This window comes from Rhodoflexus caldus (assembly GCF_021206925.1).
In the GTDB taxonomy this organism is placed as follows: domain Bacteria; phylum Bacteroidota; class Bacteroidia; order Cytophagales; family Thermoflexibacteraceae; genus Rhodoflexus; species Rhodoflexus caldus.
On record NZ_JAJPRF010000001.1, the window covers coordinates 230,687 to 346,029 of the forward strand.

Annotated in this window: 96 protein-coding genes and 1 pseudogene (2 of these 97 running past the window's edge); 47 read left to right on the top strand and 50 right to left on the bottom strand. The window is 47.2% G+C overall.

What is annotated here, in order from left to right; genetic code table 11:
• From porL to NDK19_RS00950, 6 genes are all read right to left on the bottom strand, one after another.
• A protein-coding gene (gene porL / locus NDK19_RS00925) for a type IX secretion system motor protein PorL/GldL (protein ID WP_250629947.1) crosses the window boundary here: on the bottom strand, window positions 1–747 show its 5' portion. 72 nt of this gene lie to the left of the window's left edge; only the first 747 of its 819 coding nucleotides appear in the window; its start codon is at window positions 745–747; the stop codon falls past the left edge of the window.
• Window positions 748–941: 194 nt separating this feature from the next.
• The gene (porK, locus tag NDK19_RS00930) at window positions 942–2,027 is read right to left on the bottom strand and encodes a T9SS ring complex lipoprotein PorK/GldK (RefSeq protein WP_250630195.1); all 1,086 of its coding nucleotides are present in this window, start codon (window positions 2,025–2,027) and stop codon (window positions 942–944) included.
• A gap of 113 nt (window positions 2,028–2,140) precedes the next feature.
• Window positions 2,141–3,127: a PorP/SprF family type IX secretion system membrane protein gene (locus NDK19_RS00935; RefSeq protein ID WP_250629948.1), complete on the bottom strand. Its 987-nt coding sequence runs from the start codon at window positions 3,125–3,127 to the stop codon at window positions 2,141–2,143.
• 34 nt (window positions 3,128–3,161) lie between these two features.
• On the bottom strand, window positions 3,162–3,965 hold the full coding sequence (locus NDK19_RS00940; RefSeq protein WP_250629949.1) for a uroporphyrinogen-III synthase: 804 nt from the start codon (window positions 3,963–3,965) through the stop codon (window positions 3,162–3,164).
• A gap of 9 nt (window positions 3,966–3,974) precedes the next feature.
• Window positions 3,975–5,168: a DUF4271 domain-containing protein gene (locus tag NDK19_RS00945; protein WP_250629950.1), complete on the bottom strand. Its 1,194-nt coding sequence runs from the start codon at window positions 5,166–5,168 to the stop codon at window positions 3,975–3,977.
• A gap of 19 nt (window positions 5,169–5,187) precedes the next feature.
• The gene (locus NDK19_RS00950) at window positions 5,188–6,534 is read right to left on the bottom strand and encodes a (Fe-S)-binding protein (RefSeq protein WP_250629951.1); all 1,347 of its coding nucleotides are present in this window, start codon (window positions 6,532–6,534) and stop codon (window positions 5,188–5,190) included.
• A 476-nt stretch (window positions 6,535–7,010) separates the two neighbouring features.
• Here NDK19_RS00950 and NDK19_RS00955 point away from each other — a divergent pair, with 476 nt between their 5' ends.
• Window positions 7,011–9,104, top strand: a complete 2,094-nt coding sequence (locus tag NDK19_RS00955; RefSeq protein WP_250629952.1) for a vWA domain-containing protein — start codon at window positions 7,011–7,013, stop codon at window positions 9,102–9,104.
• On the opposite strand, the gene NDK19_RS00960 is transcribed toward NDK19_RS00955, so the two are convergent.
• Together NDK19_RS00960 and NDK19_RS00965 are read right to left on the bottom strand one after the other, a co-directional pair.
• Window positions 9,098–9,352, bottom strand: a complete 255-nt coding sequence (locus NDK19_RS00960) for a hypothetical protein (protein ID WP_250629953.1) — start codon at window positions 9,350–9,352, stop codon at window positions 9,098–9,100. The two genes, NDK19_RS00955 and NDK19_RS00960, sit on opposite strands and share 7 nt — an antisense overlap.
• Window positions 9,353–9,373: 21 nt before the next feature.
• Window positions 9,374–9,778 (bottom strand): hypothetical protein, encoded by a 405-nt coding sequence (locus tag NDK19_RS00965; RefSeq protein WP_250629954.1) that lies wholly within the window; start codon window positions 9,776–9,778, stop codon window positions 9,374–9,376.
• Window positions 9,779–9,888: 110 nt separating this feature from the next.
• On the opposite strand from NDK19_RS00965, the gene fabD reads away from it, so the two are divergent.
• The gene (gene fabD / locus NDK19_RS00970) at window positions 9,889–10,764 is read left to right on the top strand and encodes an ACP S-malonyltransferase (RefSeq protein WP_250629955.1); all 876 of its coding nucleotides are present in this window, start codon (window positions 9,889–9,891) and stop codon (window positions 10,762–10,764) included.
• A gap of 124 nt (window positions 10,765–10,888) precedes the next feature.
• Here fabD and NDK19_RS00975 read toward each other — a convergent pair whose 3' ends face one another.
• Window positions 10,889–11,440: a GNAT family N-acetyltransferase gene (locus tag NDK19_RS00975; protein WP_250629956.1), complete on the bottom strand. Its 552-nt coding sequence runs from the start codon at window positions 11,438–11,440 to the stop codon at window positions 10,889–10,891.
• 96 nt (window positions 11,441–11,536) lie between these two features.
• Between NDK19_RS00975 and NDK19_RS00980 the strand changes: the two genes are divergently transcribed.
• Window positions 11,537–12,397 carry a hypothetical protein gene (locus NDK19_RS00980; protein WP_250629957.1) on the top strand — a complete coding sequence of 287 codons (861 nt, stop codon included), beginning with the start codon at window positions 11,537–11,539 and terminating at the stop codon, window positions 12,395–12,397.
• A gap of 284 nt (window positions 12,398–12,681) precedes the next feature.
• Window positions 12,682–15,324 (top strand): OmpA family protein, encoded by a 2,643-nt coding sequence (locus NDK19_RS00985; RefSeq protein ID WP_250629958.1) that lies wholly within the window; start codon window positions 12,682–12,684, stop codon window positions 15,322–15,324.
• Window positions 15,325–15,326: 2 nt separating this feature from the next.
• On the opposite strand, the gene NDK19_RS00990 is transcribed toward NDK19_RS00985, so the two are convergent.
• Complete coding sequence (locus NDK19_RS00990; protein ID WP_250629959.1) at window positions 15,327–16,568, bottom strand: ABC transporter permease; 1,242 nt, start codon at window positions 16,566–16,568, stop codon at window positions 15,327–15,329.
• 78 nt (window positions 16,569–16,646) lie between these two features.
• On the opposite strand from NDK19_RS00990, the gene ubiE reads away from it, so the two are divergent.
• The 3 genes from ubiE to NDK19_RS01005 are packed head-to-tail and all read left to right on the top strand — an operon-like array spanning window position 16,647 to window position 18,721.
• Window positions 16,647–17,378 (top strand): bifunctional demethylmenaquinone methyltransferase/2-methoxy-6-polyprenyl-1,4-benzoquinol methylase UbiE, encoded by a 732-nt coding sequence (gene ubiE, locus NDK19_RS00995; RefSeq protein WP_250629960.1) that lies wholly within the window; start codon window positions 16,647–16,649, stop codon window positions 17,376–17,378.
• A gap of 57 nt (window positions 17,379–17,435) precedes the next feature.
• On the top strand, window positions 17,436–18,158 hold the full coding sequence (gene porT, locus NDK19_RS01000) for a type IX secretion/gliding motility protein PorT/SprT (RefSeq protein ID WP_250629961.1): 723 nt from the start codon (window positions 17,436–17,438) through the stop codon (window positions 18,156–18,158).
• A 26-nt stretch (window positions 18,159–18,184) separates the two neighbouring features.
• Complete coding sequence (locus tag NDK19_RS01005; RefSeq protein WP_250629962.1) at window positions 18,185–18,721, top strand: GDYXXLXY domain-containing protein; 537 nt, start codon at window positions 18,185–18,187, stop codon at window positions 18,719–18,721.
• A gap of 101 nt (window positions 18,722–18,822) precedes the next feature.
• Here NDK19_RS01005 and NDK19_RS01010 read toward each other — a convergent pair whose 3' ends face one another.
• On the bottom strand, window positions 18,823–21,153 hold the full coding sequence (locus NDK19_RS01010; protein ID WP_250629963.1) for an ATP-dependent helicase: 2,331 nt from the start codon (window positions 21,151–21,153) through the stop codon (window positions 18,823–18,825).
• Between the two features lie 650 nt (window positions 21,154–21,803).
• Here NDK19_RS01010 and NDK19_RS01015 point away from each other — a divergent pair.
• The 8 genes and pseudogenes from NDK19_RS01015 (at window position 21,804) to NDK19_RS01050 (ending at window position 28,085) form a co-directional block, all read left to right on the top strand.
• A pseudogene (locus NDK19_RS01015) lies at window positions 21,804–22,302 on the top strand (transposase family protein).
• A 129-nt stretch (window positions 22,303–22,431) separates the two neighbouring features.
• Window positions 22,432–22,824 (top strand): hypothetical protein, encoded by a 393-nt coding sequence (locus tag NDK19_RS01020; protein ID WP_250629964.1) that lies wholly within the window; start codon window positions 22,432–22,434, stop codon window positions 22,822–22,824.
• A 33-nt stretch (window positions 22,825–22,857) separates the two neighbouring features.
• A complete protein-coding gene (locus NDK19_RS01025) occupies window positions 22,858–23,412 on the top strand; it encodes a hypothetical protein (RefSeq protein WP_250629965.1) in 555 nt (184 codons plus the stop codon).
• A gap of 180 nt (window positions 23,413–23,592) precedes the next feature.
• Window positions 23,593–24,006 (top strand): hypothetical protein, encoded by a 414-nt coding sequence (locus tag NDK19_RS01030; RefSeq protein ID WP_250629966.1) that lies wholly within the window; start codon window positions 23,593–23,595, stop codon window positions 24,004–24,006.
• Between the two features lie 104 nt (window positions 24,007–24,110).
• Window positions 24,111–24,560 (top strand): hypothetical protein, encoded by a 450-nt coding sequence (locus NDK19_RS01035; RefSeq protein WP_250629967.1) that lies wholly within the window; start codon window positions 24,111–24,113, stop codon window positions 24,558–24,560.
• Between the two features lie 40 nt (window positions 24,561–24,600).
• Window positions 24,601–25,623: a UDP-N-acetylmuramate dehydrogenase gene (murB, locus tag NDK19_RS01040; protein WP_250629968.1), complete on the top strand. Its 1,023-nt coding sequence runs from the start codon at window positions 24,601–24,603 to the stop codon at window positions 25,621–25,623.
• Between the two features lie 35 nt (window positions 25,624–25,658).
• Complete coding sequence (locus tag NDK19_RS01045; protein ID WP_250629969.1) at window positions 25,659–27,107, top strand: CCA tRNA nucleotidyltransferase; 1,449 nt, start codon at window positions 25,659–25,661, stop codon at window positions 27,105–27,107.
• A 3-nt stretch (window positions 27,108–27,110) separates the two neighbouring features.
• Entirely contained in the window at window positions 27,111–28,085 is a 975-nt protein-coding gene (locus tag NDK19_RS01050; protein ID WP_250629970.1) for an SDR family oxidoreductase, read from the top strand.
• A 388-nt stretch (window positions 28,086–28,473) separates the two neighbouring features.
• Here the strand turns inward: NDK19_RS01050 and NDK19_RS01055 are convergent, their stop codons facing one another.
• Together NDK19_RS01055 and NDK19_RS01060 are read right to left on the bottom strand one after the other, a co-directional pair.
• Window positions 28,474–29,241 (bottom strand): glucose 1-dehydrogenase, encoded by a 768-nt coding sequence (locus NDK19_RS01055; protein WP_250629971.1) that lies wholly within the window; start codon window positions 29,239–29,241, stop codon window positions 28,474–28,476.
• 39 nt (window positions 29,242–29,280) lie between these two features.
• The gene (locus NDK19_RS01060; RefSeq protein WP_250629972.1) at window positions 29,281–29,874 is read right to left on the bottom strand and encodes a Uma2 family endonuclease; all 594 of its coding nucleotides are present in this window, start codon (window positions 29,872–29,874) and stop codon (window positions 29,281–29,283) included.
• A gap of 128 nt (window positions 29,875–30,002) precedes the next feature.
• Between NDK19_RS01060 and NDK19_RS01065 the strand changes: the two genes are divergently transcribed.
• From NDK19_RS01065 to NDK19_RS01075, 3 genes are all read left to right on the top strand, one after another.
• On the top strand, window positions 30,003–30,593 hold the full coding sequence (locus NDK19_RS01065; RefSeq protein ID WP_250629973.1) for a HupE/UreJ family protein: 591 nt from the start codon (window positions 30,003–30,005) through the stop codon (window positions 30,591–30,593).
• Between the two features lie 16 nt (window positions 30,594–30,609).
• Window positions 30,610–33,012, top strand: coding sequence for a M1 family metallopeptidase (locus NDK19_RS01070; protein ID WP_250629974.1), 2,403 nt, complete (start codon window positions 30,610–30,612; stop codon window positions 33,010–33,012).
• An 88-nt stretch (window positions 33,013–33,100) separates the two neighbouring features.
• Window positions 33,101–34,018, top strand: coding sequence for a TIGR01777 family oxidoreductase (locus tag NDK19_RS01075; RefSeq protein WP_250629975.1), 918 nt, complete (start codon window positions 33,101–33,103; stop codon window positions 34,016–34,018).
• Window positions 34,019–34,020: 2 nt separating this feature from the next.
• Here the strand turns inward: NDK19_RS01075 and NDK19_RS01080 are convergent, their stop codons facing one another.
• From NDK19_RS01080 to NDK19_RS01105, 6 genes are read right to left on the bottom strand one after another with little or no spacing between them, the layout of a single operon-like run.
• Window positions 34,021–35,160, bottom strand: coding sequence for a site-2 protease family protein (locus tag NDK19_RS01080; RefSeq protein WP_250629976.1), 1,140 nt, complete (start codon window positions 35,158–35,160; stop codon window positions 34,021–34,023).
• Entirely contained in the window at window positions 35,157–35,447 is a 291-nt protein-coding gene (locus tag NDK19_RS01085; RefSeq protein WP_250629977.1) for a TIGR03643 family protein, read from the bottom strand. The genes NDK19_RS01080 and NDK19_RS01085 overlap by 4 nt, the downstream gene beginning before the upstream one ends.
• The gene (locus NDK19_RS01090) at window positions 35,444–36,184 is read right to left on the bottom strand and encodes a fatty acid desaturase (RefSeq protein WP_394801669.1); all 741 of its coding nucleotides are present in this window, start codon (window positions 36,182–36,184) and stop codon (window positions 35,444–35,446) included. The genes NDK19_RS01085 and NDK19_RS01090 overlap by 4 nt, the downstream gene beginning before the upstream one ends.
• A gap of 49 nt (window positions 36,185–36,233) precedes the next feature.
• Window positions 36,234–37,241: a hypothetical protein gene (locus NDK19_RS01095; RefSeq protein ID WP_250629978.1), complete on the bottom strand. Its 1,008-nt coding sequence runs from the start codon at window positions 37,239–37,241 to the stop codon at window positions 36,234–36,236.
• 3 nt (window positions 37,242–37,244) lie between these two features.
• Window positions 37,245–38,381, bottom strand: a complete 1,137-nt coding sequence (locus tag NDK19_RS01100; protein WP_250629979.1) for a DNA polymerase III subunit — start codon at window positions 38,379–38,381, stop codon at window positions 37,245–37,247.
• Window positions 38,382–38,384: 3 nt separating this feature from the next.
• Window positions 38,385–38,804, bottom strand: coding sequence for a GNAT family N-acetyltransferase (locus NDK19_RS01105; protein WP_250629980.1), 420 nt, complete (start codon window positions 38,802–38,804; stop codon window positions 38,385–38,387).
• 203 nt (window positions 38,805–39,007) lie between these two features.
• Between NDK19_RS01105 and NDK19_RS01110 the strand changes: the two genes are divergently transcribed.
• The 3 genes from NDK19_RS01110 (at window position 39,008) to NDK19_RS01120 (ending at window position 42,175) form a co-directional block, all read left to right on the top strand.
• Window positions 39,008–39,970: a VOC family protein gene (locus NDK19_RS01110; protein WP_250629981.1), complete on the top strand. Its 963-nt coding sequence runs from the start codon at window positions 39,008–39,010 to the stop codon at window positions 39,968–39,970.
• 150 nt (window positions 39,971–40,120) lie between these two features.
• Window positions 40,121–40,822 (top strand): DsbA family oxidoreductase, encoded by a 702-nt coding sequence (locus NDK19_RS01115; RefSeq protein ID WP_250629982.1) that lies wholly within the window; start codon window positions 40,121–40,123, stop codon window positions 40,820–40,822.
• A 69-nt stretch (window positions 40,823–40,891) separates the two neighbouring features.
• Complete coding sequence (locus tag NDK19_RS01120) at window positions 40,892–42,175, top strand: M43 family zinc metalloprotease (RefSeq protein ID WP_250629983.1); 1,284 nt, start codon at window positions 40,892–40,894, stop codon at window positions 42,173–42,175.
• Window positions 42,176–42,243: 68 nt separating this feature from the next.
• Here NDK19_RS01120 and bshC read toward each other — a convergent pair whose 3' ends face one another.
• On the bottom strand, window positions 42,244–43,815 hold the full coding sequence (gene bshC, locus NDK19_RS01125) for a bacillithiol biosynthesis cysteine-adding enzyme BshC (RefSeq protein ID WP_250629984.1): 1,572 nt from the start codon (window positions 43,813–43,815) through the stop codon (window positions 42,244–42,246).
• 101 nt (window positions 43,816–43,916) lie between these two features.
• Between bshC and NDK19_RS01130 the strand changes: the two genes are divergently transcribed.
• On the top strand, window positions 43,917–44,582 hold the full coding sequence (locus NDK19_RS01130) for a hypothetical protein (RefSeq protein WP_250629985.1): 666 nt from the start codon (window positions 43,917–43,919) through the stop codon (window positions 44,580–44,582).
• A 3-nt stretch (window positions 44,583–44,585) separates the two neighbouring features.
• Window positions 44,586–45,611, top strand: coding sequence for a DNA polymerase III subunit delta (gene holA / locus NDK19_RS01135; protein ID WP_250629986.1), 1,026 nt, complete (start codon window positions 44,586–44,588; stop codon window positions 45,609–45,611).
• A gap of 51 nt (window positions 45,612–45,662) precedes the next feature.
• On the opposite strand, the gene NDK19_RS01140 is transcribed toward holA, so the two are convergent.
• The 4 genes from NDK19_RS01140 to NDK19_RS01155 all read right to left on the bottom strand — a co-directional run bounded on the left by NDK19_RS01140 (window position 45,663) and on the right by NDK19_RS01155 (window position 49,118).
• On the bottom strand, window positions 45,663–47,213 hold the full coding sequence (locus tag NDK19_RS01140; protein WP_250629987.1) for an Rne/Rng family ribonuclease: 1,551 nt from the start codon (window positions 47,211–47,213) through the stop codon (window positions 45,663–45,665).
• Window positions 47,214–47,362: 149 nt separating this feature from the next.
• A complete protein-coding gene (locus NDK19_RS01145) occupies window positions 47,363–48,193 on the bottom strand; it encodes a tetratricopeptide repeat protein (RefSeq protein WP_250629988.1) in 831 nt (276 codons plus the stop codon).
• Window positions 48,194–48,205: 12 nt separating this feature from the next.
• Entirely contained in the window at window positions 48,206–48,514 is a 309-nt protein-coding gene (locus NDK19_RS01150; protein ID WP_250629989.1) for an HU family DNA-binding protein, read from the bottom strand.
• Window positions 48,515–48,623: 109 nt separating this feature from the next.
• Window positions 48,624–49,118 (bottom strand): GNAT family N-acetyltransferase, encoded by a 495-nt coding sequence (locus NDK19_RS01155; RefSeq protein WP_250629990.1) that lies wholly within the window; start codon window positions 49,116–49,118, stop codon window positions 48,624–48,626.
• Window positions 49,119–49,351: 233 nt separating this feature from the next.
• Here NDK19_RS01155 and NDK19_RS01160 point away from each other — a divergent pair, with 233 nt between their 5' ends.
• Window positions 49,352–50,116, top strand: a complete 765-nt coding sequence (locus tag NDK19_RS01160) for a sensor histidine kinase (protein WP_250629991.1) — start codon at window positions 49,352–49,354, stop codon at window positions 50,114–50,116.
• 6 nt (window positions 50,117–50,122) lie between these two features.
• Here the strand turns inward: NDK19_RS01160 and NDK19_RS01165 are convergent, their stop codons facing one another.
• From NDK19_RS01165 to NDK19_RS01190, 6 genes are read right to left on the bottom strand one after another with little or no spacing between them, the layout of a single operon-like run.
• Window positions 50,123–50,941: a class I SAM-dependent methyltransferase gene (locus NDK19_RS01165; RefSeq protein ID WP_250629992.1), complete on the bottom strand. Its 819-nt coding sequence runs from the start codon at window positions 50,939–50,941 to the stop codon at window positions 50,123–50,125.
• Window positions 50,941–52,608, bottom strand: coding sequence for a hypothetical protein (locus tag NDK19_RS01170; protein ID WP_250629993.1), 1,668 nt, complete (start codon window positions 52,606–52,608; stop codon window positions 50,941–50,943). The genes NDK19_RS01165 and NDK19_RS01170 overlap by 1 nt, the downstream gene beginning before the upstream one ends.
• 8 nt (window positions 52,609–52,616) lie before the next feature.
• Complete coding sequence (gene rffA, locus NDK19_RS01175) at window positions 52,617–53,750, bottom strand: dTDP-4-amino-4,6-dideoxygalactose transaminase (RefSeq protein WP_317207142.1); 1,134 nt, start codon at window positions 53,748–53,750, stop codon at window positions 52,617–52,619.
• 5 nt (window positions 53,751–53,755) lie between these two features.
• Window positions 53,756–54,538, bottom strand: coding sequence for a hypothetical protein (locus NDK19_RS01180; RefSeq protein WP_250629994.1), 783 nt, complete (start codon window positions 54,536–54,538; stop codon window positions 53,756–53,758).
• 2 nt (window positions 54,539–54,540) lie between these two features.
• The gene (locus NDK19_RS01185) at window positions 54,541–55,473 is read right to left on the bottom strand and encodes a glycosyltransferase family 2 protein (RefSeq protein ID WP_250629995.1); all 933 of its coding nucleotides are present in this window, start codon (window positions 55,471–55,473) and stop codon (window positions 54,541–54,543) included.
• A 59-nt stretch (window positions 55,474–55,532) separates the two neighbouring features.
• Complete coding sequence (locus NDK19_RS01190; protein WP_250629996.1) at window positions 55,533–56,303, bottom strand: class I SAM-dependent methyltransferase; 771 nt, start codon at window positions 56,301–56,303, stop codon at window positions 55,533–55,535.
• 68 nt (window positions 56,304–56,371) lie between these two features.
• Between NDK19_RS01190 and NDK19_RS01195 the strand changes: the two genes are divergently transcribed.
• From NDK19_RS01195 to NDK19_RS01210, 4 genes are all read left to right on the top strand, one after another.
• Window positions 56,372–57,829, top strand: coding sequence for a hypothetical protein (locus NDK19_RS01195; RefSeq protein WP_250629997.1), 1,458 nt, complete (start codon window positions 56,372–56,374; stop codon window positions 57,827–57,829).
• A 6-nt stretch (window positions 57,830–57,835) separates the two neighbouring features.
• Window positions 57,836–59,794, top strand: a complete 1,959-nt coding sequence (locus NDK19_RS01200) for a hypothetical protein (RefSeq protein WP_250629998.1) — start codon at window positions 57,836–57,838, stop codon at window positions 59,792–59,794.
• Window positions 59,795–59,874: 80 nt separating this feature from the next.
• A complete protein-coding gene (locus tag NDK19_RS01205) occupies window positions 59,875–60,570 on the top strand; it encodes a response regulator transcription factor (RefSeq protein ID WP_250629999.1) in 696 nt (231 codons plus the stop codon).
• On the top strand, window positions 60,570–61,625 hold the full coding sequence (locus tag NDK19_RS01210) for a sensor histidine kinase (RefSeq protein ID WP_250630000.1): 1,056 nt from the start codon (window positions 60,570–60,572) through the stop codon (window positions 61,623–61,625). The genes NDK19_RS01205 and NDK19_RS01210 overlap by 1 nt, the downstream gene beginning before the upstream one ends.
• Window positions 61,626–61,632: 7 nt before the next feature.
• Here NDK19_RS01210 and NDK19_RS01215 read toward each other — a convergent pair whose 3' ends face one another.
• Entirely contained in the window at window positions 61,633–63,210 is a 1,578-nt protein-coding gene (locus NDK19_RS01215; RefSeq protein WP_250630001.1) for a complex I subunit 4 family protein, read from the bottom strand.
• A gap of 205 nt (window positions 63,211–63,415) precedes the next feature.
• Window positions 63,416–66,649, bottom strand: coding sequence for a S41 family peptidase (locus NDK19_RS01220; protein WP_250630002.1), 3,234 nt, complete (start codon window positions 66,647–66,649; stop codon window positions 63,416–63,418).
• A 123-nt stretch (window positions 66,650–66,772) separates the two neighbouring features.
• Here NDK19_RS01220 and cysQ point away from each other — a divergent pair, with 123 nt between their 5' ends.
• Window positions 66,773–67,600 carry a 3'(2'),5'-bisphosphate nucleotidase CysQ gene (cysQ, locus tag NDK19_RS01225; protein ID WP_250630003.1) on the top strand — a complete coding sequence of 276 codons (828 nt, stop codon included), beginning with the start codon at window positions 66,773–66,775 and terminating at the stop codon, window positions 67,598–67,600.
• Here cysQ and NDK19_RS01230 read toward each other — a convergent pair.
• The 4 genes from NDK19_RS01230 to NDK19_RS01245 all read right to left on the bottom strand — a co-directional run bounded on the left by NDK19_RS01230 (window position 67,566) and on the right by NDK19_RS01245 (window position 75,085).
• Entirely contained in the window at window positions 67,566–69,509 is a 1,944-nt protein-coding gene (locus NDK19_RS01230; RefSeq protein WP_250630004.1) for an ATP-binding protein, read from the bottom strand. The two genes, cysQ and NDK19_RS01230, sit on opposite strands and share 35 nt — an antisense overlap.
• A gap of 113 nt (window positions 69,510–69,622) precedes the next feature.
• Complete coding sequence (locus tag NDK19_RS01235; RefSeq protein ID WP_250630005.1) at window positions 69,623–70,120, bottom strand: hypothetical protein; 498 nt, start codon at window positions 70,118–70,120, stop codon at window positions 69,623–69,625.
• A gap of 108 nt (window positions 70,121–70,228) precedes the next feature.
• Window positions 70,229–71,878, bottom strand: a complete 1,650-nt coding sequence (locus tag NDK19_RS01240) for a SusD/RagB family nutrient-binding outer membrane lipoprotein (protein ID WP_250630006.1) — start codon at window positions 71,876–71,878, stop codon at window positions 70,229–70,231.
• Window positions 71,879–71,902: 24 nt separating this feature from the next.
• Complete coding sequence (locus NDK19_RS01245; RefSeq protein WP_250630007.1) at window positions 71,903–75,085, bottom strand: SusC/RagA family TonB-linked outer membrane protein; 3,183 nt, start codon at window positions 75,083–75,085, stop codon at window positions 71,903–71,905.
• Between the two features lie 143 nt (window positions 75,086–75,228).
• Between NDK19_RS01245 and NDK19_RS01250 the strand changes: the two genes are divergently transcribed.
• Both NDK19_RS01250 and NDK19_RS01255 read left to right on the top strand, forming a co-directional pair.
• The gene (locus NDK19_RS01250; protein ID WP_250630008.1) at window positions 75,229–76,854 is read left to right on the top strand and encodes a GMC family oxidoreductase; all 1,626 of its coding nucleotides are present in this window, start codon (window positions 75,229–75,231) and stop codon (window positions 76,852–76,854) included.
• A gap of 207 nt (window positions 76,855–77,061) precedes the next feature.
• On the top strand, window positions 77,062–77,838 hold the full coding sequence (locus tag NDK19_RS01255; protein WP_250630009.1) for a YdcF family protein: 777 nt from the start codon (window positions 77,062–77,064) through the stop codon (window positions 77,836–77,838).
• Here NDK19_RS01255 and dcd read toward each other — a convergent pair.
• The 3 genes from dcd to NDK19_RS01270 form a co-directional block, all read right to left on the bottom strand.
• On the bottom strand, window positions 77,835–78,371 hold the full coding sequence (dcd, locus tag NDK19_RS01260) for a dCTP deaminase (protein WP_250630010.1): 537 nt from the start codon (window positions 78,369–78,371) through the stop codon (window positions 77,835–77,837). The two genes, NDK19_RS01255 and dcd, sit on opposite strands and share 4 nt — an antisense overlap.
• Window positions 78,372–78,454: 83 nt before the next feature.
• Complete coding sequence (locus tag NDK19_RS01265; RefSeq protein WP_250630011.1) at window positions 78,455–79,504, bottom strand: ATP-grasp domain-containing protein; 1,050 nt, start codon at window positions 79,502–79,504, stop codon at window positions 78,455–78,457.
• Between the two features lie 68 nt (window positions 79,505–79,572).
• A complete protein-coding gene (locus tag NDK19_RS01270) occupies window positions 79,573–80,802 on the bottom strand; it encodes a murein hydrolase activator EnvC family protein (protein ID WP_250630198.1) in 1,230 nt (409 codons plus the stop codon).
• Window positions 80,803–80,963: 161 nt separating this feature from the next.
• Here NDK19_RS01270 and hisB point away from each other — a divergent pair, with 161 nt between their 5' ends.
• Both hisB and porG read left to right on the top strand, forming a co-directional pair.
• Window positions 80,964–82,058 (top strand): bifunctional histidinol-phosphatase/imidazoleglycerol-phosphate dehydratase HisB, encoded by a 1,095-nt coding sequence (gene hisB / locus NDK19_RS01275; RefSeq protein WP_250630012.1) that lies wholly within the window; start codon window positions 80,964–80,966, stop codon window positions 82,056–82,058.
• 89 nt (window positions 82,059–82,147) lie between these two features.
• Window positions 82,148–82,858, top strand: a complete 711-nt coding sequence (porG, locus tag NDK19_RS01280; RefSeq protein ID WP_250630013.1) for a type IX secretion system protein PorG — start codon at window positions 82,148–82,150, stop codon at window positions 82,856–82,858.
• On the opposite strand, the gene NDK19_RS01285 is transcribed toward porG, so the two are convergent.
• Window positions 82,855–84,621, bottom strand: a complete 1,767-nt coding sequence (locus NDK19_RS01285) for an ABC transporter ATP-binding protein (RefSeq protein WP_250630014.1) — start codon at window positions 84,619–84,621, stop codon at window positions 82,855–82,857. The genes porG and NDK19_RS01285 overlap by 4 nt on opposite strands.
• Window positions 84,622–84,768: 147 nt before the next feature.
• On the opposite strand from NDK19_RS01285, the gene yajC reads away from it, so the two are divergent.
• Genes yajC through NDK19_RS01310 form a run of 5 tightly spaced genes read left to right on the top strand, consistent with a single transcriptional unit; the run spans window position 84,769 to window position 87,579 of the window.
• Window positions 84,769–85,098 (top strand): preprotein translocase subunit YajC, encoded by a 330-nt coding sequence (gene yajC / locus NDK19_RS01290; RefSeq protein WP_250630015.1) that lies wholly within the window; start codon window positions 84,769–84,771, stop codon window positions 85,096–85,098.
• A 7-nt stretch (window positions 85,099–85,105) separates the two neighbouring features.
• The gene (locus tag NDK19_RS01295) at window positions 85,106–86,098 is read left to right on the top strand and encodes a YbbR-like domain-containing protein (RefSeq protein WP_250630016.1); all 993 of its coding nucleotides are present in this window, start codon (window positions 85,106–85,108) and stop codon (window positions 86,096–86,098) included.
• Window positions 86,064–86,672, top strand: a complete 609-nt coding sequence (gene coaE / locus NDK19_RS01300) for a dephospho-CoA kinase (RefSeq protein WP_250630017.1) — start codon at window positions 86,064–86,066, stop codon at window positions 86,670–86,672. The genes NDK19_RS01295 and coaE overlap by 35 nt, the downstream gene beginning before the upstream one ends.
• Window positions 86,672–87,103 carry a hypothetical protein gene (locus NDK19_RS01305; protein WP_250630018.1) on the top strand — a complete coding sequence of 144 codons (432 nt, stop codon included), beginning with the start codon at window positions 86,672–86,674 and terminating at the stop codon, window positions 87,101–87,103. The genes coaE and NDK19_RS01305 overlap by 1 nt, the downstream gene beginning before the upstream one ends.
• The gene (locus tag NDK19_RS01310; protein ID WP_250630019.1) at window positions 87,100–87,579 is read left to right on the top strand and encodes a hypothetical protein; all 480 of its coding nucleotides are present in this window, start codon (window positions 87,100–87,102) and stop codon (window positions 87,577–87,579) included. Before NDK19_RS01305 ends, NDK19_RS01310 begins: the two co-directional genes overlap by 4 nt.
• Before the next feature lie 197 nt (window positions 87,580–87,776).
• Here the strand turns inward: NDK19_RS01310 and NDK19_RS01315 are convergent, their stop codons facing one another.
• The 3 genes from NDK19_RS01315 to NDK19_RS01325 all read right to left on the bottom strand — a co-directional run bounded on the left by NDK19_RS01315 (window position 87,777) and on the right by NDK19_RS01325 (window position 93,158).
• Window positions 87,777–88,538, bottom strand: a complete 762-nt coding sequence (locus tag NDK19_RS01315) for a phosphatase (RefSeq protein ID WP_250630020.1) — start codon at window positions 88,536–88,538, stop codon at window positions 87,777–87,779.
• A gap of 132 nt (window positions 88,539–88,670) precedes the next feature.
• A complete protein-coding gene (locus tag NDK19_RS01320) occupies window positions 88,671–89,972 on the bottom strand; it encodes a RagB/SusD family nutrient uptake outer membrane protein (protein ID WP_250630021.1) in 1,302 nt (433 codons plus the stop codon).
• Window positions 89,973–90,014: 42 nt separating this feature from the next.
• Window positions 90,015–93,158, bottom strand: coding sequence for a SusC/RagA family TonB-linked outer membrane protein (locus NDK19_RS01325; RefSeq protein WP_250630022.1), 3,144 nt, complete (start codon window positions 93,156–93,158; stop codon window positions 90,015–90,017).
• A gap of 210 nt (window positions 93,159–93,368) precedes the next feature.
• Here NDK19_RS01325 and NDK19_RS01330 point away from each other — a divergent pair, with 210 nt between their 5' ends.
• On the top strand, window positions 93,369–96,407 hold the full coding sequence (locus NDK19_RS01330; protein ID WP_250630023.1) for a glycoside hydrolase family 3 N-terminal domain-containing protein: 3,039 nt from the start codon (window positions 93,369–93,371) through the stop codon (window positions 96,405–96,407).
• Here NDK19_RS01330 and hemE read toward each other — a convergent pair.
• A complete protein-coding gene (gene hemE / locus NDK19_RS01335; RefSeq protein WP_250630024.1) occupies window positions 96,404–97,429 on the bottom strand; it encodes a uroporphyrinogen decarboxylase in 1,026 nt (341 codons plus the stop codon). The two genes, NDK19_RS01330 and hemE, sit on opposite strands and share 4 nt — an antisense overlap.
• A 244-nt stretch (window positions 97,430–97,673) precedes the next feature.
• On the opposite strand from hemE, the gene NDK19_RS01340 reads away from it, so the two are divergent.
• Window positions 97,674–98,579, top strand: a complete 906-nt coding sequence (locus tag NDK19_RS01340; RefSeq protein WP_250630025.1) for a carboxylesterase family protein — start codon at window positions 97,674–97,676, stop codon at window positions 98,577–98,579.
• 255 nt (window positions 98,580–98,834) lie between these two features.
• Here the strand turns inward: NDK19_RS01340 and NDK19_RS01345 are convergent, their stop codons facing one another.
• From NDK19_RS01345 to NDK19_RS01360, 4 genes are all read right to left on the bottom strand, one after another.
• Window positions 98,835–99,650 carry a 6-hydroxymethylpterin diphosphokinase MptE-like protein gene (locus NDK19_RS01345; RefSeq protein ID WP_250630026.1) on the bottom strand — a complete coding sequence of 272 codons (816 nt, stop codon included), beginning with the start codon at window positions 99,648–99,650 and terminating at the stop codon, window positions 98,835–98,837.
• 175 nt (window positions 99,651–99,825) lie between these two features.
• Window positions 99,826–100,629, bottom strand: coding sequence for a phosphosulfolactate synthase (locus NDK19_RS01350; protein WP_250630027.1), 804 nt, complete (start codon window positions 100,627–100,629; stop codon window positions 99,826–99,828).
• Window positions 100,630–100,647: 18 nt separating this feature from the next.
• Window positions 100,648–102,060: a tetratricopeptide repeat protein gene (locus NDK19_RS01355; RefSeq protein ID WP_250630028.1), complete on the bottom strand. Its 1,413-nt coding sequence runs from the start codon at window positions 102,058–102,060 to the stop codon at window positions 100,648–100,650.
• Between the two features lie 11 nt (window positions 102,061–102,071).
• Window positions 102,072–103,028, bottom strand: coding sequence for an NAD-dependent epimerase/dehydratase family protein (locus tag NDK19_RS01360; protein WP_250630029.1), 957 nt, complete (start codon window positions 103,026–103,028; stop codon window positions 102,072–102,074).
• A gap of 125 nt (window positions 103,029–103,153) precedes the next feature.
• Between NDK19_RS01360 and NDK19_RS01365 the strand changes: the two genes are divergently transcribed.
• From NDK19_RS01365 to NDK19_RS01395, 7 genes are all read left to right on the top strand, one after another.
• The gene (locus tag NDK19_RS01365) at window positions 103,154–104,458 is read left to right on the top strand and encodes a hypothetical protein (RefSeq protein ID WP_250630030.1); all 1,305 of its coding nucleotides are present in this window, start codon (window positions 103,154–103,156) and stop codon (window positions 104,456–104,458) included.
• Between the two features lie 9 nt (window positions 104,459–104,467).
• Window positions 104,468–106,036, top strand: a complete 1,569-nt coding sequence (locus NDK19_RS01370; RefSeq protein WP_250630031.1) for an ABC transporter permease — start codon at window positions 104,468–104,470, stop codon at window positions 106,034–106,036.
• Between the two features lie 167 nt (window positions 106,037–106,203).
• The gene (locus tag NDK19_RS01375) at window positions 106,204–107,508 is read left to right on the top strand and encodes a DNA methyltransferase (RefSeq protein ID WP_250630032.1); all 1,305 of its coding nucleotides are present in this window, start codon (window positions 106,204–106,206) and stop codon (window positions 107,506–107,508) included.
• Window positions 107,492–108,190: an MjaI family restriction endonuclease gene (locus NDK19_RS01380; RefSeq protein ID WP_250630033.1), complete on the top strand. Its 699-nt coding sequence runs from the start codon at window positions 107,492–107,494 to the stop codon at window positions 108,188–108,190. Before NDK19_RS01375 ends, NDK19_RS01380 begins: the two co-directional genes overlap by 17 nt.
• Window positions 108,191–108,225: 35 nt before the next feature.
• Complete coding sequence (locus NDK19_RS01385) at window positions 108,226–109,854, top strand: acyl-CoA carboxylase subunit beta (RefSeq protein WP_250630034.1); 1,629 nt, start codon at window positions 108,226–108,228, stop codon at window positions 109,852–109,854.
• 641 nt (window positions 109,855–110,495) lie between these two features.
• Window positions 110,496–110,888 (top strand): BlaI/MecI/CopY family transcriptional regulator, encoded by a 393-nt coding sequence (locus NDK19_RS01390; protein WP_250630035.1) that lies wholly within the window; start codon window positions 110,496–110,498, stop codon window positions 110,886–110,888.
• 3 nt (window positions 110,889–110,891) lie between these two features.
• Window positions 110,892–112,823, top strand: a complete 1,932-nt coding sequence (locus NDK19_RS01395) for a TonB family protein (RefSeq protein WP_250630036.1) — start codon at window positions 110,892–110,894, stop codon at window positions 112,821–112,823.
• A 102-nt stretch (window positions 112,824–112,925) separates the two neighbouring features.
• On the opposite strand, the gene rfbD is transcribed toward NDK19_RS01395, so the two are convergent.
• Window positions 112,926–113,798, bottom strand: coding sequence for a dTDP-4-dehydrorhamnose reductase (gene rfbD, locus NDK19_RS01400; protein ID WP_250630037.1), 873 nt, complete (start codon window positions 113,796–113,798; stop codon window positions 112,926–112,928).
• On the bottom strand, window positions 113,791–115,343 hold the 3' portion of the coding sequence (locus NDK19_RS01405) for a M1 family metallopeptidase (RefSeq protein ID WP_250630038.1). It continues 1,099 nt past the right edge of the window; only the last 1,553 of its 2,652 coding nucleotides appear in the window; its start codon lies beyond the right edge, outside the window; its stop codon occupies window positions 113,791–113,793. The genes rfbD and NDK19_RS01405 overlap by 8 nt, the downstream gene beginning before the upstream one ends.

Consider the following 115,343-nt stretch of genomic DNA (forward strand, 5'->3'; position numbering starts at 1 on the left):
CATCTGGTCTTTGAACAATTGAGATTCTTTGCTTGCGTCGGCCATGCTCTCCATAGCTACTGTAAGGTTGCCATAGAATTTATTCATTGCCTTTAAGTGGCTGTTGGCATCTTTCAATTCCATTTCATACACTGCGTTCAGCGCACCCAAGTTTTTGGTAATAGTCTGTACTTGTGCATGATATTCTTTTGCCTGTGCAGAGGCATTAGCCATTGCAGCCATTGCTTCCACAGTAGAAGCATATGATTTATTCAGTGTTACTAAAGACTGAGAAGCTGCACGCAGATTTTTAGAATAGTCTTCGGAAGCAGCAGCAGCCTCGCTCATGTCGCGCATTTTCAATGCTGACTCGTTGAGAGTTTTGATACCTTTACCAAAGCTCTTGAAAGATTCGGTAGAAAGGTCTGCTTCTTGCAACATTTGGTCGAGGCCAACAAGTGCACCTGTAGCAGCAAGTTTATTGGCAGCCTGAGAATCAACTTTAGTAGCTTGACCTTCATCTGCCAATTCAGGATACACGCGCTCCCACTCATAGTGCTTCTCAGGAGGAGGAACAGGTGCAATTACACCCAGTAAGAAGATGAATGCTTCCACAGAAAGTCCTACAACGAGCATAGGACCGGCACCCGGCCATGACATAATCTTGAACATGGCACCTACGATAACCACCGCAGCACCTACGCTGGTGATTTTTGGAACTACCACGCGATTAAACTTCGCGACAGCGCTTTCTTTTCCGCTACCCATTTTGTTTGAAGGTTAAATGATTGAAAATTTAATTAAGTTAAAATTGTGATTGAGGTTGTCAAAATAAGGTAAATTCCTACGGATTGTCAATAGGGGATTTACGCTATTTCTCACTTTTAACGCAAAAAGTCCGGCAATATTGCATTGGACGCAACCCATTGCCGGACTTTTTACAAAAAATTAATGGTGAAATATTAGAATTCAAAGCCAGAAGAGCGTCCCAAATAGGTCATTGCGCAACGGAAACCAATAAATGAACGTGCAGTATCTCCATACTCAAAGCTACGTGTACCGGTTTCAATCAGGAAAGCAATATCTTTCCATGAGCCGCCACGGATAAGTTTGCGTGGTTCGTTTTCGTCGTAATAGGTGGGGTTCAAATCCCATACCAACGGCACGCTTACGGGGCTGAAAGCATCCTCGCACCACTCGGCAACATTACCGGCCATATCGTAAAGGCCGTAATCGTTAGCAAAGTAAGACGCTACCGGGCCTGTGTAAGAGAAGCCGTCATCATAATAATTACCGCGTCCGGGTTTGAAATTGGCAAGTGCACAGCCTTTGGCGTTTCGTACATATGGGCCACCCCAAGGATATTTTGCCATGTCGCGGCCGCCACGAGCTGCATACTCCCATTCGGCTTCGGAAGGCAAGCGGAAGTTAGGCATCGGGAACTTGCCTTTGTCTGTTCTGGCCTGATTCAACTTTTTGGTGCGCCATTCGCAAAACAGCAGGGCAGCTTTCCATGAAACACCTACTACGGGATAATCGTCATAAGCGGGATGGTCAAAGTAATAGGTAGTCATTGGGTCGCCCATGTGGTAGGTGAAATCTTTCATCCATACCATTGTGTCAGGATAGGCGATATCTTTCAGAGACTGTTCATCTTCAATTAATGGCAGAACTTTTCTGTAGCGAACAAAAATGGTGCTGTCGCCACCCAAAGGAAAATGGTCAGCAGCTTCATATATAAACTGGCGATACTCGTTGTTGGTAATTTCGGTATCGTCCATGTAAAAGCCGCTGATGGTAATTTGCTTGTTCATGGAAATTTTAGAGGAAGCTACATCCTCGTCTGCCTGCCCCATGTGAAAAGTACCGGGAGGAATGGAAACCATGCCGTATGGTAATTCCTGCTTCCACCCTTCGCGCCCCTGAACGCCTGTCAGTTCACCGGTATCTTTGTTCTTACCGCCAAAAATACAGCTTTGTAAGACCAGCACTAATGCCAAAGTGCTGTAAAGCGGTGATACACTACGCAATCGGCCATATCGTATCATAATTCTGAGCATGATTTCTATCAGTTTATCAGACATTGGTCGTGTCTTCTCAATAGGGTTTTAATAGGTAACGACTTTCAGCGCAATTTCTTGCAAAAATAAGTCCAAAAGTTTTAGTCAAATCTGAATCTTGGCGTTCTGATATTAAATAATTCCGCCTTTTTAGGGGCAGGTATGCGATAGCCAATTCTGAGTTCATGCGAAGTGGCAGCTTTTGCCGCTGCACCGGTTATTTCATAGTCAAATGCATAGCCCAGTGTCATGGAATTGTCTTTCAATATAGAAGCACCGATGAGCATTGAAACACTGCTGACAGGGCCTAAATCGCGAAAGGAGGCTCCCGCATAATATTTGCGGCTGATATCCAGCAATACGGCACCTTCATAAGAAACAACGTTTCGCAAGTTAGTTTTAACAATGGCGGAAGGCCGAACAGAAAAATCAGAAGACAACACAAACTCTCCGCCGCCCAATAAGGTATAGTTTCGCTCAAGCGGGCTAATCGCAAATGTTGTACCATATTCAAATCCGGGTTGCAGCAAGTGGTTGGCACTAATGCCGGCAAAATACTTTTGGGTAGAGTAGTACATGCCTACTGCAAAGTCGGGTGTAAATTGGCTTTCTCTGCCCCTGCCTATGATGAGCGGGTCGTTGGGTTCATTAGGACGCAGTTTCCCGAAATCGAAGGTTTGATTATAGAAACCGCCCCGCATACCCAAAGACAAACGCGCACCGTTTTTTAATGTATGATGATATGCATAGGACAGTTGTATGTCGTTGTTAGTAATTGGCCCCAATGCATCGTTCAGAATATGAATACCCACGCCGCTGCGTATGGCATTAATGGGCATAGTGGCAGACAATACGGTGCTGACAGGTGCTCCACCATCACCATCGAGGGTGGTGCTGTAACCTACCCACTGCCTGCGATGGATTAAATTAAAATGTGTAAAACGACTGTCTATACCTGCAGTGGCCGGGTTTAAGTAAAGCTGATTAAACATAAACTGGCTGAACTGCGCATCTTGCTGTGCCGATGCTTCCCACCCAAAACCTAACGTAAACAGGGTAATGAGAAAGTAAACAAGGTTTCTTTTCATAATTGCCTAACAGAATGTTGGGCAATATAGCAAATTATTGCTTATTGCTTTTTTCTGTTTCTTTGATATAAAGCTCGATAGCCCCTGTCATGGAAGGTGCATCGGGATGGGGAGCCTGAATATCGAGTATCAGGTTATTGTCTGTAACAGCTTTGCCGGTAGTTGGCCCGAAAGCGGCGAATAATATATCCCCTTGTTTAAATTCAGGGAAGTTGGTCAGCAGTGAATTAACGCCCGACGGACTGAAAAAAGCAATGAGGTCGTACTGCTTAATGTCCATATCTTTCAAGTCGCTGGGGACTGTATGATAGATAATGGCCTCCGTGAACTTAATGCCGCTTTTTTCCATAAATGCGGGCAGGTCGTCCTTGCGGATATCTGAACAAGGATACAGGTAGTTTTCCGTTTTATGTTTTTTAATCAAATCGAACAGGTCGGTAACGGTTCTTTTACCCGTGAATATTTTGCGCTTGCGGATGGTGATATATTTCTGCAAATAATTGGCTGTTTGGTCAGAAATGCAGAAATATTTCATCTCGGGGGGCATCTCTATTTTGCTTTCGCTACACAGTTTGAACAAATGATCAACCGCATTTTTGCTGGTAAAGATGATAGCCGTATGTTCTAATATATTGATTTTTTGCTTCCTAAACTCTTTGATACCAACGGGATCAACCTGAATAAAGGGGCGAAAATCTATCTGCAAGTTGAATTTGGCAGCCAACTCGGAATAAGGGTTTTTGTCGGATTCCGGCCTTGGCTGTGAAATCAGAATTCTTTTGATTGGCTTGAGACGTTCAGGATGCAGCACAATGGATGAAACTTTACCCTCTGTCATATGTAAGATTTATGAAGGAATCAGAAATAGCTTGAGTACTAACAATAGAGGTAATACTTCGGTAGTGCAAAGATAGGCAATTAAATAAATAAATCGCTGTGGAACCGATAAGTACAACACAAGTCCTGTGAGGGCGGTTACTGTTACCCACCCCCAAATCAGCGAATAATACAATATGTGCGGTGAAATATACAGCCGATAATAATGGCTCAGATGGTAGGCTGTAAACAGCGCAAATATGAGCAGAATGAATATTTTGTAAATATTAAAACTGATGGCTATATGCTTTTCGGCCAGTGTGCGATGTGCAAAAACGCCATGTAACAGTTCTATTAACAGGTATTTCAACAACAGAAATAGCATCAACCACCCGCCGATTTTCAAGTAATTGCCAATAAACCAATCATTCCCTTCAGCAAGGGCGGCAACTTGTGCGAACGAAGTGGAGTATTCGGCAACAAGCATCAGCAGGTAGGTTGCTAAGGCAGCAAACATTACTGCAAATACCAACAATGCGTTAAAGTCTGTTTTTTCCTGAACTTCACGGTATTTGAACAGTTGAATGAGCGACTGTAAGCTATCCTTAATGGAAACGTAGCGCGGGTTGATTAACGAAAATGCGGCAAGCATCACACTACACGCAACAGCAACTACCAACAGATAATTCTTTTGCTCGGGAGTACGGCGTATCGTTGCAGTTTGCCTCGGTCTGTTCTTAGCGGCCAAAGATTTTGCAGTACTTTTTATTAAAGAGTCTCTTCGTACAGCAACAGGTTCGGTTTGTTGCTCGCCTAAAAACAAGGGGGGCAGTTTTGCTATCGGGCGCTCGAATGCATAGGTTAGTAACAAAGTGGTATTGCCTGCTGCTAAACTGTCCAAGTCCCATACCATTGTTTGGGGTTGTCGGATATAGTGGCTGAGATTGTTGTTAATAAACAATAGCGTTTCCTTTTCAACGGGTAATACCAACTTTCGGGCAGGTTGCCATGCCTGAGGTTGCAGCACTACATGCAGATAGCGAGTAGGCGGATGAATACCGGGCAAGTACGGCACGTATATTTTTTCGTTGTAGTCATATATCAGCCACCGGTGGCTGATGTCTTCATAGATGGCAAGACCTGTTGCAGACTGCCCAAAAGCATTACATGCTACAAGGCTCATCCACAACAGGCCTATCCAATAACTACACCAACGCTTACCCATCTGCCTCGTTTCTTCCCGACTACTTAATTTCTGATGCCCAGTTGAAGCGGTCGGAAGCAGAAAATGCCCACGGAGCCGCATTGTTTTCAATATTGGCAAACATGGAGTTCCATGATGCAGGCGTAGCGGACTCTTCCATCGCTATATATTGCCGCACTTGCAAAATGATGTCCAATGGGTTGATATTAATCGGGCAGGCATCTACACAGGCATTGCAGGTAGTACATGCCATCACTTCTTCTTTGGTGATGTAGTCGCCGTACAGGGATTTGCCATCATCATAGCCCTCGCCGAACTTGGCAATCAGCTCGCCTTTTTCTTCCAGACGGTCGCGGGTGTCCATCATAATTTTGCGCGGGCTGAGCAGTTTGCCGGTGATATTGGCAGGACAAGAGGCCGTACAACGTCCGCATTCGGTGCAACTGTAAGCATCCATCAGGTTTTTCCATGTCAGGTCTTCCACGTCTTTTGCACCGAATCGGGAAATTTCTTGTGGAGCGGCTGCTTCCTGACCATCGTTGATACCCAGCATAGATTTTACTTCGGCAGTAACTACTGCCATGTTTTCAATCTTACCCTTGGGTTCCAGATTGGAAAAATAGGTATTGGGGAATGCCAGCGCAATATGCAAGTGTTTAGAGTAGGTTACGTAAACGGCAAAGGACATAATGCCTAAAATGTGCAGCCACCATGCACCGCGCTCAAGCAGTATCAAAGAGCCGGTATCCAAGCCTTTATACAAAGGGATGAGCAGGCTGCTTACCAGAAATGAGCCTACTTCGGGGTAGTGAGCCATGGCGTATGCGCTGTCTTCGCGGGTTTGCAGAATGCTGTCGGCGGCGTTCATAGTGAACAGGCAGAACATCAGTGCAATTTCGGCCGTAAGGATGATATTGGCATCCATTCGCGGCCATTCGGTCATTTCACGGCTCCAGAAGCGGGGCACCAGTCGGGCATTGCGACGAATCAGGAAGATTACGCAGGTAATTACAACCCCCAAAGCAAGCAACTCAAAGAAGTTCAGCAACAAGCGGTAGGCACTGCCCAAATAAGGCGCAAAAAGGCGGTGCGTGCCCAGCAGTCCATCCAGCACAATTTCCAGCACCTCAATATTGACAATGATAAAAGCCGCGTAAATGATGAAGTGCATCAGACCCACCAAGGGCTTATCAAACATTTTCTTTTGCCCGAAGGCAATCAGCAGCATGGTTTTCAGGCGCTCCGCAGGGCGGTCGGTGCGGTCGAGCGGTTTACCCAACCTGATATTGCCCGCAATGCGTTGTACGCGCGATGTAACGGCAATCGCGGCTGCCGCAAGCGCTGCCAAAAAGAAAAGTTGCTGCACAAGTGAAGTAAACAGTTCCATAAGTCCTTGCAATAGTCTTGTAGCGTTTTGGCAAATTTAACCGATTTTCCTAAAAACCATTCGTCAGGCGATTGTGTTGGCCATGAGCTTTTAATTCCTGCCGTAAAATGCACCGAATTTCGTATTTTTGGGAATACTGCCTTTGTTGCAGGGGCATGGTAACTATTCAGATGAGATAAGCAAATTATAATAAGAAAACTGCCGGCAAAGACTTCGTCCGCCGACGGATTTAGGTAAAATGCCTTAAATTACTCACTTGCACATATGCGAAAGCGCAAGCAGTTTGTGAAGAGAATTTTTGCATAAAAAAATCAAAACCGGCAGACTAAAACCTGACAATCCTTAACGGTTTATCGTTTGTATGTAACATACGAAAAAGTATCACAACATATCGCCCGAATTATTGCATTACTTTTGTTTTTTGGCTTAGGAATCGGACTTTTAAGGATGATTTTTAAGTAATCGCACAAACCGGCATGAATCAACTCATCACCGCCTACTCTCCATGGTTCATTATCCTTTGCATTGGGACAGGTCTCCTCTATGCGGCACTGCTGTATTCGCAGGATGCCCCTTGGAGCAAATCTACCAATCGTATATTGGCTTTTGTTCGCTTTCTGCTGGTCAGTTTACTTGCTTTTTTGCTCCTTGAACCAATGATTCGGCAAATCAACAATGAGTATGAGAAGCCTGTGGCGGTCGTAGCCATAGACAATTCCGAATCGCTGGCACTTACCAACTCACCCGAGAAGTTAAAAAAGGCTGTTGAAACCATGAACAGCGTAGCCGAACGCTTGGGAAACCGAGGATTTGAGGTGCAAATGCGCAGCCTCTTGCCTAATGCAACGCCTCTTCGCAGTTTTGATTCCGTGCGGTTCAATCTGCCCGTTACCAACTTGCAAGGGCTGTTTGCTTCCATTCAAAACAACTTTGAGAACCGCAACTTGGGTGCTGTGGTATTACTCTCCGATGGCATCTACAACCAAGGCAGTTCGCCTTTGTACCAACCCGTCAAGGCCGGTATTTATACTATCGGCATAGGCGATACGCTCCCCCGCAACGATGTCAGCATTCGCGCAGCTTATCACAACAAAATAGCCTACTTCGGCAATCAATTCCCGATTGTAACGGAAATTACCCACTCCGGATTTGAAGGTCGTGAAGTTCAGTTGAGCGTTTCGCAGGCAGGCAAAGTGCTTGATTCCAAACACATAGTATTAGGCAAAGAAGGTGCGCTGCAACAAGTACAGTTCTTAGTAACTGCCTCTCAAAAGGGCGTACAACGCTATGAATTACAAATTAGCCCGCTGGAAGGCGAGTTTACGCAGCAAAACAACGTAAGGCAGGTTTACATTGACATTTTGGACGGGCAAGAAAAAATTCTGATAGTGGCTGCTTCCCCCCACCCCGACATCAAAGCCCTGCGAGCTGCCTTGGAAAAAAATTCCAATTATCAGGTAAGCCTTTTCATCCCTAATGTGATGCCCAATGAGGCCTTAAAACGCAACGAAAAATACGACCTGATAATTTTTCACCAGTTACCCAATGCCAATGCCATCACGGGCAATTTGGTGAAAGAACTGCTGGCTGCCAAAACGCCTGCATGGTTTATCGTAGGCACACAAACTTATATTACAGCTTTCAATGCTTTAAGCCCGGGTGTCAGTATTGCCGCATCGGGCTATCAGACAGACCGCGTAACGGCTGCCATTAACCCACAATTTGACAAGTTTTTGCTCAGCGACGAAAACAAGTCGGCCATTGCCAAATATCCGCCATTAGTTGTTCCTTTTGGCGACTTTAAACCGGCACAGGGCACTGTTCCCATGCTGATGCAGCGCGTAGGCAGCCTGCAAACCAACAAGCCGCTCCTTGTTTTTGCCGAACAAGACGAGCGCAAAATCGGCATATTGCTTGGCGAAGGCATCTGGCAATGGCGATTGCAGGAATTTTCCCGCAGCGGCGAACAAGCCACTTTTGATGAAATGATTGGGAAAATTACACAATACCTCACTGCAAGGCAGGATAAGCGCAAGTTTCGCGTCAATACTGTTGCCAATGAGTATTTTACGGGTGAAACCGTGGAGTTTGAAACCGAAGTTTACAACGATATCTACGAAAAGATATACGGGCAAACCGTGCAGTTGGAAATTATACCCGAAAAAGGCAATAAGAGTACATTCAGCTACGTAAACAGTGGTGAAGGTTTCCGCTATAAAGTCTCCGGATTGAAGCAAGGCGTGTATAACTTCAAAGCAAGCACCGTACTGAACGGCAAAACCGAAACTGCGGAAGGTCGGTTTGCGGTAAAAGAAATACAGGCGGAAGCACTCAACACCCGCGCCGACTTCAACCTGCTGCGTCAATTGGCCAAGCAAAGCGGCGGCGAATTTTACACATTGGAAAACTCATCGCAACTGCTGGATAAATTGGAAAATCTAGAAGCTACGGCCGTTATTCACAGCAGCGAAGAAAACAAGGAAATCCTGTTTTTGAAATGGCTGTGTTTCTTGTTGCTGGCACTTGCTACGGGCGAATGGTTCGTCCGAAAATTCAGAGGCAGCTACTGATGCTCTGTTTGTGCACGCCTGCAAGCCAGCAAAATCAATCGGATTGCGGATTTAAAAAAATCGGTAGAAAGCCGTATCAGCCGCAACAATCGGGGGGCGGCTTCACGCAGTGCCTCCCGCAGGGAGGTATTGTCGTGAAACCGCAGATGTGCGAAGTCCCGCAGGGCTTCGTGCAGCTGCCGTGAAGCCGCCCCCCCGATGTAGCGGAAGCCCGAAGGGATCTCGCTACATCTGCCTGCTTTGCGCAATGCGTTTTATTTCGCTCATGCTTACAACATTGCCTGCAACATACGGTACAAATAAGCTGCCGAATGGAGGGCTATTAGGAACAGCAGAATAGCCTGCTTTTGCTTGGCAAAAATCAACTTTTTAATAGCATCCATCAGGTGCGGGATATCGTGCCCCTCGGTGGTTGCCAACAGCGCAAACGAATACGCCACACGCCACAAGGTAACACCAATAAAGGCATATAACACAGCAGCAATGCTTTCATAAGCAAACTCCATCCAGTCAATCTTAATGTTTAAGGAAGACACGGAATAGGCTTTGGTAAATGCCATCAGTTCAGCGACTACCGCCACTGTAATGAACGCAATCCCTGTAATGCGTAACATACGCGCCAAACGTGCCATTTGCTGTTCCTGCTCGGGCGAGAACTCGTAATTATCTGCCATAAGTTGATAAAGTTGCTTTGTCCAAAATTAATTGATTTATAGACAGATACAATACGTGTTTGATTTTTTGTGCGATTCGGTGAATTTTGCACACCAATTTACGCAACGCAATGAAAGCATACATTTTTCCGGGACAAGGCGCGCAGTTCCCCGGCATGGGCAAAGAACTGTACGAGCAGCATGAGGCTATCCGCCAACTTTTTGAGCAAGCCAATACTTTGCTGGGTTTCCGCCTGTCCGATATCATGTTCAACGGCACCGAAGAAGACCTGAAACAAACCAAAGTTACTCAGCCTGCCATCTTCCTGCATTCGGTGGCTGTTGCCAAAACAGCGGCAGACTTCAAACCCGACATGGTAGCCGGCCACTCTCTGGGTGAATTTTCTGCTTTGGTAGCTGCCGGAGCCATGAGCTTTGAAGATGGGCTGATGCTGGTATCGCAGCGTGCACAAGCCATGCAGCGCGCCTGCGAAATTAACCCCTCTACCATGGCGGCCGTGCTGGGACTGGACGATGATAAGGTAGAAGAAATCTGTGCCCAAATCACCGATGAAATAGTGGTTGCGGCAAACTACAACTGCCCGGGGCAATTGGTTATTTCGGGTTCTTTTAAAGGCGTAGAATTAGCAGGCGAAGCATTGAAAGCCGCAGGAGCTAAGCGTGTGCTGCCTTTGCAGGTGGGCGGAGCGTTCCACTCGCCGCTGATGGAACCAGCCCGCGCAGAGCTGGCCGCTGCCATTGAAAAAACACATATTGTAACACCTGTGTGCCCCGTTTACCAAAACGTGGATGCCAAACCTTACACCGACCCCGCACAAATCAAGGCCAACTTGATTGCGCAATTGACCGCCCCCGTGCGCTGGACGCAAAGCGTACAAAATATGATAGCCGACGGCGCTACCGAATTTGTAGAATGTGGCCCCGGCAAGGTTTTGCAAGGACTTGTGAAAAAAATCAATAAAGACGCGGCGGTTGCTTCGCTGTAATCATTGTGCAGTGGCGGCATGCTTTTATACAAAAACCCCGACAGGTCTTGGCAGCCTATCGGGGTTTTTAAATACTTGTTTTTCAGGAGTTTACATAAAAATTTTTCGCAAACCACTCGCGCTTTTACATAGCCGTCAAATCCCAGACTACCACTGCCCAATGCTCATCGTGTTGGTAGCTGTGAATAATCTCGTAGCCCATGCGTTGGTGTGCCCGCATAGAGCGCGCGTTGCGATAAGAAACTTCGGTAACTACCAAATCATAGCGTCCCTGTAACTGCTCGCGCATGGCCAGATACAACTTGTCAAAAAGCCCCTCGCCCCGATAGCCCTCTGCCACACATATTTGCCCCATCAGGCAGTAGCGATAATCCGTCATGGGTTTGCCTTTATAAGTAAGCCCGGCAATCATCTCGGATGTGGATTGCAAAAATTCGGAAGCAGCGGCAACCGTTAAGGGAGTCGGCAGGCAATAGCCTACCACTTTATCACCGTCATAAGCCACCAACGGCGGCTCTGCTGCATACAGCCGCTCCAAAAAGGGGACATCATAGCGCGCCACCACAAATCCTTGCGATTGCTGGGTAGCTTCGCTGATGTTTTCGCGCAGGTTAGCGCGTTGAAGGTCTATAATTTGTGCCAAGTCGTGCGGCAAAACATTTCCTATACGAATCATGTATTTTGAAAGGCTTTTTTGCAAATTTAGCTGTAACCAAGCCATTCCGACCGCACGATGGCTACATTTGCACAAGATTTGCGCTCATTTCAACTTATGAAACAACTATTGCTGCTACTGTTTGCGGCAGGCACACTGGTTGCCTGTAAAAGTAACGTTGCTCCCGAAGGCGAGCCTACGGAAATCAGTTTTGACAGCCTTGCTTTTCACCCCGATATTACGCGGCGCAATACTTCACGCGAGCGCATCATCCGCCCCAAAATAAGCCCCGAAGAAGCCCGCGGGCGTTTTGAAACCGATATTGCAGGTTTAGACATAAACGAGTCGGACGGCAGCATCAACATAGACCGCAGCGAGGCAGGTATTCGCTATACGGTGCGCTTTGTACCCAATGACCCCAAACTGAAACCGGATACCGTCGGCCTGCTGATTGCCGGACTTGATTACTTGGACAGCGTTTATGTGCTGGCACGCAACCGATTCCGTGCTTTCCCGATAGTAAACGCAGACCGCAACTACAAGGCCACCAACGGGCAGGCAGGTTTGCCGCGCAGCATGAACGGGCGATTTACGGGCAATTTCGGCTTTACTTCTGCGCTGCCGCCGCTATTGAACGATTCGCTGGGCATTATAGACCTGAACCGCGCCAAAGATATCATTTTGGAGCGGCGACGCACCAATTCGGCCTTTACCAATCCGCTCAACCTGACGGTGCGCTACACGCTCCGCGACAGTGTTAAAAATGCCGTGCGCGATACTATCCCCGGCAGGGCAACACCTTTTGCAGTTGTACAAAACACTATCAGCGTACAGATTTATCATTACCAGTTTCGCACCGATATTCCTGCTTTTGTATCGGATGCACTGCGCGAACGCCGTACTTTCCCTCGCGGACGCACCGAAAATACACCCCGCACCGAACGGCCTGTCATCTTGGTTGTTGTGGACAGGGATTAGCATAGGAAATTCGGCTTGGGGATTTCGGATTTGGGAGTAAACCAAAGGTGCTGATTGCTTGCTTGTAACTTTTATGAATCAAGCTATATGCAAAACTATTTGCGGTCAATTGCTGCGTCCTTTGCGGTACACAAGATACCCCACAGTGTGTGCGGAGTATTACACGCGGAGAGGCACATTTACCAAACCCATTGGGGTATTGTGTAAAAAAATTTGCGCCGACAATGAAACGTTTACACGCATGGAGGAATCAAACAATAACCGGCACTAATCAGTAAAAGTACATGAACATTCCTCGCTCCTTCCCACTGCCGACCATCGTAGCTTTTATCGGCAGTTTGTATTTGCTGCTGCCTGTATCGGCTTTTGCCCAAAAGGCAGACTTAAAGAAAGGGCTTCAATTGCTGTCAAGTAAACAACTTGGCGCAGCACAAGAATTTTTTGAAGATATCATCAAGACAGACAGCACTCATACTGCTGCTTATTTTGCACTGGCACAGACCTACTTTGAGCAGTACAAAACGCTGCGGGAGCAGCAAAAACATCAGGTGCGCCTGTTGAATATCCAGCCGCAATTGGACTTACTCAAAAAAAGTCATCAGACAGCAGCCGATTTTAATCGCCTCTACACCAAGTTGGAAAGCAGGTCTAAGGAAGATATCAGACGTTTATTGGCCGTAAGCGAGCAGATGCTCACAACCGATTTTGCGCAAATCATTATGCAAGAGGCCTTTCAGTTAATCAATCAGGCACCCTATCGCCGCGCGTTAAATCAAATGTTCGGCAGCAAAATTTATGACCGTGTTACCGAATCGGATACGGTAATTGCACTGCGCCGCCTGCTGGTTCAGCAATGCAGGCAATACATTAGTGCCTTTCCGAAAAGTACGCACGTCAGTACGGTGCGTCAGATTGCCCGCGAGATGTTACAGGAATACCTGAGCATGGAGCAGTTGCGCCGCTCCGGTGAACGCGACGGACGGGAATATGAACAGTTCTGCGAGCTTATTTTGACATACTGCACGGCTGATGAGTATCGGCACGTCTTGCCTGAATTTTACGGGGCTTACTTTGGTTTTAACAAGCAGAATTATCTCAGGCACCACAACTACTTCAAACTGAAAGAGTTATCACAGAAATTCAATCTTTCGCCCGAAAGTCTTCTGTGCGAACTCAACCTGCATAATGCCGGTTACACGCCCGAAAAACAGGCTTTGTATGAGGCTTTTATCAACACTTTTGCACCCGAAGACGTAGCGCTGGTGGCCATAAAAAAAATGGCCGAACCTGCCATCATAAAGCGTGAATGGGAAAACGCACGCACGATTTTTAAACGCTATCGCCAACTGTTTCCCGGCAAGGATAATTATTTCGCAAAAATGGATGCACTGTTGGCTGAACCCGAAGGTGAAAAAAAATTAGAAAACTTAGGAACTGCCATCAACTCCGACAAGCGTGAATATAACCCTGTTTTAACGTTAGACGGTCGCACACTCTACTTCTCCCGCCGCGCCTACAATACAGGCGAAGATGTGTTTGTCAGCCAATGGGACGGCAAAGAATGGTCGCAAGCAAAACCGTTAGATAAAAAAATCAATACAGAATCGCACGAAACACCGCTGGCCATCAGTCCCGACGGACAAACCTTGTTCCTGTTTGGCAACTATTACATGCTGCCTAATTTTTTCTACGTTATACAGGATGCACAATTAGGCAAAGGTGATTACTACTTTGCCGAAAAACAGGGCAACAGTTGGAGTAAAATCAGTGCTATGCCAAACCCTGTAAATTCTGTGTACTTTGAATCAGGTTTTAGTATGAGTGCGGACGGCAGCGCAATACTGTTTGCTTCCGACAGGCCGGGTAATGTAGGCGGTTACTTCCCTAACTACAACCCCAATTACCTGTATTATCACGGTTCGGGGGAGTTTAATGTGGATATCTACGTATCGCTGCGCACCGAAAACGGTTGGAGCACCCCTATCAATCTGGGGAAAGTGATTAATACGCCCTTTGCAGAAAACAGCCCATGGCTGCATCCCGACATGCGCACCTTATACTTCACTTCCGATGGGCACCCGGGGCTGGGCAGTTACGATGTTTTTGTCAGCCGCCGCCTGCGCGAAGACTCATGGACAGAATGGAGCGAACCCGTTAATTTGGGCAAAGCCATTAACAGCGCAGGCAGCGATGCCATCCACATAACAGCCGACGGTAAAACGGCACTGGTTGTTTCTTCTCAACCGGGTAATTCGTATGGAGAAACCGATATTTATCGCATTACGATACCGGAGCCGCACCGCGCAGAACCGGTCGTAGTTGTAACGGGTACTGTTATTGACAGCAATGGCAAACCTGTAACAAAAGCACAGATAACATGGCAGGCAACCGATAACTCACAGAAAGGCACGGCAAGCGTACAGCCCAACGGGCGGTTCTCTATCCCCCTGAAAAGAGGCAAAAAATACCGCTATCAGCCTGTTGCTCCCGACTACTTTTCGGGTTCGCAAATTGTAGACCTCACGCAAACGCCCGCAACAACTCTTGTGATAGAACAGCCCGCCATGGAAATGGGCAGTTTAAACAAGTCCGAATCAAAGGGGTTTGTCATCAATTCTTTGGAGTTTGACTTTGACAGCGATGTTATTCGCCCGCAGTCCCTTCACGACTTAGACCGCTTGGCGGCACTTTTGCAAGACAACAGCTTGATGCTCCACATTGAAGGCCACACCGACGATAAAGGCAGTGATGAGTTTAACCTTTCATTGTCGCGCCGACGCGCCGAGGCTGTCAAGAAATACCTGCTTGCCAAAGGTTGCAAAGCGCAGATAATAGCCAAGGGTTTCGGCAAAACGCAACCGATAGCGCCTAACACGACCGAAGAAGGCCGACAGAAGAACCGCAGGGTAGAGTTTCGGGTAGAGTAGTCCTACTCAAACCGCAGCGATTCTATCGGGTCTAATTTGGAGGCTTTGAAAGCGGGATAATAACCGGACAGGATACCTACACCTATACATACGACAAGCGCAATCATCATCCATGCCCAAGGCACAAGGAATCCGCCTGCCTTCACCAGCACTGCCACCAAGTTGCCAATCAGGATGCCGAGGATGATGCCGACTACTCCGCCGATGATGCAAATGACAACGGCTTCAATCAAAAACTGTTCGCGGATGCGCGTAGGGGTTGCGCCCAGTGCCTTGCGAATACCTATTTCGCGGGTGCGTTCCGTTACCGAAACGAGCATAATATTCATCAACCCGATAGATGCGCCCAAAAGGGTGATGAATCCGATACCGAAACCGCCTATGCGAAGTTGTCCGCTGATATTGTCTAAGGCTTCCTGTGCCGTTTCATTTTTTTCTATCAGAAACGATTCGGGTTTGCCGAGTGCATCGCGGCGAATAAGCCTGAATTTACCCGTAGCTTCGCCCATGAGGTATTCCAAATCGGCAGGGTTGCGAACAATGCAGGTTGCCCGATAGTACAGCCTGCGCCCGTTGGCAAGCGCTACGGCTTTTTCAAAAGGAATGAGTACGTTGCGGTTCAGACCTCCGCCGCCGCCGCCAAAGCCCGCTTTGTCTTTCAGCACCCCGATAACACGGAACTGATTGCCAAGCAGCAATATGGGTTGATTTAGGGCTTGTTCGGCACTTGTGAACAGTTTTTGAGCAACTTCGTTGCCAATAATGGCTACGGGTACGCCGTTGCGCAATTCTACGGTCGAGAAATTTCTGCCGACTTCCAAATCGCCGCCGACAGTGGCCAGATAGTGCTCATCTGCTCCGGTAACTGATATGTTGGGGTTGGTTTTTAAAGAGCCGCTCTTGATTTCCGCCGTTCCCGAAAGGCTGGTTTGTAAAGCTACGGGCGCATATTCTTCAAACTTTCGCTTAAAAAGCATGATTTCTTCGTAAGAAATCGGTTCGGCCTGTGTTGTATTAACCCCCATTTGCTGCCTGCGCCTGCGGTCTAAGTCGCTGATGTTGAAGGTATTAGCCCCAAGGTCGGAAAGCCCTTGTGAAACAGAGTTCTGAATGGCATCTATTGCCGTCAGAATCCCTACCAAGGCTGTAATGCCGATGGCAATAATGGCAGCGGTCAGTGAAGTTCTTAACAAGTTATCGCGAATGGCTTTCATTGCCTCGCGAACATTTTCGGTAAAAATCATCTTATAGAGAGTGTAAGCAAATATACGGGAAAGTTCCCGTTGTTTGGGTGTAACTTTGCAACTTTCAACGATTGCCGCATGACCGTAGTTCCATATAAAGACAGAGAAGAGGGAAAAAAAGAGCAGATAGCCGATATGTTCGACAGCATTTCGCCGCGCTACGACTTGCTGAACCGACTGCTCAGCGGAGGAATTGATATTTACTGGCGCAAAAAAGCCATCCGCAAATTAGCCCCTGCCAAGCCTCAACTCATCCTCGATATTGCAACAGGCACAGCAGACCTTGCCATAGAAGCGCTTTCGCTGCATCCGCAAAAAATCATAGGCGTTGATATTTCGGAAGGTATGCTCGCTTTCGGCAGAAAAAAGTTAGAAAAAATGGGCTTGCAAAATAAAATTGAACTTCGCAAAGGCGATTCGGAGGCACTATTGTTTGATGATAACACCTTTGACGCAGCGATGGTATCTTTCGGTGTGCGCAACTTTGAAAACTTAGACAAAGGGCTGGCAGATATCTGCCGCGTGCTGAAACCCGGGGGAATGTTAATGGTGCTGGAATTTTCACAACCTACCGCCTTCCCTATCAAGCAACTGTATGCGTTTTATTCAAAGCATATTTTGCCCCGAATCGGTAAAGTCATTTCCAAGGACAGTTCGGCTTATGACTACCTGCCCGAATCGGTAAAGGCTTTTCCCTACGGTGAAATGTTTTTACAGCACATGCGCCGTGCAGGTTTTTCCGAAACCCACTGCGAACCGCTCACTTTTGGCATTTGTTCCATTTACACCGGCAAAAAAAGCGAAGGTTGATACATTATGGCATGAATTTTTACGCCTATCAACAACAGTTCATCAAGTCAGTTATTCATGCGATTTTTAGTGATTGGGGCAGCATTGCTGTTGGCTTTGCTTGCCCACGATGCAGTGGCGCAGAAAAAGCGCAACAATACAGGATACGGGCGCAGCAAAAATCTGCCAACTTACGATGACCGCGTATTGCGCTACGGCTTCCAGTTAGGGCTGCACCAGTCCCGGTTCAATATTCGCCATTCCGATTTTTTTGCCAATAATGGCGACAGCACCACTGCTGTTCGCCCCAAATGGTCGCCCGGATTCATGCTGGGGCTGATTACGAGTTTTCGGCTGGGCAATGAGCTCTGGAATCTGCGCTTTGTACCCAATGTGTCGTTTTATGAACGCAGCATTGAGTATCAGTACCGCAACAATCCCGAAAACCTGCACAATGAAACTTTTGAAAATACGATGGTTGAATTTCCCGTACTGCTCAAATACAAGTCTGTGCGGCGAGGCAATCATCGGATGTACATGGTGGGCGGGCTTTCTGCCAATTTTAAGGTGGCAGGAAAAAAGGAGCGCCTGAACGATTTGCAATTGCAATCCACCAATCAAAACATAGAGGTCTGCTACGGCATCGGCTGGGATTTGTATTTTGAGTTTTTCAAATTCGCACCCGAGCTCCGCTTTTCGCACGGCATTCCCAATCTGCTCATCAAAAACGGCAATGCGGTATCCAACAGCTTAGACCGCCTCACCACGCATCGGGTAGCACTGATTCTCAATTTTGAATAGTGCTTTTCATTTGCGTAAATTGTAGAATGAAATTTATTCGGCTCCGGCATTTGATAGCCTTCCAATGCCTGATTTTGGCAGGCATGTTTGTAAAGGCTTATTACCCTCTTTGGGTAGGCAAGGAAGTAGTGCTGCGGGTAGTCCCCCGCGACCCGCGCGACTTTTTCCGCGGCAACTATGTGGACTTGCAGTATTCCTTCTCGTCGCTTGTTTTGGACAGCCTGCCCAACGACTTGGAAGCCGGAAAAACCTATAACTTCGGCGATGCGCTCTATCTGGAACTTCGCCCCAAAGGCAAATTCTATGAGCCCGCAGCCTTGTATTGCAAACGCCCCGAAGATAAACTTTGCCTGCGCGTGATGCCTTCCTATGCCTATACGCACAACGGAGGCTATAATTATCTCAACCTGCAAGGCGGGATAGAATCCTATTTTACCAATCCACAGCAAGCCAAAAAACTGGAAGCACTCACTTCGTGGCAAAACCGCGACTCTGTTACCGTGAGCGTAGTCGTAAAAATAGCCCCGGACGGTACGGCGCGCATCAGCAAAATCCTATTTTGACGGGCTTCCCGTGTACCGTTCTTCCGCTTGCGTTGCGGAGGAAGTAATTCACCAAACTCAAACGCACTGCAAAGGATTCAATCGGAATGAAGGCGGAAGCCCTACTTTTCCACAATCATCAGTTTGGCAAAGTTGAGTAGCAAGGTTTTCTCTCCTACTTTGTCAAACTGAATAACCGCCCGTTTGTCTGCCCCTTGCAAATCTAATTTTACGATTTTGCCGAAGCCGAACTTGGCGTGCTCTACGCGCATACCTTCACGCAGAAGTGCCGGATTGCTGGCTGTAAAATTGGCAGAAGGCTTATGCAGGTAATTGTTGGCGGGCGGTGGCGGTATTACACCGCGGGAAACAGGCGAAGAAGACCGTTCCAGCATCTTTTCGCGCAGCGGCGATTCTCCGCGCTGAAGTTTGCGGGGCATGTCGGGTGGGCTGACTACTTTCCCCGCGTTATCTACAAAACCGTCGCGGCGAATGCGGCTGATTTGCACATAGCGCTGGTCTAATTCGTCCAGAAAACGGCTCGGTTCGCAGGGGCGCAAGTTGCCGAATCGGTAGCGTTGCAGCGCATAACTCAACACCAATTTCTTCTCGGCGCGGGTAATGGCTACGTAGAACAGGCGGCGTTCCTCCTCCAAATCGGCACGGGAGGCCAGCATCATTTGCGAAGGGAACAAATCCTCCTCCATACCCACCACATACACGTACTTAAATTCCAAACCTTTGGCCTGATGGATGGTCATGAGCGAAACCGCGTCTTCGTTGTCTTTGTCGCCTTCGTCGGCGGTAGTGAGCAGCGAAACTTCCTGCAAAAATGCCGATAGGCTTTTGTCTTCGCGGTCGGGCGTATCGGTAAATTCTTTGATGGCATTGAGCAATTCCTGCACGTTGTCGTAGCGGGCGCGACCTTCTACCGTTTTGTCTTCAAAAAGCTCACGCAGCAACCCCGAAGCCTTGGCAATGTGCGAAGCGGTTTCATACGCATCTTTTTGCGTCAGCGTAAGCATGAAATCCTTAATCATGGTGGCAAAGTCGGCAATGGCAGCACCAATCCGCGACTTGCCTAAGTACTGTTCAGGATGGCAAACTACCTCCCATACAGGCACGTTGTGCTCTGCCGCAGCCACCACCATTTTCTGAATGGTAGAATCGCCGATACCGCGCTTGGGCAGATTAATGATGCGCTTAAATGCTTCCTCATCGCGCTGATTGACCGTAAAGCGGAAATAAGCAATCAGGTCTTTGATTTCTTTGCGCTGATAAAACGACAGACCTCCGTAAATTTTGTATTTGATACCCAGCTTGCGCAAGGCCTCCTCAAAAGAACGCGACTGCGCGTTGGTGCGGTATAAAATCGCGAAATCGGTATTGGGTGCCTGATGCCGCATTTTCAACTCAAAAATAGAAGTGGCAATCAGGCGGCCTTCGTCGTTGTCGGTCGCTGCACGAATAATCTCTATGTGCTCGCCTTCGTCGTTGTCCGTCCAAACCGTTTTCTGCAACTGGTCGCGGTTCTGCGCGATTACTTTATTGGCTACGTGTACAATTTTTTTGGTAGAACGATAGTTTTGTTCCAACTTAACCGTTACCAAGTCGGGATAATCCTTAGAAAAATTCAGGATATTCTGAATGTCTGCCCCGCGGAAGGCGTAAATACTTTGCGCATCGTCGCCCACCACGCAAATATTCTGATGAACAGCCGCTAAATTCTTGGTAATCAGGTACTGGGCAAAGTTGGTATCCTGAAACTCATCTACCAGCACATAGCGAAACTTGTGTTGATACTTGTGCAATACATCCAGGCAATCACGGAAAAGTACATTGGTATTGAACAGCAAGTCATCAAAATCCATTGCGTTGGCTTTGAAACAGCGCTGCACGTATTGTTTATAGACTTCGCCAAGTTTTGGTTTGGCAGCTTCGGTATCTTCCGCCAAAAAAATCGGATTGCGGATGTACTCATTCCATGAAATCAGGCGGTTTTTAGCCGCCGAGATACGCGACATCACTGCCGATACCTTATACACTTTATCATCCAGCCCCATTTCGTTGAGAATGGTTTTGATGAGCGACTTGGAGTCGTCTGTATCGTAAATCGTGAAGTCAGAAGTATAACCGAGGCGATGCCCTTCAATGCGCAGAATTTTTGCAAAAACAGAGTGAAACGTCCCCATCCAGAGGTTGCGCGCATCGTGCCCGACCACCTGCTCAATGCGGTGACGCATTTCACGGGCAGCCTTGTTAGTAAAAGTCAGTGCCAGAATATTAAAAGGTTCTACGCCCTGTTGCATCAGCCAGGCAATTCGGTAGGTCAGTACACGGGTCTTCCCTGAGCCTGCTCCGGCAATAATCATCAGCGGGCCTTCGGTGTGCAACACGGCATTGCGCTGAGGCTCGTTCAGCGAAGCCAGATAATCGGTGAAGCGCTTTTCCATCGTGCCGCAAGTTACGATTTTTCGGCAGAGACCTTATAGACTTTCTTGTACATATAATAAATGAGGTAAAAAGGAAAAAGAGTCCAACTAGTAGATATTGTTGCAACATAATATGTTACAACAACTAATTTTGCTTTACAACATCAAAACACAACCATATATCTTTATTTCTATACACAACCAATAGACCTTTTGGTTGGTGATTATCAGTGAATTACCTAATTTTACTTGGTGATTCTTTCAAATTTATATAACTATGGCAAGTATTTTTCACACGTTGCACGTCGCATCTTAAAAGTGACAAGAAATGTAAGGCTGCCACAGGTTTAAGCCTTGAACAATTTAATGCCTTGGCAGACGTTTTCAACCAATACTACAAGCCCAAATTAGGTCATCAGTATTCCAAACCTCCTGTTTTGACCAATTCCAAAGAGGCACTTTTCTTTGTCTTGCACTACCTAAAGTCTTATCCAACGCTGGAAAATATGGCTTTATATTTTAACGTGGATATCCGTACGGTTTCTGATTATTTGAAAATAACTAAAAAATCTTTAAAAGCAGCCTTAAAAGCACAAGATGTTTTTGTCAATAAGGTATTTAAAAATCAATCAGATTTTGACAAGGCCTTTGAAGGCGTGGAAGATTTGATAATGGATTGTACGGAAATACCGATACAACGACCTGATAATCAGGAGGAACAGCGGGGATATTACTCAGGAAAAAAAACGACATACAGTAAAAATGTTGATGATTAGTGATAGTAAAAAGCGAATTTTATATGTAGGTAAATTATGGACAGGCAGCGTACATGATATAACCATTTTTAAAGATGAATTTTCATGGATTAATTTCAGAGGCAAACGGACACATGTAGATTTAGGATTTCAAGGCATGGAAAGTATCATATGTAACGCACGGGTTGTAAAACCCCATAAAAAGCCTAAAGGGAAGTTGTTAGGTGATTTTGAAAGAAGCATCAACAAAATATTTTCAAGTTTTAGGGTGAGAGTAGAAAATGCTTTAGCAGGTTGTAAGCATTTTTTGGTGAATCAGATTAGAAGCAGAGTGAAGCAAAAAGAGCAGATATTAGAAAATTTCCAATTAACCGCAGGCTTACATAATTACAAGTTGAAATTTTCAATCAATTGATTTTCAGTATTTTAACTTCCAAAAAGTCTAATACTTAATGACGCTCCAGAAGTTTCTAAATCTAATGGTCGTACGGAAAATTGGAATGATGCAAAGTACCAGTATCAATACAACGCTCTTGGATATACTATGAAAATAGTATTCGAGTTATCCAGCTATGTTATGCCTACAGGTATTAGTGGAATTAATTATTCAACAATAGAAACCCGTATTAAGCTAGAATGGTTAGATAGAGGAAGGTGGAGGCCTGCTACAGAGATGAATAATAAAACTCTTTCAAATTTTTCTGCAAGAGTATCAACCTTATCAGCTTTTGGCACGTACAGTAATAACACAAATATTGTTTATCGCAATCAGCATGATGGCAGTAATTTGATCGAGATTCTTGGTGGAGCCTATATAAATGGCACAAGTCCTTATTGGAGCGCTGATGTTAGAGGTAATTATAGTGCTGTAGTTACTGCATCTGGACATTCAAGTGGAAACTACAATGTACCTAATGCATCTTGGTTTTGGCAATAATTGGCAATAAATTAAATTTAAATATTCTTTATTATGAAAAAATCAATCTCCTTTTCGCTGTACTTGTTCGTGCTTGCAGCACTTTTCGGATGTAAGCAGGATGATATTTCAACAACTACCGGCGAAATTCAAGCAGTCATTGACAATCAGACCATCACAGCCTCTATTACAGAAACCGTACGCACCTCTAACGGACTAACCGTAAAGGCTGTTACAGGCAATGGCAGCACATTTTTCATCGCACTGGTTACAGGCAGCACACCACTTCGGGGGTTAAACGGACAGGCAGCATTTTATGCGCCCGGAATGGAAGTGTTGCATCCTCGCCAGTCACCTGAAAATACTACTGCCGCATGGGTAACCATTACTTACACCGAAGCTGCCAATAAGCAAGGTTGGGTAAGTATGCGTGAAGCAGAAACAACTTCCGGGACTTTACAAATCACCAAAAGCACCGGTGAAAGCTTTGAAGGCACATTCAGCGGACAGCTCCGCGGCCCTGTAGCTACTGACAATGAAAGTTGGAAAAATCCGGCTGTGCTGCGCACAAAAACCATCCAAAATGGCCGCATCGCACTGACATTCTAAAGAAGTTCACCACAGCAATATTTGTTCTGGTACGCAATCCCTGCAAATACCCCAAAGGTTTTGCAGGGATTTTTATATTTGATTATCAGCTCATTACAAGAATTACTGTTTCTCTGTTTGCTTTTCTGTCAGCTGATATTAGTAACTTTTGGCACACAGGCGATAACTCAAAGCAGTACAATGACCCATTTTATCCAACAACTCATCCATATTGGTATTACTCATATTGCCGACTATCGCACCAGGCGAAGCATCATCGTTGCCAACGCACTGACATTAGTCATCCTATTGGCGATGCTTTCTTTGTGGATAACGATGTATATTAACTATGGCATGATTAACCCAATCCGCCAGTTTATATCGTTCACTATTTTCATAGTGCCTTTCATTCTGAATTTCCTGCGCCTGACAACCCTCAACAGGCTTTATTTATGCTATGCACCGCCCGCCTTATTGCTCTCTACGCTTATTAAACCCGTGCTTAGCAATCAAATACTACTTACAACCGATTACGATACCTACCGAATATTTCTGCTTACTTTCAGTATCATCCCCTATCTGCTCACAGGCGTGAGTGGCTGCTGCTGGCGATAGGCGTAATCCCCTGCCTGCTGAGTATCGCCTTTTTTGATCCTATATTAACAGCATTGATGCCCAGTTATACAGATCCTCTGCTGCACGGGCCGGAGCATGAAGTAATGTCGCTGAGAACACTGACGGCTTATGTCGTCATTTCAGGCGGTTGCTGGGCATTTGTTCTGATGATTGAAGCCAGCGACAACCACAATGATCGCCTGATTAGGCACTTACAAAGTCCGTCGGAAAAGATCCAACGGCAAAATGAACAGCTCAAAGTACATCAGGACGATCTCACCGAAGCCAATGACAGGCTGTCGTTCATCATCAATGAAAAAACGCGCAACCTGAAAGAACGCGATCTGCTGCTGATGAAATATGCGTTTACGAATGCGCATAAAGTTCGTGCGCCACTGGCGCGTATTCTTGGGCTACTGATGATTGCCATGCATTCTCCTAAAGAAGACCTGACGTGGTTTGTCGGACAAATAGAGCGCGAGGCAGGAGAAATTGACTTTTTACTCAAAGAAATCTCAAAAGATTTGAACGAGGTAGATACCGAAGATGCATAATCTGCTGTCGTAAAACCTGCAAATCCGTTTTCTTTGCATTATGAACACCCTGCTCGTCAACCAATCGCTGCGTCCATTCAATACTTTTGGCATTGATGCCACTACTCATTATTTCATGGAAGTGGACAGCGTCGCAGCCTTGCAAAATGCCCTGCAACTACCCGAAATTCAAGGTTTACCATTACTGGTGCTCGGAGGAGGCAGTAATCTGCTCCTCACACGCAATTTTGAAGGATTTGCCTTGAAAATCAGCCTGAAAGGTATTGAGTTACTGCATGAAGATGAGCAATGCTACTACGTGCGGGCGGGTGCAGGTGAAAACTGGCACGGCTTTGTACAACACTGCATCGCCAACGGTTGGGCAGGTGTGGAAAACCTGTCGCTCATTCCCGGTACGGTGGGTGCTGCCCCCATGCAGAACATCGGCGCTTACGGTGTGGAGCTGAAAGATGTTTTCCATGAATTGCAGGCGCTTGCCATTGCCGACGGCAGTTTGCATACGTTTTCGCACAGCGATTGTCGCTTTGGTTATCGGGAAAGTGTGTTTAAACACGAAGCCAAAGGAAAATACATCATCACATCGGTAACTTTTCGCTTGCGCAAAGTGCCGCAAATCAATGTTTCCTATGGTGCCATCCGCCAAACGCTGGAAGCGATGGGCATCAGTTCACCGACGATTGCCGACGTGAGCCGCGCTGTGATTCACATTCGCCAAAGCAAACTGCCCGACCCTGCGCAATTAGGCAATGCAGGCAGTTTTTTCAAAAATCCCGAAATCCCGAGGGTACAGTATGAGGAACTAAAAACCCGCTACCCCGAATTGCCCGCCTACCCGACCGACCACCCCGACCGCATGAAAATAGCCGCGGGCTGGCTGATTGAACAATGTGGCTGGAAAGGCAAACGAGTAGGTAACACGGGCGCACACAAAGACCAAGCCTTGGTATTGGTAAACTACGGCGGGGCAAGCGGTGCGGAAATTTGGCAATTGGCACAACAGATTCAGGCTTCGGTAGCCGAACGCTTCGGCGTGCAGTTGCAGCCGGAGGTGAATGTGGTGTAATCGCCCGCAAACCAAAAATCATTGTATTTTTGCATATGAATTTTGCCGAATTACTGCACCAAACACCTGTGTTCATGCAGGTAGCGGAGGCTGCACACGAACTTAACGTACCCGGCTACATGGTAGGCGGCTATGTACGCGACCTTGTGCTGCGTCGCCATCACAAGCCCGATGTGGATTTTGTTTGCGTAGGCAGCGGTATCCGCTGGGCAGAGCGCGTTGCCGAGCGCTTGGAAGCACTCTACGGGCAACCGGTCAGCCTTGCGGTGTACAAAAACTTCGGCACGGCAATGGTACAAGCCCCCGATATGACGCTGGAATTTGTCGGAGCACGCAAAGAGTCTTACCGCGCCGATTCCCGCAAGCCCATTGTGGAAGACGGCACCCTGCAAGACGACCAACTGCGCCGCGATTTTACCATCAACGCCATGGCTATCAGCTTGAACAAGGCAGACTTCGGCACGCTGATAGACCCTTTTGACGGGCAAGGCGACCTGCGGCGAAAGCTCATCAAAACACCCTTAGACCCCGATATTACATTTTCGGACGACCCGCTGCGCATGATGCGGGCAATCCGATTTGCCACGCAACTCAATTTTGACATTGCGCCCGAAACCTTTGAGGCAATCATCCGCAACCGCGAGCGCATGTCTATCCTTTCCATGGAGCGCATCACGGACGAGTTGAATAAAATCATCCTCTCCAATGTGCCTTCTTATGGGTTCAAACTGCTGTTTATCAGTGAATTACTGCATCAGTTTTTCCCTGAAATGGTGGCGCTGCACGGTGTAGAAACCATTAATGGACATTCGCACAAAGACAACTTCTATCATACGCTCAAAGTATTAGACAACCTCTGCGCCTATTCGGATGACCTTTGGCTGCGCTGGGCTGCCATTCTGCACGACATCGCCAAGCCGGCCACGAAGCGCTACTACCCTAAACAGGGTTGGACATTCCACGGGCACGAAGAGAAAGGCGCACGCATGGTGCCGCACATTTTCCGCCGCCTCAAATTGCCGATGAACGAAAAAATGAAGTTTGTGCAAAAACTCGTTCGTCTGCATTTGCGCCCCATTGCGTTGGTGAAAGAAACCGTAACCGACTCTGCCATCCGCCGCCTGTTGTTTGAAGCAGGCGATGACATTGACTGCCTGATGAAACTTTGCCGCGCCGATATTACCTCCAAAGACGGCGCAAAAGTGAAAAAATACCTACAAAATTTTGACCGTGTAGAACAAAAAATCGCCGAGGTAGAAGCTCGCGACAAAATTCGCAATTTTCAACCCGTTATTACCGGAGAAATTATCATGGAAACTTTTAATATTACTCCGGGAAAAGCCGTCGGCGATATCAAAATTCAAGTGCGAGAAGCTATATTAGACGGGAAAATCCGCAACGAATTTGAAGAGGCTTATCCTTTTATGCTGGAAATAGGCAAAAAATTAGGCTATGAGCCTGTCAAAATCATTACACAAGCATAGTTTATGTTGCAAGGCACGAAAATCGTAGTTACCGGAGGCGCAGGCTTCATTGGCAGCAATCTGTGTGAATACCTGTTAGCACAAGGCGCATCAGTCGTTTGTTTAGATAATCTCTCAACAGGCAGCAGAAAAAATATAACAGATTTAGAAAAAAATCCTCATTTTACCTTCATCCAAGGTGATATCCGCGATTTATCAACCTGCCTTGCAGCCTTTGCCGGGGCCGACTATGTGCTGCATCAGGCTGCGCTCGGTTCTGTGCCGCGCTCTATTAAAGACCCCCACACCACCAACGAAGTAAACGTGGCGGGCTTTCTTAATGCGCTTGAAGCCGCACGTCAGACAGGCGTGAAGCGTTTTGTCTATGCCTCCAGTTCATCGGTTTACGGCGACCTGACCGAATCGCCGAAGGTAGAAGAGCGCACGGGCAACCTGCTATCACCTTATGCGGTTAGCAAATACACCAATGAGTTATATGCAGGCGTTTATCAGTTGTTGCACGGGCTTCCTTGCATTGGTCTGCGCTACTTCAACGTATTCGGCAGAAGACAAAACCCGCTGGGCGAGTATGCTGCGGTAGTCCCCCGATTTATCAACCAACTGAAAAAAGGCGAGCGACCCACTATTTTCGGCGATGGCACGCAATCGCGCGATTTTACCTACATAGACAATGTGATTCAGGCGAACGTAAAAGCCTTGACAAGCCCCCCCGAATCGACGGGTAAGTGCTACAACGTTGCTTGTGGCGCAACCATTTCGCTGAATCAATTATTTGCTACCATGGTATCACTCGCAGCCCGTTATCAGCCCGACGTAGTCAATATTCAGCCGATATATGCGCCCCCCCGCCCGGGCGATATCCCGTTTTCACTGGCAAGCATCAAACGCGGTAAAAAGCTGTTAGATTACCATCCTACACACTCTTTTGAAGAAGGTTTGGCAGAAGCCATCGAGTGGTATTGGACGCAAGACTATTAGTGATAGCAAGGCGCGTAAGCAAAACAAGCAAGTCATTATTTCGGACTTCGGATTTGGGATTTCGGATTTGGGATTTGGAAGTTAAAAAAACAACGAAAGCCCCATCCGCAACCATCCGCGCGCCTGTATTATGCGATTGAAATTGTTTGATACTCATTTAAAAAGAACGGCACTCGCATTTGAAAATGTGAGTGCCGATAAGCAGGTGAGCAGATTAACGCGTTCTTTTTCACCGCGGAGTGCGCAAAGGTTTAACCACCACAGTGTACACAAAGAAAAAATTCATCATGAAAACACTCAGCGCTCTTTGCGTGATACTCAGCAGGCTTTGCGGTAAATTTGAAAGGTCATTTTAAATTGCTCACCTGCTTAAAAGCCAAACGACGGCCTAATAAGCCCGCCACCCGCCATCTACCACAAGCACCTCCGCATTGACAAAACTTGAATCGTCACTGGCCAAAAAAAGGGCTGCTTTAGCAATCTCAATCGGCTCTCCTGTGCGCGGGTTCAACACCATCCCCGACATGATTCTGTCATTGACTAAAGGAGTAATTTTAGTGAAATCTATGGTTTCGCTGATGCTTGTATTTACCGCCCCCGGCGCAATGGCATTGCACCGAATCCCCGATTTGCTGTACATAAAGCCCGTATTTTTGGTCAGACCGATGAGCGCATGTTTGCTGGCGGTATAGGCTGCGCCTGCACGTGCACCCTGCAAACCTCCTACCGAAGCAATATTGATGATATTGCCGCTGCCTTTGGCAAGAAAAATTTTGACGGCACTGCGCATGGCCTTCATCGGGCCTTCTACGTTCACTTTCATCACCTTATCCCACATGGCATTATCCAACTCTCCGACAGGAGCAAAGTGATCCATAATACCCGCATTATTCACCAGAATATCCAAAGTGCCGAATTGCGATACTGCCGTTTGAATCATGTTTTCAATGTCGGCCTCTACTGCCATATTGGCAAGTATGGTAACAACCTGCCCGCCCGATTGTGTAATTTCCTCGCGAAGGGCATCCAAACGTGCCTGATTGATATCGGCGGCTACTACTTTGCAACCTTCGGCCGCAAAAAGAAGGGTTATGGCTTTGCCCATGCCGGCACCCGCTCCCGTGATGACGGCCACTTTGTTTGTCAGTTTGTTCATGGTAAAAATCAGTTTGTTAGTTTGAATCAAAGGTAAAAATCAGGGCCGAATTTCGGGCTTTACAAGCATTACCTTGTTGTAAATATCAGCCAGTGCAATCATACACTCGCCAATTTGGATGGTTCTGCTTTTGTCTTTGGCAGACTTGAGCAACCAATCGTCTTCGGGTGTGCGGGTAAAAGTATCTACCGAAACACGCTCGGAGTCTACCAGCACATACTGCCGTACATCGGGGATGGTTTTGTAGCACTCAAACTTTTCGGTTAAGTCATAAACGGCCGTGCTTTCGGAAAGCACTTCAATCACAATATTGGGATTGAGCAATACGTCTATCCCTTTTCGGCGTTCTTCGGCAAGTTTCACCTCATCGCACACAATCACCACATCTGCGTAAACATAGCGTTGGCAATCAGGAATATGTATGAGCATATCGCCGGGATATATCCGACATTTCCCCTTCCAAAGACATTGTTGCAAGAGAAAAATCAAATTACTGACAATTAGGTTGTGCGGTTCTTGTGCACCTGCCATTGCCACAATTTCACCGGCGCGGTATTCGCTTTTGTACTCTGCCTGCGATTCCTGAACGAGGTAGGCTTCTTCTTCGGGCGAAAGGTACGAAACAGGATTCATACGCATATGGATAATATTTCAAATATACGCAGCCTCTTGCATATTTTCATGTCAAAAAGTATTTGCATTCCGATATATCACATACATTTGCGAAAATCACCCTGATTTTCAACACATAAAGCAAGTACATGTCCGACTTTCAATTGTACCTTATCGAAGGTTTCAGGCACATTTCTGATTTAGGCGCGTATGACCACATTCTGTTTATCACCGCTTTGTGCGCCATTTATCAATTTTCCGAATGGAAGAAAATCCTGATTTTGGTTACTGCTTTCACTATCGGGCACTCTGTTACCCTTGCGCTGGCAACGCTCCGCATTGTTTCTTTTCCGACAGAAGTCATTGAATTTCTCATTCCTATTACCATCGTTATCACGTGTCTGTTTAATTTCTTTTCGGTAACAGACAACAGGAACATCACCAAACAGCCCATGGGCTATCGCTATGTAACGGCGGCACTTTTCGGGCTGATTCACGGATTAGGTTTCTCTAATTTTCTGCGCAGCATGTTAGGCAAAGAGGAAAGTATCGTTACACCGCTTTTTGCATTCAACGTTGGGCTGGAAATTGGGCAACTGGCAATTGTGTTTGCCATCTTGTTACTTTCAGGTGTAATGACTAATTTTCTGAAAGTGAAACAAAGAGAATGGAATCTCATTCTTTCAGGCATTGTTTTAGGCATATCAATCACACTGATACAAAAAACATGGATTTTTTAAAAAATTTCGCTCAATCATGAATAGACTATTTGGACTATTTAGCAAAGGGCTGGCGGTTTGTCTGATGGCGGCAGGATGGAATGCTTCTGCACAAACACCGCGCAAAGCCGACTACGTAAACAGGGCAGCCCAAAAGTTTGCCCAATTAGGCACTGAACTGCCTACGCCCAATTCGTTCCGCACAGCCTCAGGTGCGCCCGGTTACAACTATTGGCAGCAGCGCGCTGACTATGACATCAAGGTGCGTTTAGACGATGAAAAACAGCGCATCAGCGGCGATGAAGTAATCACCTACTTCAACAACTCACCCGACCCGCTCACCTACTTGTGGTTGCAGTTAGACCAAAACATCTTGGACAAAGAGTCGGATACCTACAAAACTGCCACAGGCAAAATAGAAGAGCGCATGAGCAGCAGCGAACTTAACGCACAGTTCGACCGCAGTTTCGACGGCGGACACAAAATCCAGTACGTGCGTGATGCAACGACTAATCGCCCGCTGCCCTATACCATTGTTAAAACGATGATGCGGGTGGAGTTACCACGTCCGTTGCGCAAAGGCGAAAACTTCAAAATGGCTATCGGTTGGAACTACAACATCAACGACCGCAAAAATCCCGCGTTGCGTGCCGGCTCGCGCGGTGGTGCCGATTTCTTTCCCGAAGACGGCAACTGGCTGTACAGCATCACCCAGTGGTTCCCGCGCATGGCGGTTTATGACGACTATAACGGCTGGCAACACAAACAATTCCTTGGTCAGGGTGAGTTCACGCTGCCTTTTGGCAATTACAAAGTGGCTATTACCGTTCCGGCAGACCATATTGTAGGAGCAACCGGCGAATGTCAGAACTATGCACAGGTGCTGACTCCTGAGCAATTGCGCCGCTGGGAGCAAGCCAAAACAGCAAAAAAACCTGTGGTAATTGCTACGCAGGAAGAAGCCATAGCCCGCGAAAAAAACCGTGCAACAGGTACTAAAACGTGGGTATATTATGCACAAAACGTGCGCGACTTTGCATGGACAAGCTCTCGTAAACACATCTGGGATGCAATGGGCGTAAACATTGGCGGACGCACCGTAATGGCCATGTCGTACTACCCCAAAGAAGGCAACCCGTTGTGGGGGCAATACTCAACCGAAGTGGTAGCTCATACCCTGCGCGTTTACTCCAAATACACCATTGATTACCCATACCCGGTAGCCATTTCGGTAGATGCCGAAAATGGTATGGAATATCCGATGATTTGCTTCAACTATGGCCGCCCCGAAAAAGACGGCACCTACTCTGAGCGCATCAAATACGGTATGATTGGCGTAATCATCCACGAAGTAGGCCACAACTTCTTCCCGATGATTATCAACTCCGACGAACGCCAGTGGACATGGATGGACGAAGGTTTGAATACATTCGTTCAATATCTGACCGAACAGGAATGGGAACGCAACTATCCGTCGCGCCGTGGCCCTGCCCGCTACATCACCGACTACATGAAGGCTGACCCCAATACTTTGGAGCCTATTATGACCAACTCCGAGTCGGTACAGAACCTCGGGGCTAATGCCTACGGAAAAGCAGCTACCGGCTTGAATATCATGCGTGAAACCATCATGGGGCGCGAACTTTTTGATTATGCCTTCAAAGAATATGCTCGCCGCTGGGCTTTCAAACACCCGACTCCCGCAGACTTCTTCCGCACGATGGAAGATGCTTCCGGCATTGACTTAGACTGGTTCATTCGCGGATGGTTCTACACCACCGATTACTGCGATATTGCCATTGAAAATGTGATTGAAGCCGTACCTTCCACAGGCAACCCCGAAGTAGAAAAACCATTTGCCAAAGCCAAAGCTATGGGTGGCGAGCGTGAAGATATCGGTATCATCCGCAACCGCACCGACGTAAAGCAAACTGCCACCGAAGCTAATCCGGCATTGAACGACTTCTACAACACCTACGACCCGTTTGCAGCTACTAAAACCGACAAAGAAAATTATCAGCGCTACTTAGCCACGTTGGGCGATGAGGAAAAGAAGATGATTGAAAGCAAAAACTTCTTCTATCAGATTGATTTCAAAAACCACGGCGAGCTGGTTATGCCTGTAATTGTTGAGTTTGAATTTGAGGACGGCACCCGCGAACTGCACCGCATCCCTGCCGAAATCTGGCGCAAAAACGATAAGGAAGTGAGCAAAATTTTCAAAACAGAGAAGCGCGTGAAGCAGGTGTATTTAGACCCTTATCAGGAAACAGCCGACATCAACATGGAAAACAACTTCTTCCCGAGAAAGAGTCAGCCTTCCCGCTTTGAAATTTTCAAACAACGCCAAATGGGTCGCGGCGCAACGGGCGGAGCAGAAAACCCGATGCAGCGCGCCCGTCGTGAAAACGGCAGTACACCTAACGGCGGCAACGAATAATATTTCCGTCTAACAAAAAGACCGCACAACCGTTTAACAACCTTGCAGGGGCAACTCTGTAAGGTTGTTTGTTTATTCCGAATCAATCATGCAACGAGTACTGATTACCGGTGGCAGTGGACTTGTAGGCCGCCATCTTACGAAACTGTTATTAGAAAAAGGCTACGATATATGCTGGCTGGGGCGAACTTCGGACACGGCCGGTAAGATTATAAAATACAAATGGGATATTCGCAAGGGCTACATAGACCCCGAAGCCCTCGCCAAAACCGATTACATCATCCACTTGGCGGGGGCAGGCGTGGCAGATAAGCCTTGGACAACGGCACGCAAACAGGAAATTTTGGAAAGTCGCACCCACTCTACTGCCCTGCTGACCAAAGCATTGCGCGAAATGCCGCATCGCGTAAAGGCGGTTATTGCCGCAAGTGCCATAGGACTGTACGGCTTGGATACGGGCGACCGCCTGCTGACGGAAAATGCACCCGCAGGTCAGGATTTTTTGGCGCGCGTAGTACAGGCTTGGGAAGCCGAAACCGATTTGATTGCCAAATCAGGCATCCGTACGGTAAAACTGCGAATAGGCATTGTATTGAGCAACGAAGGCGGCGCTTTGCCCAAACTGGTGCAACCCGTACGCATGTATGCAGGCGCACCGCTCGGCAGCGGCAAGCAATGGATGTCGTGGATTCACATAGAAGACCTTTGCCGCATGTTCATCTGGGCAATGGAAAATCCGCAGGCAACGGGGGCTTACAACGCCGTAGCGCCCAATCCCGCCACAAATGAAACCGTTACCAAAATGGTCGGTAAGATTTTGCACCGCCCGATTCTTCCGCTCAACGTGCCTGCTTTCATCATCAAACTCATTTTCGGCGAAATGGGCAATATCGTACTCGGCGGCAATAAGGTAAGCAGTCGGCGAATTGAACAGGAAGGCTTCGTTTTTCAATACCCGCAATTGGAAGAGGCTCTGCGCGATTTGCTGGCAGTGCAAACCGCCTAATACTACTCAATCAAAAACGGCTGCGGCGAAAAGCAAAGGATAAATATGAGCAAGGCTATCCAGCCAAATATTTTTCTGCCCGTGTTTAGCGGTGTTTCGTCGGCGGCTTGCGGGTGGTAGATGCCCAGCACGCGCCCCAGCAAAAACCCAAAAACTAACCAGCCCTGATAACCTTTGAGCGCGGGGAAGAAAAAAACCGTTACAAACTGCGCCCCAAATACGCTGACGGCAAGCAGCAAAACGGTTAGTTTGTTATCGGAAGTTTTGCCGAATACCCAATACAGATATAGCAAATAGAGCGGCAGCGACGTTGCCAAGTCTTCGGGGGCATCTTCGGGCGTAATCATACCTAATCCGGCGTAAAAGATGAAAATCCAGAACAGCGCCAACGAAACGGGGCGATGCGCCTTGCCGCCAATCAACCCGTAGAGGATATGTCCGCCGTCCAACTGTCCGATGGGAATCAGGTTGAGCGCCGTAAAAAACAACGCCAAGTAGCCCGCCAACAACCAAGGATAGTGCATCATCTCTTGCGGTGGCGGAATGCGCTCGGGGTCTGCCACATAAGTTTTGAAAAACTCAAACAGCAAGTTGCTGCCCAAGATAACGTTGCTGCCCGGCGGCAGATTCTTATATGCCTGCTCGTAGAACCGTACCCCAAACTGGCGATATTCAGGGTGGATGTTGAAAATGTAGTCTATGGGCGGCAGGTTGGCAAAGCCGTACCAAAGCACCCCGACAGCGACAACAAACCCCGCCAGCGGTCCGGCAATGCCCACATCAAAAAATGCCTTTGCACTGCGGATGCGGCTGCGAATGCGAATGAACGCCCCCAACGTACCGATGGATGTCGGCAAGCCCAGAAAACCCAACCACATGGGAATGTAGTAGGGCAGGCTCACCCGTAAACGGTATTTTTGAGCAGTAAAATAATGCCCGAACTCATGCACGGTCAGGATGCCCAAAAACGGCAGCGAAAAGGTCAGCCCTTGCCAAAATTCCTGCCAGCCCATCGGTCGGGCAGAATAAAGGAATGAATTGCCAAACATCCACTCTGCCCCTGCCAATGTGGTACAAATGAGTGTGGCAACAAAAAGCGACAGGTGAAGAATATAACGGCGGATTTTCGGGGGAATACTCATCGCTTGCTGATTTTATTGAACGAAATCGCCCGTTGGCGGCTGCAACGGTGGCGAAATCCCGTATCGGGTGATTTGGCGGCATGTTTAGTGGCTCTGCCCTGTACACGCTCGCGCCACATTTTCCATGAAGAAAGTTTCATTTCTTGCCGCATGAGTTTGATAACGTCTTTTTCGGGCAACCCGAATTGTGATAAAATCGCATCAAACGGCGTACGGTCTTCCCACGCCATTTCTATGATGCGGCTCACGTCTTCTTCCGAAAGTTGATATTGCTCGGCTATGCTCATCGTTGGCTCAACTCTTTTTCTTTGTGCAACAGCCACCAAGGCGTGCCGGGGCGGTTGTGATGCTCGTAATGATAACCAAAAAAGTAACAACTCAAAAACGCCCACCAATGGTTTAGCCGTTGGCTGCGCGATTTGTGGATATTTTCGGGAGCATGTTCGCCCATGTGGGGTACATACGTGCCGAAATAGAACAATTGCAAAGTTGAAAGCACGGCAGGCAACATCCAGAAAACAATCAGATTTTCCATCGGCAACACCAACTTTAACAGGTTGTACGTTACAGCCATCAGCAAAATTTGCCAAATATTGACGTACTGTTTGGCAAAGTGGAAATACCAGACAAAAAAATTGCCGCCGTGGTAGTCGGGGTCTTTGTCCGTGCCTACAAATCGGTGATGCAAGTGATGCTTGCGGTTCAGGTTGTCGTAAAAGTTGAATGAAAACAGGATGCAGCAAATCCGCCCAATCCATTCGTTAAGTTTTTTGTTGGTTGAAACTACGCCGTGCATGGCATCATGCGCCGTGATAAACAAGCCCGTGTACAGATGCGTGAGCAACAAAAACAGCACGTAGGTCATCGGCGAATAAAAATCCAAGCGATAAAAACCGACGGCATAGCTCATCACTAATGCCCACAACCCGATAATCAGGGCTGCAATCCATACCCCCTTTCCCGACTTTACCTGTCGGCGGAAAGAGGTTTGAGCGGCGTAATCGGCTACTGCTTCGTTTGACATAAGCTAGTGTTTTATGGTTAATAACCGATGCGGCTTGCGTTTGTTCTTTTCATTCGGCTAAAATCCGTTCTATCTCAGCAACCGACAAGCCCGTCTGACGGCTGATTTCCGCCAAGTCCTGTCCCTGACCGTGCAGCAACCTGACCAACACGGCTTGCAACTGTAATGCCTTTTGCTCGGCAGCTTCTTTTTCCTTGCGCTCTTGCTCGGCTTTTTGCTCGGCGGCTTGCCTGAGTCGCCTTTCCTCTTCGGCTCGTTTTTCTGCCGTTTCTATCCGAAACTCGTAGTCGTTCAACTCACGCAAAAAGTCGTCCTCTATCTGCATCTTGTTGCGCATCTCTTTGCTCTGTACAGCCGCCTGCAAACGACGTATCACTGGACGATACCGCTCGGGAAAATCCTCTTCCCGAACAGTCATGACATGATGACTCTCGTCTATCTGCTCTTGGTCAAAGATGCTCAACAGCGTTTCCAACTCGTTCCGACGACGATGACTCAACGCAGGCACGTTGATTATCAAACCCTCGTGGAACAGCGACGGCACAAAATCGCCTTTGGAACCCAACAACTCACCCGTGTGATAGTCCCGAACGGCGGTTTCCAGCTTCACCACAGGAACCTCGGCGTATTCCTGCAAACTCTCGCCCAAAATGAAAATCGCGTATATGGGAATCCCCGCCTTGTAGCGCCGACCCTGACGGCTGACTATCCAGCGGAACAAATCCGCGTTCATGTATTGCTTGCCCAAATACGACCGAAAACGAATCATGTCGTTGGTCAGCTTGGCTTTTTGCAACTCGATGATGATTTGTTGCTCTTCGCCCGTTTCGGTGCGAATCCGCGCGGCAAAGTCCAAGCGGTAGAACGTCAAACCCGTAGTAAACTCGATGCGCGAAGACTGCTCTTCCTGACCAAAGTCGGTGCTTAATTCCTGCGGCTGAAACTGCAACTCAACGATTTCCTTGCCCAACAGTGCCGACAGGAAAATCCGCGCGACCTTGTTGTCTTCCATCAGGTACTTGAATACCACGTCGTATATCGGATTGGCTATTTGCATGGGCTATCTCAATTTCAACAGGTTGCCGATTCGGAACGAAAGACTCAAAAACGCCATCCGCGGGTTGGCATTGCGCTCAATTTCGTAATACGTCCGATTGAAAACATCGCTCAAAAGCGCGAGGTTTCTTTCGTTGATGACTTTTGAAAAGTTGCGGACAAAGTCCAGCGCATCGGCTGTGAGCCGCGTACCTGCCTCGCCCAAGTGTTGAAAAGCGAGCGACTCGCGCAGGATGGTGAGTCCGTATTGCAAGATGCCTTTTTGTGCCTCTTTGTCTAATCCCGCGAATCGGTCGGCTTCTTTGATGAGCGCTGCCACGTCGGGCTTGAAACAGAGACGCATCCAATCGCGGAAGGCATTTTGACCCGTTTGGTCGGCAGCTTCTGCCATGCGCAATGCCTGATTGAGGTTGCCGTTTGCTAAAAGTGCCGTTTGACGGGCTTTTTCCGTCGGTATTCCGTACTGTCGTTCCAGTACCGCTACAAGTTCGGCATCGGTGTAGGGGCGCACGCTGACCAACTGCGTTCGCGAAAGAATAGTCGGCAGTACCTGCTCGATTTGCTGAGCTACCAACAGAAAAACCGTTTTTTCGGGCGGCTCTTCCAAAATTTTCAAAATAGCGTTGGCAGCACTGACGTTCATCAGCTCGGGCAGCCAAATGAGCATCACTTTGTAGGTCGCTTCAAAAGATTTGAGTGACAGATTTTTGATGATGTTGCGCCCTTCCTGCACGGGGATGATGCACTGCTTATTTTCCGCGCCCAATTCGCCCGCCCAATCTGCCAAATTGCCGTAGGGCTTGTTTTTCAGAAATTCGCGCCACTCTTTCAGAAAGGCGCTGCTGACCGCTTCCTCGCGTTTGGTGATTTGCTTGGTGGTTGCCGTGGGGAAAACAAAATGTAAATCGGGGTGGATGTAGCGGTCGTATTTGTAGCACGAAGCGCAAGTTCCGCAGGAATCGGTGCTGTTTTCGTCGCGGTTTTCGCAATTCAGAAACGTAGCATAAGCCAGTGCCAGCGTGAGGTTTGGGCTGCCCTCGCGCCCCAACCAGAGTTGCGCGTGCGGAATCTGCCCTGCCCGAACGGCTGCCGTGAGCGCTTGTTTGAGCTCGTCAAAACCCGTGATGTCGCTGAAACGCATGGCTTACAACTTCTTCTGAAAGTGAAACCCAAGTATTTTGTAGCCCTGATTGAACCAGAATTTATGCCCGCGGTCGTTGGTTACGTAGGCGTTCAGTTCCGATGCCACACAGCCGATAGAGCGGGCGTAGTCAAAAATCCAATTCATCATCAGTTCGCCCACGCCGCGGCTGCGATAGTCGGGATGGATGATGACATTATCGGGCTCAATGTGTTTGCCGACGTAAAATTTGACCAAAATCCAGATGCCGGAAATGCCAATCAGGCGGTCGCCGTCGTACACGCCGACGCACCGGTAGCCCAGCGGCAGCATCTGTTCCAGCCGTTCGCGCAGCACTTCTTCGGGCAAATCGGGGTTGGTCATTTTGACCAACGGCAAGATGGAATGTATTTCTTCGGTGGGAATGAGTCGGACTTCAAACATAAAAAAAGCATAATGCGTAGCGCCAAAGTTAGCAGTTTGTCCAGAATTGTTTGAGAAAACAATAGCATTGCTGCCCATCGGTGCAAAATACATTCACTGCGGCCGCTATCAGGCTTTTACCCAAAATTCCCGCTACCGAAAATTTTTCTTCCGACAGATTGTGTAAATTAACTGCTTCTTAATTACTGCTTAACCTGATTGATATGTCATTCCGACTGTTTCCTTACACCGAAGTAGTCTTCAGCGTAGGTGATATTGAAAAAGCCGCCGCCATTTACCGCGACTACATGGGCTGGCAGGTTGTGCATACAGCCCAAGGCGACCGCCAACAGCCCGCATTTTGGCAGTTGCCCGAACATTGTACGGCAGATGAAATGCTGCTCAGGCTACCCGGCACCGACAAAGGGCAAATCCGCCTGTTAAAATTCAACGGTGTAGCGCAAGAATACATCCGACCCGGGGGGCAGAGTTGGGATACGGGCGGCTATTTAGACATTGACCTGCGCGTAGATGACATGCAACAAGTCCAAAATGACCTGCGCGAAATGGGATGGCACGGTATCAGCAATCCTGTGGAGATGCAGATGGGGCCTTTTCTATTGCAAGAACTTTTGATGAAAGGCCACGACGAAATTATGATTGCCTTTGTGCACCGCATAGACCCGCCGCAACCGACAATGGAAGGCGGCCGCCACATCGTCAGCAACGTTTACCTGTCGGCAATGATTGTTAAAGACTTGGAGCAAGCCAAGTACTTCTTTGTCAATCAGTTAGGTTTTCAACTGCTCAATCAAATGACTATTCGCCGCGATACGCCCGGCCCTACCATTTTTGGTTTTCCGCATAATATGGCACCTCATGCACCTGCACATCTGGCCATTGTTTCGCCCGACGGCTCGCGCGACCATATGCTGGATATCATCAAAATTGATAACGTAACAGGAGAAGATTTTTCCGACAGAGGCGTGCCGCCTAATCGCGGCGTGCTGATGTTTCGCTTTCCGGTGCAGGGGCTGCGCGCCTATGCAGACTTTGTACAGCACAATGGCGCAGAACTGCAAATTCCCGTTACGCGCACGCACATAGCCCCGTATGGCGACGTAGAGGCATTTGCCGTGCGTTCTCCCGATGGTTGCTGGCTGGAATTTTATGAAGTACTGCCGTAGCAGTTGCCCGATTGGGTGCTTAATTGCACATTCCCGAACAATTATTCGCCTGTTTGTGTTGTTTGTATATTTGCTTGCTGTCATCACAGGTTTACGACTGCCGACAGAAAGCGAAGAAAAATAACCCTGTCCCTTGTATTTAGCAATTTTATGAAAGTAGAAATCTGGTCGGACGTCATGTGTCCGTTTTGTTATATCGGGAAGCACCGTTTTGAGCGCGCCTTAGCACAGTTCCCTCAGGCTGAAAAGGTGCAAATTGAATGGAAAAGCTTTCAGTTAGACCCCGAAAGCACTACCGATACTTCCAAAAACTATGCACAGGTTTTGGCAGAAAAGAAAAATATGCCCTTGCCACAGGTGCGCGAGATGTTTGCCAACGTGGCAGAAATGGGACGCAACGAAGGTTTACAGCTCAATTTTGACAAGGCTGTAGTAGCCAATTCGTTGCAGGCACACCGATTTACGCACCTTGCCAAAGCACGCGGCAAACAAAATGAAGCCGAGGAATTACTCTTTAAAGCTCACTTTACGGACGGTAAAAATATAGATGATGCAGAGGTGCTGGCACAATTAGGCGAAGAAATCGGTATTGGCGCAACTGCCGTGCGCGAAATGTTGGCATCGGAAGCCTACATATCCGACGTGCAGCGCGACCAATACGAAGCCTATCAGATAGGAGTGCGCGGCGTGCCGTTTTTTGTTTTTAATGACAAATATGCCATATCGGGCGCACAGGAAAGCCGCGTATTTCTTTCTGCCCTGCAACAATCGTTCAGAGAGTGGCAGCAAACCAATCCCGCCATTGAAACATTGGCAGAGGGCGCAAGTTGCTCAACAGACGGAATTTGCTAAAATCCCTTCATAGGGTTTGCACCCATCTACCAGATGGAAAAGCAAGCTAAAAAAAGTAAGTTTGGGACTATGAAAAAGTGGATTGCATTAGTTTGGTTCTCTATGGTAGCTTTTTCGGTGGCTGCTCAACAGGAAGAAGAAACCCGTTGCAGTTTTTATCTCAGCCCCGAATCGCGGGAAAAAATGGCTTACTTTTTTGAAAATGCCGATAAACTGGGGCAAGCGCCTGCCAATGCCCGCACGGAAAATGTGGTCTATCGCATTCCGCTAATTTTCCACGTGTTCCATTATGGCGAACCTGTCGGCACGGGTACTAACATCAGTGCAGCACAGATTTATTCGCAGATAGAAGTTTTGAATGAAGATTTTCGCCGCCTGAACCCCGACCGAACCGAAACACTGCCGGATTTTCAGTCGGTAGCGGCAGATGTGGGCATTGAGTTTTACCCGGCGGCTTATGACTCCGCGGGTCGGTTATTGCCCGAAAGAGGCATCCGCAGATATCGCATTCAGCGCATTCCGGGCTTTTTCTGGACAAATGAGACCTTAGACCGCGACCTGAAACCGCAAACCATCTGGGACCCCACTCGTTACCTGAACGTGTGGGTAATAGACAGTTTGCGCCTCAACAACCGCGTAGGGCTGGCCTATGCACAATTTCCCGACCTGAGCGGCTTGCAAGGGCTTCCGCAACAAGGCGGGCTGGCACTTACCGACGGGCTGGTTATTCGCTATAACCGCATCGGCTCTTACAACAAGGTACGTGTTAGCCAGTTGGAACGCGGCCCCTATAACTTAGGCCGTACACTAACCCATGAAATGGGACATTTTTTTGGCCTGCTGCACCCGTTTGACCAATACTCCTGCACAACAGACGGCGACTTTTGCCCCGATACACCACTGACCAACGCGGAAAATTTCCGTTGTAACCTAAGCACGCGCTATTGCCCCAACGCCCCTACCCCTACCATGATTCAGAACTACATGGACTTTACCGATGACTTCTGCATGAATATTTTTACGCAGTGTCAGGCACAGCGCATGAGGCGCGTAATGGAGGTCAGTCCGCGCCGCCGCGAACTGCTGACTTCTACGGTAGGTCTGGAATCGGAAGAGATACGCCCCGAAGTGCGGCTGTACCCCAATCCTACGCAGGGCAACTTTAAGGTAGCAATAACAGGCGCACAAGCAGTTGACTATCAGCTATACGACACCATGGGAAGACAAATAGCCACAGGCAGCCTCACTGATAATGAGGTTGATTTTTCGCTGGAAGGCAAACCCAAAGGACTGTATTTGTTACAAATGAATACTTCCAAAGGCACAGTATTAAAGCGGTTGATGGTAGAGTAAATCAGGCAAATGAGCAAAATACTTGCGCTTTTTGCATAAACGCATGTCGGTATCATTTGCTTACTTCCTCACAATTCCACCACCACAAAGCGGCTGTCAAAAGGATTAAAAGTTGCTTTGAGTTCATCTATCAACCCCAGATTATTGAGCAAGAACGTTAGAAAGTTCTCCGAACGCTCCTGTAATCCACCCGAGGGAAACAGTTCCTCGCGCAGCCATATCCATTGGCGAATGGCGGCTTCGTGTTTGCGTTCCTGTGCTTTGCGTATTTTACCCGCTATGTGGAGCAACTTTTTTTGGGTCAATACTTTTTGCGCCTGTGCAGTTTTCAGTAAGGTAGCGTCTGCCTGCATGGCTTTGGCTATAATCAGGTCAAATTGTTGCGCAATTGCCTCCATTTCCTGCCGTATGTGCGTATAATGATTTTGTTCGCGCAGAATGATCTTTTGCTTGTTATCGGCTTCGGGGGCAAAAATATCCGTTACGGTAAACCCGATTTTTTCCAACCTGTTTTGATGAGCTTCGTTCAGCAGCAAGGCAAAATTACGAGGCAACAACAGCGGCATCGGTACATCAAATGCTTCAAACATCTCTTTCAGTTGCAGCCAGTAAGCCAACTCGCCGGGGCCTCCCGTGTAGCTCAGGTTGGGCAGAATCATTTCCTGATACAGCGGGCGCAAAATAACATTAGGGCTAAACTTTTCAGGGTGGGTTTCCGCAAGCCGGAGCAGTTCCTGTTCTGTGAAGGTAAGGTGGGTATTGAGCACCCTGAAAATGTGTTCTTGCCCCTCGTGCTCTACCGTAATGCGCTCCCGCAGGTGATTGTCTAAATAAAAAAGATTGATTTCGCGCGGTGTAACCTGTGCTTTATACCCTAAACCTGTCAGTTTTTCGGTTGTATGCTTCACCGCATAAAATGAGGCTTGCTCGCCTATTTCGCGGCGCAAGGCAGGCAGAAACAAGCGTTTCAGTGCCGCATCATCGCCGTCTATCACCATCAGCCCGTCCTTTCCGTAGAAATAATGTACAATTTTGCGGGTTGCATCTGCCAGTGTCGGACTGTTGCCGTAGGCCTCTGTAAATATGTGGTGCATTTCGGGGGCAAGTCGTGCCACCTGCACAAGGCTTTGCGGGTTAAATCGGCCTACTGCACCTTTTTCGGTGGTGTGCCAAGCATATTTTTTACCAAACAGCCTGAAATGGCTGATTTCGTCGGCATCGTGGTCTTCGCTTGCCATCCAATAGACGGGCACAAAATCATAGGCCGGATACAAGGCTTTGAGGCGTTTGGCCGCATTGATAACCGTAATGATTTTATAATGAAAATACAACGGCCCGGTAAAAATGTTGAGCTGGTGGCCGGTAGTAACCGTAAAAGTGGTCGGCTTGGTAAGCAATGCTACGGTTTCAGGTAATGCACATTTTCCCTGCTCATATTGCCTCGTAATTGCCTGATGTAATATTACTCTGTTTTCTGCATGAAATACCGACTGTTTTACATCAATTATATCGCCAAAAGCAGTTTCCACAGGCCATTCCCTGATAAAAGATTTCAACGAATCATCCTGACGAACATATTGTAAAAATAATTTGGAAAATTGTCGGGTTTCTTCAGGGGCAAAGTAGGTAGTGCTTTTCATACAACAAGACGATAAAATTGATGTAATATTTGCATCATTTGTAGCAAATGGAATAAATTTGAAGGCTTTGCTCGTGTAAAGTTAAACCTATAAGTATCGGAATGAAATTACTTGCCGCAATTTTCTTGTTCTTAGGCTGTATAAGCGGCACCTACGCACAAACTAACTCACTTAGATTTCGCATCACGCATTTCAGAGAAGTCAGCGGATGTACGAAAAATCAGGGCGTCGTTTTTGAGCAGGGACACATTTCTGCCGAAGACATGACAAAGCCGACAATTGTAACTATTTACTTTGAAAAAAATAACGGAGCTTTTGTAGCCATACGCAAAACTTACCCTGCGGGTACAATTAATGTTAAGCTCAACATATTTGACTGCGACTACACCGGCAATCACTACGCCTACATCAAATACGCCGATGATACGGATTTCAACTTCCCCACTGTTGATGAAGTATATAAACGGCACAAAGAAGTGCTTACAACCAGCAAGCCGGAGTGTTTGGTTACTACCGTTAGAGCCAACCCCAAGTGCCCGCATTCTTATCGCATTGAAACAGGGATTGTTTATTCCCCCGCGGGAGGCCGTGTAGATGTCAAGTTGCTCATAGAAACCACATCGGGCGAATGGCGCACCCTGAATCTGTATCGCTACGGCACAGGGCCTATATCCATCAATTATGCCGCCTGCGATTTGACCGGCAAGACCAACCCTATTGCAAGTTTCGGATACAACGTAAATTTGTCCGAAGCATCCAAAAACTAAATCATGTCGGCAAACGCTGAAAGCATACTAAAAGACCTCAAAGCAGGAAAAACCGCCCCCCTGTATTTTTTGCAGGGCGATGAGCCCTACTACATTGACTTGCTTAGTGATTATGTTGAAAATGAGCTGCTTCGCCCCGAAGAGCGCGGTTTTAACATGACCGTTGTTTATGGCAGAGATACGAACATGCAGGGGATTATCAATGCGGCAAGGCGTTTCCCCGTAATGGCGCAACGACAGGTTGTGCTGGTAAAAGAGGCGCAGGATATGAGCGATTGGAACAGCGACAAAGCCAAAGAAATGCTGCTTCGTTATACAGAAAAGCCTGTACCTTCTACCCTGCTCATGTTTTGTTACAAATACAAAAAGCTGGATGCGCGCACGCAACTTGCCAAGGCGCTTGCCAAAAATGCGGTTGTAGTAGAAACCAAAAAACTTTACGACAATCAGCTTGCAGGCTGGGCAAAACAGTACTTTGCGGGTAAGGGCTTCCAGTCGTCCGATAAAGCCAATGCCATGCTGGCCGAATTTATCGGCAATGACCTCTCGCGCATGGCCAACGAAATAGACAAACTACTGATTAACTTTTCCGACAAAAACGTTACCATCACCGATGAAGAAATCGCACGCTATGTCGGAATCAGCAAAGAATACAACTCTTTTGAGTTGCAAAGTGCCATTGCCCAGCGCAACATTCTGAAAGCCAACAAAATAGTTAATCATTTTGCCGCCAATCCGAAAAACAATCCGGCCATTCCCGTTATTGCGTTGTTGTTTGGCTACTTTACCAAAATTTTACAGATACACGAAAGTTCCGACAAGAGTAAGCAGGCCGTTGCTTCACTTTTGGGCATCAATCCCTACTTTGCCGAAGAGTACATAGCTGCCGCCCGCATCTACACCCGCGAAAAGGCGATACAGGCTATTCACCTGCTCTATCAGGCAGACTGCCGCGCCAAAGGCATTGACAGCACCATGGAAGACGGGGACATTTTGCGTGAACTTGTTTATAGCTTGCTTCACCTGTGAGGACATAAAAAAAAGGCTGCCCGAAACGGACAGCCTTCATTGCGGCAATATTTACAATTCAATGAATTGGTCTTGCTGGTTCTTGAAATGAAATTCAGTAACCCCCAAGGAAGAATCTTTTTCAATCCTTACCCATCTTCTGTATTTAAAAAACCAGTTCAACCGAATGGAAGGCCACCCCGCCGTAAAATAGGCGTACAGATAAGGATGGACAATCAGAGCGATTTTACTTTCATTTTGTCGGGTCAGGATATAGTCGAGTTTGCTTTCAATTTGGTCGGCAACCGATATAGAAGCGTTGATTTTGCCTGTTCCGTTGCAAGTCGGGCATTTTTCTACGGTAGAAATATTGAGTTCAGGCCGTACACGCTGTCTGGTAATTTGCATCAGACCAAATTTGGTAAGCGGTAACACGGTAAATTTCGCACGGTCAGACTTCATTTCGGCTTTAATGTGCTCATAGAGCATTCGCTTATGTTCGGCAGATTTCATGTCAATAAAATCGATGACAATGATGCCGCCCATATCGCGGAGCCTGAGTTGGCGGGCTATTTCGGTAGCAGCTTCCATGTTTACGGCAAAGGCCGTGTTTTCCTGCGTACTTTCCGAATTAGATTTATTGCCGCTGTTTACGTCTATTACGTGAAGTGCTTCTGTGTGCTCAATTACGATGTATCCGCCGCTGGGAAGGCTTACAGTCGGACCGAAAAGTAACTTGACTTGTTTTTCGATTCCGAAGGCCTCAAAAATTTTGGCTTTGCCGGTATATAGCTTTACGATTTTTTCTTTTTCCGGAGCAATATTCCGAATGAAACCTTTAATGTCTTCAAACATTTCGCGGTCATCAACCGTGATGCTGTCGAAAGTTTCGTTGAGCATGTCGCGCAGCATAGAGTTAGCACGCCCTACTTCGCCAATAATTTTTTCACGCGGTTTGGCGGTCTGCAATTTTTCCATGCCTTTTTGCCAGTTGCTCAGCAGTTCATTAAGGTCTTTATCCAGTTCGGTAATGTCTTTGCCTTCGGCGACCGTTCGGATGATGATTCCGAAATTTTCCGGCTTAATAGAAGAAAGCAGCTTAATCAGCCGCTTTCTTTCTGTATTGTCTGTTACTTTTTTAGAAACATTGACCGTATTGGAAAATGGCACAAGTACAATATGCCTGCCCGCCAGCGAAAGCTCGCAGGAAAGGCGTGGCCCTTTGGTCGAGATGGGTTCTTTAACCACCTGTACCAGAATTTGCTGGTTTACTTTCAGCACATCGCTGATTTTACCCAGTTTATCTAATGGCGGCTCCATTTTGAACCCTGAGAGCAGGGCATTATCGTACTTGCTGTTTTGCACCATTTTGGTGAACTTCTGCATAGAGCGGAAGTTCGGCCCTAAGTCTAAATAGTGCAGAAATGCATCTTTTTCGTATCCTATGTCAATGAACGCTGCGTTCAGCCCGGGTACGATGCGCCGAACGATTCCTAAAAAAATATCGCCTACAACAAAATTTTCACTACTGTCTTCGTAATGAAACTCTACCAAACTTTTATCTCGTAGAAGCGCTATCCGGCCGCCATTTTGAGTTGAGTTGATAACTAATTCGTTACTCATGAGTGGCGCGGAATAGAGTTACAGGCTGTTACTTCTTCTTATGTCTGTTTTTTCTGAGGCGCTTTTTGCGTTTGTGCGTAGCGATTTTGTGTCTTTTTCTTTTTTTTCCGCAAGGCATAGTCTTACACGGTTAAAGGTGAAACAATCATTTATTTTAATTTCTGCAAGTAGTCATCGACAGCGGCCTGAATGGCAGGGTCTTGGTCAGCTTTTTTTACTGCATCGAACCATTTAATGGCCTCCTGCTTTCTTCCGGCTTCTGCCAGCGACATTGCCAGATAAAACTGCGCTTTGGTGTCCTGAGGGTTGAGCCCCAGTAACTGTTCAAATCGGGCAATGGCCTTGTCGTATTGCCCCGATTGCATGGAAAGTACCCCTAAATTAAACAATGCAAATTGATTTTGGGGGTCTTCTTCCAATACTTCTCTAATCAGGGCTATCCCCTGCATAGGCGCATCGGAGACGATGTAGGTCATACCCATTTTTGTTTTGGCATCTAACCGCGAAGGGTCGGCTGCCAACACTTGTTTGTAGTAGCTGCGTGCCTTTTCGCCCAACTGTTTCCCTTTTTCGGGACTAATGGCAAATCCGAAGGCTTCGTAGTAAGCATCGGCAGCGCGCATTTGCAAACTAACTGATGGATAGCGGTCGGCAAGGATGCCGCTGTAATAGGCAATGCTATCCAACTGATTAACGCCTCGGTAGAGTGCCGCCATTGAGTCCAGCACCACCGTCAGGCGATTTTTATCGGTTCCGCTGCGAAATTCGGCCTGCAAAGCTCTGAGCTGCTGCTGCTGAACATCGCTTAACGGCAGATTATGCATACGCACCACGTTTGAGTCGGGTGCTGCCTGCCGGTCGGCTGCGGGAGCGGTTTTCATGTCTTTGATATCGGTTTCCACGATAGATTTAGGAAGAACCGATAAACCGACAACGGCTGCCAAGGCTACACCTGCGACAATTAACTGATGCTTATGCATAACCTTAGTTACTTATTGAGCATTGTGTGCCAAACGCACCTTTTCGCTGTTTTTAATTTTATCTACAAAGGTTTTGGCCGGCTTGAAGCTCGGAATATAGTGCTCACCGATTTCAATAGGAGTGTTTTTAGAGATATTGCGACCAATTTTCTTGGCTCGCTTCTTATTGATGAAAGAGCCAAAACCTCTGATGTAGATGTTGTGCCCTTCGGCCATGCTCTGGCGAATTACGTTAAGGAAGGCTTCAACTGTGGCGGTTACGTCGCCTCTATCTATCCCTGTCTTTTCCGCAACTTCTGCGATTACGTCTGCTTTTGTCACCGGTAAAAAGATTTTCTGTTCCTGAAAATGTATAAAATCCTATAAATCAAGCGATTTAGGGCTGCAAATTTAGAGTTGCCTTTTTGTATTTGCAATACTGCGCAAAAATTTAGCTTGCCACAGTGCCAAATGTCCATTGTTCCATTTGCGAACGAAACAATTTGCCGTTCATCCATTCGCCGTCCAAATGCGCCCCCAATCGCTTGTAGAACTCTATGGCGGGCGTATTCCAGTCCAGCACCTGCCAAGTCATTAAGGCCATGTTTTGGTTCAGGCATTCCCGTACCATTGCATCGAACAGCAACTTGCCAATACCTTTGCCGCGTTCGCTTTGTGTAACAATCAGGTCTTCCAGATACAGGCAACGGCCTTTCCATGTAGAATAGCGCGTGTAGTAAAGTGCCATGCCCACAATAGCGCCGCTATCTGCCCGTTCTGCCACATAAAAACCAAATACGGGCGTATCGCCAAAACCGTCCTGCAACATTTGCTCAGGTGTTGTAATCACCTCATTTTCAGCTTTTTCATAAATAGCTAACTCTACTATTAACCGATGGGCAGCAGGCAGGTCGGCAGGGGTGCCCTTGCGAATGATAACTGACATGACTCGTGCGATTAGTAAGACACAAAGCTATGAAAGACTTCTGAATTTGCAGGAACCGTTTTGACAGGAAGAAGTTTTGGTTTGATATTTGTTTGTTTTTATGCAATATATTACTTTTGCTTATCAACAGCTAATAGCATACCCAATAGGTTTTAAGCGCACGGCAACTACTTTTACAACTATTTAAAGCAAGTGAGTGGTTTTTTATTATTCATTTTTGCTTAAAAAATTACATGAAAAACTCAAAAATGCGTGTACCTGCCGTACAAAAACCAGTTCACACACCCACTGATACTTCATTGCCCGAAGAACGCCACGGCGAAGCGGATGAGTTAGAACGCTTCATTTATCGCGCCTCGCACGACCTGCGCGGGCCTCTCTCCCGTTTAATCGGCTTATGCAATGTGGCCGCATTAGAAGTCAGCGATGTACAGGCACTGAACTATCTCTACCGCATTGCCTATGCGGCCAATGAAATGGATGAAATGTTGCACAAAGTGCTTAAAATTGAGTTAGTAAAGCAAAAAGAACTCAATAGAGCTCCTGTCAGCCTGCCGGAAATAGTAGTGGCAACCATAGAAACCGTTTTTAAAGAAGAAGGCCACCCCCCGATTGCACACGTGATAGATATCCCCCCCGCTCTGATTTATACAGATGCTTTTTTATTGGAACTGGCCATAGAAAATCTGTTGCGAAATGCCGTGCAGTATCGTATTACCTCACCAAGGGTAGAGCCGCTGATTACAGTCAGCAGTCGGGAGGAAACCGGCTGGCTCTTTCTGACCGTCACAGATAACGGAACAGGCATTCTACCTGAACACCAACCACGTTTGTTTGAAATGTTCTTCCGCGGCTCGGAACTCTCCAAAGGGCCGGGGCTGGGTTTGTACCTCACATGGCTGTGCATGAAACGCCTCGGCGGCTCAGTTCGTCTGGTAGAAAGCCGCCCACAGTTTACGGCTTTTGAACTTCGCGTGCCAATGGGGTTGTGGGGGTGAGGGAGACTATCCCTTTTTCTTTGCTACTACTATCAATGAGCCACCAAAAGGCAACGATATATCGCTTCTAATAAGCCATTCGTCTATTTTCATGACAATCTTAAAAATGCCGTTCAGCAACGGGTGGATTGCTATTTCATTATTGGCTTGCAAATGCACCTCTTGCGATTGCTGCTTTTTATTGAGGAGGCGTGACAGTGCCATAAAAGGGAAAAGCGCAAAAACAAAAGAAGTCATATATAGTACCTCAAACCCTGCTTTTTCCAGCTTTTGTTGCAAGTCCGCCCGATGATAGCGCCGTTTATGGTATGCTATATCATCGGTAATGCTCCACATCCATTGATACTGGGGCACGCTGATGAAAAAATAGCCATCTTTTTTGAGTGCTAATCCTACCTGCTGCATAACTGTTTCATCCTGCTCTATGTGTTCAAGCACGTCAAATGCACCAATTGCATCAAAGGCTGCTCGGAATGGCATACGGGTTGCGTCCAACTGGATAAACTCTATCTGTGGAAGTCGCTTTTGTGCAAAAGCAATGCCTGCCAAATGAATTTCTGAGCCTTGAAGACGATATTGGGGAAAAACCTCCGATAAGCCTTTCAGTACGAACCCTGTTCCGCAACCAATTTCTAACACATTTGCTGAACAATTTTTGCCAATAAAGCGGGAAAAGAGATACTGTATCACACGGTTGCGCGAAGTGAACCAAAAGTGTCCCTCTTCTACCCGGTAAAGAATCTCAAAGCCCTCTGCCGGAAAGTCTTCATTGGCATGAGCCAATTCGGGGGCGTAGCACTTGATGTTATTTATTTGCTCATACATTACTGCTTGTATATTATTTTAAGTAGCTGTCGCGGACCTATGCGATCAACGACTAAGAACTCTGTATTAAAGTTATAATGTTCTTTTACATACGTCTTTAGAAGGTGTTTCTCTTTATCGGAATATACCATTAAAAATATTTTATCATTATTTCCTATGTCATAGTATATATTGCCAATATGATATTGATATAGTATCTTCATTTGGTCATCCGCTCTTTGAAAAGCGCCTAATGGATAAGTATAGAAATGTTTTAGATAAGAAATACTTTCAAATGGCAAAATATTTTCATAAGGGAATCCTACCCCCCAACCTACAACTAAACTACCATTGGGAATACGATTACAAAACTTTTTAAGAGAATCATTATAAGAAGATATGTAAATAGAATTATTATATTGGTCTTGTATCAAAGAAGCTCCGCTATATAAAGCTATTAATGCTGTCAATAAATATACATGTAATTTCCATCTACATATATTCTGTATATTTAATTTCCTATAACTAAATAAAATAACAGAAATAGCGGTAATAAACATCGGGATGAGCACTCTCTCAGGTGGCCATTTCATTGTATAACGAATAAATACCACTAAGATTACTAAGACAACTATAGTTAAGCATGAAGTTATATACCCATCTTTTTTATTAGGGAAAATAAAAAACAATCCTAATGCAACACTAATCATAAAAAAAGATATTTTACTTGAGAATATTTCGTATAAGAAGAAATAGGATTTTACAGATAGTAAATTAAAATTTACAGAAAATAAATGCTTTTTATTGGTAATTTTTTTAAAAGATTTAATATTATATAAATTTTTATCCATAAAAAACCAGTTTTTAATCATTTCAAAATCGTTTTTAGACCACCTAGCACTATTCAGTATATCCATAAATTCTTTTTCATTATAGAAAGTCTCTAAATTCTGATCTGTGATTTTGACTATATAGCTTTTAAAGTATATATAATCATTAGAATAATTTTTATAGTCAGCATCACTATAAATAAAAAACACAAATGCAATAATTATATTTGAAACAATTATTTTAAAATATCTTGAGATTGATTCAAGTTTTTCATGGTAAAAACTTATAATAATAAAAGGCAACAATAGGATAAATATCAGTAAAGTTGATTGATAACGAATCATGGTAGATATCAATATACATAATGTAGATATAACAATATCTCTTGGGGGAATAATATTAGTTTGACATAAAGTTAACATGCCTGCAAGCGCAGTAATAGAAGCAACTATAGTAAATTGCAGATTAAGCAAAATATATATTTCAATACAAAATACAAAGATTAAAAAATAAAGTAAGATATATGTATTTTTTAAATATTTAAAAAACAAGTATCCCAAAACAGTAAAACTTACAAACAAGCAACTTACCATAAAAAAACTGTACCAATCAAAATCGGGATACAGTAAAAACAAATTTTTGAGGAATCTACCAAGCAGTACATTCATAAAAAGTACATACTCGGACGGCTCTGTTACTACGCTGATTCCACGCACAATGAGCATCATTAATACATCGTCATTGGTCTGATAAAATGGGGTAAATATGGAATATACCAACCCAAATAAAATCAAATGAAGTACCAAAGATGCCTGAAAAGGTCTTTGATTAAGTATAGCAATAATTTTTTCCTGCATGGTTTCTCTTAAAACTTTATCAATTCATCCACCACCCGCTCAACATCCAAATCATAAAACATTGGCAGCCTGACCAAGCAATCCGAAAAACGGTCGCTGTGGGGCAGTTCGCGCCCGTCGTGGCGGGGAGCGTAGAAGGGAGATTTGTGCAAACTCAAATAGTGAAATACTGCCAAAATCTGATTTTTCTTCAAATGTTCAATCAACGCGGTGCGCTGTTCCAAGTTTTGGCAGACCAAGTAGAACATATGCGCATTGTTGCTTGCATAGGGCGGAGTAACCGGCAGACCGATGCCGTGTCGGGTTGCCCATTCCTGTAAGCCCTCGTAGTAGGTTTGCCATATGGCTTTGCGGCGCTGCTGGATCTGCTCCAGATGCTCTAACTGCGCCCACAAAAAAGCAGCGACAATTTCCGAAGGCAGAAAAGAGGAACCTACGTCAACCCAGCCGTATTTATCCACCTCGCCGCGGAAGAATGAAGAACGGTTCGTGCCTTTTTCCCAGATGATTTCGGCTCGGGCTTTGAAACGCTCGTCGTTGATGGCAAGCATGCCCCCCTCGCCAGAAATAATATTTTTGGTTTCGTGGAAAGAAAACGCCGCCAAGTGCCCGATGCTGCCCAAGGCTTTTTTCGTACCGTCGGAAAAGGTATAGTAACTGTCAATTGCCTGTGCGGCATCTTCAACGACCCACAGGTTGTATTTGGCAGCCAGTGCCATGATGCGCTCCATATCGCAGGCTACACCCGCATAGTGCACGGGGACGATTGCCTTGGTACGCGGCGTAATGAGCGAATCTATCAGTTCGGTATCTATGTTTGGCTCTTCGCTGCGGCTGTCGCAAAAGCGGATGTTTGCCCCGCGTAGTACGAAGGCATTGGCAGTAGAAACAAAGGTATAAGAGGGCATAATCACCTCATCCCCGGGCTGGATATTGGTCAGCAGGGCTGCCATTTCCAGCGCATCGGTACAGGAAGTGGTCAGCAAGCACTTACCGAAACCGTAGCGGTTTTCAAAAAATTGCTGGCAGAGTTTGGTGTATTTGCCATTGCCCGACAGTTTACCCTCATATACGGCATCGTACATGTAGTGGGCTTCTTTGCCGGTGAGGTGAGGGCGGTTGAAAGGGGTTAAGAACAACACTTTACTTATTCAAAAGGAACAAATTTTGCTCTTGCAGGCAGTAAAAATTTCATAAATCTAATTTCTTCATCACTAAGAACCTTTTTATACCTACGTGATGAAACATCAAAGTAAGAAATATCATCCTCAAAGTTTACTTCATTTATGCTGGATACTATTTTAATTTTAGCAGTTGAACCAAACTCTTTCAAATAAGAATTCATTTTTTGTAACTTTTCTTCTATGGAAACTTGTTGAAATTGAAAACCTATTTTATCAGAAATAGACTTAGCAGGACTTCCTGCATATATTTCATTATATTTCATGTCTTTGGTAATAACAGACCCGACCATTGCCATAGATTTATCTTCTGCTACAATAGGCGACACGATACAATGACCTACAAACCAAACATCATTACCTATCTGTAAAGGTTTTTCTGATAGAAAGCGACAACCTTCAAGCGTATCTCCATACTTAATGTGACTCCAAAGTTGTGAGTGTGCACCAATTCCGCAATTATTTCCGATGGTAGTACCTCCAATAGAATCAATAATTGAATACTGGCCTATCCATGCATTATGTCCTATTTTACAAGGTAAGTATCCATGAATATTTGTGTGATGATGTATTTTAGAATAGTCTCCTAATGAGAAATCATCACAAATAATTTGTACATATTCACCTATATAACAATTGTCTCCTATTCTAACACTGCGGGCATTACCATTGATACCCCTTATAGAAGCAGAAGGTTCTATAAAAGTATTTTTACCGATAGAAACAAAATCAGCCTTGATATTATGCATAATTAATTAAGTTTGGTATTAATAATATAAATAGGGCGATTTCTGACACCTTCAAAGATTTTTCCCACGTATAAACCTACTATTCCTAAGGTCATAATAATCAGTCCGGACAAAAACCAAATAGAGATAATAATGCTTGTATAGCCGGGAACTGTAATTATTCCTGATACATACTCAAATAATAAAAATAAGGCAAATAAAAAAGCTATAATAGAAATAGTAAGTCCTAATTTAATAGTCAAGCGGATAGGTTTATCCGAATATGCAAGCATGATATCTAATGCAAGATTCAGCAGTCTTTTAAAATTATATGTGGTCTTCCCTATTTCTCTTTCCGAATGAATAACATCTAACTTAGCTGTTTTAAATCCTGTCCACCTAACCATAATCGGGAATACACGAATACTTTCCCTCATTTGGCAAACTGCCTGAATGACTTTCCGATGATATATCCCAAAATTTGCAACGGCAGGGTCATGTTTTGTACCTGTCAAGTAGGATAAAACTTGATAAAACGACCATGAAAAAAATCGCTTTAAAAAGTTGTCCTGTCGCTCGTGGCGGCGTGCCAGCACAATATCATAACCCCCCAATGCTTTTTGATACAGATTAATAATTTCTTCGGGCCTGTCCTGCAAATCGCAATCCATCACGACTATCCATTCGCCCTGTGCATGGTCTAAACCTGCCGTAATTGCGTAATGTTGTCCGAAGTTTCTGCTTAATTTTATTCCTTTCACACGTTTATCCTGCAAACAATTTTGTTCAATGGCTTCCCATGAAGCGTCGGGGCTGCCGTCTTCCACCAGAATTATTTCGTAAGATGTTGTTATTTTACTAACCTCGCTGCTCACCCGTCGCACCAACAAATCCACTATTTTTTCCGCCTTGTACACCGGGCTGACGATACTAATCAAAGGCTTTTCGGCTTGCATGCAGTCGGTTGGGGTTGCTATTCTTGTTGTAAAACTAATGTATTTGGAGAATACTATTGCTAAAACTCCACATAATGATCCCACTGACGGCTGTCATGAGCCAGTTTGCGGAAGGCTACACAACTGCCATAGGTGATTTCATCAAGATAGTTGCCCAGAAAGGCAACCGAAGGCCGAAAATAGGTTTGGATAGGTTTCCATCGGGCAATTCTGCTTACCTGATTGTTCAACCAAAGTCGCTTAGATGAAGAACCTGTTGGGATAGGCACAAAATCAAATACTTCATAACTGCGATTTTGCAGGATAAAAGCACATACCTTTTTTACCGCAGGCCAGTCGGTATCATCAATCACTACAATGCCGCCTTCCTTCAGCATCAAGTCCACATAGAAAAAGTCCAATAATGTATGGTCAAACGTATGATAACCGTCTATAAAGGCAAAATCTAATACTACACCTTCGTTCAGCAATGCCGGCAATGCCTGATGAGAAGGTTGTTCCAAAAATCGGGTCAGTGATTCATACCCTGCCAATTTAAGGTTGTTCAACCCTATGCCTCTGAAAGTTTTATCGCGCTGGTGGGGGTCTATGGCAATATGCTGTACATTATTGATACCACTTTGAGTAAGGGCATCGCAAATGAACATGGAGGAGGTTCCATAACCTAAACCGATATCAAGGGTAGTTTTAGCTTGAACGGCAGCTATGCTCTTATGAATCAGTTCACCTTCGGCCGGCTCGGCTGTGTTTTGCAGTAAATTGATATTTCCATTGCCATCGGGTGAGGGACATGTTCGGGTGGAAACAATCTGTTTCAAAATAGGATTCATAAATGGTAGTGCCTTGCTATCTTTGTCGGGTAAGCAAATATATAATGATTTCTGCTAAGGCAATTCCAATGCCAGAGAAAACCATATTCTGGCTATCTGTTACTTTTCTGATTAGAGCCTGTACAGTTGCTGTGTTGTTTTGGTTGGGCGAATATAGCCTCAGCGACGGGCTGATTGGCAACTTGGCAACGGATTCGCAGGATTATTTGCTTACGTCGCATCAGTTGGCGCAGCATGGCACGTATGCCAAAGTAACGGGTATTCCCTATGCGGGGCGTACACCCGGCTACGATATAGCGCTTGCGCCCTTGTTGCGGCTTTTTGACCAAGCAACGGCTCTGAACATTACTTTTTTGTTGCAATGGGTGCTTGCCACGCTTTCGTGTTACTGTTTGGCTGTTATTGCCTATCGGATTTTCAACAGTAAAACAATTTTTGCCGCTACGCTGATAATTTACAGCCTCAACACATTTGTTGCTTATTACGATTGGATTATTTTGACGGAAAGTTTTGCAGTATCGGCGCAAATTCTGGGGCTTTATCTGCTGACGGGAAAGCGCAGCACAGGCGAACTGATTCTTTCGGGGGGGCTGTTTACTTGGGCTGTATTCTTGCGTCCTTACTTATTGCCCTTGTATTTTCTGTTGGGGTTGCTCTTGCTTTGGCAATATCGCGGGCAGTGGCAACAAGCTCTTATGAAAGGGATTGCTTTTGCTTCGGTATTTGTGGCAGTAGAAACGGCTTGGGTGGCAAGAAATTACGTGCATTTCAAGCGAATAATTCCCTTAGTTACCGACGCGCACGCCGGACTACCCGAAGGGCGCTTTCTGGCACTGATGGAATTTGTACAGGCATGGGGCGGCGATTTTGTTTCGTGGAATCCTGCGGCAGAGATGATGCTGTTTTTGGACGTACGAACAAACCGTGCCGTACCGAATAAGTACCAACGCATGGAAGATTTACCCGATTATGTATTTACCTCTGCATACAACGCCGATTCGCTGCGCGAACTGAAAAAGTGGTATCATGTGGCAGAGTCGGCAGATACGCCCGCCAATCTTAGGCACTACGCCGATTCGTTGGCATATGCCAAACTGCGCGCTTATCGCAAAGCATTTATCAGTGAAAAACCTTTTTACTACTACATAGTAGCCCCGTTGCGATTACTGCCCAAGTTTCTGCTGCACAGCGGCACTTACAATTTGACGCCGCAGCCCTTTGTTGCGCTTCCTGCTACAAAACAAATCATTCGGCTTTTATACACGGCATTGTATTATTTTGTTTGGGCAGGCGGATTTATTGGGCTGCCGTTGTATGCAGCCAATCACTACCGCAGGTTATCGGTGAATGATTGGATGCTGGCATCAATGGCGCTGTATGTAGTGCTATTGTGTCCGTTGGTGCTGCGGCGCATTGAGTATCGGCATTTTGTCATGAGTTATCCTTTTTTGCAGATATATGCCGTTGTTTTGGCGGCATATACATATCAATTTGTTTCTCAACGATTCTTTAACGGCAAGTTTTAATCAGGTATGAATATTTTCCCCGAAGTTTTGTTGCACTATGGGCAGTTGCTGTTGGCACTGCTTGTCTTTTTCTTGACGGGAAGGCTCATTCGTTGGCGCTTAGGCATTACCGATAAGTTTTTTGCCGAACTGTTTTTCAGTTCCTTTATCGGCATGACGGCTTGGATTGCCCTGTATGCCATTGTCAAATCGGGCGGGCGAACCATTAATATTTTGTGGCTTTTGCCTGCTGCTTATTTTTTATATCAATATTATCCTAAACGAAATACCGTTCGCAAACCCTTTTTCGGTTTTGAAATAACGGCGCATCACCTCGGGGCGGTACTGCTGGGAACGCTGCTTTGCTACGGCTGGGAAGCCTATTTCTTTTTCTGGCCCGACGGACCGATGAAGTATCATATTCCTTTCTGGGATAGTGTTTACTACACAAGGGTTACTTCTGCATTAGTGGTGATAGGTCTGGAAAGCAGTTGGGCGTTGGATATGGAATTAAGCAATGCCGCCCATAAAGGTATAACACTGTATCATTACTATGAACTGTGGCTTAATTCCCTACTGGTTGAAATATATCGTATGCCGTCACTTGTTTTACTGATGGCTGTTAATGTACCTCTATTTCACTGCTTTGTTCTGATTGGCATTTTGGCATGGATGGAAAGAAATCATCCGATTAAGTGGTGGTTGGCTTTACTTTGTTTTGGGCTTTTATTTGTCAACGGAGTATTTTTTGAATGGTACAAAGCACATCCTTTTACGGCTCTTTCGGAAGATGTTCGCAGCGATTTACTTGATTTCGTCGGGAAAAAAACAGGTCCTTACTACTTGTATGCCATAGGATTGTTGTTGCTTTTTCAACGCAAAAAATATGAAGATGCCACTGTTTGGGTGCTTTCTATCGCTATTGTAACAACCGTTGCGCTGCCTACAATGGCAGGGGGAGTCATGCTTGCTTCTTTGATACTTTGGATATTAGGCAATATTGACAGGAAAGCATGGATATGGCACACAGGAATGGCGATATTATCATTAGTTACTATCAGCATTTTTTTTCTATCGTTCGGTTTACGCGGGGTGGAGTCAGGCGGCCCAAGCGAACTGCTTGCTAATGCCATACCTTCAAGTTGGCAAATTGTTAGAACAAAGTTGAATTTATTTATCGGTTTGTTTATTCACATTGGCGTGCTATATTGGCCTTGGCTATTGATTTTAATCCTTTTAGGATTCCGATATCAAAATTTTGCTTGGCGCGATTATGTAATCACATGCGCAATCGTGGTAACGGGTGCTGTCAATTGGGCATTGCTTTCACCAAATTTAGAGGCTTTTCAATTTTTTACACATCCTACTTTCAGTATACTTAATTTGTTGCTCACGGTGCAATTGGCAGTACTGATTATCAAACCTCATGTCAATAGCATACGTTATGGCATTGCCTCTGTGGGCTTAATTTTTTTTGTGTGGATAAACTTTAACAGGCATTATACTACTCAAAGACACTATTTCAGTTATGACCGCTTGTACGATTTTGAGTTTTTAAACAAGATTGTCTCACCGAAAATTAAATCTCAAATACAAGGTTGGGGGGTATCTATTTTACATGCCAATGAATATGTAAGAACCTTTCAGAGCCATTTACCTGTTATGGTTCAAATGGGCGAATACCTTCCTTTGTTGCATCCTACTGCTCAGGCTTTTTCTATTTCTACCTTTGAAGTACCGGAAGTGCCTCGTCTGCGTCGCTACGACCTCACCCTCATGGCTTTCACCCAATTTGTCAATCGCCAGAAGGCAGAGGGGACTTTCCGAAGTATTCCGCAAAGCCAAGCCGACTTTATCCGCAAGCACAAAATAGGCTACCTGATTGCCTCTAAGAGTGCCATCGTGCCGCCCACCATTCAACCCATGATTACCGACAGCATTGTGGACAGCAAGTCAGGGGAGCGTTTTTACCTGCTTAAACCCTAAATTTAACCAATCCTTTACGCTTTGTTCAAGCAAAAGTAAAGTCTGAGCGCGTAACTTTGTATGAATAAACCCTGACCTGCATGATGACGAAAGCCCATAAAGTGATGGTGGTGGACGATGAGCCGGATATTCTGGAATTACTCACCTATAACCTCGAGAAAGAGGGCTATGAGGTCAAAACTGCTACCAATGGCAAAAAAGCGGTTACGCTGGCGCAGTCGTTCCAGCCGGAGTTGATTCTGATGGACATCATGATGCCTGTGATGGACGGTGTGGAAGCCTGCCGCCAGATTCGCGAAATGCCCGAAATGCGCAATACGTTTATTATTTTCCTCACAGCGCGTTCGGAAGAATACTCCGAAGTAGCTGCATTTGATACCGGCGCAGACGATTACCTGACCAAGCCGATTAAGCCGAGGGCGCTGATGAGTCGGATTAATGCCATTTTCCGTCGCGAATCGCAAAAAACTTCCTCCGAAGAAAGTAACCTGATTGAGGTTGGCGACTTGTCCATTGACCGCACCAGCTACACACTCTACAAGGGCGATAACCAGATTGCACTGCCCAAAAAGGAGTTTGAGTTGTTGTTTTTTCTGGCAAGCAACCCCGACAAGGTTTACAACCGCGATGAACTCTTGCAAAATATTTGGGGCAATGATGTGTACGTATTGGCACGCACGGTAGATGTGCACATTCGCCGCATTCGCGAAAAAATAGGCGAACACTACATCAAAACCATTAAAGGGGTAGGTTATAAGTTTGAAATACCCGAGTAATGCTGATTAATTCGCGTGCAGTTGCTTTGCTGCTGGCCGTTTCCGTAGCTGCCATCACCACTGCCTTCCTCTCATTAGTGGAAGGCGTAAGCACCTCTGCCCTTGTTATTGTATTTTGTCTTTCTTTTGCCGCCTGCTTTATTCTCACTTTTATTACGCTGGAATTTTTGATTTTCAGAGAAGTTAAAAACTTGTATCAGGCCATAGACAAAATCAATCGGCAGGATTTTAAGGCAGCTACCGAAATATTAGATGATTATGAACCTTCGGCCAACCCTCTGAAACGCGCTAATCAGCAGATTTTGGCCTATGCTTCGCAGAAACAATCCGAAATAGAGGAACTCAAAAAAATGGAGGCCTTCCGGCGTGAGTTTATTGCCGATGTTTCGCATGAACTGAAAACACCGCTTTTCGCCGCACAGGGTTTTGTACTAACGCTGCTAGACGGTGCCATTGACGATGAGAACGTGCGGTACAAGTTCCTTAAAAAGGCTGCCCGCAGTTTAGACGGTTTGAGTATGCTCGTGCAAGACCTTCTCACGCTCACGCAGATAGAATCGGGACAAATTACCATGCAGTTTGAGGATTTTGATATCCGCCAACTGACCGAGCACGTTTTTGAGCAGTTAGAGGAAAAAGCCGCTAAGCGCGCCATAGAACTGCAAATAGAAAACCCTGTGGGAGAGGCCTTCTGGGTACATGCTGACTATAATCGCATCGGACAGGTAATGACTAACCTCATTAACAATGCCATCAAGTACGGCAATGAGGGCGGACACGTTCGCGTGAGTTTCATGGCAGATGCGAGCCTTGTGCAGGTAACGGTTGCGGATGACGGCCCGGGTATTCCGAGAGAACATCAGCGCCGCATTTTTGAACGTTTCTACCGCATTGAGAAAAGCCGTTCGCGCAAGCAGGGCGGTTCAGGGCTGGGGCTTGCCATTGTTAAGCACATTCTGGAAAAGCACGGCACCGATATTAATTTACACAGCGAAGTGGGGGTAGGCACTACTTTTACCTTCCGGCTGCCCAAGGCCGATGCTACAACCGAGTAGCAATTTTTTACCGTCCAAGCAGCCGCAGCCAGTGGTTCAGGGCGGTTTCCACACCATGCAAAAGCAATTGCGGCATAATACCAAACAGCAATGCCAATACGGCGGGCAAGAGCAATAGCGCCCATTCGTTTGGTGTAAGGTCTTGCAGGCTTTCGCGCCATTCGCTACGACTAAGGGAAAGTTCACCAAGAAACATCCGCTGAAAAGTCCACAGAAAATAACCCGCACCAATTAATAGTGCCAATAGTGCCAATAATGGCATCCACAGCGGTAAACTCTCCGCTCCGAAAGCACCCAGAAACACTAACAGTTCAGCTACAAATGCCGAGAAACCCGGTAAGCCCAATGATGCAAAAAATGCAATGCCTGTAAAGGCCGCATAGGCAGGCATTGGCTGTGAGAGTCCGCGGTAATCTGCTATTTGCAGGCTGTGCGTACGCTCGTGCAATACACCCGCAATGGCAAAAAGCATGGCAGAAAGCACTCCGTGACTAAACATCTGCATCACTGCGCCGCTTGCCCCCTCGGCGTTGCAGGCAGCCAGCCCCAGCATTACATACCCCATATGCGACACAGAAGAATAGGCCACCATTTTTTTGAGTTGCACTTGCCCAAGCGCCACTATTGCGCCATACAAAATGCTGACTACACCAATCAGACCCATCCACCATGCAAACTGTTGTGCCTCGGCAGGAAATATCGGAAAGGCAACGCGCATCATACCGTAGCCGCCTATTTTGAGCAGAATCCCTGCCAGCACAATGGAAATAGGCGTTGGCGCTTCCACATGCGCATCGGGTAGCCATGTATGCAAGGGCACAACAGGGATTTTGATGCCAAAACCAATCAATAACAAAAGGAATGCAACCGTGCGGGCAGGATAGCCCAGCAGCGTATTTGCAGAGGAGGGATGCAGCCAACTGTCCAGTATAAAGGCTGACGGTTTGGCCATCAGCAACAGGTCAAAACTCTGCGCGCCCGTGCTGTCCTGTACCGAGAGGTACAGCCCAATCATAACGGCCAGAATAAGCACCGAACCGAAGAACGTATAAATAAAAAACTTGATAGCTGCATATTCGCGCCGCTCGCCGCCCCAAATCCCGATGAGGAAGTACATGGGCAGCAGCATAAATTCAAAAAACAGAAAGAACAGGAAAAAATCTAATGCCAAAAAACAGCCCATCACTGTGCCGCTGAGCAACAGATAAAGCGAAAAATAGGCCTTGTGCGACTTTTTGATGTGATAAGAAGCAAGAGCACCCAAAAAAAGTACAATGCCGCTCAATAGCAACAACGTAAGGTTCAACCCATCCACCCCCAAAAAATACAAAACTTTCAACTCCCCAAGTTCGCCCATTCCAAAACGAATCCACTCGTACTTTTCGGCAAACAACAGGTCGCCGTAGTGCGCGGTCGTTCTGCCATGCGCTGCCGCAAAAATAGCAGCGGCCATCAGCGCCAGCAGCAAGGTGACGATTTGTGTCAGGCGCTCCATCAAGCGCGAAGCATGCTCGGGTATCAGCAAAACAATTACAGCGCCTGCCAGCGGCAATAGGATGAGTAAATGAAGTAGTATATCAGGCATAAAAATAAATGCAGGTTGCCATGCAAATCTTTTTCAGGGGTGAAAGTTAGCACATGCGCGTTGGATATTCACATTTGGCAGGCAATTCTGTATTGGCTGCATAGCAAAGGATTCGCAGTTCCTTTCGCTATGCAAAATGCAACAACCCGACGGCTCTCCAAGACCCGTCGGGTTGTTAAACTATCAATCGCTTTTTAGCGGCTTGTTACTTGATTTCTTTCAGCATTTCGGCAACGGCACGCTCCAGTTGGAGGTCTTTGCCGCTTAATACTGAATTGTAATCATTGTCCACGTCAATATCAGGATTGATTTGCAGGTTTTCGGTCGGGCGACCTTCTTTGCCCATTGTTGCAATCATCGGGATGCCGAACACCATCGTCGGGTCAATTTGCGTTTCCCACCATACGGCCGTTCCTGTTCCCGGTACGGGCTTGCCAATCAGTTTACCGATACCTAATTGCTTGTAGGCATAAGGGAAGATAAAAGCATCGGAATAGTTGCCTTCGCTCATCAGCACGCAGCTTGGCTTAGTCCACTTGTTCAAAGGCTCACCCCCTTCCGATTTGAAACCATAAGGGCCGAAAGTCAGGTATTGCTTGGCTCCAAGAAAAGTAACCAAGTCGTCGTGCAACCAACCGCCGCCATTGAAGCGGGTGTCTACAATCAAGGCTTTTTTGTTGATGTTTTTGCCCAAAACCTCTTCGTAAACAGTGCGGAAACTGCCATCGTTCATGCCTTGCACGTGCACGTAGCCTACTTGGCCGCCGCTGAGTTTTTCGGTCATGTCCTGCATGGTTTTTACCCAGCGTTTGTAAAGCAAGTTGTTTTCCTCACCCAAAGAAATAGGCTTTACTACTTCCTCCCAACGCTGCCCGTTAGTAGGGTTAAATACGCTCAGCAGCGTGCGCTCACCTGTTTTGCGGTTGAGCAATTGCGCCCAGTCCATATCGGCTGTAATGGCAGTGCCGTCTATTTTTTCAATCACATGCCCTGCGCGAATCATGCTGTTGGCGTTGTCCAAAGGCCCTCCGGGAATTACTTCGGTGATTTTCAGGCCATTTCCTCCTGCCATTTCGTCGTAGAACAAGCCCAGAGAAGCCGTAGCATCAGGATTTTCAAAGCGCGGTGAGTAGCGTCCTCCCGTGTGCGAAGCGTTCAGTTCGCCAAGGATTTCGCTCAACAGTTCCTGAAAATCGTAATTATTGCTGATGTGCGGCAAAAATCGCTCATAGGCTTTGCGATACATTGCCCAGTCAATGCCGTGCAATTGCGGGTCGTAGAATTTTTTCTTTACCTGCCTCCAAGCATGTTCAAAGATATAAGCGCGTTCGCCGGCCGTGTTCAGCGTCATTTCGCCTTTAATATTGACCGGTGTTACTTTGCCATCGGCAGTAGCTATTTTGCTGATACGTCCGCCTGCAATGGCAAACAGGGTTTTTCCATCTTTGCTCATCTCAAACTGCCCACCCTCGGCATTCAGTTTGGCAAGTACTTTCAGTTCTTTGGTGCGTGTTTCCAGCGTCCATATATCATAGCTTCTGTCTAAACGCGCCATAATGTACAGTTTTTCGCCATCGGGAGAAAGCGCATAAGAGCTCATGGTCAGCGGGAAAGTCGTCAGGCGAATTTTGCGCTCGTCTAAGCGGTCAAAATTCATTGTCCATGCTTTTTTGGTTGTTCCTGCACTGTCTTTTTTGTCTTTCTTATCCTTCTCTTCGCGTTCTTTCAGCAAGTCAAAATCTTCTTTGGAGAGTCGGAAACGATCTGCGGCGGCTTGGTCAAAGAAAACTGCGTACACATCGGTTTCGCGTGAACCCTGATATGCCAGCGACTTGCGTCCGTTGCGGTCGGTAGAAAACAGCAATGCTTTGCCTTCCAGCGCCCATCCGCCAACACTTTCGCCAAATCCGCTTTGGGTGATGTCTATGCCTTTGTTGTCCGAGCCGTCGGCTTTGAACACCAGAATTTCGTTGGTATTAAAGCGCCCTTTGTTGCTGCGCGCGGCAATCCACTTGCTGTCGGGCGACCATACAAAACTCTGGTCGCCGTCGGAGTAGCTGAAATTTTGCCCGGCAGGAATAATCACACGCGACTGTTTAGTAACCAAATTGAACACTTTCAAGATGTTGCGTTCTTCCAAATAGGCGATTTCTTTGCCGTCGGGCGATACTTCGGGCTGAAATTCTTCTTTGTCGGTCGCAATAACCGGTTCTTCGTTAATGATGGTGGCGGCATAAAAATACTGGTCATCTTTGCGGGCAATAGAACTGCGCATAATGTCCCAACTTTCACCTCGTTCGGCTGCATAGTACAGCGTGCGGCTGTCTGCTCCCCATGAGAGGCTGCGTTCTTGGTAAGGGGTATTGGTAATCCGCTTGGTTGTACCTGTTTCCACAGAGGTTACGAATACCTCGCCGCGAAACACAAAAGCAATTTCTTTACCGTTGGGCGAAGGAGCCATCTCGGAAGCGCCGCTGCTGATAGAAACCGTTTTTTCGGTATTGGAGCGGAAATCGCCTGCCATCATCACGGTTACTTTCTTGGGTTGCTCCCCTTCTTTGAGCGTATAAATTTCGCCGTTCCATGTAAAGCAAAGTAAATCGTTGGCAGAGCGGCTCAAATGGCGCACCGGATGGTCGGCAAAGCGGGTCAGTTGCTGCTCGCCGGAACCATTGACACCTATTTTAAAGATGTTTTGCGCACCGTTTTTTTCGCTCAGGTAGTAAACAGACTGGTCATCGGCGCTGAATTTGGGCTCACGGTCTTCTCCCTCAAAAGCCGAAATCTTGCGGTATTGTTTGGCCGTCATGTCATACAGCCATATATCGCGGGTAACAGAAGAGGTATGACGCTTGCGCCAAGCATCTTCATAGCCTTTGCGGTCTTGAAAAACGATTTGATTACCTTTTGAATTAAAATGTACCTGCTCTGTGCCGGCCGCGTTTATCATTACGCTGCGTCCGCCTTTTACAGGCACGCTGTACAATTTCAAGAATAATGTCCGGTTGGCAAAACGAACGCTGGTATTGGGGTCATTGCGTTGCGTTCCGAATACAACACTCTGATTATCAGGCGTAAAATCATAAGGATAATCATTGGCAGAGTGAAAAGTCAATCGCTTGGCTTCCCCTCCGTTAGCCGACATCACAAAAACATCAAAATTGCCGTGTCGGTCGCTGGCAAAAGCAATCTGCTTGCCGTCGCGGCTCCAAACAGGCATCGTATTGTGCGCATCGTGGATAGTGAGCGGAGTGGCCACTCCACCCGCGGCAGGCACTTTAAACAAATCGCCTTTGTAGCTGAAAACTATTGTTTGCCCATCGGGCGAAATAGAAGGATAGCGCATCCAGAGCGCTTCTTGCTGTGCCTGTGCGTTAAAGGCAAAAAGCCCACACACTACCGACAGCATGCTTCCCATGCGGTAAAAGCGTGATTTCATAAATAAAACAGGTGAGTATGGAGTTAAAAAGGAAATAAGAAAGCAGGTCGCATAGGTTGATGGGCGAAATTTAGTACTTTTATCCTTAATGTTTCATTCTTCATTTTTTTTAAAAGCCTGTTCATGTCGGACTTTGTTTTCCCTTTTGCAGACATTGGCGAATTAGTCAAAATAGCTGTACGTGCCGGACAAATTGTAATGCAGCATTACCAAAGCAGCACATTAGGCATTTTCAAAAAGTCTGACCACTCACCTGTTACGGATGCCGACCGTGAGGCACACCGCTTTATCCACACAAGCCTTTTGCAACTTACACCGCATACTCCTGTTCTTTCCGAAGAGGGTGAGCATATCCCCTACGAAGCCCGCAAAGCATGGGAAACTTTCTGGTTGGTAGACCCATTGGACGGCACACAGGAGTTTATTGGCCGAACGGGACATTTTGCGGTTTGCATCGGGCTGATTCATCAAAACTATCCGGTGGCAGGTGCTGTTTACCTGCCTGCCATTCAAGAACTATTCTTTGCCGATGGTAAACAGTCATTCAAAATGCTGCTCAATGGCACCACTGTGAGGCTGCAATTGCCGCATCAACCTCTGCAAACACCGTGGCGGGCTGTTTGCAGCAAGGGCAAGATGCCCGAACAAGACCGTGCTTTTTTGTGGCAAAACTGGGGTATCAACCGTGCTACCCCTATGGGCAGCGCACTCAAATATTGCGCCCTTGCCGAAGGAAAAGCTGATATTTTCTACCGCACGCGCGGCAACAGCGAATGGGATTCTGCCGCAGGACAAGCCGTGCTGGAACAAGCCGGCGGGCATATTCTGGCAATGAACGGTGAGCGTTTCAGCTACAACAAACCGTCTTTGGTCAATCCGCCCTTTGTTTGTCTAGGCTTTTCCGATAAGCAAGCCGTTATGCCTGCTTTGCAAGCGGCAGGCGCACAATGAACGTAGTACCTCTGCCCGGCGCACTCAACACACTAATAGAACCTCCATTTTTTTGTGCGATTTCGTAGGAAAGCTGCAACCCCAAACCTGTGCCTTTTTCTCCTGCCGTGCCATAGGTGGTCATGTGCGTATTCTCATCAAATAAATCGTGCAACTGTGTATCCGACATTCCTACGCCTGTATCTACCACACTGATGGCTGCAGATTCGCCTTCTTTATAGGCCTCCACCAAAACTTTGCCCCCCGGTTGCGTAAACTTAATGGCATTACTTATCAGGTTACGCAAAATAAGCCGCAGATGGTCTTTATCGGCAAATACATTTACATCCCCATTAATTTTACTTTCCAAAGTTATCTGTTTCATGCGTGCCGTATCGGTAAACAACAGCATGTGTTCTTCAACAATCTCTGCCACCGAAAAAAACTGCGGAAAGGCTTTGTCGCCCTGCAACTGCGTGTTTGCCCAACGGAGCAGATTGTCGAGCATCAGTTGTAAACCTTTGACACTTTGCCGAAGATGCAGAGAAAAATAAGACATGTCTTCCTGCGAAATATTGCCGGCGGCGGCTAATTCCAACAGTGCCGCCAAACCATTAATCGGCGTTCGCAAATCGTGCCCGATGATGGAAAAAATTTTATCCTTGGTGCGGTTTTGATGTTCTATAATCTGATTTTGCTCCTCCAACTTTTGAAATGAAGCCTCAAGCTCCTGATTCTGGCTTTTGATTTTTCGCTGGCTTTGCCAAATCATCAAACCGGCAGCAGAAACAAAAATCAGCACAATCGTAATGAGAACAATGGCCTTGGTTTGTGCAGCCATTTGACGCTCAAACATACTTTCCTGAGCCTTTTGTCGTGAGGTCATGAGTGCCAGTTCACCTTCTTTTCGCTCATATTCAAAAATTTGCATCGCATTGTGCGCCAAGTCGTTGTGCACACTGTCCTTGTAAGCAACATATAACACCCCGCTTTCGGCTGCTTCTTTATATTTCTGCTGCTCATACAATGCAGTACTAAGTGCCTTGTAAGCCTTTGCTATCCGCTCCTTATTGGCAGCCTGCAAGCCAAAATCCAACGCTTGACGGGCATACTCCTCTGCCTGCTGATACTCATGCTTGGCATTAGCCACTTCTGCACGGACACAATAAGCATACGACTTAGCAAAAATATTTTCATATAATTTCAATTGCTCCAATGCAAGCCCGACCCACTCCGTAGCCTGCTCAAATTTTTGCTGCTGCAAAGCAATTGCTCCATGGTGCACGTACAGCAATGACAATACGGACGGACGCTCTTTCTCAATCGCAGGAATTGCTTTTTCCGTGTAATAAATAGCCGAATCTGTTATTCCTTGACGCGTGTAAACATCGCTTATATTGTAATACAAAGTGGCTGTGCGTTCAGGAATCTGCAAATGGATGAACATGTGCAGTGCCTGATGCAGGTATTTCAGTGCCTGCTTGTAGTCATTCAGTCCCGAATATACCAAACCGATATGTGCAGTATTGCGTGCTATCAACTCTTTATCTTGCAGTTCCTCGGCAATCAGTAAAGACCGTCGGAACTGATACATAGCCTTTTCATAGTCCGATGTTCCCCAGTAAGCAGTTCCTATCCGATTAATTGCGGCAGCCATCCGCTTTCTATCGTTGATTTTCTCTGCAATGGCCAATGCCTGCTCAGCATAATTGCAAGCCTTTTTAGCATTAAAGTTTAAGTATAAAAATGCAAGTTCGTTGAGGATATCTGCCCTTGTGGTATCGGCTGTTGCCTTGCTAAGCCGTTGTTCAACGCTGTCCAAATACTCCGACTGAGAGTAGAGAAAACCCGGCAGCAACACTGCCACAAAAACCAGAAAAGACTTTGCCGCCCTGTCTCTAAAAAAGTACTCCCCGGAAAAACGCGTCATTATGGCATTTGTGTTGGTTATTATAATATACGTAAAAAGCGACAACATTTGTTATAAAAATAACGGGTAAAGACATCTTGCCTTTACCCGTTATCATCTGATAATTATCGCGCTTATGGAATCAGTGTAATGCGATAGAAGAATGGCGAGTTATAATATACACCACCTGTAATGTTTACACCCGTATTGCGCGCGTTAAAAGCACGACCGTTGGTCAGACGAATGGTAGCATCTATCTCTATCTGGTCAGTAGCAGCTACCTGATTTACCTGTAACCCCAATGTTTGCAGCACCTCAGATAAACGAACAACCATTGTATGGCGTGGCAAACCGCTCGCTGCATTACGCGTAAAAGCTGATGCAGGAATAGAGCGGAAGTTGCGATAGGCCACGTTGTTAGTGCCGTTGGCAGGCGTTCTGTCCACAAAACGCACTTGCAAGTCATACGACTGTAAAAGCGCGCCATTCTGATTATCAACCGCTTCTATTTCGTAAGAAATCTGAGAAGCAGCGTTTCCGGCTGAAATCTGCTGGCTAGACGGATTGATGGAAATAGTGCGCATGTAAGCCCCATTTTCCAAATCAGTAATAGGTGCAACCCTGTCTATCATTTCTGTCTTGCAAGAAGCTGTTAGGGCAGCAATCGCAAGCATTGCAGAAAATGTCTTGATATATTTAAACATAGTCAAATCGTAATTAAAGTTGAAACTAACACTGAATTATCTCACAAAACCCGCAGGATTTTTATCCCAGAACACAGGCGTCTCTACGTTATTTTTTTGCTTAGCGTTAGAATTACGGTTAGCAAATACCGCAGGGTAGAAGAATGAACGAATGAAACCGCCCGGGTTAACCTCCAATGCAGGCTGCATATTGCCGGGTTTGCCGGTACGACGATACATGTTGTAGGCTTCTACACCGTTGCCATGCAATGCAATCCAGTATTCGCGCAGAACAACGTCTAAGCGTTGGTCGTCGTTTGCAGCAGCATCGTACAGCGCCAATACGCGTGTAACATAGCGGTTCACTTCGTTTTCCCAGTTGATACCGCGTGCAGCTTCAAAAGCTGTTACAACGCTGCCTTCAATGGTGCTTAACGCATAGCTTCTTACGTCTGCCATAGACTTGCGGATAGCGGATTCCAACAGTGCACGCGGGTTGCCTGTAGTGCGCAGTGTCAGTGCTGCTTCAGCAAGCATGAAGTCGGTGAAAGAAGACATCATGATTGGGTGAATACCTGCTCCTTGTGCACCTGCAACCAGCGCTACGGGCTGGCCACGGTCGTCATCAAAGCGGCCACCGGCAGGATACAAGCCCCAAGCAGTGCGGCGCAGACCATCGGGTGGAATACCTTCATTGCTCAGGTGGTCGCGACCCCAGTAGCCTAAATCGGCAAAGGTACCGAAGCAGTAAGGCATACCGGCAGGATAGTGCGCAGGTGCTTGGTTGTTAATACAACGCAACTCGTTTACATCGCGAGTGTTGCGAATAACTTGACGGTAGAAATAGAAACGAGCACGCGGGTCCGGAAATCCTTTTGACTCAACCAATGTCCACATGTAGAAATTGGACTGATAGTCGCCACCACCGGTAGGAGAATACTGGCTGGCATAACGAGGATGACGGCTGTCGGGGTTTGCCAAGTTAGCGCTGTAACGGAAAGCCATGCTTTGAGCACCTGTGCTGATTAATTGATTGCCTGCAATCAGGGCATTAATACCGGCAGTAGCAGCACTTGGGTTAGCCAAACGGCTGGTCAGTAACAACTTTAACTTGATGGTATTAGCTGCACGAATCCAGCTGTCGCGGTTACCTCTGAAGAAGTAGTCGGTAGGTACAGAAGCTGCATTGGCACCAAAGTTGGCGATAGCTCTGTCTAAGTCGGCAATGGCTGCCTGATAGATAGATTCACCGGAGTCTGTTTTAGGGTTGAAGTTATTGGCATCCAGCGCTTCGGAGAAAGGAACTTCACCAAAATAATCTACCATGGTTGCCATCACGTATGCACGTATCACGCGGGCAATACCGGCATGAACGGGCAGGTTGGCACGTTCTGACAGTTCAATAAGTGTTTTGGCATCAGTCAGAATGTTGGCATAACCGTTTGTCCAAAGAGCATCCAAGTTTTGCGGTGTATAAGCGTTGGCATATACCGCTGCTCCTTGGTTCAACATGCGCGTCAGGCGCATACCCGGGTCGCTTGCCTGATTGAAGAAGGTCGCAAAATCTAACTGTATCCTGTTGAGCAGGAAGTTAGGGCTGGCATTGCTCAGCGTTACGGCATTGGGGCTGTCCAGTAAGTCCAACTTACATGAGTTGAACAGCACAAGGCCAATGGCTAATGAAAAGACTTTTATATATTTCAACATAAGAAATCAAATTTTGAGGGATTGTTAGAAGTTAAGACGGAGCGTACCACCGAAACGACGGGAAGCAGGACCTGTCAGGAACTCAAAGCCCAAACCGTTGCCTACACCTAAACCTAAGTTATCGGTATCCAGACGCAAATACTTCGGTATGTTGATAGCACGATACCAGAGGTTGTTGCCTTGCAGCGATACGGAAACGCCCTTGAACGGTGTTTTAGCTACCAGATTTTTAGGCAAATTGTAAGACAGAGATGCCTCACGGATACGGAAAGTTGAACCGTCAAAAATACGGCCTTCATCACCAAAGAAATAGATGGAGTTAAAGTGATAATCGGATGCCGTAATCTGGATATCGTTTGGCGTACCATCTTGCTTCACACCGGGCAGAATGAAGGTTTGAGAACGGTCGAACTCTGTATCCTTGGTCAAACCGCGACCCAGCAAAGCACCTGCCGTACTGGAATACAACGCACCACCGTGGCGATATTCGAGCATCAGGTTAAAGCTGAAACCTTTGTAGTTCAATGTGTTAATCCATGAAGTATTGAATGCAGGGTTAGGGTCGCCCAGCTCGCGCAGGTTAGGGTCAGCCAGATACAAGCCACCACCATCTACAATGCGGTTGCCGTTAGCATCACGACGGAAGGCAGTACCTTTAATCATGTTGAAAGGACGTCCCGGAACAGCAAAGTTGCCTAAGTTAGTAAAGCCTGCTACCACAACCTCTTGCAACTGTCCGCCCAATTCTACTGTAATAGGTACGTTGCGGCTGAAGTTCAGCACAGTTTCCCATGAGAAATCATCTTTGCGGATAGGAGTTGCGTTTACAGCCAATTCAACACCCGTGTTACGGATTTTACCGATGTTAATGGCAGTGCTGGTATAACCTGTGGCAGGGTCAATTGGCGTGTTGGTAATCAGGTTGGTAGTCTCGCGGCGATACCATGTGAAGTCCACACCAATTTTGTTGTTGAACAGTTTGCTTTCAACACCCAACTCATATTCGGTAATTAACTCCGGCTTCAGGTTTGGGTTGCCTAAGAAATTGTCTACTGTGTGAGTCTGAGAAACGTTGCCACTTGCATCTAAGAATGCACGTGAGTTTTGGTTCAGAATATTACGTGTGCTGTATGGCGTAGGGAAACCCGCAGAAGTACCCACACCGGCACGAATTTTTAACTCGTTCAATGTGCTTGACTGAAGTCCTTCAAATGCTGTGGTAGGAATGAATGAAATACTGCCGGATGGGTAGAAAATACGGCGGTTAGCCAATTCCACAGTAGAAGTCCAGTCATTGCGGGCTGCAAAGTTGGCAAACAAGAAGTTTCTGTAGTCAGCCGTAACTTCACCGTAAACACCTATACGGGTTTGCTCTTGTGTGAAGCTGGTTGCAGCGTTATCGATAAAGTTGTTGTGGCGCATCAGACCGAATGCCAACTGGTTAACACTGCGGATGGATTGCTCATCGTAACGGTCGTTACGCATGTTGGCACCCAACTTACCGGCCAAGGTCAGTTTGTCGTTCAACTGTTTGGAATAAGACATAATTACGTCGTGGTTCCAAATCGTGTTTACGATGTCGCGGGTGAAATATGCACCTTGTACGAAGTCCACACCACCTTTGTTAAACTGAGCTTCCTGACGTTCGTTGTAAGTATCTAGACCTACGCGGTAAGTAACAGAAAGGTTCTCTGCCAAATCTACGATAACCGAGTTAGATGTAAAGAAGCGGTTAGTAATGCTTGGCGTTTTGTAGTATTTCAAAATCCAACGAGGGTTCGGAATGTCGTTACCACTGCGGAAGTAAACACTGCGGTTATCAACAGGGCTTTCAAAAGGCAATCCCATCAAATCTATGTTACGCGGGGTGTACATCACGTTTGCTAACACAGAAGGGAAACCGTTCAACGTGTTGTTACCCTGACCGGCGTTCAGTGGAGGAGTTTGCACGTCGGTATTGACAAAGTTGAATGAAGTATTGATGGTTACACCTTTCACTACTTGCGTGCGAGCACCCAAGCCCAATGTTAAACGCGCCAAATCGTTGTTGGGAATATAACCCTGCTCGCGATTGTAGCCTACTGAAACGTTGTAACTGGTAGTACCATTACCACCGCTAAGGTTGAGCGATGTATTGCTTACTATACCGGTGCGGAAGAAATCGCGCACGTTGTTCGGGAAGGTGGTAATCGGATATGGGTTATTAGCTACAAAATCAGCAAAAGCAGCTCGCAAACCGGCATCTTGCAATACTGCATACGGGTGTGAAGGGAAAGCACCGATAGACAATCCAAGCTCCTGACGGCGCTGGTACTCACTGATGCTGGGTCCCCAGTTACTGAAGAAGTAACCTGAGTTTTGTTGGAAACCACCAATATAAGTGTTTTGATACACCGGCAGAACGGCAGTGTTACCAAAAACAGACTGTGTCAGTGTAATTTCGGCAGGCTTGTTTTTAGTGCTGGCGTTCTTAGTTGTAATCAAGATTACACCGTTGCGGCCTTGGTCGCCGTAAAGTACGGCGGCAGCCAAACCTTTCAATACAGAAACGTTCTCAATGTTATTGGGGTCAATATCCAAAAAGCGGCTGGATGCAGTCTGACCACCGTTAATAAAGTTACCCTGTGCGTTAGTGGCAGAGTTAAAAGGCACACCGTCCACTACGAAGAGCGGCTGAACCGAGCCTGTAATGGAAGAATAACCGCGAATGGTAATGTTGGTACCGGTACCGGAAACACCTGATGTCTGAGTGATGTTTACACCGGCGATTTTACCTTGCAGTACGCGACCAACGTCGGCCAGTGGGCGGTCTGCAATTGCATTCTGATTAACTGTTGCAACTGCATAACCTAAGGCTCTTTTCTCACGGGCGATGCCTTGTGCTGTTACAACCACTTCGCTCAACTGCTTGGTATCAGGGGCTAACACAACATCTATGGTCGTTCTGCCACCAATTTCCACCTCCTGCGTCAGGAAGCCTACAAATGAAAATACAAGCTTGGTTGTCCCTTCCGGAACACTCAGCTTGTACTTGCCTTCACCATCAGAAACCACGCCTGTGCTGGTTCCCTTTGCCAATACGTTAACGCCGGGGAGGGGCGAATTATCCTCAGCAGAGATAATTTTACCCGAAATCACCCGATCCTGTGCATACACCGAGCACGCTATCAGCGCCCATAATGCACTGAAGAGTAGGAATCGCTTCATGCTTTGAAATTTAGTAGGTTCAACAAATTCGCGTCAATGCTACGAAAAGTATCAATGAAAATCAAAAAAACGTTAAAAAAAATCCTTACTATCCGTATAAAACTTGCTTAATTGCGGTTGTAACCTTGTTTTACATCGTAAATATGAAAAACCTCACTTCTTACGATTTCATCATTGTTGGGGCCGGCTCGGCAGGCTGCGTGTTGGCACACCGCCTTTCGGAAAATCCGGCTAACAGCGTGCTGCTGCTGGAAGCAGGCAAACCCGACAGCCATATGAAAATTCACATCCCCGGCGGCTATACGGATTTGTTTCGCACCGAGGTGGACTGGGCTTTTTACTCCGAGCCGCAACCCTTCGCCGAAAACCGCAGCATTTTTCTGCCCCGCGGCAAAACACTGGGAGGAAGCAGCAGCACCAATGCAATGGCTTATATCAGAGGACATCGGAATGACTTTGATTTGTGGGCAGCAGCGGGCAATCGGGGCTGGGACTATCAAAGTGTGCTGCCTTATTTCAAAAAATCGGAATACAACGAAACCATCCGCAACGAATACCACGGACAAAACGGGCTGTTGAATGTGAGCAATTTGGCATTTGTTACGCCCTATGGCCCGGCATTCATAGAAGCCTGTGCGCAAACAGGTATTCCAAAAACAGACGATTTCAACGGCGCACAACAGGAAGGCGCAGGCTTTTTTCAATTTACCATCAAAAACGGCAGGCGGCACAGCACGGCAACGGCTTTCATTAAAACCGCAATCAACCGCCCTAACCTCACCATCGTTACCCAAGCCCACACAACCAAAATTTTACTGGCCAACGACAAGGCAACAGGGGTAGAGTGTTTGGTAAAAGGCACTCTGCAAACTTTCAAAGCCAATAAAGAAGTCATAGTCAGTGCAGGCGCTTTTGCGTCCCCACAACTGCTCATGCTTTCGGGCATCGGCGCAACTGACGATTTACGGCCGCACGGCATAGAGGTTAAGCATCGGCTGGAAGGTGTAGGTAAAAATCTGCACGACCATTTGTTCTATCCTGTCAGTATGCTTTCTAAACAGGCAGTAGGCAAAAACCACGTGCTAAAACCACTGAACATGCTGGGGGCACTTTTTACCTACCTGACCACAAAAAAAGGCGTACTCACCACAGGGCCACTGGAAGCCAATGCTTTTGTAAAAACCACACCGGATGCCGTGCAACCCGACCTGCAACTGCACATGGCACCCGTACAGGTGGGCGATAAGTACGGAATAGACATTTATGACCTGAGCAACTATCCTACCGACCGCGATGGTTTTGTCATCTTGCCGACCCTTTTACAGCCGCAAAGCCGCGGTTATGTCAAACTGCGCTCCGCCAACCCTACCGATGCACCTGTTATTCAGCCCTTGTTCCTGTCGCAAGAAGCAGACCTGCAACTGCTGGTTAAAGGCGGCAAGATAGCACAGGAAATTTTGCAGCAACAAGCGCTCGATGGTCTGCGCGACCGCCTGCATTTCCCGCTTCCCAATATCAGCGATGACGAGTGGGCAAACCATATACGCCGTTCGTTTGAAACGGTTTATCATCCGGTAGGTACTTGTAAGATGGGCAGCGATGAACTTTCGGTAGTCAATGAACGGCTGCAAGTGCATGGTATCGAGGGCTTGCGCATAGCAGATGCGTCTATTATGCCGCGCATAGTATCGGGCAATACCAATGCTGCCTGTATTATGATTGGCGAAAAAGCAGCCGATATGGTACTGGCCGATTACGCGAACAGTTAAGCAAGCAACACAAATTGGTATGGCGGCATTTTGGAATTAGCATAAAAAGCGCAAGTGGTTTGCGGAAATCTTTTGTGTAAATTATTGAAAAGCAAGTATTTAAACCTGATAGTTCGTGGAGTTCTGTCAGGTTTAAATGTAAAAAGCAGTGGCAACCCGCTTGCTCTATTATGCACTTTTTAATTTGACTGATTGCTAAATTGCAGCATGTTTTTCCTGTTTTCCAAACTACTGACTTTCCTGATTAACCCCTTGTTCTGGCTGATGGGTGGGCTTTTGTGGGCATGGCTCACCCGAAATGCCAAAAGGCGCAAACATCTATTGATTGCCGTAACTGTTACCTTTTGGCTGCTGGGCAATCCGTGGCTTGCCAATGAAGTTTTGCTGCAATGGGAAGTCCCCCCTACTCCGTTTGCCAATGTGCCGAACGATAAATACAAAGCCGCCATCGTGCTGATGGGCATGACGCAGGACAGCAAATCGCCCAAAGACCGAGTGTATTTCATGCGCGGTGCCGACCGACTGCTGTATGCCATCAGGCTTTACAAAGAGGGCAAGGTAAAAAAGATAATCATCAGCGGAGCGTATATTGACAAGCTGTCTGCCATTGCAGCCAAAGGAGCAAATAACGTTGTTTCCATTTGCCGAATGGCAGGCATACCCGATGAAGATATTCTCACGGATGAATTATCGCTCAACACACATGAAAATGCGGTTTACACCGCACAACTGTTGCAAAAAAACGGCATCAGCCCCGCCGAGTGCATCATGGTAACATCGGCTTTTCATATGCGCCGAGCAATGCTTTGCTTTCGGAAACAGGGCATTGAGGCGCTGCCGTTTCCTGCCGATTTTTACAGTGAAGACCGCTTCTTTGACATTGGGCGCATGACCGTACCCTCTGCAGTTGCCATTGACCGATGGAATATTCTGCTCAAAGAATGGACAGGGATTGTCGTATATCGGCTGGCAGGCTATATCTAAAACTTATTTTTCCACATCATGGATTCTACCGGCTTTTCGTGGCGTTCGTTATACTTGGCGGATGGCTTGCGGTTGTAATAATGCCTGATTTCACCCTGAATGGTAAAGAAAATAAGCTGCCCAATGGGCATTCCGGCATATACCCGCACGCGTTGGGAAACCGATATTTCAAGCGTCCAATGATTGCAAAAACCTACATCGCCTTTGCCTGCCGTAGCGTGAATATCAATCCCCAGCCTGCCTACGCTCGACTTGCCTTCCAGAAACGGCACATGCGCATGGGTTTCGGTGTATTCTTGCGTAACACCTAAGTAAAGTTTACCCGGTTCTAACACGTAGCCTTCTTCCGGTATTTCAAAGGTGCTGATGGTATTGTGTCTGCGGGCATCCAGCACCTCTTCATCATAAGTGGCGAGCCATTTTCCCAGATGTACGTCATATGAATTGGTGCCAAGACACTCTTCGCGAAAAGGCTCAATAACAATTTGGCCTGATTGAATATGTTTTAAAATTTCAAGGTCGGTCAGAATCATAAGCAAAAGAGAATTTACGAATTAAAAAATAAGCCCCCGCAGCAGAGGCGAAGGCTTATTCAGACAAAAAAGCAACAGTCAAATTATTTTTTTGTCGTGCGTTTTTTCAGCGTAACCTCTGCTTTGGGTGCTTCGTCTTTAGCGGTTTTCTTCACAAGGTCAGGATTGCTTACCGGTAATCCTAAACAGGCTTGCGAAGTAAACTCGCCCCAAGTCAGGTTCATTTGGCCTTCTTTGTTCTTTTTCGCACGTTCAATGGCCATATTGGCAGCAGCTTCTACTACCCACTCAAAATTTTCCTGACCTACCGAGTGCACGTCGGCATCGGGTGCAGGGTTACAGAAGTCAATTGCATATGGAATACCGTCGCGAACGGCAAATTCGGCAGTATTGAAATCGTAGCCAAGTGCTTTGTTGAGGCGCAACACATAGTCTTTTATGGTTGCCAGCAGTTTTTTAGCAGCAGCGCCTGTTGCTTTGGTTTCGGCCACATAGCGCAAATGATGCGGATTGCGCGGCTCATAAGGCATAATGCGCACATCTTTTTGGCCGATGCAATAGCAGCGGAAGTAATCGGTAAACTGGATTTCTTCTTGCAAAAGCATCACCAAATCGCCTGTTTCGGGGTGCTTGCTGTAAAAATCGCCTAAGCTGTTGAGTTTGTAAACATTTTTCCAGCCACCGCCTGCATGAGGCTTCATATAAGCAGGGAATCCGATGGTTTCCCATGCTTTTTCCCAGTTGTAGTGGCCGAAAAGGTTAGTAAATGAGTGTTCGTTTGTATCGGGTGGCATCCGGTGAGAAGGCAGCAGCACTGTTTTAGGTACGGGAACACCTATTTTGGTTGCCAAGCAGTTGTTAAAAAACTTTTCGTCTGCGCTCCACCAAAACGGGTTGTTGATAACAGCCGTTCCGTTGAGAGCCGCATTTTTCAGATAGGCGCGGTAGAAGGGTACATCCTGAGAAATGCGGTCAATAATAACGGCATAGCCGGAAGGCTCGCCCTGCTCAACACTTTCTATAGACACAGGCTCTGCAATAATATTTTTGCCTTGTGTTTTCTGATTTACGCGTTCAACAAATGCCTGTGGAAAGGTTCTTTCTTTTCCGTGTAAGATGCCGATTTTTTTCAAAGTTATAGGAATTAAGGTTGGACAATGCAAATTTACAAAGCTACGTACATCATTTACAAGTATTTAGCTCAATTGTCGGTGTTTTTTGCCAGCCAGTCTTCGGGGTTGAGGCTTTGCCGATTTTTCCATATCTGGAATTGGAGCATCGGGTATCCGTCGCGGTTCAAACCGACAGTACCCAGCACTGCGCGGGCTTTAACGCGGCTGCCTACCTTTACCGCAACATTTTGCAGGCGCGCATATATGCACAGATAATCATCGTGCTGCACAATCACTACCCAGCCCATATCAGGGTCTTGACTGACAACTGTAACCACGCCGTCAAACACACTTCGCACAGGCTCGTTGCGCATGGTGAGAATATCTATTCCCAAATTCTCAATTTCTATGTTAGATATGCCCGGGTAGTTATGAATACCGAATCTTGATGCAATAAGATTGTATTTATCTACCGGCCAAGGCAGCAGCGATTTGTTTTCGGCAAACACATTGTTGCGTATGCTGCCTGTCGGTGTGGCTTTCGCCGCTCCTGAATATTGAGGGCGGGTTTCTGCTGCCTTTCCTGCCGACTTGGCGGTCGTTGTTTTATTACGCACGGCATTTACGGCCTCTGGTTGCGGCACGGCAGCTATGGCGTTGGTTTTGGAGTTGTTCCAATCTGCACCTCTGGCGGCCAAGATATTATCTATTTCCCTTGTGATGGACTTGTTAAATCTTTCTAATGCCTCCTTGCGTTCTATGAAATCTTTTTCTCGCTTTTGCAGTTCCTTCACTCGCAGGTCAAGTTCTTTTCGTTGCTGCATTTCAAAGGCAATGTTACTTTTCAGCGACTGTTCCGTTGCTTGGCGGAGTTGCTCCAATTCAGCCAATTGTTTTTTGCGCTCCGTCAATTTCTTGACTGTCGCCGCAATGGCATTTAGCTGCTCTCTTCGCGTGCGTTCGTACTGCGTCAGGTTATTTTTCTTTTGATTAACATCGTTCCATGAATCTATGGCAAGCAAGTTGGCCGTAGCATTCTTTGGCTGATTTTCCTGCTTGGAAAGTTCAAAGATGGTTTTCTGATAATTCTGCCGCAATTGTGCTTCATCCTTTTCAAGCGCTTCTATCAGTTCCTGCGTTTCCCTAATCTGCTCTTGAATCCATGCCTGCTTTTCCTGAACAATCTTAATCTCTTTGATGTAGCGCTCCAAAATGGTCTTACGTGTCAGATACTCACTCAACGTAGCCTCTTTTGTTCTGCCCGTTGAGATAATCGTTTGATTCAACTCTTCTATTTTCTTCTGATTTTTGAGCCGCACCGTCTCCAATGAATCAAGATTGTTGTTCCTTTGCGCATAGATTTCCCTACAAGCAAATAAGAAGCACAATGTTAGCAGGATGTTTCGCATGGGTAAATCAAGTGAGAGTTGTCTGAGGGGAATGCAGATGTTGAGCTTCAAATTTATGCAAATTTAACAGAATGAAAAAGGCACTTTTCATAGACCGCGACGGCACCATCATTGTTGAACCACCTGATGAACAGATAGATTCATACGAAAAACTGGCGTTTTTGCCCGGCGCTATCGGGGCACTGGCAAGGATAGCAAAGGCAGGTATTTATGAACTGGTGATGGTAACTAACCAAGATGGTTTAGGCACGGCAAGTTTCCCCGAAGACACCTTCTGGCCTGCTCATCAAAAAATGTTGGATATCCTCGCTGCGGAAGGCATTCTGTTTGATGCCATACATATTGACCGATCTTTCCCGCATGAAAACCTGCCCACACGCAAACCCGGAACGGCTATGCTCACGGCGTATATGGACGGGAGCTACGACCTTGCCAACAGTTTTGTCATCGGCGACCGTTTGACCGATGTACAACTTGCCGAAAATCTGGGCTGCCAATCGGTGTTGATAGGCAAAACCGATGAGCGTGCTGCCCTCTGCACTTCGGACTGGCACCAAATCGCCGATTTTCTGCTGGCAGCCAATGGGCGCAGCGCTACCGTTCACAGAAAAACCAACGAAACAGATATTCGGGTTACGCTTCGGATGGATGGCAAAGGACGGTCGGAAATGGCAACAGGGCTGGGCTTTTTTGACCATATGCTCGACCAACTGGCGCGCCACTCGGGCTGTAGCCTTGAAGTACAGGTCATCGGCGATTTGCACATAGACGAACATCATACCATAGAAGACACCGCGCTGGCACTTGGAGAGGCTTTTGCGCGTGCATTGGGCAATAAAAAAGGTATCGAGCGTTACGGCTTTGCCATACTGCCCATGGACGATGCACTGGCACAAGTAAGCATTGACTTTTCCGGCCGCCCTTGGTTGGTCTGGAACGGCAAGTTCCACCGCGAAAAAGTGGGACAAATGCCTACGGAAATGGTTTATCACTTTTTCAAGTCGTTCTCCGATACGGCCAAATGCAACTTAAACATGCAGTTTTCAGGCGATAACGACCACCATCAGATTGAAATTCTGTTTAAAGCATTTGCAAGAGCCATCCGTTCGGCTATTGCCCTGCGCCCGGGCGATACGAGCATTCCAAGCACCAAAGGCATTTTATAATGCCCGAGCGGTATGGCACTAATTTTGGGCATATGGCAACGAGGTGCTGCTAATGGAGAAAGCCTACTAAACTTACTCAGTCCGTAAACATGTCATTGGTTTTTAATAAACAGCGGTTGCTGCTGATGGCAGCCGTTTGTTTTGGTTTTATTGCAACAGCGAGTGCACAGCGCTACGAGGTAGGCGCAGGCATAGGAGCAGGAAACTACAAAGGAGATGTCGCCCCTGCCTTTCGCGTAGAAAATTCAAAATTGGGCGGAAATATTTTCTTCCGCTACAATCCTTTTTACTTTCTCAGCCTACGTGCCAACCTGATGGTAACTGACCTGATGGGGCGCGACAGCATTTTTGCAGACCCTTTTCAGCAAAAACGCGATTTCTATTTCCGCAGCAATATGCGGGAGCTTGCACTTACAGCCGAATATAATTTTTTCAATTTTCGGAAAACCGACCGGCGGCGGATGGAAAAATGGTGTCCGTTTCTGTTTGGAGGCGTAGCCGTAGCCAATCACAGCGGAAAAACCAACTATTTGGACAATCGCGACTATGGCGGCACACACGTTGTCATTCCTTTTGGCGTGGGCGTAAAGCACTATATGCACCCCAACTGGAATCTGGGATTTGAATTTGGCGCACGCAAAACCTTCACCGACCGCATTGACGGGATTGACTTCAATGAAGCGAATACCAAGTTCCGGCAAAGCAACCCGTACAGCAAAGACATGTACTATTTTGCGGGCATTACGCTGAGCTACGTATTCTATTCAGTGCGCTGTGCCGAGCCGTTTGCGGCAGACTAAGCCGCCATTTCTTTGTACTGCATTTTGTGCAGGCGGGCGTAGTAGCCACCCAGTGCCAGCAGTTCGTCGTGTTTGCCCATTTCTTTGATTTCGCCTTTGTCCAGCACAATAATGCGGTCGGCGTTTTGAATGGTGGCCAAGCGGTGTGCAATGATAATGGCCGTTCTGCCTTTCATCATTTTGCCGATAGCATCCTGAATCATTTTTTCGGTTTCGCTGTCCACCGAAGAGGTAGCCTCATCTAAAATGATGATGTCGGGGTTATACACCATTGCCCGAACGAACGAAATCAGTTGTCGCTGGCCTACGGAAAGCGTGGCACCGCGCTCCATCACGTTGTAGTCAAAGCCGCCGGGCAGCCGCTCAATAAAGGACAGCGCACCCACCAACTCAGCCGCTTTTTGCACTTGCTCCAAGGTTATTTCCTCATTACCAAGCGTAATATTGTCCATAATGCTGCCCGAAAACAGGAATACATCCTGCAATACAATACCTATGCGGCGGCGGAGAAAATACAACTCGTACTCGCGAATATCTACCCCGTCGAACAAGATGCGCCCCTGATTAACGTCGTAGAATCGGCTGATGAGGTTGATGGTAGAAGATTTGCCGGCACCCGTAGCACCTACGAGCGCCACTGTTTGCCCGCGATGTGCTTCAAAATTGATATTTTTCAGTACGTAATCTTCGTCGTTGTAGGCAAACCAAACATTTTCAAAAGTTACATCCCCCCTGATAGAAGCAGGCCGATACGTACCCGTATTTTGAATTTGCTCGCGACTGTTGAGAATTTTCATCAGGCGGTCGCCGCTGACAATGCCCATTTGCAGCGTATTAAAACGGTCAGCAATCAGACGAATCGGGCGGAAAAACATGGAAATATACATGATGAACGCCACCAACGTACCAAGCGTCAGGTGCTCTTGTATCACGCCTTTTGCACCGTACCAAACCAACATGCCTGTTGCAATTGCGCCAATCACTTCGGCAACAGGGAAGTAGATGGAATAATATTTTACCGATTTGAGGTGCGCCTTGCGATGTTCACGATTGATTTCTTTAAATCGCTCAAACTCCCGTTGCTCGCTGCTGAAAATCTGTACAATGCTCATGCCCGTAATATGTTCCTGCACAAACGAATTGAGGTTGGCAACCGCCACCCGCACCGAATTAAACGCCTTCTTGATTTTTTCCTTAAAAATATAAGTAGCCACAAACAGCAGCGGAAAAGTGCTGAGACTGACCAAAGTAAGCCGCCAGTCGGTGTAGAGCATCAACCCAAGAATAAACAGCAGTTGCAATAAATCGCCGACAATGGCCGCCAGCCCTTCGGTGAATACGTTATTGAGTGTTTCTACGTCGGAAATGTTGCGGGTTACAAGCCTGCCGATAGGTGTACGGTCAAAATACTGTGTTTTGAGCGAGAGCAAATGCTTGAACAGCGTAATGCGGATATCGCGGATGACATGCTGCCCCACCCAATCGGAAAGATAAGAATTGCTGAATTGCACCAATGCCTGCACCAATGCCAAACCAATCATCAGCCAAACCATCCGCACCAGCCCACCCATGTCATTGTGAGCAATGTGATGGTCAATCGTGTATTGAATCAGGTACGGGCGCAGCGGCGACAAAAGCCCCATCAGCACGGTTAATACTATCAGCAGATAAAAGCGGCCGATGTAAGGTTTGACAAACTGAAAAATTCCCGCGAGAACTTTGCGGTCAAAAATCTGGCCTGAAGCCGTTTCCTGTTGTGCCATACAATCCGAAGCCGGAGAAAAAAGGTAATAAATGAGGGTAATTCAAGCGGTTGATAAGAAGAAGCGTACGCAAAATTGCTCAAATTAGTTCAATAAACCCCGCAGAGAATTAACTTTGTAACCGGTTCAAACCTAACTTTGTTATTCATGCAGCACATACAAGCCATTTTATTGCAGGCGGCAAGTAGCGGTTCTTCCATTGCCAACCTGATTTTTATTGCGGGCATCATTCTGGTATTCTATTTCTTCATGATTCGCCCGCAGCAAAAACGTCAGAAAGAACAGAAAAAATTCATAGAGTCTATCGCCGTAGGCGACCATGTAGTTACCATCGGGGGTTTACACGGCAAAGTTGTTGCCATAGAAGGCAATTTGGTACATTTGGAAGCCGACAAAGGCGTTACGCTGAAATTTGAAAAAACGGCTATCTCGCTGGAACAAAGCAAAGGCCAAGGCACTCCTTCGGTAACATCATAAGCACGGTTTGAAGATTACCGCCGCCATATTGCAGGCACTCAGGCAGGAACTGAGCAACTTCGGACGGTGGGACTGGAGCGCTATCACGCTGAGTTTCATCGTGGCAGCGCTCCTTTGGCTTTTTAATGCGCTGAACAAGAACTACACAACCAAAATCAGCGTACCGGTTCTGTTCAGAACGCAGGCAACCAATGTGGTTGCGCTGCAACCGCTGCCCGAAAAAATGGACGTACTCATCAGCGGAACAGGTTGGGGGCTGATAAAAACTTATTTCCGAAAGGATGTCCCCGCTACTGTTTTTGAAATACAGGCGCCCCTGCAAACATCGTTCATAGCCACGCGCCGGCTGATTCCGCAATTGAGCGAAAACCTGCCCGGTGCCAAAATTGAACGCTGTGAGCCCGATACGCTCCGCTTCCATTTTGAGCCGATTCGCGAGTACGAGCTGACGCTGCCTATGGGCTACGAACACATCAGCCTTGCCGAAGGGCATCGCTTTTTGTACCCTCCCAAGGTTAGCCCGCGCCGCATTAAAATTCAGGGGCCGCCTTCCAATCTTAAAAAGGCAGCACAATTAATCAGGTACGAATTTGCCCAATCGGGAATCAGCGGCACATTCAGCGACATTGTACGGATATCATTCCCCAAATCGAGCTTTATCACAGCCGATTTGAATCAGGTGCATGTCAGTTTCCAAACAGCATATTTCATTCGCAAAGAGCGCCCGGTAGCTATTGAACTGAAAAACTTCCCTGCCGACAGTTCCGGAACGGTACAGCCCAATACTGCCAAAGTGGTATATTACACCCTGCCAACCAACGAATTGACCACCGATACAACCGCTATCAGGCTTTGGTTAGACTGGCGCAAGGTGCGCTGGAAAGACTCCACCCTGCTGCCCGACTTAATTACCACCGAAGATTTTTTTGAACCCAAGGTCGTTCCACCTGTTTTTAAAGTCAGCTATGCTAAAAGTAGGAATAACGGGCGGAATCGGTAGCGGAAAAAGTACCGTATGCCGCATTTTTGCCGTGCTCGGCATACCTGTGTACGATGCCGACAGCCGCGCCAAATGGTTGCAAACCCACGACGAATCACTGAAAAATCAGATTATACATCACTTCGGCACGGCAGCTTATGCGGCCGATGGTTCGCTGAACCGCAGCTACATGGCAGCACAGGTTTTCAATCAGCCCGAAAAGTTGCAATTGCTCAACAGTTTGGTGCATCCGCGCGTAGCCGAAGACAGCGCACAATGGCTTGCACAGCAGCAGGCCGCAGGCAAGCCCTATGCCATCAAAGAGGCCGCCCTGATGATTGAAGCCGGCAGCTACAAACAACTGGACGTACTCGTTGTGGTTACAGCCCCCGAAGAAGTGCGGATAGCACGCGTGCTGCAACGCGACCCGCAACGCAGCCCCGAAGAAGTAGCCGCCATCATTGGCAAGCAAATGCCTGAAAGCGAGAAGGTTAAAATAGCCGATTACGTGATTGTCAATGACGGCAGCCACATGCTCATTCCGCAAATCATCCGCTTGCATCAGGAGTTGCTCAGGCGCGCCCAAAAGCAATAATGCAACAAAGTTGCATTATTCTGTCTGTTTGCGTAACTTGCGCCACTATTCAGTACGTCAGTCCTATGCAAACCAAGCGCATATTAGTTCCTGCCATATTTACCACGCTCCTGCTGCACTCTCTGTGCTGCCTGTTGCCCTTTTTACCGCTGGCATTAGGCGCAAGTAATACTTTGCTAGCTCTTACCGGAACGGTTGCCGGCTACCAAACTTGGTTGATAGCATTGCAGGTAGTGTTATTGTCGGTAGCGCTGTACCGTGCCTACCGCCCTTCGGCTACACGCAACGACCGGCTGGCATTCTGGATGCCCTTGCTGTTTACCGTTGCCATTTCCGCTTATACTTGGCTGCAACATCGCGAGGCACAACAAATGCAGCAACAAACCGCTACCTTTGGCATGAAACGATTCCAAAACATCAAAGCAAAATGAGAAACATTTTATTCGCTCTCTTAACAGGTGCAATACTCTGGTCATGCGGCCCAAGCGAAAAGGAACAGCAACAACTGGCAGAAGCCGTACAGTACCATCAGCAGGCAATGGGTTTTGAAAAAGAAACCATTGCATTGCTCAAACAGGTGAAAGAGGCCGTTCCGTCTTTGCAGGCACGCGCCGACAGCCTTTCCAAGGCCGGCGCCGATTCGCTGGCACTGCCCATTCGCGCCATGCTGACCGAAGCAGAAGAAACCGAAAAAGCACTGAAAGCTTGGGGAGAGACCGTGGTAGAAGTCCCCGGCTACGAGCACGACCACTCACATGATAAGGAAGGCGAAGGCCACCACCACCATTCCCACGACCGCATTGAAACAACTCCCGAGCAAATGATAGCTATCCAAAAAGACCTGCGCGACAAAGTTGAAGCTATCAAAAATCGCGTGCAGGAGTTGGTTAATAAAATGAAGATGTAATAACACCTTGCTTCAACAAACAATATCAGGGCAGCATCTGAGTGTGCTGCCTTTTTTTGTGCTCGGAGGCCGCTCATTGAGATAAACATGCGGATTTTGTAAATGGCGCGGACAGACACTGATTCAGAGGTTCATGCGCTACCCCAACTCCGCGTTCAAATGAAATCCTGCCGCAGTGCGTTTTGGGTGCATGGCAACTAAAAATGCACCTCTGCCACACGGTCGCCTTGCCACGTTACAAAGACCGGCTCAATGGCTTTTTTCAAGGTCAGAAACTGTTGATAAGCAGGCGAGTAGGCTATTCTTTCGGTCAGTACGCGCTCATAACATTCCGAAATGCCCAGCAACATTTCCACTATTTCGCGCACGGCATGTTCACCGCCCAAACACCCTGTTATATAGTCAGCTAAGAGTTGTTGCCTGACGTATTCGGTGAGCATGGGGCTGGCATTGCGCCGCACCATCAGCCGAATGCCGCATTGTGCTGCCAGCGATAAGTCTAACACATCATCAAAAGCAAATGCGGTTTGCTCGGGTTGGATGCCATAAGTCTGCCGTAACCATTCCAAGGCTTTGGTTTTATCGGCAAAACGAAAACAGACACCGTCAAAGTGCTCGCGCTGTGCCAACTGAAACGCCGAGGGGTTATTTTCGCCCGTAATGATGAATACCTTGGGCATAGTTCCCGTGAGCAGCCACAAACCGAAGCGCAGATAATTAGTCCCTGCCGCATCAGGCTCTGAAAAAGGGCTACCGCTTTCCTTGCTTTTATTGCCGTTATTAAAAACACCGTCCCAGTCAAAAAAAACAGCTTGTAAACGGCTGACACGCTCGCGCAGCAAAGCCGGTTCGGTCAAAAACTTACCACCGATAGCCTCAAACAGGCCGATAACAGATGCTTGTTGCATAAAGTATGAAAAGACAAATGCTTCTATTCGTGCCGAAAGATAGTCCATCATTGTTTAATCCCCCCACAAATCAGCAAACACATGGCATAAGGCGTTTGAATTTCGGATTTCGGCATAAAAAACAACCCGACAAGGATTAACACATCCTGTCGGGTTGCGTGAGAGCCGTAGCCGCAATACTGATTAGCTTGCAGGGTCAGCCGGCGTGCTCGGGTTGTTATCGCGCTCGGTGAACGGATAAGGATAGAAGTTGCGGTTTCGCTCCGCGTTGGGGGCTGTCGGCCCGGGGCGACCGAATCGGCGGCTGTCTTCCAAGCGCTGCCCGGTCAGGTATAACTCAATGCAGCGGTTGCGGTAAATTTCGGTGAGAATTGCATTTTGCGTCAATTCGCCCGCATAGGGAGGCAGTGCAGCACCTACGCCGTAAATATCTTGTGCCGGGGTTTTGGTCAGCACACGGTTCAGTTCTGTAACAGCCTCTGCCAATCGGTTTTGGCGCGCCTGTGCCTCGGCACGAATCAGAATCATTTCACCGGGCAGGTACAGCGGAATAGCCGTATCATCGGCCAAGAAGAAACCACGACCGCGAGGCGGCACAGCCGAAGTGATGTAAAACGGTACGCGCTGGTCGTTGGCGGCAGGTGCGAGCGCAGGCGGCAATCCCAAATTGGTTTGTGCCTCGTGTACGTTGTTGGTTACAAACGATGTACGGAAAATCGGATTTTGTGAGATGTTGTCAAACACAAAACGGGAACGAGAAGTGAGCGATACGCGACCAGCCGCATCAAAAGCCTGCTGATTGCGACCCAGCATCAGGTTGTAGCGAGCCGACAGTGCGTTCAGCGCATTAGGCAAGTCAATATCGTTGCCCACCACGTTGGTAAAAGCAGCAGGAACAGGATTGGAGGCCAGCAAAGTTACGGCTTCATCGCACAAGCGGACGGCGGTTTCCAAAACGGCAGTACGGTTGCTGAAAGTGGCGTTTTTACCTGTGGTAATGGGGGCTTGTTCCCAGAAAGTAGCCATCCAGCCCAGTGCCAATGCTTTGTAGAGGTGCGCATGGGCTTGTACGGCAGCGGCAGTAGCGCGGTCGGGAATATTGCGCACATTGGCAATTACACGGTCGCAGTCTGCATTTAAAATATTCAGGTTTTGCCACATGTTGATAATGACAGGGTTCAGCCCGTTCACATTATCGCGGCCGTTTGCCAATGCGGCAATGTCTGCGTTACCGGCATTTACCACGCGCAGTTCATTGGTTGCCAGACCGGAAGTAGTGATTACTGTATAAAGCGGGCTTGCTCCGCCTACAATATAGCGGCGACGCAGGCCGTTGGAAAATGCCAACAGCCCCGAGGTATTGCTCAATACGGCATCTTCGGTTGCCGCATTGGGATTGACATAGTCCAGCGTACAGGATGGGGTTATCAGCGTTGCCGCCAATAAGCCGCAGAGTACGATTTTTTTGATATGAAAAAGTTTCATGTTGATTCCGAATTTAAATCTTTGATGGTTGGCTGTGCCGAATTAGAACTGAGCAGACAGGTTGAACTGGAAAGTGCGCGGAATAGGAACAGTACCGAAGTCATCGCCGCGGATGCGGTTACTTTGACCGCCGGAGTTCACCTCGGGGTCAAAACCGGGGTAGTTGTCCCATGAAATCAGGTTGCGCCCCGAAACGCCCAGTGTCAAATTGCTGAGGCCGAGTGCTTGGGGAGTGAGCGTATAGGAGAGCGAAATCTCGCGCAGTTTCACGAAAGAACCGTCTTTCACCATTTCTTCGCGGATGCGTTCACCGCCAAAACCACCTACCAAACTCACCCATCCGCGGGGCAACTCGCCGCGCAGTTCCTGTGCGGCCAGCGGGCCGATACCTACGTTATTAGCTGTTGTCCAGTTCAGGTTGTTTACTTGGAAGCCCTGTACGGCATCAAACAACAGGCGGAAATTGAAATTTTTCCAGCTCACATCGTTCAAAAGGGAGGCTGTATAGCGTGGGTTCGGGTCGCCAAGTACACGGTTCACCAAAGCACCTGTCGGCTGCCCTTCCGCATTGCGGCCTACCCGCTCGGGCTGCGGCAAACCTGCCTGTAAGGTTACACCGCCAATTACCTGCGGGCGATTGGTCAGCAACAACGAACCGTCCGGATTGCGGGCATAGGCTGTGCCATAGAATACACCCAAAGGATAGCCGTTTACAGCGCTGCTCATACGGTTGGCATCGGTAGAAAAGCGAATCACCTCTTGCGGAATATTTACCTTGTTGCGGTTGCGGCTGTAAATCAGGGTTGCATTCCAGTTCCAGTCTTTGTTTTTCAAAATGTTGGCGCGCAGGGCAAGTTCAATGCCTTTGTTGGTCATGCTGCCTACGTTGGCGTTAATGGAAGCACCGCCTTCCGATGGCGCAATGGTGCGCTCCAGCAACAGGTCGCGAACTTCTTTGTTGTACCAAGTCAGCTCTATACCAAAGCGGTTATCGAGGAAGTAAATATCGGTACCCACCTCAATTTCTGCCTGACGTTCAGGTTTTACGTCGGGGTTGCCCAATACCGTGCTGCGGATAAGCGACTGACGACCCACCAATTGCACCGGAATCGTATTGCTGAAACGGTCATACGGCCCGATACCGGTCAGGTTGCCCGATTCGCCGTAAGCAGTGCGCAGCTTAAATGTGCTCACCTTGTTGGCAAAGGAGGCATTTTTCCAAAAGTCCATTTCCGACAAAATCAGGTTGGCAGAAGCCTTGGGGAAGAACTGCCAGCGGCTGTTAGGACCAAATACCGAAGAAGCATCCATACGGCCTGCGGCGGTTACAAACAGAAACTCGCCGTAGTTAAAGGTTTGTTGCAGGAAGTAACCTTGAATACTGCGCTCGGTGCGCACTTCGGTAGCAGGTGTAAACAAGTTGGTAGCTCCGCTGATGGTTTCAATAAACGGCACCATGTCGCGGCCTTGTGCCTGCGCAAAGTTGCTGCGGTCATATTGCCACGTAGCACCCAGTTGGGTAGTAGATTTCAACTTCTCGCTAATATCGGCTTGATAGCTGATGTTCAGGTCATTATTGAGTTGCAATACCTGCGCAGTGGCATTGGCCGCATAACCATCGGGGAACAGCGCCGCATTCACACCCGGATAGGCAATGCGCGGGAAAAAATTCTGGCCTAACTGCGTGTAAGTATCCATACCAAAAACATAGTCAATACCCAAGCCTTTGAGCGGTGCAAGATTTAGTTGAAAATCGCCAATCATGCGGCTGGTTTGGTTGGTCTGTTTCAGGTCTTCAATAACGCTCAACGGATTCATACGAACAGGCTCTACGGGCAGCAGATTGCCGTTTGCATCGCGTTCTTTCAAGTTGTAAACGTTATCCGTAATGAAAACCGAGTTTACGGGGCTGTTGAAGGTGTTGGCATCGGGTTTTTCATTGGCAAAACTGCGGGTGTAGTTCAAACCTGCCGAGAATTTTGCCCAGTCGGTCATTTTCTGGTCAATGCGCAAGCGGCCGGTAATTCGCTCAAAGTCCGTATTGCGCACAATGCCCTGATTCTTGAAGTATGAGGTGGAGAAAAAGTACTTCGTATCGTCTTTGCCGCCTGCTACCGAAACATAATTATCGGTGCCTAATGCGGTTTGGAAAATATCATCCCAGTAGTTGTAGCGGGTTACGGGCGTTTTTTCCGTAAATAAGCGGTTGAACAATAGAATGCCCGGCAAGCGCTGGTCGTTACCGAAACCGGTACGGGTTACGGGAGGGCCGAAGCGTTCGGGGTGGGTATTTAACGGAAACTCTTTGCGCAATTGGCTAATCATCAGCGAGGTAGAAAATGTCAGTTTGGGTTTGCCCGTGCTGCCTCGCTTAGTGAAAATTTGGATAACGCCGTTATTAGCCCGAGAACCGTAAATGGCCGCTGCCGCAGCACCGTTTAACACCTCAATGCGCTCAATATCATTGGGGTTGATGTCTAACAGGCGGTTCTGCCCGGGCTGAAAGTCGTTACCGCCGCTGATGCTTACCGCAAGGTTGGTAACGTTGTTGGTGTTGTTATTGACAATTACCCCATCAACAATATAGAGCGGTTCGGAAGACGAGTTGATAGAACTCGCCCCGCGCAGACGAATGGAAACCCCACCGGCAGGGTCGCCGGAGTTTTGGGTAATTTGCGCACCGGCAATTTTACCCTGCAAAGCCGCCGAAAGGCTCGGCGTACCTACCTGCTGCATCTGACGGGCAGATACCGTATGCACGGAGTTCCCCAATTGTTTCTTGCTGGTAGCAATGGAAGTACCTGTTACCACTACTTCCTCCAAACCGATAAAATCTTCCTTTAAAGCGACATCTACCGTTACGTTTGTCTGGCTTCCCAACGTAATTTTTTGCTCTTTGCGTGCATAGCCCACAAAGCTGAAAACAAGTGTATAGTCGCCCGGTGTTACGCTGGCGGTCATGCTAAATTTGCCTTCCACATCGGTAATGGTACCGGTAGAAGTACCTTTGAGTTGAATGCTGGCGCCAATCAAGGGGTCGTTGGTGCCCGCATCGGTTACGCGTCCGCTGATGGTGTACATCTGTACCTGTGCAAAGGCTGAAAAACCTATGCCCCAACAGCATAAGAGGGCGAATAGCCACTTCACACAAGCTGATGTGTTCAGTAGTTGGTTTCCATTCATCATAGTGTTTGAAAATAGTTAATGAGGTGAACTATTTTCAAACGTACAACCATTTTTCGGTTTGTTGAAATATTTGGTCAGGAAAATTTCAAGCGCGATTTGACGTTTATGGTTAAAATGATTCTTTTGCATAATTAGGGTAAAGTGGCACGTTTCATGCCTCCGTTTTTTATGCATAATTAGTGTTTCATCTCTCAAAAATCGGGTTCTACAATGGTTAAATGGTTGTCGGTCAGCTTCGTATTTCTGCTGCTGCTGAGTGCTAAAAGTATTCATTCGCCAACGCTGGCTTCGGTTCATGGAAAGGCTACGCCGCCCGAACCTGACCCCGCATACTTAGAAAGGCTGAAACGACAAAATGCATGGGCAGACAGCGTGCTGCGCACCATGACCGATGAGCAGAAAATCGGACAGTTGTTCATGGTAGCTGCCTACTCTAACCGCGATGAAACCCACTACAAAGAGATTGACCGTTTGGTAAGCCAATATCACGTCGGCGGGCTGATATTCTTTCAGGGAGGCCCGGGCAGGCAAGCCGTACTCACCAACCGCTACCAAAAATTAGCCAAAATACCCTTGCTGATTTCCATGGACTGCGAATGGGGACTGGGTATGCGATTAGACAGCACCATCAGTTTCCCCAAAGCAATGACACTGGGTGCTATCGGCGAAAATAAGCTGATTTATGACATGGGCGCTGAAATTGCCCGTCAGTTTAAAAGGCTGGGGATGCATATCAACTTTGCCCCCGTTGCCGATGTGAACGTGAACCCTGCCAATCCGGTAATAGGCATCCGCTCATTTGGCGAAAACAAAGAACGAGTGGCAGAAAAAGCCCTCAGCTACATGCGCGGTATGCAGTACAACGGCATTATTGCCAACGCCAAGCATTTCCCCGGACACGGCGATACTGACACCGATTCTCACTACGCCCTGCCCATCATCAAACACAGCCGCCAACGGATGGAGGATATAGAACTGTATCCATTCCGCAAACTCATCCAAGACAGCATCATGAGCATCATGGTAGCCCATATCAACCTGCCGGAGTATGATGCCGACCCTAAAAAACCGACTACCCTTTCACAGGCAGTCGTAACCGATTTGCTCATACATCAATTGGGTTTTCAGGGGCTGATTTTTACCGATGCGCTCAACATGAAAGGCGTTTCAGCCAACTATGCGCCCGGAGAAACCGACGTGCTGGCCTTCAAAGCCGGCAACGATTGCCTGCTATTTCCGCTGGATGTACCCAAGGGTGTAGCCAAAATCAAAGAAGCTATTGCTAACGGCGAAATCAGCATGGCAGAAGTAGAACGCCGCGTGAAGAAAATCCTCATGGCCAAATATTTTGCAGGTCTTCACCACTACAAGCCCATTGTTACTAAAAATCTGCTGGACGACCTCAACTCGCCACAGGCAAAGGCCTTGCGCATGAAACTCTATGAGCAGGCAGTTACCATCGTGCGCAATACCGACAGCCTGATACCTTTCAAAAATCTGGAAGACCTTTCGTTTGCCTCTGTAACAATCGGTGCAGGTGCAGGCAATGACTTTCAGCGGATTTTGGGCAAATATGCTGCCTTTGAGCACCACCAAATCGCCGATAAAGCCGCAGGCGATGCTGCCTACGAAGCACTGATTCCTAAACTCAAAAACAAAAAAGTGGTTATTGTAGGTCTGTTGGGCGTAAGCACCACCAATCGCATAGAAAAAGACTACGGTATTTCGCAGGCTACCCGCGATTTTATCAAAAAATTATCGGCACATACCAAAGTAGTGCCCGTAGTATTCGGAAACCCCTACAGCCTGAAATTTTTTGATGATGCCCCGTATTTGGTTTGCGCTTATGAAAATAATACCGACGTACAAACCGTTGTGCCACAGGTACTTTTCGGAGCTGTAACAACCGGTGCAAGATTGCCTGTCAGTGTTTCACCCAATATTAAGGCGGGGGACGGGTTCTCCGTGTTCTCGCTCAACCGAATGAAATACACCTTCATTCCCGAGTGGGAAGGTATGGACAGCCACATTCTGAATCGGATTGACAGCATTGTGAATCAGGCGGTGGCCAATCATGCCACCCCCGGCTGCCAAGTGATTGTAGCACGCAACGGCAATGTGGTTTTCAACCGCAACTACGGTCGTTATACATACGAACCCAACGCCACGCCCGTGAGCGATGAAACCGTTTACGACCTTGCCTCCGTAACAAAAGTGGCGGCAACCATGCAAGCGGTGATGTATTTGCACGACCAAGGCCTGCTGGACGTAAACAAAAAAGTATCGGACTATCTCATCGGTCTGAAAGGTACGAACAAAGCCGATTTAAGCCTCCGCGATATATTGCTGCATCAGGCAGGGCTTATCCAGCGAACACCCCACTGGTGGCATACGATGGAAAAAGGCAAGTACAAACCCGAATACTATGCCAATGAGCCGACCGAAGAACACGTAATTCCGGTTGATGAACACCTGTACGCTTCAACCAAAGTGCATGCGGATGTATGGAAATGGCTCAGAGAAAGCCCACTGCGCAGCAACAAACGGCCGGACGGTTCTTACGGCTATTTGTATTCCGATGTAGGATTTTACATGCTCAAACAAATTGTAGAACAAGAAACCGGCCTCTGCTTAGACCAATTTGTTGAAAACTACTTCTACCGCCCGCTGGGGCTGGCAACCATGGGCTACCTTCCTTTGCGGAAAATAAACAAGTCGCAAATAGCCCCTACCGAAGAAGACAAGCATTTCCGTAAAAAGCGCGTTCAGGGCATCGTACACGACCCCGATGCAGCTTTACAGGGGGGAGTGGCCGGGCACGCAGGCGTTTTCAGCAATGCCAACGACTTGGCCGTACTGATGCAAATGAACCTGCAAAACGGCTACTACGGCGGCAGAAAGTTTTTCAAGCAACCGCAGACCATTCCGTTTTTTACCGAAAAACGCATCGTAGCCCATAATCGGAGAGGATTGGGTTGGGACAAGCCCATCAGAGGGCACGGAGGCCCTACTTCGGGGCATTGTTCACCCCGCACCTTCGGGCACAGCGGCTTTACGGGCACAGGTGCATGGGTAGACCCGCAGTACAATCTGGTGTATATTTTCCTTGCCAATCGCACCTACCCCAATGCAAGCAACTGGCGGCTGATTGAGCAAAACATCCGCAACAAAGTACAAGACCAAGTGTACTTGTCTATGGGCGTTTCCCGCAACTATTTAGAGAAAGAGCAACACCTGATTGCCGACTAAGCCATGCTTTTTATGGTATCAATAAAACAGCGCACATGGTCGGGGTGAATATCCGGATAAAGGCCGTGCCCCAAGTTGGCGATGTAGCGTTGCGTACCGAAAGCTGCCACCATTTGGCGCGTCTCTTGGCGAATGACATCAAAATCGGCATACAGCGCACACGGGTCTAAGTTGCCTTGCAGCGTTTTCTGACTGCCGGTCTGTCGGCGCGCTGTCTGTGGCTCCATGTTCCAGTCCAAGCCAATTACTTGACAGTTCAGTTGGCCGAAATCTTCCAATGCGAAGAAAGCTCCTTTGGCAAATACGGTTTTGGGCACTTCGCTGATGGCATCGCAAATTTGCGCAATGTAGGGCAGCGCAAATGTTTTGTATTGTGCGGGCGAAAGAATCCCTGCCCAAGAATCAAAAATCTGTACAAGGTCAGCACCTGCAGCAATCTGCATTTGCAGATACCCGATGGTACTTTCGGTAATCATCTGAAGCAGTTGGTGCGAAAGTTCCGGCTGCCGATACAGCATTTTCTTTGCCTTAGAGAATGTTTTGGAGCCGCTGCCCTCTACCATGTAAGCAAAAATCGTAAAAGGAGCTCCTGCAAAACCTATGAGTGGCACGCGCCCGTTGAGTTCCCGCTTCGTGATGCGAATGGCTTCTGCCACATAGCCTAAATCGGAAGGAGCATCTGCAACCCTGATTTTTTTCAGGTCTGCTTCCGACTGGATGGTTTGCGGAAAAATGGGGCCTCTTTTTTCAATCATCTCATAAGGCAGCCCCATCGCTTCGGGAATTACTAAAATATCGGAAAAAATAATCGCGGCATCTACGCCCAGCAAGTCCACCGGCTGAATGGTAACCTCTGCGGCAAGTTCGGGAGTAGTAACCAACTCTATGAAATCTTTCAAACGCTCGCGCACCGCACGGTATTCGGGTAAGATGCGCCCTGCTTGGCGCATCAGCCAAACGGGCGGGCGTTCTACATATTCACCGCGTGCAGCACGCAGCAGTAAGTCGTTTTGGAGTGTCATATCTGTTGAAAAATGGCCGCCCGATTGGGTGGGGCATGTACATATTTTGCACAAATATACAACACACACCCTCAATACGTGTATCTTGGAACTGATGTTGATACAAGGAGGGCATGTAAGACATGTAAGAAAAAAATCATTTTTTCAATTAATAAAATGCAATTTTTTCTTTGAAAAGTTTTATGTTTGTACACTAATAAACCTTAAATACCGTTATAAAGCTAAACTAACCCCGCTTTTAGCTATGAAACTATTTCCCGGTACTTCCCCCCGCCTATTTGTCGGAAAAACATTTCTATGGTTGGTTGTCGGTGTTGCCTTATTTTCTCCAACATACGCACAGCGTTTTGCCTCTTGTCGCACGGCAGACGGCATAGGCTACTTGGAACACCTGCCCCCCGATTACCAAAAAAGCAATAAAAGCTATCCTTTGCTGATTTTTTTGCACGGCATCACAGAACGGGGCAACGGCACTACTGACCTCAGGAAAATTGCCGGCGGAGCAATGCCTTTTCAAATAGAAAAGCAGACCTTAAAAATGACTTTCAATGTGAATGGAACATCTTATTCATTCATTGTACTCTGCCCGCAACTGAGTTATGATTACGGCTCATGGCCTGCCTCTTATGTGGACAGGGTTATAGAATATGCCAAAGCCACCTACCGCGTGGATGAAAGCCGCATCTACGTTACAGGCCTCAGTTTGGGCGGCGGCGGCACTTGGGATTATGCAGCAGCCTATCCTGATAAAGTAGCAGCTATTGCACCTGTTTGCGGTGCATCGGGCGCAGATGCTTCTAAAATCAATGCGTTGGTAAGCAATCAAATTCCGATATGGGCTTTCCATGGCACCAACGACGGCGTCGTTCCGGCACATACTACGCTCAACTGGATTCGCGGCATCAATGAGCACCAAGCGCGCTCCGGCAACAATATGCCCAAGGCAAAAGTTACGCTCTATCCAAACGTTGGGCACAATTCATGGAAACAAGCCTATAGCCCCGACCCTACCATTGTAGACCCCGTCTCTTCCGAACCTATTACTGTATATGAATGGCTGTTGCAGCACAGCAAGCCTAATGTGCGCGTAGGTTATAACAATACGGCTAAACCTGCAACCGCCAACGCTGCTCCGGGCGGCTCCTACTGAAAAAGTGAGCAAAACAATGCAAATAATGCGATAAAATCTTGGAAAAGTTTCATTTGATTCAATATCCGAACAAATCCATAGCCGGCTAAAAAGCTCAAAGAAAACGCAGGGATAGGGCACAACCTATCCCTACGTATATGCGCATATCGGAAAAATACAATCCAAGATATGCACTTTTGCACCAATGTTTCATTTTTGGTTGTTCTCCCCAGATGCACTGATTATCAGATGAGTACATTTAGGATAGCTCATATTTTATACCCGTTCCGATAAAAAATCCGACAGCGATTTGCGCTCGTAGATTTCCAATTTACCGCCTTCGGTGCAGTTGTAAATTTCTCTGCCGAAGGCTTCAAATACTTCGCGTGCCATTTGGTAGGCTACTTCGCTTTGGAACAAATCGGGCAGTTGCCACTTTACGCCGCCTGCAAAATAGTTCGGGTCAAAGTGGTTGGGGTCGTGGCTGCCGGAAACAACAGTCTGGTTGGCCAAACCTTTCGGATGAGTAAAATTATGGTCGCAGCCAATCAGCGCCACTTTTTGAAAGCCCATGTGAAAGGCCAACTGAATGGCTACGAACGTTACGGTATGCCCGTAGTAGAGGCTCATGCGCACGTCGCGGGCAAAAACTTTGTGATACGTCTGTTTCAGGTAGGTAATGTTCGGGCGACGCGGCACATGTTTGAGCGCGTAGCTGTCCAAAAACAGGGGAATATCGGTTTTGTTGAAAAAATCGGCATTCTGTTCAATCACCAAGTGATTAACCGCCACGATGCAAGACGGGCGAAAGGCAGTTTTATCAAACAACAAATTGATTTTGTTCAAACCGAACGTATAAATGCCGCTTGCCGCCAGTGCGTCGAAGTCAGTTTTGAGAAGGCTCGGGCCATTGCAGAGAATAACGGCTTTTTGGCCTTTGTAGCAGTCTTTCAAGGCTGCCAACCGCGCCCGTGAACGCCACGACTCGGGGTTCAAGTCCCAACTCAAACGTTTAAGCACCAGATTTGCCGCTTTGAAATAGGGGTTTACTACCGCTCGCTCGCGAAGTATGGGGATGTCTTGTTCGTTCATAACTGCCTGCTGTATTCTACTTGATGCGCTGATTTTTCTTATCATAGTTACTACCGATATTGAACCCCCAAGAGGGTATTTGGTGTCGTTGCACGTCGCCGTTGCTTACAGTACTATAAGTACTAAATATCGGTAGTAACTCGCGCGGGAGAAAATAGACGCTTGATTCCCGCGATTAATGATTCACATCGGGGGCAGCGCCCAAAACGGGCTGTTTGCCGTTCAGGAAGGTGTGGAAAGTATCACCGCGCAGGCCTAAGCGAATAGTTTCCAGCGGAATAACATCGTTAGGAGCAATGTTACCGAGGTTTACGTTCGTACCCAAGTACTTAATAAACCATACCTGCTGCGACTTCATCGGTGCTTCCCAAATGATACTTTCAAACGGAATTTGCGTCAAAATTTCCTCTACCAGTCCGGAGCGCACCTCGCCGCTGGAGCGGAATAAGCCCACATTACCGCTTTCGCGAGCTTCGCCGATAACTTTCCATGCACCAGCATCCAATTCGCGACGCATTTGCTGAATCCATTTGTACGGAGGAATAATTTTTTCAGCATCTTTTGAACCCACTTCCGACAATACGGTTGCCCGCTGCGACAAAATGCGGATATAATTACACTTGTCGTCATGGTTCATTTCCAATGAGCCGTCCGATACTTCGGCATATGAAAGCTCGTATTTGTCCATCAGGCGGAGGTAGTCTTCAAACTGACCGCGCACAATGAATGCCTCAAACAGCGTACCTCCGAAATATACGGGGATACCTGCCTCGCGATACACTTTCAGTTTATCGGCAAGGTTGGGGAAACAATAGGAGGTTGCCCAGCCTAACTTCACTACGTCAATAAATTCAGCCGAAGTGCTGAGCATATCTTCCACTTCGCGAATGCTCAAACCTTTGTCCATCACCATCGTGAGGCCTTTTTCACGTGGTTTTACAGTGCGTTCGGGAACGTCTTTGAGAAAATAGTTTACCATCAGTTGTTGTAACAAGCATCAGCGCTGATATTGGCTGATAATTTTGAAAAGTGCTTTTTGGATATTAATGTCTTCAATCCACTCGTACAGGACGGTGTGCCTATCAAAGTCCAAAATTAGCGCATTTTCCAAATAACTGAATGATTGCTTGTATTTGCCGGCTTCTATGTGGTAGAGGCACATGCGGTAGTATAAATCGGCATGGGCGGGGCACTCTTCCAAACCGCTTTTGAGCAAGCCGATGGCCTGCATGTAGTCGCCCTGCTCGCGATAGATGCCCGACCAGTCTAACCATGTTTGCGGGTTGGCAGGGTTCAGGTGGTTGGCGTGTTGGTAGGCTTCCAAGGCAGACATTACGTTGCCTGTTTTCCACTCGGCTTCTGCCAAGGCCAGCCAATAATCTTCACATTCGCTGTCTATCCGTACCGATTTTTTGAGGAAATTAATGGCTTCATACCAGCGCTCCTTTCCAATCAGGCACATGCCGATGCCGTACCACCCATCGGCACATTGCTCGTCCATATTGACGGCCTTGCGGTAGAGTTCGGAAGCTTTGTTGTAGTCTTTACGTTTTTCGTAGGTAGCGGCCAAGCAGCAGTACATTTCCGGCTCGGGAAAATCGCTTTCCTCTTTCAAATCAATGGCTTTTTGGTAGGACACTTCCGCTTCTTCGTAGCGTTGCAGGTTCATTTGGGCATGGCCGAGGTGATACCAAATGCTGCTTTCTTCTTCGTTCAGCGCCAGTGCGTAGTCAAAAAGCTCGATGGCTTTATGGAAACTGTTGGTTTCATTAAAGAACACCCCCGCATTTCTCCACAGGCGAAAATCTTCGGGATTTTCGTTGATGCGCTCCTCAAAAAACTTCGCTCCTTCTGCCGTGCGGTGCAAGGTTTCTAAGGAATCGGCGATGTCCAACAAGGCATTTATATTGTCGGGATTGATTTTCAGAATCTCGAACAAATGCTCTACGGAATGTTGCAATTTGCCTGAACGCAGGTACAAATCGGCTATGCGGTAATGAATGTCTTCCTTTTCATCCGTATTTTTTAGTGCCTTCAACAGGCTTTCAATGGCTTGTGAAACCATATTAAGCCCCATAAAAGCCCCTGCCTGCAATACAAACAGTTCATCCGAATCGGGGTGAAGGGCAGCTACTTTTTCTGCCAGTTCCAATGCCTGCCGATATTTGCCCAGTCCAAGCAATACGCGCACCTTTTCTATCCCCAACTCGGAAGCAAAAGGATATTGCGAAAAGGCTGCTTCGCATGCTTTAAAGGCTTTTTGCCACTGTGCGCGAATGCCGTAATGCTGGATAATATGTTCAAACTCGTGCAAATCAAAAAATACACTGGTTCCTTCTGCAAGCATCTGCTCGAATCGCTGCACCAACATATCTTCCGTTTGCGGTTCTTTTTTTCTTTTATTTGCCATTGTACCTGCTCTTAATGAGTTAGGGTTAATAATACAGCCTCTCTGATGCTCTCTGCCACGGGGCGGTAGTGCAAACCTGTTGTTGCGGTCAGTTTGCTGCCGTCGTACCGATGCATTTGACAGGCTGCTTCGGCCGTTTGCCGATTGAAAGCACCGCCCAACCATCCGCTAACAGTTCCTGCCAACTGCAACAAAGTATCGGAGATGCGTTTTTGCGGCGGCTGTTTGTTCATTGCGGCAGCTACCTGCCCAAAAAAGTCCTGAAAACTAATGGCAGCCGCGTTAAAAATAAAACGCTCGGCTACGGCATTATGTTGTAACAATCGCAAAATCCCTTCCGCTACATCCTCAGCATCTACCAGATTAATCATTCCCGAAGGATAAAAAGGCAGAGAGCTGGCCATGCGAAACAGTTTTGCCAGCGAACTTTCAGGGGTGTTTTGCCCTAAAACGACCGAAGGATTGACAATAAAAGCGGGTAAACCTTCCGCAATCCCTCGCCATACCTCCCGTTCGGCCAAATGCTTGCTCAAGCCGTATGAGGAATGATTCAGGGAGCCTTCCCACTGTGCGCGTTCGGTAACAACTTCTTCCTTTGCGCCAATGGCCGCTACGGAGCTGACAAAACAGAACCGTTGGATGTTACTTTCCAAACAAACATTCACCAGATTGGCCGTGCCTTCTACATTGGTTTTAAAAATCAGGTTGCGGTCTGATGAAGCAAAAGAAACCATTGCTGCCGCATGGATGACCCAGTCGGCATCGGCCACAAGTTCCGTTAAAAGAGGGATGTCGGTAATATCACCTTGTACCCACGTAAGGCCGGGCATGGATGCGGGCAGCAGCCCGCTGCCGGAACGGCGCAGCGCAAGCACCTGCAAACCTTCCTGCAACAATCGTCGGGTAATATAACTGCCGACAAACCCGCTTGCACCGGTAATAAAAACCTTTGGAGAGGTATTGAACATTTGCAAACTTACGAAGCAAATTTGAAAGCAGGCAGTTCGCGCTAATTTGGTGCTGTTTTTGGTTCTACGGAGAATAAAAAAATGTAACTTAGCGTGTTTTTACCCACATCAATGCCTGTCCTTCTATGGAATCAATAAAGCGTATTTTCGCTCTTTTACTGTCATTTGTCGGATGTTTGTTATTGCATCCGCAGTCGTCATATGCGCAGCAGTCGCAATCGGATTCGTTAAGAATTTTGTTTCAGCAATTTACGGCCAATCAGAACCTGATTCGCAGCCTGCAAAACCAACGCCGCGCCGATAGTTTGCGCATTGCCGAATTGCAAAAAAGCCTGCAAGAGCAAGTCAGCAACTTCAACAGTGCCGTCAGCAGCGTAGATGTGCGCGTGAAAGAGTTTGACCAGCGCATGAAAATTACAGACCGCGACCGCTATGCAATTATCCAGCGCAACTTGGTCAGTTCGGTAGAAGTATTTGATATGCTTAATCAGCGGCTTAATATCTTGGAAGCCCTGAGCCAAACCGAGGAGTATCAGAACATACTCACCGATTTGAATAACCCTGCCAATGAAAACTTAGGCTTTTCTTACAATAAAAAAGTGTTGGCACTGATGGATCAATACATTGCCGCCAATGCTCGCCGCGACCGCGGCAGGATAGTAGAGGCAGCCCGCATGGTATTGGAAAACCCCTTGGTACAAACTATGGCCGGCCCTGCTGCACCTATCTTAGGTGTAAGCAATTCGCTGCTGAGTTTTGCAAGTACGCTGTTCGTCAGCCGCACCGATATTCCGCAGGAAAATGTAACGCGCTTCCGCGATGAAATGATGCAGTTTACGCAGTACTACGCACGCTTGAACGAACTCAACCGCAACTTTGCCATGGGAATCAATAACTACCAGATTCAAACGGCTAACCTGCAAAGCAAACTGCGCGATTTTGTGGTGCAAAATATTCAGGCCAGCGGCAGGCAGTTAGACCCCAATGCGGAGAAACGCGCCAAATCTACCGCCGACTACCTGACTACGCTTTTCCTTACTTATAACGCAAGTTCTGTGCGGGAGTACCTGTTCAAGTTAGAGCGGGAAGCAACGGAAAACGGCGTTATCAACTATGGCAAACTGATTCGCAGCGGCAACCTGATTGAAATGAACAAGCGCGTAAGCGAGGTGATTTTCCTATACAAAGAATTTGAATATTTGTATTCGCAGTACATCTCGTTGGTAGAAAAAAACAACCGCGAAATGGTGTTGGTACTGCAAGAGGCCATGGCCAAACGCCTCAGCGATGATAACAATAAAGTGCGCCAACAAATTGATCGCCTCTCTAAGGTAAAAGAGGCAACCATTGAATCAATCAATAAAGCCATTAATTTGCCGCGTCTTAAAAATGAGGTAGATAAGTTAGATACTTTCTATCCTTCCATGTAACACTCAGGCATGACCTTTCTGTTTTCTCGCATTCTTTCACGTATGGGCAAAGGGCTGTTATTAGCGATAATAGCAGCCCTTTTGGCCGTTCCGCCGCTATATGTGGTGTGGCAATGGTTTTCACCTGCCGATAGCTACTGGGCGCATCTGTATGAATACCTGCTGCCCGATTACCTGAAAAATACGCTGGGGCTGACCACGGGTGTACTTCTCGGAACGCTGTTGTTGGGCATTCCTTCGGCATGGCTTGTAGCGGCTTGTGAATTTCCGGGCAGGCGTTTGCTTTCGTGGTTGCTGGTGCTGCCGCTGGCTATTCCTGCCTATATCAATGCCTATGTGTACAAGTACACCTTTGAGCGCGGGCTGCTGCAAAGTCTGCCTTTCCGCCCCGATGTAATGCACCTCGGCGGTGCAATTGCGGTGATGTCGCTGGTATTGTATCCGTACATTTATTTGGTTACACGCACCAATTTTCAGCGGCAATCGGCGGGGGCTTTAGAGGCCGCTAAGTTGCTCGGTGCTTCTCCGCTGCGGCGTTTCTTTGCGGTTGCCTTGCCTATGGCACGCCCTGCAATTATCGGCAGTGCCATGCTCGTGCTGATGGAGTGCCTCAACGAATACGGCACGGTCAAATACTACGGCGTGCCGACCTTTACGTCAGGCATTTTCCGCGCATGGTTTGCAATGGGCAGCGTGCATACAGCCATGAAACTGGCAGGGCTGCTGCTGGCAGTCGTTTTTGTGTTGAATCTTTCCGAACGCCGACTAACTCGCAACCTGCGTTACACAGCAGGTAAGAGCGAGCGGCTGCTGACTCGCCAAACGCTGCACGGCTGGCAGGCAACGGCTGCAATGCTTTTCTGCCTGATTCCTTCCTTAGGCGGGTTTGTGTTCCCTTTCGCGCAACTCCTCTCATGGGCGTATAGCGGCTGGGTACAAGGTTTGCTCACGGTTGATTTCAGTAAATATCTGTTGCAAACCTTGCAGGTAGCTTTTACAAGCGCTGCCTTTATTGTCCTCATCGCATTGATACTTGCCTACATTCGCCGTATCGGCAGGGGAAAACTCACCCAACTGACGGTGCATCTGGCAAATTTGGGCTATGCTATGCCGGGCGCTGTGGTAGCTATCGGTGTGCTGGCATTGCTGCTGGCTGTCGGTAAATCTTTACAGGTGGCCTTCGTCGGTACGCTCATCGCATTGACTTATGCCTATTTGGTGCGATTTATGGCGGTAGCCTTCAACCCGCTGGAAGCAGGTTTACAAAAAATATCGCCTTCTATGGACAATGCGGCTGCCATTCTGGGTAAAAACCGTTTACAAACCTTGCTTCTTGTACACGTGCCGCTGCTGCGCGGTGCCATTCTGGCCGCTTTGATGCTAGTTGTGGTGGATATTCTGAAAGAGTTACCGCTGACACTCATCCTGCGCCCTTTCAACTTTGACACACTGGCTACCAAAGCCTATGAATATGCCGATGATGAAAAATTACAGCAATCGGCCGCCATGTCCTGCCTGATTGTGCTGGCCGGAATGCTGCCTGTTTTCTTGTTGGATAAATTAAACAAATCGGATTAGAGAAAAATTTTAGTGCAAGCAAAGGCCACCTACTATTTGGGTTCTTTCCAAAGCCCCCTACCGAACAGGGAATGGCGGCAAAAAGACCACTTGATAACCAATCGGTTCTGTTGGCAGTTAGGTAATTATCGGGCAATTTTGCTTTGCGAAGTTTATCGGTTCAAACATTGAAAACGCACCACAAAATTATCAACGGCGACAGCAGGCACATGACCGAAATACCCGATAATTCGGTTCATTTGGTTGTTACCTCGCCCCCCTATTGGCAACTGAAAGACTACGGCTCCGACAATCAAATCGGATTCCACGACAGTTACGAAACCTACATCAATCATCTGAATTTGGTTTGGAAAGAGTGCTTTCGGGTGCTGCACAACGGTTGCCGGTTGTGTATCAATATCGGCGACCAGTTCGCCCGTGCGGTTTATTACGGACGTTACAAGGTAATTCCTATTCGCGAAGAAATCATCAAATTTTGCGAAACCATCGGCTTTGACTATATGGGCGCTGTCATTTGGCAGAAAGTTACTAACTCAAACACCACGGGCGGCGGCGTTCAAATGGGTTCTTATCCTTATCCGCGAAATGGCATCTTAAAACTTGACTATGAATTTATCCTGATTTTCAAAAAGTTAGGCGAAGCATCCAAGCCGACCCAAGAGCAAAAAGAACGCTCCGTAATGACCGCCGAAGAATGGAATACTTTTTTTGCCGGGCATTGGAACTTTTCGGGCGTAAAGCAAACGGGGCATATTGCCATGTTTCCCGAAGAATTGCCCCGAAGGCTGATTCGCATGTTTTCTTTTGTCGGTGAAACGGTTTTAGACCCTTTCGCAGGCAGCGGAACAACCTCTCTTGCCGCGAAAAATACGCACCGCAACTCCATTGGCTACGAAATCAATCCCGAATTCATTCCGATTGTCAAAGAAAAACTATCCGTATATCAGCCCGATTTGGAAGGAACGGTTTATGAGTTCATCAAGCAAAAGCCTGCCGATATAGATTTTGAGAAAGAAATTGCCCGATTACCTTATATTTTCAAAGACCCGCATGCGCTTGACAAAAAGACGGATATTAAAAAACTGCAATTCGGCTCACGGATTGACAGGGATAGCCCTGCTGCACGCGAAGAACTTTTTACGGTAAAAGAAATTATCTGCCCCGAAAAAGTACGCCTAAGCAACGGTTTGATTGTCAAACTATTAGGCATAAAATCATTGCCGCATCTTCATGAAAAAGCAAAGTTGTTTTTGCATGAAAAAACAAAAGGCAAAAAAGTTTTCCTCCGCTACGACGAACTGAAGTATGACGGCGATAATAACCTGCTCGCGTACCTGTATTTGGAAAACAAAACGTTTATTAATGCTCATTTGATTAAAAACGGACTGGCGCAGGCGGATACTTCCATGAATTACAAGTATCGGGATAAGTTTTTGAACTTGTTCAATCAAAGCAATGGCAAAACTGCGTAAACAATATTCAAAAGAATTCGGCAAAAAAGAGAAAGTACTCAATTACGCAACGCAAACTTATCAACTTTCGCGCCCTAACAAAGTCGGTGCGGTGATGGCACTTATACGCCAATGTCAGCCGAAAACATTTGAAGAGTGGGAAAAGTGGTATTTTGAAAATGCGGTAACGACAGGTAAACACTCTGCTAAAATTACCAAAGAAAGTTTGGAAGAACTTGGTGAGCGGCTATACGTGAAAATTACTGAAATTGTCATCCCCGAATGGACGGAAGCCTTTCGCCAAATTACTTTACAGGATTATATCGATTACATTTACAATTTAACTATCCCTCGAACCTACGACGGCTTCATCAGAGAAAAATCGGTGATAGAGGACAATCTTGCTAAAATATTCCCCGAAGTGCGATTTGAAGAAAGCGAACCCGAACTTGACCATGCAGGCGATATAAACTATCTCGGTTGGGTTGGTGAAAAAGCATTTGGTATTCAAATTAAGCCTGTAACTGCCCAAGCAAATTTTGGGAATTATTCCGTAACCGAAAGAATGAAACTCAGTTTTGAAGATTTTACCCAAAAGTTTGGCGGCAAAGTATTTGTCATTTTTAGCGTAAACGATACCATTCAAAATAAGGAAGTTATAGAACAAATAGCGGCAGAAATCAACAGATTAAACCGACAATAATAACAATTCGCTAAAACAACAACACACCCACACACATGGATATTGAATTCAACAAAAACGAAGACCTGCTCAAACAGGAACTTTTCAGGCTGAAAACCCGCTACGATAAAGTCAAAATGGGCGGCGGGGCTAAGAAAATAGAAGCACAACACAAGCAAGGCAAACTTACGGCGCGCGAACGCATCGCTTTTCTGCTCGACCAAGGCGCTCCCGTGCTGGAAATCGGTGCATTTGCGGGCGAAGGCATGTACGAAGAGCACGGGGGTTGTCCTTCGGGCGGCGTAGTGGTTTGCATCGGCTATATCTGTGGCAGAATGGCAATTGTGGTTGCCAACGATGCCACCGTAAAGGCGGGTGCATGGTTTCCGATTACAGCCAAAAAGAATCTTCGCGCGCAGGAAATAGCTATGGAAAATCGCCTGCCGATTGTCTATTTGGTGGACAGCGCGGGCGTGTATCTGCCCATGCAAAACGAAGTTTTTCCCGATAAGGAACACTTCGGGCGCATTTTCCGCAACAATGCCATTATGTCATCCGAAGGCATTGTGCAAATTGCCGCCATCATGGGCAGTTGCGTAGCGGGCGGGGCATACCTGCCCATCATGAGCGACGAAGCCATGATTGTGGACAAAACAGGAACGATTTTTTTGGCAGGCTCTTACCTTGTCAAAGCCGCCATCGGCGAAAATGTGGACAACGAAACACTGGGCGGGGCTACTACGCACTGCGAAATTTCGGGCGTTACCGACTACAAATTCCCCGACGATAAAAGTTGCCTGAACGCCATCCGCGATATTTTTGACAAAATGGGCGATTTTCCGAAAGCAGGTTTCAACCGCAAAACTCCTGCGCCGCCCAAACTCAACCCCGAAGAAATCTACGGGCTGTTTCCTGCCGACCGCACCAAGCCCTACGATATGATGGACATCATTTTGCGCATGGTGGACAATTCCGAATTCCGCCCTTACAAGGAACTGTACGGGCAGTCGCTCATCTGTGGGCTGGCACGCATCGACGGCTGGGCGGTAGGCATCATCGCCAATCAGCGCAAAATGGTGAAAACCAAAAAAGGCGAAATGCAGATGGGCGGCGTTATCTATTCCGACTCTGCCGACAAAGCCACCCGCTTCATTATGAACTGCAACCAGAAGCGCATTCCGTTAGTGTTCCTGCACGATGTTTCGGGCTTTATGGTAGGCAGTCGCTCCGAACACGGCGGCATTATCAAAGACGGGGCTAAAATGGTCAATGCCATGAGCAATTCCGTAGTGCCGAAGTTCAGCATCATTCTGGGCAACTCCTACGGAGCGGGCAACTACGCCATGTGCGGTAAAGCCTACGACCCGCGCCTGATTTATGCTTGGCCAACGGCGCAACTGGCAGTAATGAGTGGTGCTTCGGCAGCCAAAACGCTCCTGCAAATCAAGGTTTCGGCTATGAAAGCCAAAGGCGAAGAAATCAGCGCCGAACAGGAAGCGGCTCTGCTCAAAGAAATTACTGACAAGTACAACGAGGAACTTTCGCCTTATTACGCTGCCGCGCGCCTCTGGGTGGACGGCATAATAGACCCGCTGGAAACCCGCAAAGTCATCAGCATGGGTATAGAAGCTGCCAACCACGCCCCTATCCGCAAGCGATACAACGTGGGGGTGATTCAGACGTAGGTTGGGGCAACATAGATAACGCGGATTATTTAGTAAAAACTGATATTCAGGTTTTTGCGCCTTAACTTACTTACAGAATTCTTTGAAAAGCTGTATCAAAAGTTAAACTTTTCAAAGAATTAATCTGTATTTAACTATCCGCTTACGGGCTTGCAGCCGCACTTGCAGCCGCCGGGAGGGATAGTTATGTAAAAGCGTAAGTTGTTTGTGATTTTTTATGTAAATCATTGAAAAGCAGTCATTTAAAACCCGACAGGTCTTTAAAACCTGTCGGGTTTGTGTATAAAATACCACTCGGTTGCACGTTTCACGCCGTAGCCCCTGACAGCGGTTAAGTCAAAATATAACTTTTCCAATAGAAACCAACAAATTCGCGTTAGACACCGAAAACATGCGTTTCCGTTTGCTCATTTGCTTGTTAAAACCGATTATCAGAATGGTGCGGAATGTAGCTGCTGAATGGATATAGGTATTACCTTTTCTTTATCAGTTACCCCCAGACATTCATCAATTTTAAACATTTGATTATGAGTTGTTTATAAAAAACCACTCTATCAGTCGCTTACATGCCACAAAAAAACTATGCACATAGTTTTGAAACTAAATTCTTAGTTATATATTTGTAAAAATTAGTTCAAGCTATGCAACAACTCACAAAAGCCGAAGAACAGGTGATGCAGGCGCTTTGGTCGGTTGGTCGGGGAATGGTAAAGGAGATTATAGAAAAACTGCCCGACCCTAAACCCGCTTACAATACCGTATCTACCATTGTGCGCATTTTGGAGCAAAAGGGTTTTGTTTCTCACAAAGCCTACGGCAAAACGCATGAATATTTTCCGCTCATCAGCCGCGATGAGTACAGCGCAAAGTTTCTCAACCATTTTCTGGGCAGCTATTTCGGTGGTTCTTTTGAACGCTTGGTTTCCTTTTTTGTCAAGAAAAACGACATAAATCTTGCAGAATTTGAGGAAATGATGAAGCTCGTACAGAAAGATTTACAACAAGACGACAGCGAACCCTCAAACCCTGCTTAAACCATGATTGACTATCTGCTGATTCCTTCCGTTAGCCTTGCGCTGTTTTGGGCAGCCTACAAAGGATTGCTCCAAAGCGATACGCTTTTTGCGCGTAATCGGCTGTACCTGTTGTTGAGTTCGGCTATTGCGCTGGTGCTGCCTTTTATTGACATCGGCGAACTGATGAACCGCTTGTTTACACAGGAAGAGCAATTGCCTGCCATGCTGTTGCTGCCCTATTATGTTACCGACATTGCGGTTGAGGCAAATCAGGAAGCAGCAGGGTGGCATCTGAGTGATATTTTAACTGCGCTGTGGCTTGCTGTGGCAGGGCTGATGCTGCTGCAAAGTGCCTTTCAGGTATGGCGGTTGCATCGGTTTGCCATGTTGCGGCAACCACAGGCAGTTCGTGCGGGAGCTATTGTACCTTCACTGCCTGCCCACATGCAACAAATAGCCGTTATTCCTACCAATGGCTTGTTGCCGACTTCTTCCTTTGGCAAATGGCTGTTCTGGGACAATACGCAAGCGCTTTCGCCTACCGACATGGAAAGTATCCTGCGGCATGAATATGCGCATATGGAACAACGCCATACATGGGACATACTCTACATGGAAGTGCTGCGTTCGCTGCTATGGTTTCATCCCATGGCATGGCTCTACATGCGCGAACTGCGCACCCAACACGAATACCTTGCCGATGCGGCGGCAGCCCGCAACACCACCCCAAAGGCATACATACGCCTGATGGCTATGGCAACCCTTCAAAGCAATCAACTTCAGCCCATTCATACTTTCTTTTCTGTTTCATCTGTCAAAAAACGAATAATTATGTTAAACAAACCCAAAACATCGCTTTTGCGCGGCCATCTGAAAACCATTGCTGCGCTTGGTATCGTAGCTGCCGTAGGTATTGCTGCCGCCTGTACCAACTCATTAGACCGCCTCATGCGCGACCAGCAGCTGGCCGAAGCCAACAAGTACGAAAAAATTGCTCCAACCACTGCCGAAAATGATTCTGATGAAATTGTTTTCACTATTGTAGAAAAATCCGCAGAGCCTGAAGGTGGTATTTCTGAATTTCTCAAAATGATTGGGGCAAATATGAGATACCCTGCCGAAGCGCGTCGTGCAGGAGTAGAGGGTAAAGTATTCGTGCAGTTTGTCATTGACGAGCAGGGCAATCTGACCCGTCCTACGGTGGTAAAAGGTGTCAGCCCTGAAATAGATGCAGAGGCGCTGCGCGTGATAAAACTCAGCGGCAAATGGACGCCCGGCGAACAACGCGGCAGAAAAGTAAAACAGCGCATTGTACTGCCTATTGTTTTTTCATTGGGTAATCCCGCTGCAATTGGTGTGGACGCACCCAATACTTCCGGAGTATCGTTTAAACCTTCATTTGACAATTCTGAAGAGTTTAATGGCCTGATTCTTATTGACGGCAAGGAAGCGACCATAGAAGAACTCAAAGCAATTCCTACGAACCGCGTTAAGCAAATAAACGTCATCAAACAGCCTGAAAAAACAGCGCCTTATGGTGAAAAAGGCAAAAATGGCGTACTGGAAGTATTTACCGATAAAACCCTTGGTTCATCTGCTAAGTTGGAGATGCAAGGCGACTTTTTCCTGCAAAAAGGCAGCAAGGTTGATAAACCTGCTGAACCTCAGGGCGGGATGCAAAAGTTTATGAATAATATTTTGTCTAACATCAAGGTTCCCGTTGAAGCGATACGCAACAATATTCAGGGAAAGGTTTTTGTAGAATTTACGGTGGATGAGCAAGGCGATGTTCGCGACGCAAAAGTGGTTAAAGGCATTGGTGGCGGTTGCGATGAGGAAGCGCTACGCATGATTCAAAATGGCGGGAAATGGATTCCTGCTGAGCAAGATGGCAAAAAAGTATCACAGACGCTTGTATTGCCTATCACTTTCAGCTTCAGCCCCAAAAACTAATATCGTTACAGTTTTTCAATAGTGTGTTAAAACAAAGGGTAGAGGTACTGAATACCACTACCCTTTGTCATTGATTACTCACACATTGAACGATTCATCGTTTCACTCATTTATCAGCAACAAACATCTTCTCAGACTGTCGCGCCAATGGGGGATGTAGAGGCCGAATGTTTGCTTGATTTTGGCTTTATTCATCAGGCTATAGTGCGGGCGGCGAGCAGGTGTCGGGTACGCACTTGTCGGGATGGGGTGCAGCGCTACCTGTACATGGGCAATGTCAAAAACAGCGTGTGCAAAATCATACCAAGAAGCAGCGCCTTCGTTGCTGTAATGATATAAACCATATGCAGGCCGTGCGTGATGGTCGTGCCGTACAACTGTCATTATTGCATGTGCGAGGTCTTCGGCAAAGGTTGGTGTACCTATCTGGTCATCAATGACGTTGAGTGTGTCGCGTTCTCTGCCTAAGCGCAACATCGTTTTCACAAAATTCCCCCTGTAAGGCGAGTAGAGCCATGAGGTGCGTATAATGACATACGGAATACCCGACTGCTGCAACAGGATTTCTCCCTGTCGCTTACTTTCGCCGTAGTAGTTCAGCGGTTCGGCATCGTCTGCTTCCGTCAGTGGCACCGACCGACTGCCACCAAACACAAAGTCGGTGGAAATATGCAGCATGGCAGTATTGTAAGTTCTGCACGCATTGGCCAACAGCCGCACTGCCTCTGCGTTAATGGCATAAGCAGCTTGGCGCTCGGTTTCTGCTTTATCCACTGCCGTATAGGCGGCGGCGTTGATGCACCAATTCGGGCGGTATTGCTCAAAAGATGCAGTAATGCTTTCAGCACGAGTGATATCTAATTCATCAACATCGGTAAAAACAAAATCAAATGCGGGATAATCAGGCGCTATTTGGCGGAGGGTACAGCCCAACTGCCCTTTAGCGCCCGTTATCAGCAAAACAGGCTTACTCATTTTTGTTGAACATGTAGCGGTAGTAATCCAATACGCGGTTGTCTTTTTCTGCCTTGCGCACGTCTTCCATCAACGCTTTCACACCCGGCACTTCGTCAATAAATACCAATGCACCATAGGCAGAAATGCGGGTTTCGTAGTTGCTGTGGCGGCGTGCGTAGTCTGCCAGCACCTTTGCGCCTTCTAACTGCACGCTTTCGGGCTGTTCGGACAGGTAGCTGCCAAAATAGTTGAACATGTAGTTCAACTCATAGCCGTTGCGGCGTGCCATCGTTTTAACGAACCAGTCGTATTTACCCAGTACTTTGAAGTAGCTGTAAAACTCTGCCAAGGTTTTGACTACCAAAAAGTTCTGTACGCCCTCAAATTGTTCTACATAGCTCACGGCATCCTCTCCGCCTGAGTTGGCGTAGGCATACAGCGAATTAACCAATACAGTGTAGGAACTGTCTTTCATCGTATTGGTAAAGAAAGAAGGATTTATTTTGCCTGAAAGTGCATTGACGGCAGAGGCGCGCACCAGCGAGTGTTCATCGTTGAGCGCCATGTTTTGGACTTTGTCAATCAGGCTTTCTTCTAATTTTTCCTGACTTTCCAATACTTGCACGGCCATTTGACGAATCTGCCAAGTGCGGTCATTCAATCCTTGGCGGACAGCAGCCAGTAAAACTTCGTTAGCAGCGGCCAACTTGGCTTCGGCCGCATCATCATCCTCACCCGGAGCCTCGTTTGTCATTAGTTGCAGCTCGTCCAATGCCTTGCGGCGCGCCAGCATACGGTCGGCATTTTTCAATTGATACATCCACTCATCAACTGTTTTTTCGTGGCGGATGATACCTACCAATTGGGTTTCGCCATCCAGCAATACCGCATCGGGCTTTTGGGCAACAGCAAAGCGAAAACTCTGTTCGCGCTGGTTGATTTCTATCTTTTGTCTGATTTTTCGGCCGTTTGCCCAATAATCCAGCATCATAGGCAGGCGATAAACCGCAGGTGTGTAGGTTGTATCGTGCACCTGTTTCACCTCAACGGTCAGGAAACCGTCGGCATAAGCATGTTTCACCTCTAATTCGGGATGTCCGGGGTTCATGAACCACTGGTCGTAGAACCAGTTCAAATCCATGCCCGTAACCTCTTCAAAAGCCAGACGCAGGTCGTGGATTTCGGCTTTGCCGTACTGGTGTTTTTTCAGATAGAGGCGCAGCGAAGCAAAGAAAGCATCATCACCCAAAATATGGCGCAACATGTTGAGAATCAGACCACCTTTGGCATAAGAATGGCTGTCAAACATGTCTTCTTTTTCGCGGTAGTAGTAGCGAATCAGCGGCTCGCGTTTGGTATAAGACTCGTTGAGGTATTGTTCCCACTCATTTTGCCAAAATTCATCGGCGGCATCCTGCCCGTATTTGTGTTGTTGCCAAAGGTATTCGCTGTAAGTAGCAAAAGATTCGTTGAGCGGCAGGTTTGCCCAGCTTTCGCAGGTTACTAAATCGCCAAACCAGTGATGAAAAAGCTCGTGAGCGATGATATTGTCCCAGTTGTCGT

Coding starts and splice junctions, on each gene's coding strand:
- porK (WP_250630195.1), bottom strand. CDS start 2,027: ATGATACGATATGGCCGATTGCGTAGTGTATCACCGCTTTACAGCACT.
- NDK19_RS00935 (WP_250629948.1), bottom strand. CDS start 3,127: ATGAAAAGAAACCTTGTTTACTTTCTCATTACCCTGTTTACGTTAGGT.
- NDK19_RS00940 (WP_250629949.1), bottom strand. CDS start 3,965: ATGACAGAGGGTAAAGTTTCATCCATTGTGCTGCATCCTGAACGTCTC.
- NDK19_RS00945 (WP_250629950.1), bottom strand. CDS start 5,168: ATGGGTAAGCGTTGGTGTAGTTATTGGATAGGCCTGTTGTGGATGAGC.
- NDK19_RS00950 (WP_250629951.1), bottom strand. CDS start 6,534: ATGGAACTGTTTACTTCACTTGTGCAGCAACTTTTCTTTTTGGCAGCG.
- NDK19_RS00955 (WP_250629952.1), top strand. CDS start 7,011: ATGAATCAACTCATCACCGCCTACTCTCCATGGTTCATTATCCTTTGC.
- NDK19_RS00965 (WP_250629954.1), bottom strand. CDS start 9,778: ATGGCAGATAATTACGAGTTCTCGCCCGAGCAGGAACAGCAAATGGCA.
- fabD (WP_250629955.1), top strand. CDS start 9,889: ATGAAAGCATACATTTTTCCGGGACAAGGCGCGCAGTTCCCCGGCATG.
- NDK19_RS00975 (WP_250629956.1), bottom strand. CDS start 11,440: ATGATTCGTATAGGAAATGTTTTGCCGCACGACTTGGCACAAATTATA.
- NDK19_RS00980 (WP_250629957.1), top strand. CDS start 11,537: ATGAAACAACTATTGCTGCTACTGTTTGCGGCAGGCACACTGGTTGCC.
- NDK19_RS00985 (WP_250629958.1), top strand. CDS start 12,682: ATGAACATTCCTCGCTCCTTCCCACTGCCGACCATCGTAGCTTTTATC.
- NDK19_RS00990 (WP_250629959.1), bottom strand. CDS start 16,568: ATGATTTTTACCGAAAATGTTCGCGAGGCAATGAAAGCCATTCGCGAT.
- ubiE (WP_250629960.1), top strand. CDS start 16,647: ATGACCGTAGTTCCATATAAAGACAGAGAAGAGGGAAAAAAAGAGCAG.
- porT (WP_250629961.1), top strand. CDS start 17,436: ATGCGATTTTTAGTGATTGGGGCAGCATTGCTGTTGGCTTTGCTTGCC.
- NDK19_RS01005 (WP_250629962.1), top strand. CDS start 18,185: ATGAAATTTATTCGGCTCCGGCATTTGATAGCCTTCCAATGCCTGATT.
- NDK19_RS01010 (WP_250629963.1), bottom strand. CDS start 21,153: ATGGAAAAGCGCTTCACCGATTATCTGGCTTCGCTGAACGAGCCTCAG.
- NDK19_RS01020 (WP_250629964.1), top strand. CDS start 22,432: ATGAAAATAGTATTCGAGTTATCCAGCTATGTTATGCCTACAGGTATT.
- NDK19_RS01025 (WP_250629965.1), top strand. CDS start 22,858: ATGAAAAAATCAATCTCCTTTTCGCTGTACTTGTTCGTGCTTGCAGCA.
- NDK19_RS01030 (WP_250629966.1), top strand. CDS start 23,593: ATGACCCATTTTATCCAACAACTCATCCATATTGGTATTACTCATATT.
- NDK19_RS01035 (WP_250629967.1), top strand. CDS start 24,111: ATGTCGCTGAGAACACTGACGGCTTATGTCGTCATTTCAGGCGGTTGC.
- murB (WP_250629968.1), top strand. CDS start 24,601: ATGAACACCCTGCTCGTCAACCAATCGCTGCGTCCATTCAATACTTTT.
- NDK19_RS01045 (WP_250629969.1), top strand. CDS start 25,659: ATGAATTTTGCCGAATTACTGCACCAAACACCTGTGTTCATGCAGGTA.
- NDK19_RS01050 (WP_250629970.1), top strand. CDS start 27,111: ATGTTGCAAGGCACGAAAATCGTAGTTACCGGAGGCGCAGGCTTCATT.
- NDK19_RS01055 (WP_250629971.1), bottom strand. CDS start 29,241: ATGAACAAACTGACAAACAAAGTGGCCGTCATCACGGGAGCGGGTGCC.
- NDK19_RS01060 (WP_250629972.1), bottom strand. CDS start 29,874: ATGAATCCTGTTTCGTACCTTTCGCCCGAAGAAGAAGCCTACCTCGTT.
- NDK19_RS01065 (WP_250629973.1), top strand. CDS start 30,003: ATGTCCGACTTTCAATTGTACCTTATCGAAGGTTTCAGGCACATTTCT.
- NDK19_RS01070 (WP_250629974.1), top strand. CDS start 30,610: ATGAATAGACTATTTGGACTATTTAGCAAAGGGCTGGCGGTTTGTCTG.
- NDK19_RS01075 (WP_250629975.1), top strand. CDS start 33,101: ATGCAACGAGTACTGATTACCGGTGGCAGTGGACTTGTAGGCCGCCAT.
- NDK19_RS01080 (WP_250629976.1), bottom strand. CDS start 35,160: ATGAGTATTCCCCCGAAAATCCGCCGTTATATTCTTCACCTGTCGCTT.
- NDK19_RS01085 (WP_250629977.1), bottom strand. CDS start 35,447: ATGAGCATAGCCGAGCAATATCAACTTTCGGAAGAAGACGTGAGCCGC.
- NDK19_RS01090 (WP_394801669.1), bottom strand. CDS start 36,184: ATGTCAAACGAAGCAGTAGCCGATTACGCCGCTCAAACCTCTTTCCGC.
- NDK19_RS01095 (WP_250629978.1), bottom strand. CDS start 37,241: ATGCAAATAGCCAATCCGATATACGACGTGGTATTCAAGTACCTGATG.
- NDK19_RS01100 (WP_250629979.1), bottom strand. CDS start 38,381: ATGCGTTTCAGCGACATCACGGGTTTTGACGAGCTCAAACAAGCGCTC.
- NDK19_RS01105 (WP_250629980.1), bottom strand. CDS start 38,804: ATGTTTGAAGTCCGACTCATTCCCACCGAAGAAATACATTCCATCTTG.
- NDK19_RS01110 (WP_250629981.1), top strand. CDS start 39,008: ATGTCATTCCGACTGTTTCCTTACACCGAAGTAGTCTTCAGCGTAGGT.
- NDK19_RS01115 (WP_250629982.1), top strand. CDS start 40,121: ATGAAAGTAGAAATCTGGTCGGACGTCATGTGTCCGTTTTGTTATATC.
- NDK19_RS01120 (WP_250629983.1), top strand. CDS start 40,892: ATGAAAAAGTGGATTGCATTAGTTTGGTTCTCTATGGTAGCTTTTTCG.
- bshC (WP_250629984.1), bottom strand. CDS start 43,815: ATGAAAAGCACTACCTACTTTGCCCCTGAAGAAACCCGACAATTTTCC.
- NDK19_RS01130 (WP_250629985.1), top strand. CDS start 43,917: ATGAAATTACTTGCCGCAATTTTCTTGTTCTTAGGCTGTATAAGCGGC.
- holA (WP_250629986.1), top strand. CDS start 44,586: ATGTCGGCAAACGCTGAAAGCATACTAAAAGACCTCAAAGCAGGAAAA.
- NDK19_RS01140 (WP_250629987.1), bottom strand. CDS start 47,213: ATGAGTAACGAATTAGTTATCAACTCAACTCAAAATGGCGGCCGGATA.
- NDK19_RS01145 (WP_250629988.1), bottom strand. CDS start 48,193: ATGCATAAGCATCAGTTAATTGTCGCAGGTGTAGCCTTGGCAGCCGTT.
- NDK19_RS01155 (WP_250629990.1), bottom strand. CDS start 49,118: ATGTCAGTTATCATTCGCAAGGGCACCCCTGCCGACCTGCCTGCTGCC.
- NDK19_RS01160 (WP_250629991.1), top strand. CDS start 49,352: ATGAAAAACTCAAAAATGCGTGTACCTGCCGTACAAAAACCAGTTCAC.
- NDK19_RS01165 (WP_250629992.1), bottom strand. CDS start 50,941: ATGTATGAGCAAATAAATAACATCAAGTGCTACGCCCCCGAATTGGCT.
- NDK19_RS01170 (WP_250629993.1), bottom strand. CDS start 52,608: ATGCAGGAAAAAATTATTGCTATACTTAATCAAAGACCTTTTCAGGCA.
- NDK19_RS01180 (WP_250629994.1), bottom strand. CDS start 54,538: ATGCATAATATCAAGGCTGATTTTGTTTCTATCGGTAAAAATACTTTT.
- NDK19_RS01185 (WP_250629995.1), bottom strand. CDS start 55,473: ATGCAAGCCGAAAAGCCTTTGATTAGTATCGTCAGCCCGGTGTACAAG.
- NDK19_RS01190 (WP_250629996.1), bottom strand. CDS start 56,303: ATGAATCCTATTTTGAAACAGATTGTTTCCACCCGAACATGTCCCTCA.
- NDK19_RS01195 (WP_250629997.1), top strand. CDS start 56,372: ATGCCAGAGAAAACCATATTCTGGCTATCTGTTACTTTTCTGATTAGA.
- NDK19_RS01200 (WP_250629998.1), top strand. CDS start 57,836: ATGAATATTTTCCCCGAAGTTTTGTTGCACTATGGGCAGTTGCTGTTG.
- NDK19_RS01205 (WP_250629999.1), top strand. CDS start 59,875: ATGATGACGAAAGCCCATAAAGTGATGGTGGTGGACGATGAGCCGGAT.
- NDK19_RS01210 (WP_250630000.1), top strand. CDS start 60,570: ATGCTGATTAATTCGCGTGCAGTTGCTTTGCTGCTGGCCGTTTCCGTA.
- NDK19_RS01215 (WP_250630001.1), bottom strand. CDS start 63,210: ATGCCTGATATACTACTTCATTTACTCATCCTATTGCCGCTGGCAGGC.
- NDK19_RS01220 (WP_250630002.1), bottom strand. CDS start 66,649: ATGAAATCACGCTTTTACCGCATGGGAAGCATGCTGTCGGTAGTGTGT.
- cysQ (WP_250630003.1), top strand. CDS start 66,773: ATGTCGGACTTTGTTTTCCCTTTTGCAGACATTGGCGAATTAGTCAAA.
- NDK19_RS01230 (WP_250630004.1), bottom strand. CDS start 69,509: ATGACGCGTTTTTCCGGGGAGTACTTTTTTAGAGACAGGGCGGCAAAG.
- NDK19_RS01235 (WP_250630005.1), bottom strand. CDS start 70,120: ATGATAGACAGGGTTGCACCTATTACTGATTTGGAAAATGGGGCTTAC.
- NDK19_RS01240 (WP_250630006.1), bottom strand. CDS start 71,878: ATGTTGAAATATATAAAAGTCTTTTCATTAGCCATTGGCCTTGTGCTG.
- NDK19_RS01245 (WP_250630007.1), bottom strand. CDS start 75,085: ATGAAGCGATTCCTACTCTTCAGTGCATTATGGGCGCTGATAGCGTGC.
- NDK19_RS01250 (WP_250630008.1), top strand. CDS start 75,229: ATGAAAAACCTCACTTCTTACGATTTCATCATTGTTGGGGCCGGCTCG.
- NDK19_RS01255 (WP_250630009.1), top strand. CDS start 77,062: ATGTTTTTCCTGTTTTCCAAACTACTGACTTTCCTGATTAACCCCTTG.
- dcd (WP_250630010.1), bottom strand. CDS start 78,371: ATGATTCTGACCGACCTTGAAATTTTAAAACATATTCAATCAGGCCAA.
- hisB (WP_250630012.1), top strand. CDS start 80,964: ATGAAAAAGGCACTTTTCATAGACCGCGACGGCACCATCATTGTTGAA.
- porG (WP_250630013.1), top strand. CDS start 82,148: ATGTCATTGGTTTTTAATAAACAGCGGTTGCTGCTGATGGCAGCCGTT.
- NDK19_RS01285 (WP_250630014.1), bottom strand. CDS start 84,621: ATGGCACAACAGGAAACGGCTTCAGGCCAGATTTTTGACCGCAAAGTT.
- yajC (WP_250630015.1), top strand. CDS start 84,769: ATGCAGCACATACAAGCCATTTTATTGCAGGCGGCAAGTAGCGGTTCT.
- coaE (WP_250630017.1), top strand. CDS start 86,064: ATGCTAAAAGTAGGAATAACGGGCGGAATCGGTAGCGGAAAAAGTACC.
- NDK19_RS01305 (WP_250630018.1), top strand. CDS start 86,672: ATGCAACAAAGTTGCATTATTCTGTCTGTTTGCGTAACTTGCGCCACT.
- NDK19_RS01310 (WP_250630019.1), top strand. CDS start 87,100: ATGAGAAACATTTTATTCGCTCTCTTAACAGGTGCAATACTCTGGTCA.
- NDK19_RS01315 (WP_250630020.1), bottom strand. CDS start 88,538: ATGATGGACTATCTTTCGGCACGAATAGAAGCATTTGTCTTTTCATAC.
- NDK19_RS01320 (WP_250630021.1), bottom strand. CDS start 89,972: ATGAAACTTTTTCATATCAAAAAAATCGTACTCTGCGGCTTATTGGCG.
- NDK19_RS01325 (WP_250630022.1), bottom strand. CDS start 93,158: ATGATGAATGGAAACCAACTACTGAACACATCAGCTTGTGTGAAGTGG.
- NDK19_RS01330 (WP_250630023.1), top strand. CDS start 93,369: ATGGTTAAATGGTTGTCGGTCAGCTTCGTATTTCTGCTGCTGCTGAGT.
- hemE (WP_250630024.1), bottom strand. CDS start 97,429: ATGACACTCCAAAACGACTTACTGCTGCGTGCTGCACGCGGTGAATAT.
- NDK19_RS01340 (WP_250630025.1), top strand. CDS start 97,674: ATGAAACTATTTCCCGGTACTTCCCCCCGCCTATTTGTCGGAAAAACA.
- NDK19_RS01345 (WP_250630026.1), bottom strand. CDS start 99,650: ATGAACGAACAAGACATCCCCATACTTCGCGAGCGAGCGGTAGTAAAC.
- NDK19_RS01350 (WP_250630027.1), bottom strand. CDS start 100,629: ATGGTAAACTATTTTCTCAAAGACGTTCCCGAACGCACTGTAAAACCA.
- NDK19_RS01355 (WP_250630028.1), bottom strand. CDS start 102,060: ATGGCAAATAAAAGAAAAAAAGAACCGCAAACGGAAGATATGTTGGTG.
- NDK19_RS01360 (WP_250630029.1), bottom strand. CDS start 103,028: ATGTTCAATACCTCTCCAAAGGTTTTTATTACCGGTGCAAGCGGGTTT.
- NDK19_RS01365 (WP_250630030.1), top strand. CDS start 103,154: ATGGAATCAATAAAGCGTATTTTCGCTCTTTTACTGTCATTTGTCGGA.
- NDK19_RS01370 (WP_250630031.1), top strand. CDS start 104,468: ATGACCTTTCTGTTTTCTCGCATTCTTTCACGTATGGGCAAAGGGCTG.
- NDK19_RS01380 (WP_250630033.1), top strand. CDS start 107,492: ATGGCAAAACTGCGTAAACAATATTCAAAAGAATTCGGCAAAAAAGAG.
- NDK19_RS01385 (WP_250630034.1), top strand. CDS start 108,226: ATGGATATTGAATTCAACAAAAACGAAGACCTGCTCAAACAGGAACTT.
- NDK19_RS01390 (WP_250630035.1), top strand. CDS start 110,496: ATGCAACAACTCACAAAAGCCGAAGAACAGGTGATGCAGGCGCTTTGG.
- NDK19_RS01395 (WP_250630036.1), top strand. CDS start 110,892: ATGATTGACTATCTGCTGATTCCTTCCGTTAGCCTTGCGCTGTTTTGG.
- rfbD (WP_250630037.1), bottom strand. CDS start 113,798: ATGAGTAAGCCTGTTTTGCTGATAACGGGCGCTAAAGGGCAGTTGGGC.